This is a genomic window from Pseudidiomarina gelatinasegens, from assembly GCF_004025325.1.
In the GTDB taxonomy this organism is placed as follows: Bacteria; Pseudomonadota; Gammaproteobacteria; order Enterobacterales; family Alteromonadaceae; genus Pseudidiomarina; species Pseudidiomarina gelatinasegens.
This window is the reverse complement of sequence record NZ_RSFE01000002.1, coordinates 115344-230686: the sequence shown is the minus strand read 5'-3', so window position 1 is coordinate 230686 and position 115343 is coordinate 115344. Positions and strand designations below refer to the sequence as shown.

Below are 115343 nucleotides of genomic sequence, written 5' to 3'. Positions count from 1 at the left end.
ATCACTTCCTGGCCTTCCGAGATTACATCTTTGATGTTCGGACGCCCAGAGAATGAATAGCCGCTAGGGAAGTAAGTTTTCGCAATTTCTTTGAGAGGTAGGAAACCGTGACGCTCTGCACCATAGTCAACAAAGGCGGCTTCTAAGCTTGGTTCGATGCGGGTAATTTTACCCTTGTAAATATTCGCTTTCTTTTGTTCGTGACCTGGGCTTTCGATATCCAGATCGTAAAGACGCTGGCCATCAACCAGCGCAACGCGCAGTTCTTCTTGCTGCGTTGCATTAATTAGCATTCTTTTCATTGTATGTGACTCATTATGTCGGGCCACAACACGGTACGACAGGCTTTCGCCATCGCTATTTCGAGATTGAATTGTTTTAGGTTAGGGTTAGTCGATCAACACCTAACATCCATCTCCCGTTCAACAACTAGTTATAAACGTGAGATTGCAATTTGTTACCAAGCCGAAATGCGCTTGTAAAGGCCATACTGCGTTGCAGCACTGGTTCTTCAATTCTGGTTTGATTTAATTAAAGGCGGCGCGCTCAATCAATCTTCATCATCCAAATTCGGATGAAGATGAGCCAATGATATTCCGTGCCATCAACTTCTCGACGCCGTAGCTTTGGCTACGCACTTTCGTAAGCTGAGGTGGACGTATTGGCAGTGACGCTTTCCGCTCAAACCACGCGTTAAATTTTTACTCTTTAGCTGCATCATTGCTTTGTGCAAATGATGTACCGCTCTCTATAAATCGGTGCGGATTTTTCCGATTCATTATTATCCCACGAAAATCGTTGTAAATACAAGATGAACATTGTCAAGAGCTCATGCTAAAATCCGCCACCTATGAGCGAACAAACAAACATATCACAAGGCGTGCACTTCCAGACGGTTGAATCTGGCTACGAAGAGCAACGCATCGACAACTATTTACTTGCGCAATTAAAAGGTGTTCCCAAGTCATTGGTGTACCGAATTTTGCGTAAAGGTGAGGTGCGCGTTAATAAAAAGCGCGTTAAACCCGAATATAAACTGCAGGTTGGCGATGTAATTCGCATTCCACCAGTGCGTATTGCGGAAGCGAATCCGTTGCCGTCTGCCAAACTTGATCAAGTGCAAGCGCTGCAACACCAAATACTTTATGAAGATGAGGTATTGATGGTGATGAATAAACCAGCTGGGCTTGCCGTGCACGGTGGGTCAGGTTTGCAATTCGGGTTGATTGAGAGTTTACGATCGCTGCGCCCGGATGCAAAACAAATGGAACTGGTGCATCGGCTAGACCGCGAGACAAGTGGTTGTATTCTCATTGCTAAGCGGCGATCAGCACTGCGCAGCCTGCATGAGCAATTACGCAATAAAGCCATGGATAAGCAATATTTGGCGTTGGTGCGTGGGCACTGGCAAAAACATGTGAAATTTATTGCTGCGCCGCTGTTAAAGAACACACTGAAATCAGGTGAGCGGGTGGTACGGGTTGATGCTGCTGGAAAACCGTCAGAAACTCGTTTTCGTATTGTTGAGCAGTTTGCTCACTGTACATTGGTAGAAGCTTCTCCGATAACCGGACGTACACATCAGATTCGTGTGCATGCACTGCATGCCGGTCACCCAATAGCTTGCGACCCCAAATACGGTGACAGCGATTTTGATCAACAGATGCAGCAGGTCGGATTGAATCGACTTTTTTTACACGCGCATAAACTTACTTTTAAGCATCCGCAAACGGAAAAACAAATTACCGTTGATGCGCCGCTTGATGAAGCTTTACGACAAACATTAATTCGATTAGGCGGACGCTGTTTTATATGAAGTACCCACTGATAATTTTTGATTGGGACGGCACTTTGATGGATTCGGTAGGGCGCATCGTGTCTTCGATGCAGCGTGCCGCAGCGCTTTTGTCGCTACCAGCTCCAACGGTGGAATCGGTGCGTGAAATTATTGGTATCAGTTTAGAACCAGCGATTGAACAATTGTTTGGTCGGCTGTCGAGCGAACAGTTTGACGCGTTTATGCACGTTTACCGTCAGCAATATGTGCATGATGACATCACGCCTTCACCGTTATTCGAAGGGGCGCAAGCAATGCTTGAAGGGTTACGGGCAAAAGGGTACACCTTAGCCGTTGCTACGGGTAAAGCGCGCCACGGGTTGGAACGGGTTTGGCAAGAAGCTAATATTCATGAGTTATTCCATCTATCACGGTGCGCCGACGAAACCGCGTCTAAACCCGATCCACGCATGCTCAATGAAATTCTTGAGGAAACAGGGTTTTCGGCACATCAGGCGGTGATGGTTGGTGATTCAGTGCATGACATGCGCATGGCTGAAAATGCCGGAATAGCGCGCATTGGTGTAAGCTTTGGGGCGCATGATGCACAACGTTTGTTACAGCACCAGCCCTTAACGATTCTGGATAATTTGGCCACGTTACCAAGCTATGTGTAACGCTGAGCAGATAGTTTACTAAGTGAAGAAACCGTAGGTTAATGTCTATGAAAACGAATTTGGTGCTTGCTTCCACGTCGCCATTTCGCCGTGAGCTACTGGCTAAGGTTGTGCGTGAATTTGACGTGGCGGCGCCCGAAGTTGACGAAACGCCGCTCGTTAATGAATCGCCTTTGGCGCTGGTTGAACGCTTAGCTATAGCGAAAGCTAAAGCCCTGGCGAATAAGTTTCCGGAGCATGTATTAATCGGCTCCGATCAAGTCGCCGTCGTAGAAGGCACCATTCTGGGTAAACCTGGCACTGAAGCGAACGCGATTAAACAGTTGCAGGCCATGCGCGGCAAAACGGTGACGTTTTTAACTGGATTAGCTGTTTATGACAGCAAGCAACTGCTGCTCCAGTCATGCGTAGAGCCTTTTGAGGTGCGGTTTCGTGACCTGAGTGACGCTGAGATTGTTGCCTATGTAAAGCGGGAACAGCCGCTAAATTGTGCCGGTAGCTTTAAAAGTGAAGCCTTGGGTATCAGTCTATTTGCTGCTTTACGTGGCGACGACCCGAACACATTGGTGGGATTACCACTCATTCGGTTGCTTGCAATGTTGCGTAGTTGGGGCATTAATCCACTGTTGGACGAAAACACACCGTAAACCTTGCAAACATATGGCTTGAAACCCATGTAATTTTACGAAAAGCACTTGTGTTCACGCATCGATTCCATTAATATTCGCGCCCTATGCAGAAGGTTCGAGTACCGATTACGGTAGATCCGGTTAAAAGTGCCGGCAAGCAATTGTCTTATATCGGATTAGTTCCGGGGGAGGCGCTTGCTCGTTTGCAAGAGTTATTGGTTGAGCCATGTCCTGATGTGGATACTTCATTATTTTTTGAAGTTGACGAGCAGGGCATAAAACGTATTCGCGGTGATGCTCAGGTGACTGTGCAAGCAAGCTGCGAACGTTGCGGTGATACCATGACGGTTCCGTTACAGTGCACATTTATTTATGCGCCTGTTACGAAGCGGCAAAAGGCCACCGATATGCCAGAGGGCTACGAATCAGTTGAGCTGGATGAACTCGGTGAAGTGAATCTGCATGCGTTGGTCGAAGATGAGCTGATATTGGCGATGCCGGTTGTGGTCAAACATGACGAGCGCGAATGTCGGGTAGATAGTAACGCAATGCAGTGGGGCGATATTGAAGACTCCCCAGAAGCAAAAGGAAATCCTTTTGCTGTGTTGCAAGAATTAAAGCGCAAATAAACTTAGGAGATAGCGTAAATGGCTGTACAAAAGAATCGGAAAACTCGTTCGAAGCGCGACATGCGTCGTTCTCACGATGCACTGAGCGGCCCTACACTGTCGGTTGACTCTACCTCTGGTGAAACGCATCGTCGTCACCATGTAACAGCTGATGGTTTTTATAAAGGCCGTAAAGTAATTAACAAGTAACCAGTACAGGATAGTGAGGCTATGGCCGCACTGACACTGGCACTTGATGCAATGGGGGGCGATCATGGCCCCTCAGTTGTAATTGACGCTTTGCAACAGGCGTTAAAAACATTTCCCGACGTTCATTTTATGCTGGTTGGGGATGACTCTGAGCTAATTCCGCTACTAAAGCATGCGAAGATAGATAACCACCCTCGCGTTATCCTTAAGCACGCAAGCCAAACCGTTACCATGACCGATAAACCTGGCTATTCGCTGCGTGCGAAGCCGGACTCGTCGATGCGTATCGCGTTAGAGTTAGTGGCCTCAGAAGAGGCTGCAGCGTGTGTCAGCGCCGGAAATACCGGTGCGCTAATGACCAAAGCTTACTTTACCCTGAAAACCTTGCCGGGTGTTTTACGACCGGCATTAATGTCAGCCATACCTCAACAGCAGGGCGGTTCGGCATTCGTTCTTGATTTAGGCGCAAATCCTGTGTGTGATTCGGATACATTATTCCAATTTGGGGTGATGGGCTCAGTCGCGGCACAAGAGGTATTAGGTATTAAACAACCTCGGGTTGCATTGCTAAACATGGGCGAAGAAGAAATCAAAGGTAATGACGTGGTGAAAGCCACAGCTGCTTTGTTGCAGCAGTCGCAACACATTAATTATATTGGCTTTATTGAAGGCGATGACTTGTTTTCTGGCAAAGCCGATGTGATTGTATGCGATGGTTTTGTCGGTAATATTGCACTGAAAAGCTGCGAAGGACTGGCCGAACTTCTTCTCAATAATATCAAATCAAATATTCACGACCACTGGCTGACCCGTTGGTTTGTGAAACTCTTTTATCAGCGTTTAAAGCGTTCATGGGATTGGTTGAAGCCCGACCACTACAACGGCGCGAGTTTGATAGGATTACGGGGTGTCGTCATTAAAAGTCATGGTGATGCAAATGTACGCGCATTTTTTAGCGCCATTGAGCAAGCCGTGGAAGAGACACAACGGGATCTACCAACGCGAATTCGCGATCGGGTAGAACAAGTTCTGTTAGAACAGGAATAAATCTTATTATGCAAGCAACGATTGCGGGAACTGGCCATTACTTACCGAGCCAGCGCCTGACGAATGCCATGCTGGAGCAGCGGGTCGAAACCAGTCACGATTGGATTGTCGAACGCACTGGCATACATGAACGACGCATTGCTGAAGCTGGCGAAAGCGCTGCTACCATGGGTGTAGCCGCAGCACGTCAGGCACTATTGGCTGCAGAAGTTGCAGCCGACGATATTGATTTAATTGTGGTGGCAACCACGTCAGGAGAGCGCGCATTTCCGAGCGTTGCGTGTGAAATTCAAGCGGCGTTGACCGAGAATAATATTCCGGCTTTCGATATTGCTGCTGCATGTTCAGGATTTATCTTTGCCCTTAGCGTTGCCGACCAATATATTCGTAATGGCATGTATCAGCGGGTGCTAGTAATTGGCACAGATGTATTGTCGCGGTTATGTCATCCGGATGATCGCAATACCTTGGTGTTATTTGGTGATGGTGCTGGAGCTGCGGTACTTGAAGCATCAGACAAGCCTGGTATTTTATCAACGCATTTAAATAGCGCAGGTGAATTTGCTGATCTACTTGGTGTGAACCACATGTCGCGTACGTCACCGGAACAGTTAAGCGAAGCTTGGATGTATATGAAGGGTAATGAAGTATTTAAGGTTGCGGTAAGCAAGCTTAGCGAGCTGGTGGTGGATACTTTAGCAGCCAACCAACTGGTAGCGAGTGACTTAGATTGGTTGGTGCCACACCAAGCAAATTTACGTATCATTAAAGCGACAGCACGAAAGTTAAAAATGCCGATGGAGAGGGTGATTACCACACTTGAATATACGGGAAATACCTCTGCGGCATCGGTTCCCATTGCGTTGGATGTCGCAATTCGTGATGGCCGGATTCAACGCGGTCAAAAATTATTACTTGAAGCCTTTGGCGGTGGTTTTGCCTGGGGTTCGGCACTTGTAGAATATTAATTTATAAGGAAGTACTCATGCGAGCTTATGTTTTTCCAGGACAAGGTTCACAAGCTGTTGGTATGTTGGCGGATGTAGCCGCCGAATATCCAGTCATTGAAGCGACCTTTGCCGAAGCAAGTCATGTGCTTGGTTATGACTTATGGGCATTGGTGCAAGATGGGCCTGCAGAGCAGCTCAATGAAACGCAGCGCACTCAGCCCGCTTTATTAACTGCGAGTGTGGCGCTATACCGCGCCTTAGAACAGGCTGGTGTGCCGGCTCCTGAATGGATGGCCGGGCATAGCTTGGGCGAGTATTCTGCGCTGGTGTGTGCCGGTGCTTTAGATTTTAAAGATGCGGTAAAGCTGGTCGCTACCCGCGGCAAGTTGATGCAATCTGCGGTGCCAGCTGGTGTTGGCGCGATGGCCGCAATTATTGGCTTAGATGACGACTTGGTTAAGCAGGCTTGTGCAGAGTCAGCTGGAGAAGAAGTTGTAGCAGCGGTGAACTTTAATTCACCGGGGCAGGTTGTAATTGCAGGCCATAAAGCAGCAGTTGAGCGTGCCGGCGCGGCCTGCATTAAAGCTGGCGCGAAGCGCGCACTGCCGTTACCGGTAAGTGTGCCATCGCATTGCTCGCTCATGCAGCCTGCGGCAGACCAAATGGCGGTTGAACTCGGTAAATTGACGGTAAATACTCCGCAAGTTCCGGTCGTGAATAATGTGGATGTAGAAGCGCCACGCGAAGCTGATAAAATTCGTGACGCATTGGTTCGTCAGCTTCATTCACCAGTACGATGGACCGAAACTGTTGAATATCTGGTGCAGCAGGGTGTTACAGAAATTTTTGAAATTGGCCCAGGTAAAGTGCTTACCGGGTTAAATAAACGAATCGACAAAGCCATTCAGGGTGAAGCGGTAAATACCGCTGAGGCTCTAGCAGCAAGGAAATGATATGTCTGACTTAATGAATCTAGAAGGGCAAGTTGCCTTAGTAACCGGCGCCAGTCGTGGTATTGGTAAAGCAATTGCCGAACAATTGGTGGCACGTGGTGTCAAAGTTATTGGCACCGCGACGACTGAAAAGGGTGCTCAAGCTATTAGCGATTATTTAGGCGCAAACGGCGAAGGCCTTGCGTTGAATGTAACGGATGCAGATAGTATTGCGGCAGTATTGAAGCATATTGACAGCACCTATGGGCAGTTGGATATTCTTGTCAATAATGCCGGAATTACCCGCGATAACCTGCTGATGCGAATGAAAGACGATGAGTGGGATAGTGTCATGGACACCAACTTAAAGTCTGTTTATCGTTTAAGCAAAGGGGTTATGCGCGGTATGATGAAACGTCGGCAAGGGCGTATTATCAATATTTCATCGGTAGTTGGTACCACGGGCAACCCTGGCCAAGCAAACTATTGCGCTGCTAAAGCTGGTTTGGCTGGGTTTACCAAGGCGTTAGCGAAAGAGATAGCTGCGCGTGGTATCACGGTGAATTGCGTAGCGCCAGGTTTTATTGATACGGATATGACCAAAGCGTTGACAGATGACCAGAAACAAGCGATTTTCGCCAATATACCGGCATCGCGCTTGGGCCAACCAGAAGAAATTGCTGCAGCTGTGGTGTTTTTAGCTTCACCAGGCGCTGCATATATTACGGGCGAAACCATCCACGTAAACGGTGGCATGGCAATGGTATAAGTGATTTTTCGCGGCAAGGGGTACGACCTGTCAAGGTTAGACCAATTTTTGCTTTATTATTGTCGCGTCATTCACTACACTAAGCCCAATTTTGAACTCGTGACCTAAAATCAAGGGACATATATACAATGAGTACTATTGAAGAACGCGTAAAAAAAATCATCGTTGAACAACTAGGTGTTAAAGAAGAAGAAGTGAAATTAGAAGCTTCTTTTGAAAATGACCTTGGTGCAGACTCGCTGGACATCGTTGAATTGGTAATGGCTCTGGAAGAAGAGTTTGAGACCGAGATTCCAGACGAAGAAGCAGAGAAAATCAGAACCGTTGAAGCTGCTATCGATTACGTGAAAAATCACGCAAACGACTAAGTCATCGAATTCGGAAAGGCGGAATGAAAATTCCGCCTTTTTTGTATGTGGCTCAATGGGCAACCCCTCTCATCACAATCCCTTGACCGTGGCCTGCAATTCGGCGATGGGCACTTCACTACACTCGTTATTCGGCACCACCGTATAGAATATTGGCCGCGTCACTGGCAACGTTTATCGATCGCCTCTGAACGCTTGGCGATGGCAATACCTGAGCAAGAGCAGGTGCTGTCATTATTGGAACATATAGCTGCCGAGCATCAACACTGTGTGGTAAAACTCATTATTACCCGAGGTGTTAGCCAGCGCGGCTATGGTGTTGCAGCGAACCAACCGATTAACTGGTACGTGACAATCTCTGATTTACCGCAGTGGTCGACCCAAGGCTTAAGCGTTGCACAAGCAAAACTTCGGTTAGCCCAACAGCCGCTGCTGGCTGGCTTGAAAACGTTGAATCGCCTGGAACAAGTTCTGTTGACACAGGAGCGTGATTTGCTCGGCGTTGATGACTTATTAGTTTGTGATTCACAGCTTCACATTGTAGAGGCGATCAGCAGCAATTTATTCTGGTATGATGGCGATAACTGGCGGATTCCGCTGTTAAAAACGGCCGGCATAGCCGGTATTATGCAAGCTGAAATCTGCGCCGCCGTGTTGCTTGAAGCAATACCTACCGAAGCTACTTATGCTTCGGTTGCCTCAGCTCAGCAGGCTTTTTTGTGCAATACTGTGTTGGGTCCACGGCCTATCGCGAAGATAGACGAACGTGTGTTACCCAAGGCGCTATTACCAGAGGTTGTTCATCAGTGGTATTCAAACGTTTTATACAATTCTTAATTGCTGCGAGTGTAATCGCACTCGCTATCTGTGTTTTTCTAATTTGGTACGGGTTCAAACAATTACAGCAACCTTTAGGTATGCCTGAACCTTTACTATTCGAAGTAAAACGCGGCATGCACGCACGTACAATTATTTCCCAACTCAACAGTCAAGGTGCCCAGTTGCAGGTTACCCCCACGTATCTCGCCAGTCGGATATTGGATAAGCCTGAGCGGTTACAGGCGGGCGTGTATCAAGTAATGCCCGAAGACACAGTGAAGGGGCTTTGGCAAAAGCTGCGTAACGGCGAACAATATCAATTTCGTGTAGCACTCGTTGAGGGGCGCACGCTGCTCGAATGGTTGCAGCAACTGCAGCAAAGCGACCATTTGAAGCAAACCTTGCAAAATGTTCCGCGTAAGGAACTGAATCAACAACTCGCTTCGCACCTGAATGTGGAGATGGCGTCTTTTGAAGGCCAGTTTTTCCCTGACACGTACAACTACACCGCTGGCACCAAAGATATTGATATCCTCAAACAAGCTTTTCAGCGCATGCAGGGCGAGTTATCTACTGTGTGGGCTTCGCGTGACGCCGATTTACCCTATGAAAATGCTTTCGAGTTGCTTATTATGGCTTCAATCATTGAAAAAGAAACAGGATTAAGTGGCGAACGTAAACGGGTAAGTTCCGTGTTTATAAATCGTTTGCGGGCCGGTATGCGCTTGCAGTCTGATCCAACCACAATATATGGAATCGACGACTTTGATGGCAATTTAACGCGCGCACATTTACGCGAACAAACTGCGTACAATACCTATCGAATTAATGGGTTGCCGCCAACTCCAATTGCCATGCCAAGTCTTAGTAGCCTCGAAGCCGCGGCTCACCCTGAAACAACGGATTATTTTTATTTTGTGGCGGATGGTTCGGGTGGCCATGTTTTTTCCAAAACACTGGCGGAACACAACCGCGCGGTTAATAAATACCAAAGGAATCAAAACTAATGCCAAGCGGCAAGTTTATCGTAATTGAAGGCCTGGAAGGGGCAGGTAAGAGCTCCGCTATGGCGAGTGTTGTGAATCACCTGCATGCTAAAGGAATTGCCACACAAACGGTTCGTGAACCCGGCGGAACGAAGCTTGCTGAGGCGATTCGAGATTTAGTAAAGGGTGATTGGGAAGAAAAGCTAACGGCTGAAACGGAATTGCTGCTGATGTACGCCAGTCGTTCACAACTGGTTGAGAATGTTATCAAGCCGGCATTGGCTAAGGGTATTTGGGTTATTGCCGATCGTCATGACTTGTCTTCCAGAGCCTACCAGGGCGGCGGACGTCAACTCGGTGATGAAAAGCTAACGGCATTACGAAAACTGGTGTTAGGCGATTTTGTTCCTGATCTTACCTTACTACTCGATGTTGATCCCCAAAAAGGATTGGCCCGCGCGCGTGAGCGCGGTGAGCTTGATCGCATTGAGCAAGAAGACGTTGCATTTTTCGAACGCACTCGAAACCGGTATTTAGAGATTGCCGAGAATGATGCGAATATTTGCGTCATTAACAGCAATCAAGACATGGAGTCGGTTCATCGCGACTTACTTCATGAACTTGAACAGCATTTATTTAATTAACGCAGAGGCGACATGAGTTTACCTTGGTTGCGTGAATCGTGGCGGCAGGTTGTTTCAGATTACCAGCAACAACGCTTTGGTCATGCACATTGCATTCCAGCACGTGAAGGTTTGGGGGCTGAGGCATACACCCAAGCCTTGGCGCATTATTTGTTGTGTTTACAACCAACACAACGTGCTTGTGGGCGCTGTAAAAGCTGCTTGCTGGTTCAATCTGAAACACACCCAGACTACTACGTGCTTCGTAGCGAGGATAATCGTGCCATCGGCGTGGATAAAATTCGTGAGCTCACTCAGGCATTGCAGCAGACAGCAAGCCAGCATGGTGCAAAAGTGGCTTGGATAAAAAATGCCGAACGCATGACCACAGAAGCTGCAAACGCGCTGTTAAAAACACTCGAAGAACCTACCGCAAACACGTATATTATCTTGAGCCCTGAGCGTACCAGTGCGCTGTTGCCAACGATTCGCAGTCGCATGCGGCTGCACACATTAAATGAGCCGAGCTGGCCGGAGATTGAAGCGTGGCTGGTGCAACAATTAGGACGCAGTTTAACGCCTGAAGAGCAATTGCGTAGCCAACAGTTTTTAGGTGCACCTTTACATGCTCTTGCCGCATTAAAAGGCGAAGTTAGTGATAACATTGACTATGTTGGGCGTTTGGCTCAGGCTTGTTGCGTAGATAGCAAGTGGCCTTTGCCAACTAAGAGTGATTGGGCTGGCTGGCTCGATGCAAGCGAAGCATGGTTGCATGAGTTAATTCGGATTAAACAACGCGTTGCACAGCAGCGCTTAAGATTTCCGGGCAGCTATCAACTCGCTGTCGATTGGCTGCAAAGAGAACAGATAACCGTTGCTGAAATCAATGCTTGGCTTGCTTTATGTTACAATTTGCGCAAAACAACAAGTGAACAAGCTGGCTTAAACGTACCATTACTATTACAACAACAGTGGTTACAATGGAAACACAAACCGTAGCACAAGCAGAGGCCGCGTTACCGAAAAAACGTATCGTGTTGGGCACTGAAGCCCAGCTGCGGCGCTATTACATGCCATTTATCAAAGGTGGGGGCTTGTTTCTAACAACAGATGAACCTCTGAAAAATGGTGATGAATTTCTGTTGGAGGTACGTTTGTTTGGTGAACAAAATTCGGTTTTTGTGAAGTGCAAAGTCGTCTGGTTAGCTCCATCAAAGCCGGGGCGCCCAGAGCAACAGGGCGTTGGCGTTCAGTTTATCGATGATAAAGCGATGCTGAAAAATATGATTGAATCGAAGCTTGCTGCGATAGGTAATACGGGCACGCCAACCGCCACCATGTAAGACATCCTAGAGGAGTTGTTGTGTTTGTCGATTCCCATTGTCATCTTGACAAAATAGACCTAAAAAATTTCGATGGGCAATTTTCTAAAATTGTTCAAGCTGCGCGCGCAGCAAAAGTAGAGCACATGCTTTGTATTGGCGTGACCCTTGATGATTTTCCTGCCATGCGCAACCAAGTTGCTGATTTCCCAGATGTAAGTATTTCCTGCGGTGTGCATCCGTTGTACGTTGCTAAGCATCCGCTTGACCGCAACCAGTTACGTAAATGGGCTGCAGAGCCGGAAGTAGTTGCCATTGGCGAAACGGGTTTGGATTATTTTTACGATCCGGAGAGCCGTCCTATTCAGCAAGATAGCTTTGCGTACCATATTGAACTCGCAAATGAGCTTGATAAACCGTTGATCATTCATACTCGAGATGCGCGTGAGGACACCATTGCGATGTTACGTGAGGGACAGGCGCAGCGCTGTGGAGGCGTTTTACACTGCTTCACTGAATCACTTGAAATGGCGCAGCAGGCCATTGAACATCTTGATTTCTATATTTCGATATCGGGCATAGCATCGTTTCGTAACGCGACCGAACTGCGCGAAGTGGTGCAGGCATTACCGCTAGAGCGATTGTTAATTGAAACGGACAGCCCTTGGTTAGCACCGGTGCCGCACCGTGGCAAAGAAAATCAGCCAGCTTATGTGGTTGATGTAGCTAAATGCGTCGCGGACGTGAAAGGTTTGAGCCTCGCTGAAGTGGCAAAAGTTACGACGCAAAACTTTTATTCATTGTTTAAGCACGTGCGCAAATAATTTTTTGTACGTTTTTTACACAAAAAATTCGCATTTGGTAAATTTATGTCTACAATAAATCTTACCCTCGACATTTATCGAGTTAGCGCACGGCTCAATCCCTTGAGCCATTCCCCTGAGCTCGGGACAACTTGGATTGGTCCCGAGCCTTTTTTTATTACGAATGTCAGCTGATTTTATAGAGACTTAGCCACGCCAGATAACCAGTAAAATCAATACTGGGCATATAAACTTCACGTACCATGGCCAGATTTTCCAAAACCAACTTGATTCCATTTCTGGCGCGCCGTCTTGCAGGGCTTTCAGTAAATAGTTTTGACGCAGTACCCAAGTTAATAGCAGACCAAAGATGAGTGCGAGTAGGGGTTGCATGTATACGGTTGTAAGTGTCACTACCGCACCGAACAAGGCTGAAAAATTGTAAATGATTAACGACGAAATTAAGCCAATTGTTGCACCTACCACCCAAACCATTTGGGCACGAGACTGCCCGGTTTCTTCAACCAATGCATTAACCGGTGCTTCTAACATAGAAATGGATGAGGTGATTGCGGCAATGACCATCAACGCGAAAAACGCGAGACCCACCCATAAACCGACATAGCCCATCGATTCGAACATTGCCGGTAGTACGTTGAATACCAGCGTGTCACTGGAAAGCAGTTGACCGGCTTGATCGTAGATTTCAACGCCTAGTTCTTGTGCAGCGAACATTGCTGGTAGGATCAAGAGGCCCGCCAAAAATGCGACTGAGGTATCAAGCCCAGCAACCCAACCTGCGGTGCGCGGTAAATGCTCGTCTTTTGATAAATAAGCACCGTAGGTCATCATGCAACATACACCCAAACTGAGCGAGAAAAATGCTTGGCCCATGGCACGAATAATGAGATTGGGGTTGGTGACCTGTTCAAAGTCAGGTGTCAGGTACATCTTTAAGCCATCAATAGCGCCTGGAAGCGTAAGAATATAGAGTGCCATAGCTATTAATAAAACAAACAACAACGGCATTAAGCGGCGTGACCATCGCTCGATACCATCGGTTACGCCTGAGCGAACAACGTGCACGGTGAGTACTAGAAACAGTACCATCATGATCATGTTGCGCTGCACGCTAAAGTCGGTCAACCAAGTTGCTGCTGCAGTAAAGCCCATTAGTTCGGCTAACGGCGCGAACATAAATGCCAGAAGCCAACCTGACACAATTGCATAGAAGCTCAATATGAGCGACAAAACCACAAGGCCAACAATTCCGGTAAGCGCACCGAAATTACGCCAAAACGGTTTGTCGCTGAGTGCGCGCAGCGCCTCTACCGGGTTGCGTTGACGCATACGGCCAATGGTTAATTCAGCAACTAACATTGGATAAGCGAGTAGGGCAACCATGAGTAGATAAACCAATAAGAACGCACCACCGCCATTTTGTGCGGCTTGGGTTGGAAACCCCCATATGTTACCTACACCGACGGCAGAGCCCGCAGCAGCTAGAATAAATCCAATTCGCGATGAAAAAGCAGGAGATTTTAGGGCCATTTTTCTATTTCTTATTGTTGTTTTAATGGACGAGCAACTTAAGCGGTCAACTCACCGCGTAAGTTGGTTTCTAATAGGTTATTGATCTCTGATTGCGACAAGTCTTGAGACAACAGGTAATGAAGTTTGGTTAAAGCAGCTTCAACAGTCATGTCATGACCACTGACTACGCCCACTTGTGCCAGTGCGTTGCCCGTTGCGTAACCGCCCATGTTCACTTTACCTTTGAAGCATTGGGTGCAATTGAGCACTACCGTACCTTGTTCAATTGCACGCCGCAAGCTCGCTAAAAGCTGCGGGTCTTGTGGGGCATTACCCACACCGTAACTTTGCATGATTAGCGCTTTAACAGGCTGTTGGAGCATATTATCAAAAATAGCGGCCGAGATGCCTGGGTATAAGGTGACCACACCAATAGCCTGTGGGGTTACTGGAGTAAGACGTAATGGTTCATGACCCAACGCATTCACTTCACCAGCTTCAACGGATATTTGGATACCAGCCCGCAATAACGGTGAAAAATTTGGCGAATCAAATGCATTAAACCCATTAGCGTCAGCTTTTGTAGCACGATTGCCGCGGTACAGTATGTTGTTAAAAAACAGACCGACTTCGTGAATTGGATAATTTGCTGCAATGTACAAGGCATTGAGTAGATTCGTTTGACCATCCGAGCGTAGCGCAGCAAGTGGAATCTGAGACCCGGTAATAATTACCGGCTTGGCTAGGTTTTCGAACATAAACGACAGCGCTGAGGCTGTGTAGGCCATGGTGTCGGTTCCGTGGAGAATGACAAAACCGTCGTAGTCGCTGTAATGGCTGCGGATGTCTTCGGCAATGTGCTGCCAGTCGGCTGGCGACATGTCCGATGAATCCATTAAAGGGGTGTATTCATGAATGGTGAATTCAGGCATTTCCTCGCGATAAAACTCGGGCATACGCTGAACACATTCGGTTAAAAAACCGGGCACAGGAATGTATCCCTGTGCCGATTTTTGCATTCCTATGGTGCCGCCTGTGTAGGCGACATAAATACGTTTTTTAGTCATGAATTACCGTAGTGGACAGAGTTCGCACAGTGCATAAACACCGTTTGGATCGTTAAATTTGTCGACTAATTTAACTTCCTGCCAAACACGTTGCAATTGCATTTCAATCGGTGAGTGATTTTTCTCGACAAGTGAGCTTGGTAAAATCAAGCTGGCCTGACCAAATAAGTCACGCATGAACTGTTCGCGAACCGACAATTCAGGCTCAATAACTTGCACGTCATACTCAACAATATCTGCAAACTCGGCTGCTGCACGAATGGCATCATCAAGCTCACCAAGTTTATCAACTAAGCCGAACTTCTGCGCTTGAGCGCCAGTCCATACACGACCTTGCGCCACTTGATGCACGGCGTCGTAGGTCATATCGCGACTTTCAGCAACCATACCAACGAAATCACGATAGAATTTCTCGATGGTTAGTTGCACCATTTGTTTTGCCGCATCGTCGAGGCCGCGTGTGATGTCCAATACCGGCAGGTTAGTGGTGTGGTAACCGTCGTTGTAAACACCAATTTCAGCCAGGGAGTTTTCGATAGTAAAGAACATACCAAACACGCCAATGGAGCCGGTAATGGTTGATGGTGACGCCCAGATTTCATCGGCGCTCGCCGCAATCCAATAACCGCCAGAAGCCGCAACGCTGCTCATGGATGCGATAACTGGCTTGCCAGCTTTTTGCAGTTCAAGTAATTCCTGACGAATAACTTCAGAAGCAAAACCGCTACCGCCTGGGCTATCGATACGCAACACCACGGCTTTCACTTGATCATCAAGGCGCGCTTTGCGTAATAATTCAGCTGTGCTATCACCGCCAATTGAACCTGGTTTCTGATGGCCATCGACAATAACACCACGTGCGACCACCACAGCGATATTGGCGCGGTCAGTTTCTTCCGCTGAATAAGCTTGACCATTGAGCGACTCTAAATAATCTTCATGATCAATTTTGCGCCAGCTTTTCTCGTCTTTATCCAAGCCGGTGAGGGTAATCATTTCTTGGCGGAATTGTTCGCGCGAATACAGTGCATCAACCAAGCCAGTGGCCACTGCCATTTTGGCAAAATCGTTATCGTGCTGTTCAATAGCTGCTAAAAAGTCATTGATGTCGCCAGAGAGCATACGGGTATCAATGTCACGCAGTTCGGCTAAGTCATTAATATAGGTCTGCCAAAGTTCGTCATACAGCATCTTATTGGCTTCACGTGCTTGCTCAGACATATCATTACGCGTGTAAGGCTCTACTGCTGACTTATAGGCACCAACCTTAAATACGTGGGTGCTGATTTTTAGTTTTTCGAGCAGCTCTTGGAAATACAGGCGATATGACCCATAGCCTTCAAACATAAGCATGCCGAGCGGATTCAGATAGATTTTATCGGCATGAGCTGCGACGTAATACTGATCTTGCGAATACGCGTCGGCATAGGTCATTACCGGTTTGCCGGTTTCGCGGAACTGCGCTAACGCCTCGCCCAGTACTTGCATTTTGTTGAGACCGCCACCCGCAAAACTGCTTATATTTAGCTGGATACCGCTAATTCGATCATCGGTTGCCGCATTTTCAATTGCGCTTACCACGTCGTTCACTAAAACTTCTGCTGGGGCACCGCTGCCGCCGAGCATTTCGTCAAAAAACGCATCGACTGGATCAACCCATGTTTTTTCTTCAACTAAACGACCATTTAGTTCTAGAACCAGTACACCGTTGTCTGGCACACGAATCGGCTCTTCGTCAGCTGCAAATAAGCTGATGACAATAATAAGAACGATAAAAAACACGATATTCACAATGATTTTGCGAATCGTGTTTATCAGGCCGAAGAGTTTCTTGAATACCGAAGCAGTCCCGCTCATACGTAGGAATCCCAAATTTAATGACAGATGCCATGAAGATTACAGTAGAATTTTCTCAGAAACCAGTAAGACAATGTAACAGAGCGTGATCATTTGCTAAGCTAGCTGTTCAAACAAATCTGTCGCTTTGCTTCATTGCCTTGAGGATTTTATGCACGCTCTGGAACTGCTTACACAACGTTCATCCATGCCACGTCTTATAGAACCTGGCCCAACTTCAGAACAGTTTAACTTGATGCTAAAGGCCGCGGGCCGGGCGCCTGATCATATGGCCTTGATGCCCTATGAGTTTATTGTTTATGAAGGCAGCAACAGGCAACAGCTGGGTCAAGTGTTTCAGCGCGCGTCTGCAGAGAAAGGTTTGGCCGAAGCTCAGGTGGTGCAGGCAAGTCAACTGCCGTTACGGGCGCCCTTAGTTATTGCGGTTGCAATGAAGTATCAACCTCACGATAAAGTGCCGCGCGATGAGCAGTTAGCGAGTGCAGCTTGCACCGCATTACTTATGCAGCAAGCAGCCTTTGCGCAGGGGCTTGGCGCGATTTGGCGCACGGGCTGGTTTGCAGAAGATGAACAGGTAAAGGGCGAGCTTGGTTTGTCACCGGATGATGCCATTGTTGGTTTTCTCTACGTGGGTACGCCGGCGGTTCCTACGCCAATAAAGCCCGATAAAGATATCCAAAGCAAAGTTCGTTTTCCTGAATAAGGTAATAAAAAACCAGCCGAAGCTGGTTTTTTTATGCGTGTTGATAACTAAAATTCAGCAGACTTTGGTGCCCGCGGGAATGGAATCACATCACGGATGTTACCCATGCCGGTTACATAGGTAACCAAGCGTTCAAAACCGAGCCCAAAACCAGCATGTGGAGCGGTGCCATAGCGACGCAGGTCACGATACCAGCTGTAATCTTCAATCGGTAGGCCGAGCTCCGTCATACGAGCGTCGAGACGCTCCAGGCGCTCTTCACGTGCGCTGCCGCCGATAATTTCGCCAATACCCGGTGCCAATACGTCCATTGCTGCAACAGTTTTACCATCATCATTTTGGCGCATGTAAAACGCTTTGATGTCTTTCGGATAGTTTTTCAGCACAATAGGCGCACCGACGTGCTCTTCAGCTAAATAACGTTCGTGTTCTGACTGTAAATCAGTACCCCATTCTACGGGGTACTCAAACTTTTTACCGCAGTTCTGCAGAATCTCCACCGCGTCGGTATAATCCATATGCACAAACTTGTTGCTAACCACATGATTCAGACGATCAAGTACATTTTTATCCACGCGCTGTTGGAAAAACGCCATGTCATCCGCCCGTTCTTCAAGTACCGCATTGATACAATACTTCAGCATATCTTCAGCCAAGTAAGCGATGTCGTTTAAGTCAGCAAACGCAACTTCAGGCTCGACCATCCAGAACTCAGCCAAATGGCGGCTGGTGTTCGAGTTTTCAGCGCGAAAAGTAGGGCCAAAGGTATAAATTTTGCTTAAGGCACAAGCGTAGGTCTCACCGTTTAGCTGGCCAGAAACAGTGAGGAAGGCTTCTTTACCAAAAAAGTCTTTGCTGTAATCAATCTGACCTGCTTCCGTGCGCGGTAAGTTCATCATGTCTAACGTAGAAACACGGAACAGTTCGCCAGCACCTTCGGCATCAGATGCTGTAATAATAGGGGTTGCCACCCAGAGGTAGCCGCGTTCATGGAAGAAACGATGTAATGCTTGCGATAGGCAGTTACGAACCCGCATTACAGCACCGGTGATATTGGTGCGCGGACGTAAATGCGCAAATTCACGCAGGTATTCCATAGAGTGTGGCTTTGGTGACATCGGGTAAGTGTCAGGGTCTTCAACAAAACCGTAGACATGCAGCCCAGTCGCCTGAATTTCGAAGCTTTGACCTTTGCCAGCTGATTCTGCCACGGTGCCGGTAACGGCGACACTGCAGCCTGTCGTCAACTTAAGCACTTCGCTCTCATAATTATCGAGATTATTCGGGACAACCGCCTGAATTGGATCAAAACACGAACCATCATGCACGTTAATAAATGAAATGCCTGCTTTTGAGTCGCGACGGGTACGAACCCACCCGCGCACAGTCACTTCATCACCAACGGCAACTTTTCCCGATAAAACATCGACAATTGTAGCGAAGGACATGGGCCTACAAACTCCGTAAGTTAGGGTGTAAAGACAAAATAGGCTGATATGTTACCTTGCTTTGCGTCAGACTCAAGAGAAAATCACGCAGATGCCGCAAGCCTGCACATGGTTTGGGTTAATTGTGTCAATTGTGATGACGAAATTATGAAGGGCGGCATCACATAAATAAGCTTACCGAAGGGGCGAATCCATACCCCATTATCGACACACAGCCGCTGGGCCTTAGCAACATCAATCGGTTTATGCATTTCAATAACGCCTATCGCGCCAAAGCAACGTACGTCAGCGACCTGTGGGTAAGCTTTTGCCACTGCAAGTTCTGTACGTAACTGTGCCTCAATGGCATGAACCTGTTGCTGCCACGGGCTGTCCAATAGCAGTTTTAAGCTGGCAGTAGCGATTGCGCAAGCGAGCGGATTGCCCATAAAGGTTGGGCCATGCATGAAGGTGCCACCAGCCGGGCCTGCGCTAATGCTGTCGGCGACGGTGTTGGTACACAGTACCGCCGCTTGCGTGAGGTAGCCCCCAGTTAACGCCTTACCAATACACATAATGTCCGGCGTGATGTCTGCATGTTCACAAGCGAAGAGTTTACCCGTGCGGCCGAAACCTGTCGCTATTTCGTCCGCAATTAATAGCACTTGGTATTTATCGCAGAGTTCACGCGCACCACGTAAATATTCTGGATGATAGAAACGCATTCCTCCCGCACCCTGAACGATTGGTTCCAGAATAAGTGCTGCTAATTCGTGCTGATGGTTTTCAAGAAGCTGTTGCAGCGGCAATAACGCTTCGGGGTGCCACGTATCGTCCGGGCCAATCTCTGGCGTTGGCGCGAAGAGTTGCTCGCGCAGACTGCCTTTAAATAAGCTGTGCATGCCATTAACGGGGTCACATACCGACATCGCCGCAAAGGTGTCGCCATGATAACCGCCCCGAATGGTTGCCATGCGATTTTTATCGGGCTGGTTGCGGCTAAACCAATATTGCACCGCCATCTTTATTGCAACTTCAACGGATACCGAGCCGGAGTCAGCCAAAAATACTTTGTTGAGGCCTTTGGGGACGACATTCAACAGGCTTCTGCAAAGATCAATGGCTGGCTGATGGGTTATGCCACCGAACATGACATGACTCATGCTACTAATTTGCTTGGTGGCTGCCGCATTTAACACCGGGTGATTGTAACCATGGATTGCTGCCCACCATGAGGACATGCCATCGATCAGTCGGGTGCCGTCATCGAGAATAAGTTCACACCCGTCGGCACCAGCTATTGGATAAACAGGCAGCGGGTTGTTGAGCGATGTGTAGGGGTGCCAAATGTGATCGCGATCAAAACGAAGGTCGTCTGTTGTTAGCATTGATTGAAAAGTAGCCGTTTGTAATTAAAAGTGTGCATTTGAAGTTGACAGTCTAGGTAATCTCCGTACCCTGTGCAATATCTAATCTTCAGCAACTCGAATAAAAAAGGACATTCAACATGTCAGCAACGATTCGCCATGATTGGCAAATCCAAGAGATTGAAGCGTTATTTGCGCTGCCATTTAATGATTTATTATTCCAAGCGCAACAGGTGCATCGTGAAAACTTTGATCCGAATGCGGTTCAAGTCAGCACCTTGTTATCGATTAAAACTGGCGCATGCCCAGAGGACTGCAAATACTGCCCGCAAAGCGCACATTATCGTACAGACGTTGATAAAGAGCGCTTGATGGCGGTGGAAAAGGTTTTGGCCGAAGCCAAGTCAGCCAAAGAGCAGGGCGCAAGCCGATTTTGTATGGGCGCAGCATGGCGAAACCCGAAAGATCGTGACATGCCGTACGTAGTTGAAATGGTAAAGGGCGTTAAAGAACTTGGCTTGGAAACCTGCATGACACTGGGCATGCTAAGCCCGCAGCAAGCGCAAGTATTAAAGCAAGCTGGACTCGATTATTACAATCACAATTTGGATACCTCACCCGAGTTTTACGGCAAAATCATTACAACACGCACCTATGCTGACCGCTTATCGACCCTACAAAATGTTCGCGATGCCGGTATGAAAGTTTGTGCTGGGGGTATTGTTGGTATGGGGGAAAGTCGCCGTGATCGCGCCGGATTATTGGCACAATTGGCAAACTTACCGCAACACCCAGAAAGCGTGCCAGTGAATATGCTGGTTAAAGTTGAAGGGACCCCCTTTGCAAAGCTGGACGATATGGACCCGTTTGAATTCGTTCGCACCATTGCTATTGCGCGTATTCTGATGCCGCAGTCGTTTGTGCGCTTATCTGCCGGACGGGAATCGATGAGTGACGAACTGCAGGCCCTTTGCTTCATGGCTGGCGCTAACTCAATTTTTTATGGCGAACGGTTATTAACCACTGCCAACCCTGAAACGAATCACGACCTCGCCTTGTTCGAACGCTTGGGTTTAGAACCTATGCCTCATGGCGATTACAGCGATGAAGTGCACCAAGCTGTTATAAGCGATGCGGTTGCGGAACAGCAAGAACCGGTTCGCTATTACGAAGTTCGGTAACATCAATCATGCAAATTCAGGGCGTTTTACAACGGCAACTTGAGTTACGCCATCAGCAACGCAGACACCGCAGTCTATCGGTGCCTACCGCGGTGCACGACTTTTCTGGTAACGATTACTTAGGTTTATCGCAGCACCCGCAAGTGCGTGATGCCTTTCAACAAGGCGTACAGCAGTGGGGGACAGGTAGTGGCTCATCGCCCTTGGTAGCTGGTTACCAAACGCCACATGCCTATTTACGGCGACAACTCAGTGAATGGCTCGAACGCGATAATGTTTTACTGTTCAGTAGCGGGTTTGGCGCAAATCAATGCACCATGCGAGCCCTCGCGCCATTGTATGGCCGTGTGTTGTTAGACCGCTTAAGCCATGCATCACTATTGGATGGTGTGCGTGAGCAACGTCACTGGAAACGTTTTGCGCACAACGACGCTGTGCATGCGAAGAAGCTACTAAACCCGGATGCTACCAATTTAATTGTCACCGAAAGTTTATTTAGCATGGACGGCGATAGTGCGCCGCTGCACGAGCTGGCAGCTCTGGATGCTGATTTGTGGGTTGATGATGCTCATGGTTTAGGAATTGTCGGGGTTGACGGTCGAAGCGCAGCAAGCCAGCTTAGCCAAACACAAGGGCCATTAATTACAGCTACGTTTGGTAAGGCCTTGGGGGTGATGGGTGCGGCATTAGTGGGCACCGACAGTGTGATTGACTATTTAGTGAATTACGGGCGTGAATTTATATATTCTACGGCTTTTCCTGCTGCGCAGGCTGTGGCTGTTAGCGCTGCGATTAAGATCGTTCAGAGTGCCGAAGGCGCACGATTACGTCAGCAGCTGGATACGAATGTTGCGTTATTCAGTGAATTAACCGAACGCGTGAATATTCCGTTAGGGACAAGTCAGCACGCCATTCAAACACTGGTTGTAGGAAGTGATGCGAATGTGATGAATATAGGCGTAGCGCTAAATTCTCAAGGGTTTAAATGTGGCACGATTCGTCCACCCACGGTGCCAGAGGGCACAGCACGGCTTCGCATAACACTCACCGCTCAGCATAAAGAAGCGGACATTCGCGCTTTTGTTGCGGCATTGGCCGATTGTTATCAGCGGTTAACTGAAACAGAGGTTGTTTGAACCATGCTGGCGCACAGTAACAACGCTCATAAAAATAAAATTGCTCAACATTTCAGTAAAGCTGCCACGAGTTACTGCGATCACAACTCCTTGCAACGACAATGTGCAGAATCATTGCTGCAGATGTTACCGCAAAATACCGGTGTAACGGTGGATGCCGGTTGTGGCCCGGGGGTGAATACGCTGGCGCTGCAACAAAGTGCCAGCCACTATATTGGGTTAGATTTTGCGGCAGGTATGTTACAGCAAGCACAAACCGAGTATTCCGCCGGCTGTTGGGTACAAGCTGATATTGAAGCATTGCCGTTTGCCCCAAGCAGTATCGACACGATTTATGCCAATTTAGCGGTGCAGTGGGTGACTGATTTACCTCACACCTTGCAGCAGTTGGTTGATTGTTTAAAGCCGTCTGGGCGTGCTGTTTTGAGTACAGTCATGGATGGCTCGTTGGCGCCGTTGGGGGGCTGCTTTCAACGGGTTACCGGAAATGTACGGCATAACAAATTTATTGACACACAACAGCTCGATGCCTGCTTAAAGCGCTTGCACGGTGTAACCGTGCGTTGCACGCAACAAAGCATTGCCGTGCCATACCAGCAAGTTCGCGACATGCTACATGACTTAAAAGGTATTGGGGCTAATTATACATTGCATCAAACAAGCAGGCTTACCAAGTCACAGCTGAGTGCTGTCGAAACAGCTATGGAGGCGCACCGGAGCGGCGATGGAGTGCTGTATTTGCGCTGGGAAATCGCCTTTATTGAATTAATTAAAGGTTAATTCTAATTGTTATTTAGTTGAGTTATCAATGAAGCGAATTTTTATAACTGGTACCGATACCGATGCGGGTAAAACAACCTGTGCTACGGCGCTCATTCATGCGCTACGCAAGCATAGTCGCCAGATTGTGCCATTAAAGCCGGTAGCCGCTGGCGCTGAAACCGTTGTGGGCCAGTTACGAAATGCGGACGCGTTACAGTTAATGGAAGCCTGCGATATCGCGGTATCGATAAACTCATACGTGCGGGTTAATCCATTTTGTTTTGCGCCACCCATTGCACCGCACATTGCCGCGAATCAAGCGGGGGTAACCGTTAATTTAGCAGACTTATTGCAACATACAGACGTTGTGGCCTCATCGCATGGTGATATTTTGATTATCGAAGGCGCCGGTGGTTGGTTGGTGCCATTGAACGATACGGAGAGCTTAGCTGATTATGCACAAGAAGCCGCTGCAGAAGTTGTGTTAGTGGTTGATATGAAGCTTGGTTGCTTAAGTCATGCATTACTTACCGCAGCCGATATTGAACGGCGCGGCCTGAAGTTAGCCGGTTGGATAGCCAACCAACCACAGGGCACCGCAATGTCGGAATATAACGCCAATATAGCTACGTTGAAGCAGTTACTTCGGGCACCATGTTTAGGCGAAATTCCCTATTCGCCCAAGGCCAACGCAGGGCAATTAGCTGATTTCTTGAACGTTAATTCGATGCTTTAAGCCACTGGCTGCAGTCTTGCTGCGGTGATAGCTTGAGTTTTTGGCCGTTTAAGAATACGAATCCTGGTGTGTTGCCTTGGTAGGTCATGGTTTGCTTCGAGACTCTAAACGCTGTGCCTTCGGGGATAGCCACTACCGGCGTGGTGGGTTCAAGTACCATAAATTCAGCGAGGCGCTGATCACGCGTTTCGCCATGAAAACCAGGTGGTTGATAGTCGGTATAATGCGGGTTGAGTTGAAACGGCACCAGTTTCAGCGCCGCAAACGATGGTGGTTCAATGATTGGCATGTCATTGGTGGTACGAATGCTTAACCCGGCAATATTCGAACCTGCGCTCCAACCTATGTAAGGTGTACCGCGGCTCACCGCAGCTTGGATAGGCGCTATTAAGTTGAAATGATACAGCTGCTGAAGTAAGTGAAAAGTATTGCCGCCGCCAACCATAATGACTTCAGCTTCGGCAATTGCTCTGACCGGGTCTGCAGCGGCTTCGATACCAGCTACGTGAATGTTTCGTGGTTTTAATGCAGCTGCAACTTTTGCGGTGTAGTCTGCATACGGCATCGTTACACCCGCGTACGGAATAAAGAGAACCTTTCGTGTTTCGCAGAGGTTTGCTATGGGCTCAAGACACGGCGCTAAATAGTCACTTTCGCCGGCGCGTGAGCTACTTAAGAGTAATAATTGCGCAGAATTCATTCGATTCTCCTGATTGCAGCAATAGATCATGCATATTTCGCAGCTAGATTGGTCCATAGCTTAACAAAACACGTAATAAAAAACATAGCAAAAGCCTTGTAATTCAGGGCTAACGCCCTTATAAATCGGGGTATCCGTTGGGGTCATTACGAGGTTAATAAAAATGTTGCGGATTGGTCTTTTCTTGGCAACGAACTTAGCAATTCTATTGGTACTTGGTGTGGTGATGAATTTGGTGCTTCCAGCACTGGGTATCGAACCCTCGCAATATCAAAGTTTGTTTATATTTGCCGCTTTATTTGGCTTTGGTGGTGCGTTTATCTCGCTGGCTATGTCAAAATGGTTGGCGAAGCGCTCAGTTGGGGCGCATGTTATTACACAACCGCGTAATAGCACCGAGCAATGGCTGTTCAATACCATTGCAGGGCAAGCTCAAAGGACCGGTATTCCAATGCCTGAGGTGGCTATTTACGATTCCCCTGAACCCAACGCGTTTGCTACGGGTGCAAGCAAAAAAAGCTCGTTAGTTGCGGTAAGTACAGGGCTACTACGTTCCATGAATCAGGACGAAGTTGAAGCGGTTCTTGCACATGAAATTAGTCACATTGCCAATGGCGATATGGTGACACTGACCTTGATACAAGGCGTGGTGAACACCTTTGTAATATTTTTTGCGCGCGTGATTGCTGGGGTGATCAATAATGCGAGTCGCAGTAGCTCGCAAAGTGGTCAAGGGCTAGGCGGTTTTGCCTATTTTGGCATTGTAATGGCGCTGGAATTGGTGTTTGGTATTCTCGCAAGTGTCATTGTAATGTGGTTCTCACGTCATCGAGAGTTTCGTGCAGACGCTGGTTCTGCGGCACTGGTCGGTAAGCATAAAATGATCGCCGCATTAAAACGATTGCAAAATGGACAAGAGTCAACGCTCGACGGCTCCATGTTGGCTTTTGGCATTCAAAGTAAACGCAGCTTTAGCGAACTTTTTATGAGCCATCCACCTTTAGCAAAACGCATTCGAGCGCTCGAGCAACTTTAAATTTATAAGGATAATCATGACCAATTGGAGTGCCCGCAGCTGGAGGGATAAACCAATCCAGCAACAGCCTAATTATGCTTCGTTACCCACGTTGCAAGGTGTTGAGCAGCAACTAAAAACTTTTCCGCCATTGGTTTTTGCGGAAGAGATTCGTGCGTTGCGCACCCAATTAGGCAAAGTAAGCCAAGGTCATGGATTTTTGCTGCAAGGCGGCGATTGTGCGGAAACTTTTAGCGATTTTACTGCCCCAAAGATTCGCGACACCTTCAAAGTTATTTTGCAAATGGCTGTGGTGTTGACCTTCGCTGGTTCATGTCCGGTAACGAAGGTCGCCCGCATGGCAGGGCAATATGCCAAGCCACGCTCAAGCGATCTCGAAACCGTTGATGGCGTGTCACTTCCCAGTTATCGCGGTGATATTATCAATGCTGCAGATTTTACTTCTGCGGCCCGAGAGCCTGATCCACAACGAATGATCAATGCTTACCATCATTCGGCAGCAACGTTAAATTTATTGCGCGCGTTTGCGCAGGGCGGTTTAGCCGACTTGCACAAAGTGCACAAATGGAACATGAGCTTTGTTGAGGCTAATCCGCTTAAAGAGCAATATTTACGCGTAGCTGAACAGATTCAGTCTGCACTTAAATTTATGGAAGTATTGGGCATTAACGCGCAAAGCAACGCGACCATTCACGAAACCCAGTTATTTACGTCACACGAAGCATTGTTGTTGCCTTATGAAGAGGCGCTTACGCGCACTGATACACTTACTGGGCTCCCGTACGACTGTTCTGCGCACATGGTATGGATAGGCGAGCGTACGCGTCAACTTGACCATGCGCATGTTGAGTTTATGCGTGGTATTCATAATCCGCTGGGCGTTAAAATAGGTCCAACTACAAGCCCTGACGATGTGATTCGTTTGCTCGATGTGCTGAATCCAGATAATGAAGCAGGGCGGATGACGTTCATTAGTCGCATGGGGGCGAATACGTTGGCCGATGCGTTGCCAGCAATTGTTCGGCGCGTTAAAGCTGAAGGGCGCCACGTGGTGTGGTCCAGCGACCCAATGCATGGCAACACAGTTAAGGCTGAAAATGGTCTTAAAACGCGTAATTTTGAAGCGATACACCAGGAATTACGCCAATTTTTCGCGGTTCACCAAGCAGAAGGCACCTATCCTGGTGGCGTTCACCTTGAAATGACCGGTGAAGATGTTACCGAATGCACCGGTGGCGCCTATCAAATAAGCGAACGTGACTTAACCCAACGGTATCGCACGCAATGTGATCCTCGCTTGAACGCTGACCAAGTGTTAGAATTAGCGTTTCTTGTTGCTGATTCATTGAAAGAAGCACGCCAAGGCCGCGGTTAATTCAGACATTTTCGAGGTTATAGTAGTATATGTCACACTCTGTTGAGCAATTTTTTGATAATCTTTGGAACGATTACGTTCAGTTAACACCGTCAGCTGCGAAAGTTCATCAAGTACTTGGGCAGGGTCGGTCAATCATTAACGACCACGTTGCTTTTCGTACGTTCAACATTGCACCTGTACGCTTAGCTGCATTAGCTAAACATTTTGAAGATATGGGCTATAAAGCTTGTGGCGACTACGTGTTTGAAGCCAAGAAACTGGTGGCCAAGCATTACGAACACAGCAACCCTCGGTTACCGAAAATATTTATTTCAGAGCTGTTGGTGGAAGAGTTTTCACCAGAGTTGCAACGAATCGTGAACGCGTTGGTTGCACAAGTTGATGCGCAAAGCGTTGCAAAACCAGAGTTTTTATACTCAGGCGCGCACTGGCAAATCAGCAGTACCGATTACGAGCAATTGCTTGAAGAAAGTGAGTATGCCGCTTGGATGGCTGCCTTTGGTTTCCGAGCCAATCATTTTACTGTGAACGTGAACGAGCTGCCTGACTTTGAATCACTCGAACAAGTGAACGCAACGTTAAAAGAAGCTGGTTTTCAATTGAACACTTCAGGTGGCGAGATTAAAGGATCACGTGAAGTGTTTTTAGAGCAGTCATCAACCATGGCGGATCATACCGCAGTGCGCTTTAGTGATATGGAAAAAGTAATTCCAAGCTGTTTTTACGAATTCGCAAAGCGTTACGAGATAGCGCCTGATCAGCTCTACACTGGTTTTGTTGCCGCTTCAGCCGACAAAATTTTCGAGAGTACCAATGCTCGCACGCAAAAAGAGCAGGACGGCAACGCTTAAAAGCGATGCCGTTCAAGATTGGTTTCAGCGAGTATTTTCGCGGCAATCTCTTCCACTGAAAATCGGGTAGAGTCGAGAAAAGGTATGGCTTCACGGCGGTACATCTTCTCGACTTCCTGCAATTCATAGCGGCACTGTTGCATGGATGCATATTGACTGCCTTCGCGGCGCTTGCTGCGAATTTCGTGCAAACGCTGCGGGTCGAGCGTTAATCCATAAATCTTGTGACGATGAGGCTTAAGCACCTTAGGTAGCTGCAAGTTTTCCATATTATCGTCTTCAGTAAGCGGGTAGTTCGCAGCCTTAATGCCGTAATGCAGTGCCAAGTAGAGACTGGTAGGTGTTTTACCGGTACGTGACACGCCCAGCAAAATAATATCTGCTTCGTCGTAATTTGACACGTTACTACCATCATCGTTGGCAAGTGTGTAGTTCACTGCATCAATACGAAAATCATAATTTTCACGTTCGTCATTATTTTCTTGTATTCCATGCGTACGGTGGGTTTTAGGCTGTGCGGCCATGTCGAGTTCTTTACTTAAGGGCGCAACAAAGTAGTCCAGGAAGTCATAGCAACTGCCACGGCTTTCAGTAATAACGCGCTTTATGTCAATGCTTACAAAGGTGTGAAATATAATTGGGCGTTCACCAGATTCTTCAAATGCTTGATTTATTTTACGCGTCGCCAACTCAGCTTTTTCAATGGTATCGACAAAAGCTAAGGTTTTATGAACAACTTTTAGTGGAAACATTGAGAGCATTGCTTTGCCGAAAGCTTCGGCGGTAAGGGCCGTTCCATCGGAAATGTAAAAAATAGTGCGCATGTTGGCGATATTCCAAGCAGATAAAAGTGGATAAGATGTTAACTTGTGCAGCCCCAATGTGTAAAATACATTCCCAATCGAGCAGTCAATTATGTGACTGTGTCACGCCTAAACTCCACGAGGAACTCAACGTGCAGAATAACGTACAAGATTATGTGCTTTGGTATGATCAATTAGGGATGAATGATGTAAACCGTGTTGGCGGTAAAAATGCATCACTTGGGGAAATGATTAGTCACCTGGCTGGTGCCGGGGTTGATGTTCCCAATGGCTTTGCAACCACCGCTGAAGCATTTAATGAGTTTCTTGAGCAAAGTGGTGTTAACGAACGCATTCATGAAATTCTCGATGACCTTGATACTGACGACGTTCGCGCTTTAGCGGAAGCCGGTAAAAAGATTCGTCAATGGGTTATCGAAACGCCTTTTCAACCGGAACTTGATCAAGCAATTCGCGCGGCCTATGAACAGTTGAGCGGCGGTAATAGCGAAGTGAGCTTCGCCGTACGTAGCTCAGCGACTGCCGAAGATATGCCAGACGCATCGTTTGCTGGGCAACAAGAAACGTTTCTTAACGTTCATGGCATTGACGCCATAATGGAAGCAATTAAGCATGTGTTTGCTTCGTTGTTCAACGATCGCGCTATTTCTTACCGTGTACACCAAGGTTATGACCACCGCGGTGTAGCGCTGTCTGCGGGTATTCAGCGCATGGTACGCAGTGATATTTCTGCATCAGGCGTGATGTTCTCCATTGATACCGAATCAGGTTTCGACCAAGTTGTGTTTATAACGTCTTCTTATGGGCTTGGCGAAATGGTCGTACAAGGTGCCGTAAACCCTGATGAATTTTATGTGCACAAGCCAACGTTGAAAGCTGAACGTCCGGCCGTTTTGCGCCGTAATCTTGGCAGTAAAAAAATACAGATGATCTATTCGGATGCCACTGATCACGGCAAGCAAACGTCTATTGTTGATATTCCAGCTGAACTATCGAACAAGTTTTCAATCACCGATGCAGAAGTTGAAGCGCTAGCGCGCCAAGCTGTCATCATTGAACAGCATTATGGCCGTCCAATGGACATTGAATGGGCGAAAGATGGCGTTGATGGCAAGCTTTATATCGTGCAAGCGCGCCCAGAAACAGTGCAGTCGAATAAGAATGGACAGGCCCTTGAACGTTACGCACTGAAAGCAAAAAGTGATGTGGTGGCCGAAGGCCGCGCCATTGGGCAAAAAATTGGTGCTGGTGTAGCGCGTGTTCTAAACGACATTTCTGAAATGGATCGAGTACAACCTGGCGATGTGTTGGTAACCGACATGACCGACCCAGATTGGGAACCGATTATGAAACGGGCATCAGCGATAGTGACCAATCGCGGTGGTCGTACGTGTCACGCAGCTATCATTGCGCGTGAGCTGGGAATTCCTGCGGTTGTGGGATGTGGTGATGCCACTGACCGTATTGCAGCTGGTGCTCCGGTAACCGTTTCATGCGCCGAAGGTGACACCGGCTATATCTATTCTGGTGAACTTGAATTTGACGTCACTACGTCGGATGTGGGCGACATGCCTGCGCTACCATTAAAGATCATGATGAATGTTGGTAATCCAGATCGCGCCTTTGATTTTGCGAGTTTACCCCATGCAGGCGTTGGCCTCGCGCGGTTAGAGTTCATCATCAATCGCATGATTGGCGTACACCCGAAGGCGCTTTTAAACTTCGATCAGCAGAGCGCTGAGCTGCAGCAGCAGATTCGTGGTTACATGGCAGGCTACGACAGCCCACGTGAATACTACGTGGGTAAGCTCACGGAAGGTATTTCAACACTCGCAGCTGCTTTTTCACCAGAGCGCGTGATTGTGCGCATGTCCGATTTTAAATCGAATGAATATGCGAATCTGATTGGCGGGCGTCAGTATGAACCCCATGAAGAAAATCCGATGCTCGGCTTCCGTGGCGCAGCACGCTATATATCTGAAGATTTCCGTGATTGTTTTGCGATGGAATGCGAAGCCATTAAGCGGGTTCGCAACGATATGGGCTTAACGAATGTTGAAGTAATGATTCCTTTCGTGCGTACACTAGAAGAAGGACGTAAGGTTATCGAACTGCTGGCTGAGCAAGGCTTAGTGCAGGGTGAAAACGGTTTACGTGTCATTATGATGTGTGAATTGCCATCAAATGCTCTGTTAGCCGATCAGTTCCTGGATATTTTTGACGGCTTCTCAATTGGCTCGAATGACTTGACTCAATTAACCCTTGGTTTAGATCGTGACTCAGGCGTTATCGCACACCTGTTTGATGAGCGAAATGAAGCGGTCAAAGCCTTACTGTCAATGGCTATTCAAGCGGCTAAGAAAAAGGGCAAATATGTTGGTATCTGTGGCCAAGGCCCTTCAGATCACGCAGATTTTGCCGCATGGTTGGTTGAACAGGGTATCGATTCAGTTTCGCTTAACCCAGATACGGTTATCGAAACGTGGCTATATTTGGCGAAACATCACAGCTAAGTTGTAGGAAGGTCAGGGCGCTTTATGACGGAAACTCGATCAGTATTACCGATATTTACCGCATATGAGCGCCTTGAAGCGCGTATCGAAACGGTTTATCAAGACTATTTGCTAGCGCTTGATGCGCAAGGTTTCGATGGCGACATTGATGCGACCTATGGGGGTCGCATGGTCGCTGCAACGGATAACAGCATTTATCAACAGGCACCGCAAGCGGTACTGTACCCGCGCACCGTGGCCGCATTGCAGCAGGCGCTGCAGGTTGCCCAGCGCGATAGCTTCCGTGGAATTCAATTTGCGCCTCGTGGCGGCGGTACTGGCACCAATGGTCAATCGTTAACGGCTGGCATTGTGGTTGATCTGAGTCGTTATTTCACCGAGGTCACAGAAGTAAATAAAGCCGACCATTGGGTGCGTTGTCAAACCGGTGTGGTGAAAGATGCACTCAATGACGCAGTGCGCAGTGATGGTTTATTCTTTTCTCCCGATTTATCAACCAGCAATCGCGCGACCATAGGTGGCATGATCAATACCGATGCTTCCGGGCAGGGCTCACTGGTATACGGTAAAACGAGTGATCATGTTCTTGAGTTAACGTCGGTATTAATCAACGGCGACTGCTTGGTAACGCGGCCAATTTCTCGTGCTGAAGCTGAAGATAAAGCCAAAGGCCAAAGTTTAGAAGCCGCTATTTACCGCCAAGTACTTGCGACCTGTGTGGGACAGCGCGCTGCCATTGACGATAAATTTCCAGCCTTAAATCGGTTTTTGACTGGCTACGACTTAAAGCATTGCTACAACCCTGAGCAAGATACGATTGATTTATCGCGCTTGTTAGCGGGCTCTGAAGGCACCTTAGCTTTTGTCTGTGAGGCGCGGCTGAATTTAACCGAAATTCCAAAACACAAAGTACTGGTAAATGTTAAATACAGTGATTTTCGGGCCGCACTTCGCAATGCACCGTTTTTGGTGAAAGCGCGCGCGACGTCCGTTGAAACCATTGACAGTAATGTGCTTGATTTAGCCCGTAACGACATTATTTGGCATCAAGTGGCCGAACAACTACAAGACGTGCCGAATCAAACCATGCGCGGCATTACTATGGTGGAATTCACGGCGGTAAACCAAAGTGAAATTGATACCAAGGTACAGGATCTTTGTGGGCAACTTGATGCGTTAATCTCAGATCAGCCTGATGCGGGTGTGATTGGCTATCAAATTTGCACGGATGCCCGCAGCATTCAAACTGTATACGCCATGCGCAAAAAGGCCGTTGGCTTGCTAGGTGCCACGAAGGGCAGACGCAAACCAGTCGCTTTTGCCGAAGATACTGCGGTACCGCCTGAACACTTAGCCGACTTTATCGACGAATTTCGTCACTTGTTAGATGAATACGAACTGCATTATGGCATGTTTGGTCATGTTGATGCCGGGGTGTTGCATGTGCGTCCGGCGCTCGATATGACGAATCCGGAAGATGAAAAGTTACTGCGTGTGATCAGTGATAAGGTTGCTGCGCTTACTGCCAAATATGGTGGTTTAATGTGGGGCGAACACGGCAAGGGCTATCGTTCTGAGTACGCACCAACATTCTTTGGCGAATCGCTCTATGGCGAGCTGCAAAAGATTAAGGCTGTATTTGACCCGGATAACCGGCTCAATCCAGGGAAAATCTGTACACCTTGGGGCTCGGATGCAAGTCTGGTGTCGGTGGATGCAACCAAGCGCGGCGCTTATGATCGTCAAATACCCATTCATGTTCGCGATAGCTTTAATGATGCGATGAGCTGTAACGGCAATGGTCTGTGTTTTAATTATGACGCCGACTCGGCAATGTGCCCGTCATTCAAAGCCACCGGCGAGCGGCGTTATTCGCCCAAAGGGCGGGCTACCTTAATTCGTGAGTGGTTGCGATTAAGCAGTGCACAAGGGTTTGACCCGTCAGGATTGCCGCAGGGTAAACAAGCCAACTTGCTACAAGAACAGCCCAGTTCGGTTCCACATGATTTCAACCATGAAGTGAAATCATCAATGGATGCTTGTCTTGCCTGCAAAGCATGCGCAAGCCAATGCCCTGTGAAGGTCGATGTACCGCGGTTCCGAGCGCGATTTTTAGCTTGGTATCATCAACGCTACCGGCGGCCAATAAAAGACTATTTGGTAAAAAATGTGGAGCCTATTGCAAAAACCATGGCGAAATTGCCAAGGCTTAGCAATTTTCTCACCCATAACTTCGTTAGCCGATGGGTTACGGAGCGCGTAGTGGGGTACGTTGATGCCCCTAAACTATCTACGCCAACTGCCGCGCAACGGTGGCGTAAACTGCAATGGCCAAGCTATTCCGCTGATCAACTGGCACAATTAAGTGCAGCGGACCAAAAAGACTTGGTGGTTATGGTGCAAGATCCGTTTACAACCTTTTATGAGGCCGACTTACTCGAAGCATTCGGGACCGTTGCAGAACGTCTTGGTTTTAGGCCTGTGTTGCTGGAGTTTGTGGGCAACGGCAAGGCGCAGCATGTTAAGGGCTTTCTTGATGCCTTTACCGACACAGCAACGCGCGTGACGCAACAATTGAATACGGTTGCCGGATTAGGTTTACCATTAGTGGGACTTGATGCTTCGACCGTACTTTGTTTGCACGATGAATATCGTGAATATGTTGCCGATGAACAAAACTATCGCGTGTTACTGGCACATGAATGGTTAAGCGATGTATTGCCATCCCGCGCCGAGAGATTAAGCTTAGTCGTACCCGAGCAACCCATGCAATTGCTCAGTCATTGTACGGAACAAACCGCACTGCCTAAGGCGGCGAAGCAGTGGCAACAGATATTTGCTACTTGGCATGTGCCCGTAAACTTAGTTGCGACCGGTTGTTGCGGTATGGCTGGCACTTATGGTCATGAATTGGCACATCAGGAAACCAGCAAGAAGCTTTACGATATGAGTTGGAAAGCGAAGGTGGAGCAGGATGTCGTCACGCTTGCGACGGGCTTTTCATGCCGCTCACAAGTGCACCGTATGAGCACAAAAAAGCGGGCATTACACCCGCTTCAATGGCTTGCTAATAACTGCGCTTAACGCGCAGCTTTAGCGTTTGCAATAACTTCACGCGCCATCTGGTCAGCAATTTCGCCAGTAGGACGCTGTTCTTCAGCTGAACGAGCAAAGATTTGATCTAGGGTGTCGTAGATATCACGCACACGCTTGTCAGTTTCTGCACGGCTCATGTTCGCAGCTTCACTGCAAACGTGAATAACACCACCGGCGTTAATGACGTAGTCAGGGGCATACAATATACCCATGTCCATGACAATCTTATCGTGTGCAGGCGTTGCTAACTGGTTGTTCGCACTGCCAGCAATGATCTTGGCCTTGATAAGTTTTAAGGTGTCATCATTGACGGTCGCGCCAAGTGCACAAGGTGCATACACGTCAACGTCTAAGCCGTAGATTTCGTCCAAGCCAACAACCGTGGCATTCAATTCACTTGCTGCACGGGCACAGGCTTCTTCGTTAATGTCCGTTACGAACAATTGTGCGCCTTCTTTAGCACAGTATTCAGCAAAGTCGTAACCAACCGCACCAAGGCCTTGAACTGCGATTTTAATACCGTTCAAATCATCGCTACCAAACTTATGTTTAGCGGCAGCTTTCAGCCCTAAGTAGGTGCCTAATGCTGTGTGTGGCGATGGGTCACCGGCTTTTTCTGCTGTGCCAGCAACAAAAGCTGTTTCTTCAGCTACATAAGCAATGTCGCTGGTACGAATGTTAACGTCTTCAGCAGTGATGTAGCGACCGCTGAGCGAGTTTACAAAACGGCCATAAGCACGCATCAATTCAGGCGTTTTTATGGTTTTTGCGTCGCCGATGATAACGGCTTTGCCGCCGCCAAGAGGCAGGCCTGCCAAGGCGCTTTTATATGTCATACCGCGTGATAAGCGCAGTACGTCAGTTAATGCTTCGGCTGATGAAGGGTAGTTCCACATACGGGTGCCACCAAGCGATGGACCAAGCGTGGTGTCGTGAATAGCAATAATTGCTTTTAAACCCGTTTCTTTGTCATGACAAAACACGACTTGCTCGTGTTGGTCGAACTCTTTGTGTTCGAATAGAGACATTCTAGGTAATCCTCGTTCATCCCAAAAAATTGCGCGAACATTAGCATTTTGATCTGTATTTCGCTAGTGAATTACCGAAATAAACTGTTAACGTTTACGTAAACTGTTGCAAGCTAAGTTTACAGTCGGTAAAACCGTTGCGTTTAAGCCAAATCTCGGTAGTATAACTGAACGATTTAAGCGTATATGTTAACCATTATAAGCAGTAGGGCGAGACAAAATTATGGCAGAACAGCCGCCAAAAATGACAGAAGAACAAATTTCCGAATGGGTTCGTGCGCAATTTCAGGCCGCGAATAAATACCTTGCTGAGCAGGGCATTATTACTGACCGTATTCTCTCGAAAGACAGTCGGTATTTAGTGCCACATGTGGCGGTTTGGAAATTTACAACACAAGATAAAAAGACCTTGTGGGTAATCAATGGCGACGTGCCGACCGATATCATTGGTGACAAGGCCGCGAAAGATGCGCGTGATGCCATGCGCTATTTTGCACTGCGTTGGCAGATGCAGGCAGAAGGCGTATTGCAGCAAGCAACGAATGAGCCTGAGCAGCAAAAATACGCTCAGTATTTGATTAATCGCGCTGAAAACTTGTATCAGTTATCTGAAAGCAAAGAAATGTGGCAGCAGCAAGCCTAGTCTTGCTGCGCAATTACATCAATTACACCGTTGTTAATAAGGTCGCAGCATAAAGCTACGGCCTTTTTATTTTGTAGCACGGGTATCAAGTCGGTCAACGCAGTGTCGTCCCATAGCTCTCCGATCAACTCGGCTAGCGGCAGAACGTCATTGTTTAATGGCCACGACTCACCATTTGCGTAAAGCTGCTCAGCGTTGGGGCCGATCAATATCCGCGCTCCCGGCGTACGTGCGATATACACATCAGCGGGCTGGCTCAAAAGCTCCGCGAGCTCTTCGGCTTGAATGAAACCTTCAGGTTGGGGTAATGGTCGTTTGCTTTGCGATAACACCAACAACATGGCATGGTCGAGATCAATGCTGCTCATTGAATTCAGCAAAAACTCACGTACATGCTGCAGCTGTTCGGTTGTTACATGATGTGGCGCACCATAACTTGATGCATGTGCGTCACGGTAGCGCGGTAGCTGTACATCATTTAACTGACTTAGCATATCGGTTACCGAAGCGCCTAATTCTGCCGTATTGGGTGCACGAAAGCCCACTGAATAATTAAGACTAGGTTCTAAAGCGACGCCGTTGTGCGGGCAACCGGCAGGAATATAGAGCATATCGCCGGGCTCGAGAATGGCATCAATTATAGGTTCAAATGTATCCGCAAGCTGTTTCAAATCGGGATGTGGGCAAATTTCATTAGCGGCGCTAACGCGCGCACCAACCTGCCAATGCCGGCGACCACTTCCTTGAATAATAAATACGTCATATTGATCGAGGTGCGGGCCAACACCACCGTGTTCTGTGGCAAAACTAATCATCACATCATCAATACGCCAATCAGGCAAAAATCGAAATGGCGCGATGAGTTGCTGAACTTCCGGTACCCATTCGTTCACGGACTGAACTAAGAGTGTCCAGCCTTCTTCACCAAATCCATCATAGGATTCGAATGGGCCGTGGGTAACATTCCAAGTGCCGGCGTGATTTTCAATTACCCGAGAGTCAACACCTTCTTCAAGCGCCAGCCCAGCGAGTATTTCCGGTTCAATTAAGTCATCAAAGCTCTTAAAAGCACCGCGAATCAAGCGTGGGTGTTGCTGCCAAGTTTCGCGGAGAAAGTTGGCATGATCGATACTTAATTTCAAACTCATTCGCTCAGCTCATCAACAAAAGCAATCGCACGGCCGATGTAAGTGGCGGGTGTCAATTGCTTAAGTTCTGCTTTGGCGTCTGCTGGCATATCCAGACTGTCGATAAAATCAGCCATTGCCGCTTGGTTGATGCGTTTACCACGGGTTAATTCTTTTAGTTTTTCATACGGTTTTTCAATACCGTAGCGACGCATAACTGTTTGCACGGGTTCTGCTAATAATTCCCAGTTCTGGTCCAATTCACGCAATAGATTATCCGCATTCACTTCAAGCTTGCTAATACCTTTTAGGGTAGCTTGATAGGCGATAAGTGCGTAGGCGAAGCCAACACCCAAGTTACGCAGCACGGTAGAATCTGTTAAGTCGCGTTGCCAGCGGCTAATTGGTAGCTTTTGGGCTAAATGTGTCATCACCGCGTTCGCCAGGCCCAGGTTGCCTTCTGAGTTTTCAAAATCGATAGGGTTAACTTTATGCGGCATGGTTGATGAACCCACTTCACCAGCGATTGTGCGTTGTTTGAAGTGATTCAACGCAATGTAGCCCCAAACGTCGCGATTAAAATCAATCACAATGGTATTAAAGCGGGCTACGGCATCAAATAATTCAGCAATATAGTCGTGCGGTTCAATTTGCGTGGTGTAGGCATTCCACGTTAAGCCTAACGAGGTTACAAATTGCTCAGACACCTGGTGCCAATCAACGTCCGGATAGGCCGCGATATGGGCGTTATAGTTACCTACTGCACCGTTTAGTTTACCCAAAAACGGCACCGCAGTTATCTGGTCAAGTTGACGTTGCAAACGTATAAACACGTTCGCCATCTCTTTACCCATAGTGGTAGGTGTTGCCGGTTGCCCATGGGTGCGTGCCATCATGGCCACCGATTTGTGTTCAACGGCTAACCCACGAACTGCGCTGGTGAGCTCCTGCATGCTCGGTAACATGACCGTTTCCATTGCCGCACGTAGCATTAACGCGTGAGATAGATTGTTAATGTCTTCAGAGGTGCAGGCAAAATGAATAAATTCGCTTACAGCGTTCAATTCATCGTGTTCAGCAACTTGTTCTTTCAGAAAGTATTCAACCGCTTTCACATCGTGATTGGTGGTGCGCTCAATATCTTTTACGCGCTGTGCATCGTGCTCAGAAAAGTTATCAATGATGTTCTGCAAAAATTGGTTGGCTGAATCAGATAGCGCTGGAACTTCACTGATTTGTTCAACCGAAGCCAGTTGTTGCAACCAACGGATTTCGACAATCACGCGGTTGTGAATAAGACCAAACTCACTGAAAATAGGGCGTAAAGCCGCTGCTTTACTGCCGTAACGGCCATCAACTGGGGATAAGGCGGTGAGTGAAGATAAGTTCATCATGATAAAGGCTCCGAGTGCTCACGTAATTCGCGCAAGATTTGTTGAGCAACGCGCACCATGCGTTGCCGTGAGAAAATAAACTGACGGCGCTTGCCGTCAAGCTGACGCCACAACACCGCGTTTCGCACACCAGCTAAGAGTAGGGCGCGGATCAGGTGTTGATTACTTGGCTGATTCAAAAATTCTTGTTTGCCATTGATTTTTAAAGGTTGCCCAAGCGGTGAGATCACATCGCTATAGGTGCTTCCCATTCCCGCAAGTACGGTGTCATCAGCAAACTGAAATTCATGGCGCTGGCGATGTAACTGTTGCAGCCGTTGGCCCAACTGGTCAAGTGCCTTAGCATTGCGTTGTAAGCGCCGTTCTAAAGCCAATATGCCAACAACATAGCGCGTTACTTCAACATCTTTGTCTTTGGTTGCGCCAATTTGTTGTAATAAGCTCTCTAAACCTAAGCGCAAATGGCTAAGATCTGGATACATTTCAACCACGGTGGTGGGGTTCTGATTGAGTACGCTGTCAATTAATACACGGGTTGCCAGTGGATCGCGCACACTGCCAAACCGCGCCACTTGCTTTACGGCGGCTGCAGCTTGGGTTAATGCCGCTAACGCCACCACGCGTTCAAACCAAGGATCACGTTGCAGGCGCGCGATATCAATCACAATAGCACCTCATGACTGGCGATACGTTGTTCGATAATACCGCCACCTAGGCACACATCACCTTGATAAAACACCGCTGACTGTCCTGGTGTAACTGCCGCAACAGGCTCGTTAAATTCAACGCGTACTTTGCCGTCATCAAGTGGTGTAACGCGGCAAGGAATATCTTGTTGGCGATAACGCGTTTTAACAACACAATCAAATGCTTCATGGCGTGGTTCGCGGTCTACCCAGTCTAATTGGCCGGCAATTAAACCGGTAGAGAATAAGCGCGGATGATTTTTACCTTGTGCAACCACGAGTACATTTCGCTCCACATCTTTATCAACCACATACCAAGGTTCGTCTCCGGCATCAGCGAGGCCACCAATGTGCAGGCCTTTACGTTGACCAAGTGTGTGATACATCAACCCTTCGTGTTGCCCCAGCACTGCGCCGTCAACTGACTCGATAACGCCTGGCTGTGCGGGTAAGTACTGTTGTAAAAAGTCTTTGAACTTGCGCTCGCCAATGAAGCAAATGCCCGTGGAATCTTTTTTGTCGGCTGTAACCAAGCCTTGCTGTTCAGCAATCCGCCTTACTTCAGGCTTTTCAATATCACCAACAGGGAACAAGGTTTGCGCGACATGGGTATGCGCGAGGGTATACAGGAAATAACTCTGATCTTTATTGGTGTCGCGCCCACGAATTAATTGAAATTTTCCATTGTGTTCGCGTCTGCGTACGTAGTGCCCCGTGGCTATGTAATCGGCACCGAGCGCACCGGCGGCAAATTCAAGAAACGCTTTAAACTTAATCTCTTTGTTGCACATGATGTCTGGGTTCGGTGTGCGACCCGCACGGTACTCTTCTAAAAAGTACTCAAACACGTTGTCCCAGTATTCCGCAGCAAAGTTAACTGTATGGAGTTCGATACCCAGCTTAGCGCAGACAGCTTCTGCATCGGCGAGATCACTCGCCGCCGCGCAATATTCGTCGGTATCGTCTTCTTCCCAGTTCTTCATGAACAGGCCTTCTACCTGATAGCCCTGCTGTTGAAGCAGATACGCAGAAACCGAGGAATCAACCCCGCCTGACATACCAACGATGACTTTTTTGCTAGCGTTTTCGCTTTGATTTACTGACATTTGCCCTAACTACACTCGCGATTCTTAATGGCCGCGGATTTTACCACACAGGAGGCTCTTCGCGCCACTCGCCTGGCTGCAAAGTACGTAATAACCACGGCCCAATTCCGGCGCGAATGAGGCGCAAAGTAGGGTGCCCAATAGCAGCTGTCATTCGGCGTACCTGGCGGTTGCGACCCTCACTGATTTTAATGCAGAGCCAACAATCTGGAACCGACTTCCGTTCCCGTACTGGTGGATTGCGTGGCCATAAGTTTATGGGCTCATCCATACGGATAATTTCTGCGGGCAGGGTAATACCGTCGTTAAGTTCAACCCCATCACACAACTGCTGCAGAGAATCATCGGTTGGAATACCTTCAACTTGCACCCAGTATGTTTTGGTTAGTTTATGCTTTGGGTGACAAATTTTATGTTGTAACTCACCGTCATTCGTCAACACCAATAAACCTTCGCTATCTTTATCAAGACGGCCCGCAGGGTAAACGTCGTTATACGGAACCAAACCTTTTAGGGTTGCTTCACCGTCGTCCCCAGAAAATTGGCTGACCACACCATACGGCTTGTTTAATAAAATTAGCCGCGGATTCGCGGTGCGTGGTTTAGAAGGTGTCGCGCGACGTCGTGAAAAGCGGCGTTGGTTGGTTCCAGACTTCACTAAAACTCCTTGGCAAAAGGTGATCAATTCATATGAACTTGGTTTATTATCCCATAAGTGAGCCGTATTGCCATTGGTAACGCATTAATCGTTACCGTATAATCGCTGGCGAAAATCAACAAGGAGATTTTTCGCGTGTCTAATAATTCAAATAATACGACACCCAACTTACCAGTCGGGGACTTTGGCCAAGCTTTGCGTGGCGAGATTAAACTAACCATTGGGCAATTGCTGCAGCGCTCGTGGGATATTACGTTGCGTTCACTGCCATGGATGCTCGGTGTATTCATCGGTATTGTGGCGTTAAATATTGTGGTTTCGGATGTGCTGGCGTTGGTATTCCCGTTTGACGAGCAGGTGCTTGCTGAACAAACCGAGATTGACTGGGAACAAGTGAATGTCGGTAACTTTATCGCTGGCAGCTTGCTGCAGGAACTTATATTAGCGCCATTTGCGGCGATGCTCGTTTATATTGGCATGCTTAATGCAGCAGACCGTAAGCCGTCGCTTAGGATATTGCGCGGCGTATTAAAGTTTGCACCACAGTTGGTATTGGTGGCCTTTATTAAGCTGGTTTTGACGGCTGTTGTGGCAGGTGTTTTTGCTGCGATTGGTATGCTGTTAGGGGGTGCGATTGCTGTGGTATTGGTCATGCTGGCAGTGATTTATTTGCAGCTGGTGATGATGTTTGCCGTACCACTTATTATTGACCGTGAACTGAATGCGCCCCGCGCTTTACTGGCATCGTTCCTGGTGATCAATAAAGCTATGTTCCCCGTACTAGGATTTATGGCGTTGGTTGTAATTATTTGTGCAATCAGTGCAATCCCATTGTTTTTGGGATTAATTTTTACCCTACCGATGGCGTTTAACGCAATAGGCGTTGTTTATCATGCGCTTATCGGCTTGGCCGACACGGAAATAGTGGAGTAACTATGCGATTTTTGGGATGGAGTTTTGCGGTTTTATTGGTGGCGTTGACAATCTGGTTGCCAACCTTATTCCACGATAAAGCCGAATACTCCGAACAAGTAGTCAGTGAGGTTGTGGTTACTGTGCCAACCATAACAGAAGTGCCTAATTTTAATGACTTTGCCGACGTGCGAGATAAAAAGCAGGCCTTCTTTGGTTATTTGGCGCCTATCGTTAAAGCTGAAAATGCAAAAATTGAAGCAGAGCGAAATAGTGCGCTAGAACTTGAGAACATCACAAAAAACGGCACAAAACTGACTAAGCAACAGCGGCAGCAACTTGAAACGATTGCTTCGCGTTACAATGTTGAAGTTGATTATGATGATTTAGAAGCCACATTTGGGGTGCTGATGCGCCGTGTGGACGTGGTGCCTGAAGCTTTGGTTTTGGTGCAAGCTGCCAACGAGTCTGGGTGGGGCACGTCACGCTTCGCCTTAGACGCCCTGAACTTCTTCGGTCAGTGGTGTTTTTCTCCAGGCTGTGGATTAGTACCAGACTCGCGCGTTGATGGCATGAACCATGAAGTTCGCAAGTTCGATTCGGTCAATGCCTCAGTTCGCAGCTACTTGCGCAATATCAATACGCATCCTGCTTACTTCGACTTGCGTCGTTTGCGGGCGGAACGCCGTAGCGCGGGTGCTGACGTGAGAGCCTTAGATCTCACGCCAGGACTGTTGAGTTATTCAGAGCGCGGCGAAGACTACATTCATGAATTAAATTCCATGATACGTGTTAATCGTCCGATTATTGTTGATGTGCTTGAGCCTAACTTAAATTCAGCACCCGAATAACGCCGGACTCATCAGCAAGACTCTGGCCGTCTTCTTCATCGCGATAATTCAAAAAAGTGGTTGGCGTGCTGTGATCAAACGCAGTATCGCCATCACTATTTTCTTCTCCCGTTGCTTGAATTGATTTGAATTCAAATAACGCGGTATCCGCCAAATGCGAAGGCACAACATTCTGCAGTGCGCTTGCCATACTCTCAATACGCCCGGGATACTGACGGTCCCATTGCTTCAGTAAGTCTTTAATGACTTTACGTTGTAGGTTCTCCTGTGAACCACACAAGTTGCAAGGAATAATCGGGAAATCCATATAGTCTGAATATTTGGTAATGTCCTTTTCGCGCGCATAGGCTAACGGGCGAATGACCACATGCTTGCCGTTATCACTCACAAGTTTTGGTGGCATTGATTTAATCGTACCGCCGTAAAACATATTCAGCATAAGCGTTTCAAGCATGTCATCCCGGTGGTGGCCAAGGGCAATCTTAGTGGCTCCTAACTCGCTGGCAACACGGTATAAAATGCCGCGACGCAGGCGTGAGCAAAGCGAACAAGTCGTTTTGCCTTCCGGTATCTTTTCTTTGACGATGCTGTAGGTGTCTTCTTCAATAATACGGAAATCAACACCTTCTTTGTGCAGGTATTCGGGGAGAATATGCTCAGGGAAACCGGGCTGCTTTTGATCAAGATTCACCGCGATAATCTCAAACTTTATCGGCGCGACGCGTTGCATAAAACGTAGAATATCAAGCAGGGTGTAGCTGTCTTTGCCGCCTGATAAACACACCATGATGCGATCGCCATCTTCAATCATATTGAAGTCTTGAATGGCTTGCCCAACTGAACGGCGAAGTCGTTTTTTGAGCTTGTTAAAGCCTTGCTGATTGGCTTGTTCCGTATTATTTTCTGCGCGCATAAGCACCTTCACTGAAACCGATAAAAAAGCGGCAGCGATTATAGCTTAATTGGCGACACAAATCCTTCCGGTTTTACTGCAAGTAAATCACAGTTGATGGACTCAATAACGTGTTCAGCGGTATTGCCCAGCAATGCAGCCGAAAAGCCTGTACGCCCGATGGTTCCAAGTACAACCAGTTCAGCATCAAGTTCTTCAGCTAATTCAGGAATAACCTGTTCAGGCAAACCTTCTCTAACATGCTGATTTTGAGGTGAGATATGAAAAGGCATGGCATGTTCAGCCAAGGCTACTTTGTGGTTTTCTTGAATCGTTTCGCGGTAATTGGTGGTATCAAATTCGGGAATTTCAGCCGCGATTGTAATGGGAGCGCCCGGAAATGCATTCACCAAGTGCACGTCACTGTGCAAGCATTGTGCGAACTGTAGCGCCGCCTCGGTGACGATGCGGTTTAAGGAACGATGGTGTTCATGTTCGCCGGTGGTATGAATTGCTGCAAGTATCTTCCCGTGTTCGGGCCATTCATGCTCTTTCACCAACAACACCTTGCACGGTGCTTTGCGCAGCAAATGCCAATCAGTTGGTGTGAACAGCAGGGCAGCGAGACCTTCGTGTTCATGGGTGGCCTTAACGATAATGTCGTAGTTGCCTTGCATGGCGGTTTCGATGATGGCTTCAAATGGGCGGTTGTGCCATAAGATATTAACGTCGTAATCGATGTCACGCGTGTTGTAGTCTTCGAGAATATCTTTGACCCAAACTTTGCGATCGGTGATGAGGCTGTCACGCATACTATTGCGCTCGTCGGCCGCTAACATGGTAGTCATTTCATACGAAAAGTCATAAATAGAAAGCATAAAGGTGACATGGGCACCGCTAATACGCGCTAAATGAAGGGCCCGATTCAGTGCTTTTTGCTGCTGACGATCGCCATCTAACACAGCTAGGATTTTCTTTACGCAACTCATAGTGCACCTCTGTTATAACTGTCACTCAATGACTTGAGTCTAGCTAACAAAAGGTTAAACAGCCAAGTTAGTTTATGAGGTGTAATTGACGCAACGCAATAATCAATGTCCACAAGCCGTAAACGATCATTATTGCAGCCATTATTTGTCGAAAACCTTTGGATTTAAGAAATTGCTGTAAGGTATGACTTAACCAACCAAAAGCAAACATTGCAGGCAGCGTACCGACACCGAAAGCGGCCATGTACAGCGCGCCATTCGTGGCGGAGCCACTAACTGCGGCCCAGCTTAATGCGCTGTATACCAAGCCGCAGGGTAACCAACCCCATAGCATTCCAGCACTGAATAGCATTGGATACGAATGATTCGCACGCATGCGTGACGCAAGGGGTTGCAGCTGCCGCCAAAGAGGTTGCCCTAAGCGTTCGAGGTAACGCAAACCGAACCACCACTGTCCCAAATAGAGACCGAATAAAATAAGTATGAACGCAGCAAAAATTCGCAATCCAATTAAACCGTTCTCAGCAAACCCAGCTAGGCTGCCAACGGCGGCACCAATAAGCGCCCCTGCAATGCTATAAGACACAATGCGACCGATGTTATAGGTCAACAGTTGAAAGGTATTTACGCGGCCGGCAAAAGCCCCCGCAATGCCGCCACACATCATGATGCAATGCCCCGCGCCGGCTAGCCCCATGAGTACCGCGGCAAAGATATCAATGGTCATCTTTTTCTGCGTTCTCAGGTTTCTTTTTCTGCGGCTGGTCGTCGAGCAATATATTCATGCCTTGGCGTTCGAGATCTTCAAACTGATCACTGCGAACGGCCCAGAAGAAAACGCCCACAGCTATAAGCACGAATAGAATTGCGATGGGTATTAAAACGTAAAGACTGTCCATTAGCGATATAACCTAAGTGAATTGAGCAATACGATGAGTGAGCTCGCTGACATACCGATGGCTGCAATATAAGGTGTCACGAAACCTGCCATCGCAACAGGCAGAATACCAACATTGTATATTAAAGCCCATAGGATATTTTGTCGCAGTATTGCACGGGCTTTTTGAGTGATAGTGCGAAATTCCAGCAACGCGCTAAATTGATTTCGTAGCAGCACCACATCAGATGCGGTACGCGCTAGGTCAGCAGCATGACCGAAGGTAATTGAAACATCGGCTTGAGCGAGCACCGGACCGTCATTTAAACCATCTCCGATCATGGCCACGGGGCCGTCCTGCTGAGCTTTGGTTAAATGCGCAAGTTTATCTGCTGGCAGGCAGTCTGCAAATACGTGTTGAATACCAAGTTGCTCAGCGACTTGTGCTGCAAGGTTGGCGCGATCTCCGGTGAGCATAACGACACGAATATCAGCCTGTTGCAGTGCTTGCACTGCGGTTTTGGTGTCGTCGCGTAATTTGTCACCAACATAAAATTCAGCCAACACAGCCGTTGGCGTGGCAACAAACACTTGCGCCAAATCCAACGCTGGCGTGAAAGTAGGGTGCCAGTGCTGAATATATCTGAGACTGCCGACTCGAATTGGTGTCGTGGTGTTTGTCGCTGCCGAATGTGGATGCCAAGTAGCTTCGATACCAAGCCCTGATTCATGGTGCACAGCAGAAACTTTTGCCTGTTGATCGGTTAGTTGCTGCAGCGGTGCTGCTAGCGGATGCTCAGAGGTAAGCTCTAACGATTGAACTAAGGCTTTAATCGCTTCAGGTTGGTGCTCTGAGCTATGAAAGTGGGTGGCTTGCAGTGAAAACTCACCGGTGGTTAAGGTGCCGGTTTTATCGACAAAGATGGTTTTAACGTCAGGTAACACTTGTAACACATCTGCGTTTCGCAGCAATATTCCGGATTTATTCAACTTATGAATGGCGCCTGTTACTGCAGTAGGGGCAGCTAAAGCGAGCGCGCATGGACAGGTGGCAACAAGCACCGATAAAGTAACCCAAAACGCTTGCGCAGGGTCGATTACGGTCCAGATTAGGAAGGTTGCTGCGGCCAGCATTAATATGCGCACGACGAATTTACTGGCCATGCGCTCGGCCACACGCGCTAGTTTCGGCTTGCGTGACAAGGCTAAGTCTTGTAGCTCAATAATACTCGCCAATACCGTCTGTTGCTGGGTTGCTGTAACTTTAATGCGAATCGGCTGCGTTTTGTTAATACTTCCGGCAAGTACAGGGTCGCTTTCACGCTTCGTGATCAATCGGCTTTCGCCTGTTAACAAACTTTCATTTACGCCTGCTTGCTGTGTCAGTAGCTCGCCATCAGCTGGGATGGTGGCACCGGGAAGTACTTGAATGATGTCGCCAATTTGCAGTTGACTGACTGGCACAGAGGTTAGTCGAGCTGAGCTATCTTCGCGTTGCGCGATGGCTGGAAGCAGCTTAACCAAATTGGCTGAAGCGCTGATTGCTTTCTGGCGCGCTAACAATTCAAAGTAGCGGCCAACCAACAAAAAAAAGGTAAACATCGCCACCGATTCAAAATACACTTCACCTTCGTTTATGAAGGTTGCGTAGGCGCTTGCACCGTATGCTGACAGCAGGGCAACTGTGACCGGGACATCCATATTGGGTTGCCCGGCTTGAATGCTGCGAATAGCGCCAATATAGAAGGGTTGGGCGCTATAAAGTAATACCGGTGTTGCCATAAATAGGCTTACCCACCACATAAACTGACGCAGCTGTGGGTCAAGATCACTGACAACCCCAAAGTAGAGGCCGATTGCTAGCATCATTACTTGCATGGTGGCGATGCCAGCGACGCCGAGGCGCGTTACAAAGTAGCGCCGGCGTTTCTTGAATGCTTGCTCTTGCGTTGCTGACTGAAATGGTAAAGCGCGATAACCAAGTTCAGCAATTGCTTGCAGAATTTGGCTGAGTTGGAGCTGCTCATTGCGCCAGGCAATTTGCACACGCTCGGTGGTGGCGTTCACCTGAACGCGCTGAACACCTTTCAGGCGCTTCACGTGTTGTTCGATTAACCACGCACAGGCAGAGCAAGTCATGCCTTCAAGGGACAAGCTAATGGTCCGTATTCCGTCGGTTTCGCGTGTAAATTGCTTTTGCAATTCGTTGTCGTCGTAAGCTTTAAGCTGTTGCAACTCTTCTGGAACTAAAGGCACCTGAAGCGGGTTGCTGGTATCTCGATATTGATAAAAGTGCAGTAAATTTTGTTGCGCAATAGTTTCTGCTACAGCCTGACAGCCGTAGCAGCAAACGGAATAGTCATGATCATCAATCGTCACGCTGTAGCCACCGTCACTCGGCAGTGGCTGCAAACAATGGAAGCATTGGCCTTCTGGTGGCTGTGGTAACGATGCACTCATGCATTAAACGCCGTAGGTTAACGGTTTAATTGCAAGCTCTCGGTAGGCGGGTAAATTCACTTGCTGCGAAACACGCCAACTATTGTCGAACGGGGTAATGGTAATGGTCCATTTACCTTCTTGATTGTTGAGCATCTCACCACGGTATAGCCCCTGGCCATCTGCGGTTAAGGTTACCGAGAAATCTTTTTCGGCCAAGGTGCTGTGGTAGAAATTTACTTTCAATGCAGTCAATTGGCTGGGCGCACCGCTCGTGTATGCCAATGTGAATTGTTTATCATTTTGATTAAAGGCAAACTCAATATTGAGCGCTTGGGCTGCTTGTACTTTTTCAACTTCAATATTTATACCGCGGCCTTTTTTGTAATAGTTATCGACAACCATTGGGTTATCACCATAACTACTGGCAACAGTTAACGTGATAACCATAGCAATCACAACTGAAAACGGAATGAGCATTAGGAACCACGGCCAAAACTGCTTATACCAAGGCTTTACCATGCGACATCGACCTCAAATTAATTCTATTTAAAAGAAAAAACCCCGCAGCAGCGGGGTCTTTCGTTTAGTCCTGCGACAGCCCGTATACGTACGAACTTATAACATGGATTTTATCCTCACCGAGGATATCTTTCCAAGCTGGCATCACGCCATTTCGACCATTGCGTAAAGTCTCTTCAATCGCATCTTGCGAACCACCATATAACCAAATGTTGTCGGTTAGGTTTGGTGCGCCAAGCGCTTGATTCCCTTTAGCGTCCTGGCCATGACATGCCGCACAAACCGCAAAATTAGCCTCACCTGCTTTGGCAAGTTCAGGGTCAACTTTACGACCACTTAGACTAATAACATAGGTAGCGAGTTCGGTGATCTGTTGCTCATTGAACTGGCTCTGTGCTGGCATCATACCGTTACGACCGGCAATTAACGACTGTTTGATAGCAGCAGGGGTGCCACCGTAGAGCCAATCGTCGTCAGTCAGGTTAGGGAAGCCTTTACCGCCCATAGCATTTGAACCATGACACTGCGCACAGTTTTGGATAAACAGACGTTGACCAATTTTAACCGCTTCTGGGTCCTGCGAGAGCTCTTCAATGGAACGCTCAGAAAGAGCCGCAAAAACAGGGCCAAACTTTTCTTCGGCTTGATCGATTTGGCGGTCATACTCAACAATCAAACCAGCTTCACGCGCTGCTTCGGTTGCTTGCTTTGACTCTTCCAATGAACGCACGTCTTGGTTTGAGCTGCTCCAGCCAAGCAGACCGGCAAAGTTACCCAAGCCCGGATATAACGCCAGATAGAGAAAGCCCCACACAATGGTGATCCAGAACAATATTGTCCACCAACGTGGCATCGGGTTGTTGATTTCCACGATACCATCAAACTCGTGGTCCATTAACTCGCCTTCTTTGATACCGGTATAATTGGTCATATTCCAGCGTAGAAGCCAGATAATACCGACCAAGAAGGCCAAAGTTAGCACAATTATCCATGCACTCCAGAAGCTACTCATTATTCTTCGACTCCTGTTTAGTAGTGTCCTTGGTTACAGACGATTTTTTATCTTCGTCGAATATAGAGTTGGCCGCCTCGTCAAAACGTTTCTTTTGACCTTTACTGAACGCCCACCAAACTACACCAATGAACAATACGAAAACTAAAACGGTGTAAAAACTACGCCAAGTGATGTAATCCATCTTACTTAGCCTGCGTCAAGCCAGTTCCGAGAACTTGCAGATAAGCAATCAAGGCTTCCATTTCTGTTTTACCTTGCACTGCTGCCTTAGCACCGGCAATTTCTTCGTCGGTATAAGGCGCTCCAAATTTACGGAATACTTCAAGTTTCTTCGCTGTTAATTCGCCATCAAGCGTATTCTCAGCAAGCCATGGGAAGCCTGGCATATTCGACTCAGGAACCACATCTCGTGGATTCATCAAGTGAACGTAGTGCCATTCATCACTATAACGACCACCAACACGCGCTAGATCAGGGCCTGTCCGCTTTGAACCCCACAAATGTGGACGTTCCCAGACATGCTCACCAGCAAGTGAATAATGGCCATAACGTTCTGTTTCTGAACGGAATGGTCGAATCATTTGGCTGTGACAGTTGTTACATCCTTCACGGATATAAACGTCACGACCTTCCATTTCCAACGCAGTATAAGGCTTTAGGCCAATTACTGGTTCGTTGGTTTGCTTTTGGAATAATAGTGGCGTGATTTCGACCAAGCCGCCGATTGAAATAGCAATAGTCATTAATACTGCTAACCAACCAACGCGCTTTTCAACGAAATCGTGTTTAATGTTTTTGCTCATTGAATCGACTCCTTACGCTGATTGAGTAGCTGTTGGGGCAGGCGTATGCTCAACTGCTTCAACATGTTCAACAGTTGGCTTGCCAGCACGAACGGTGCGATACACGTTAACGGCCATCAAGATCATACCCGCTACAATAAATAGGCCACCAACAAAGCGGATGAACCAGAACGGATAGGACGCCACGACGCTTTCTACGAAACTGTAGGTAAGAGTACCGTCAGTCGCATTCACTGCACGCCACATCAGACCTTGCATTACACCTGAAATCCATAGCGCAACGATATAGAGCACCACACCAATGGTATGCAACCAGAAGTGAATGTTGATCCAACGTACGTTGTGCATTTGAGTTTGGCTCCACAAGCGTGGAATCAAATAATACAAAGAGCCGATGGTTATCATTGCAACCCAACCAAGTGCGCCTGAGTGCACGTGACCAACAGTCCAATCGGTGTAGTGCGACAGGGCATTCACCGATTTGATGGCCATCATCGGACCTTCAAAGGTCGACATGCCATAAAATGACAGTGACACGATGAGGAAGCGCAAAATCGGATCGGTTTTAAGCTTATGCCATGCGCCTGATAAGGTCATGATACCGTTGATCATGCCGCCCCATGAAGGCACGAACAATATCACCGACATAACCATACCCAGTGACTGTGCCCAGTCTGGTAGTGCCGTGTAATGCAAGTGGTGAGGACCAGCCCAGATATAGAGTGAAATTAATGCCCAGAAGTGCACAACGGACAAACGGTATGAATACACCGGACGTTCAGCTTGCTTCGGCACGAAGTAGTACATCATGCCTAAGAAGCCTGCTGTGAGCAGGAAGCCTACCGCATTGTGCCCATACCACCATTGCACCATGGCATCGACAGAACCTGCATACAAGCTGTACGACTTGGTGAACGATACCGGAACCACCATGCTATTGACGATGTGCAGTACCGCAATCGTAACAATAAAGCCACCGTAGAACCAATTGGCAACATATATATGTGAGGTGTTGCGCTTAACCAAAGTACCAAAAAATACAATGATATAGGCGACCCAAACGAGCGCGATTAAAATATCAATTGGCCATTCAAGCTCGGCATACTCTTTTGAGCTGGTCAAACCCATTGGCAAGGTAATTACTGCAAGAACGATTACCGTCTGCCAGCCCCAAAAAACGAAACTAGCCAATTTGTCTGAGAATAACGCTGTTTTACATGTCTTTTGAACAATATAAAAAGACGTTCCCATAAGTGCTGACGTACCAAATGCAAAAATTACCGCATTGGTATGCAATGGGCGTAACCTGGAGTAGGTTAGCCAAGGCGTGTCAAAGTTTAATTCCGGCCAGATCAGCTGGGCAGCAATAAATACGCCCACTGTCATGCCAATGATTCCCCAAATAACAGTCATAATGGCGAACTGCCTTACGACCTTTAGGTTATATTCAATCTGTAGTGGATTCGTTTGGCTCATTTTTGTTTTCCGCGTTGATGCTCTGAAAGTTTAGGACAGAGTAACGTGACATATAATAAGGTTGCCTGTCGGTTCCCATGTCGGTAGTTTGACAAACGCCGTTATTTTACGATTTTTACAGCAAGAAAAATAGGCTGAAAACAGGAAAAATGCCCGCTATGCGGGCGCTTGGCGAATTTTTAGACAACTATTTATTTCCTAATTTAAGGTCATTTATACCCACATGAAAACTACGGTCTTTATTTTCGTGCTTTGTAGCCTTGTTATGTTAACCAGTTGTGAACAGCAAGCGCACAAGGTTGAGGATAGTTCAAATAAAAAAATCTTCCATAAAATTGATCCTGATCAACCGCAAGTGGAGCAAGAAATACTTGTGACTTTTGAAGCACCTGAAGCGTATCAACTGCAAATGGGGCGTGTTGAAGGGGTGAATATGTATATGGGGCACATGCCAGTGTCTGTGGTGCAGGTAAGTGCAACCACATGGCAGGCAAAATTTCAGGTAGGTGCCTGTACTGAACCATCAATGCGCTGGCGGGTTAGCATTCCATGGCAGGCGGTTGATGGAAGTGAGCAGGGCGTCTATCAATTCGAGTTTAATACCGAAACTAATTGAAACAATTAATACAAGTGTAAAACTTACGCGCATGATATATTTTTTAAAATAACATTTGGCTACAAGGTGACTACATGTCTATTGCATTACTTTGGATTCTAGTGGGTGTAGTGCTGATTTTGTCCGAGCTCATGCTAACCAGTGTGGTTGCTGTGTTTTTAGGCATTGGCGCAATCGTGACAGGGCTTTTGGTACACTGGGGATTGATTGATGAAATGTCAATTCAGTTTGCGGTATTCGGAACTGTCAGCTTGGTGACATTGCTATTGGCCAGAGGGCGTATAAAGCAATGGTTTACAGGCTATACGGCCGATCATGATGAAACAAAACCCAACTTTCAACGCGACATCGGTGCACGTGTTACTGTGGTTAAAGAGTTTAAACATGGCGCAGGCCGCGTGTTGTTAAATGGGGTGCAGTGGGATGCCTTTTCGGAGGACGAATTGAATGTCGGCGACACCGCTTGGGTGATTGCTAACGAAGGAATTCAACTCACTGTGCAAAAGAAACGGATGCCCGTTCAAACGAAGGAAGGTAATTCATGAATGCTACTTTTAATGTAGAAACTGTCTTAGCACTTGGTTTCGCTATTGCAGTTATTATTATTGTTCTCAAGTCAGCGCGTATTGTTCCGCAGCGTTCTAACTATGTGATTGAGCGGCTAGGTAAATATAACCGTACGCTTGATTCTGGTTTTCACTTTTTAATTCCTTTTATCGACAAAGTTGCCTATCAACATACGTTAAAAGAAGAAGTAATAGATGTTGAACGTCAAGCCTGTGTAACGCGTGACAACATTCAAGTGGGTATCAACGGCGTGTTGTATATTCAGGTGGTTGACGCACACAAAGCCAGTTATGGCATTAATAATTATCGTTATGCAGCGTCGCAACTTGCGCAAACAACGATGCGCTCGGTGATTGGTCAGACGGACCTTGATAAAACGTTCGAGGAACGCGCAAAGATTAATGAAATCGTGGTTCAAGCTCTTGATGAGGCCGCTTCTCCTTGGGGTATCAAAGTATTACGTTACGAAATTTCTGACATTGAACTGCCGCTAAGTATTAAAGATGCGCTGGAACAGCAAATGCGTGCGGAACGTGAACGTCGGGCCGCAATTGCCAAATCTGAAGGCGAACGTCAGGCGATGATTAACGTATCTGAAGGTCAGAAGCAGGAAGTTATTAATTTGTCTGAAGCTGAAAAGCAAAAGCAAATTAATGAAGCGGAAGGCCGAGCACGTGAAATCGAATTGATTGCAGTGGCGACAGCGGAAGGGCTTGGTAAGATCGCCATAGCAATTCAGCAACCTGGTGGCCAAGATGCTGTGAGTTTACGTGTTGCTGAGCAATACGTGAAAGAGTTTGGTAATTTAGCGAAAGAAAGCACGACCCTCATTTTACCTGCACAACTTGCTGATATTGGCAGTGCGGTTGCAGGGCTCACTGAGATTATTAAGAAAAAGAATTAACGCAGTTTCCCTTTCCAGCGTACCTAGAAGGTCGTTCATCGAGGATGAGCGACCTTTTGTGATCAATTTTGCCAATATATACCTATAAAGCACAATCATTTTCATTGGGATACTAATTCATGCAGTTGTTTAATCGGTTCGTGATTATCGGAAGCTTCATTGTTATAAGCCTAGGTGCACCTTTGAGTGCATACGGCCAGCAGTGGGGTGGCGGTGATCGAGCAGCATTGGTGGTGATGCAACCGGTGGGATTTGAACGTGTGCAACGTAATGTTGAATCTGTTGGTTACGCTGAAGCGCTGCGCTCAGTAGCACTTTATCCAGCGGTGGGTGACTTGGTGTTATCGGTAAACTTCAAGCCAGGTGATCGTATTGAGGCGGGAGATGTATTGGTTCGTTTAGATGACCGCCAGCAGCAAGTTGACCTTGAGCGAGCGCGTATTCAACTTGAGGATGCTGAACGCACTGTTAAACGTTTAACAACGAGCCGCCAGCAAGGCGCAATCTCACAAAGTGAACTCGACGTGGCCGTAACTGCACGAGACCTATTGAAAGTTGCGGTACGTGAAGCTGAAGTTGCTTACGAAGATCGTCAAGTGCGCGCGCCCTTTGCCGGGGTGGTAGGTATAACCGACGTTGAAGCTGGCGATCGTATTACTGAACAAACGATGATTACAACGTTGGATCAACGTGATGAATTGTATATCGATTTTAATGCTCCGGAAGTTGCAATTGAACTGTTACAACAGGACGCAGAATTGATTGTACGCCCTTGGACGAGCCGTAACACTGATATACCTGCGGAAATCATAGACATTGACTCGCGTGTTGATGTCACCAACCGAACCATTCGCGTGCGCGCAAAAATTGATAATAGTAATGATTTGTGGCGTCCGGGCATGAGCTTTCGGGTAGCTTTGGCCTATCAAGGCGATAGCTATGCGGTTGTACCTGAAGCAGCGTTAATGTGGAGTGCCGATGGTGCCTACGTGTGGGTAGAAAAAGAAGGCAAAGCTCAGCGTGTAGAAGTAAACATCCAGCAGCGCCTTGAAGGTCGTATTTTAGTGACTGGAAATCTGCAACTGGGCGATAACCTCATCGTTGAGGGGGTACAAAGCATTCGCTCGGGGCAAGCGGTTCGTGATGTAACGGACGCGGAGTCAGAGTCATGAAATTTGCGCCTCAACTGAACGATTTACCGTCGTTGGCGATTCGCCGGCCAATCTTAATTATTGTTTTAAATTTACTGATTATCTTAGCCGGTTACGCTGCTATTAATGGCGTTGAAGTACGCGAGTTACCTGATGTTGACCGTCCTATAGTTACCGTTTCAGGAAGTTTCCCTGGGGCCGCGCCTGAAACCGTTGATACCGAAGTAACGAGTCGGCTTGAAGGTGCTGTGGCGCGCGTCAGTGGTGTCAAACAGATTCGCGCTTCAAGCGAAGAGGGTAGCTCACGCATCGTGGTTGAGTTTAGGCCCGGCATTGACCTTGATAATGCGGCCAATGAAATTCGTGAGGCAGTAAGCCAAGTACAACGGCAATTGCCAGAAGAAGTTGAAAACGTTGCAATAATTAAAGCAGACAACGATGCTCAATCGGTAGTTTCACTCGCTATCTCAAGTAAAACACTTGACTTAGAAACGCTTACAGAACGCGTTGAAACCGACCTTGCACCGAACTTTTTGAGTGTACCGGGGGTTGCCGATGTTCGTTTAAATGGCGATAGAGAGCGGGTTTTGCGGGTGGTTTTAGATCCCTTGAGGCTTGCCAGTTACGAACTTACCGTAACGGATGTGGCAAACGTGCTGCGTCAAGCACCGTTTGATGTGCCAGCAGGTAGTTTAAAGTCCACCGATCAACAATTGATCGTGCGGGCCGATGCCAGTTCCATCTCGGTAGACGATGTGGAAAATATTGTGGTGCGCGACACTACCCGCATTGGTGATGTGGCCACGGTGTTTTTTGGTCCCGCCGATGCAAACAGCATGGTTCGCCTTGATGGCAAACCAGTAATCGGCTTGGGTGTGATTCGTCAAGCGCGGTCCAACACCATTGAAATTTCAGATGAAGTGCTTGCCTTAGTTGAGAAGCTTAAGTTGCAGTATCCGGAGCTTGAAATACAAGTTACCTCGGATGATGCTAAATTTATTCGTAGCTCGGTGGAAGAAGTCTTTATTTCACTGGCTTTGACCATTGCCTTGGTGGTGGTCACGCTTTGGGTGTTTATTGGCTCTGGGCGCGCAACAATCATTCCTGCCTTGGCAATACCTGTTGCACTTATTGGTTCGATAGCCGTTATTTGGGTGCTGGGATTCTCTGTCAATATTCTGACCTTGCTGGCCCTGGTACTTGCAACGGGCCTTATCGTCGATGACGCTATTGTCGTTTCTGAAAACATTCAGCGCCGCCGTAGTTTAGGGCTTGGGGCTCGTGCCGCTGCGGTTATTGGTACTCGTGAAGTATTCTTTGCGGTCGTGGCAACAACGGCCGTGCTCGTTGCCGTTTTTGTGCCAATTGCATTTTTGCCTTCAACAGCAGGGCGACTGTTTAGAGAATTTGGCGGGGTGCTGGCTGCAGCTGTCATCATTTCATCATTCGTCGCGTTGTCTCTGGTACCGGCATTGACCGCTCGATTACCACTTAAAGCTGCGAAGGAAACAAAGCTGCAGCGCTTTGGCACAAAATTACGCGATGCGTATAGCAGAACCTTACATATCGCGCTAGATAACGCTATTTGGGTATTTTTAGCAAGCTGCATTATTGCGGCCGCTGCCGCATATTTGTACTTCCAGGTCGACAATGAATTAATGCCTGACGAAGACCGCGGTACAATTCGTATCTTCGCGCGCGGACCGGACGGTGTAGGCATCGACTTTATGGATCGTCAGGCCCAGCAAATGGAAGAGATTTTGTTGCCATACGTTAACGGCGGGGCGGTTGACAGTATCAACACCGTGGTTGGCCAATGGGATCCAAATTTGGTCTTCATTACCGTGCGCCTAACGGATTGGGAAGAACGCGACAAAAGCCAGCAGGATATTATTGATGAAATTAGTGGGCCGCTGAGCAAAATTCCAGGCGCACCAGCCCGAGCTTTTGGCTCAAACAGTCTGAATCTGCGTGGCCAAGGTGGCGGCTTAGAGTTTGCCTTAACCGGTGAAAACTATGCGGAAATATTCCGAGCAGCACAGAAATTCACCGCTCGACTGCAAGAAGAATTGCCCGAAGTGGGGTATCCACGAATTTCATATCAGCCAACGCAGCCGCAGTTGAGGGTTAATATTGATCGGAAACGTGCGGAAGAGCTGGGAGTGCCATTAAGTGATATTTCGACCACGCTGCGGGCAGCAATTAATGGATTGGATGTTACTGATCTGAATATCGGTGACCAAGCTGTGCCTATTATGTTGCAAGCACAACGCAGTTTAATTCGTGATCCAACCGATATTATGAACCTGTATGTTGGTTCCCGGGAAACCGGTCTGGTGCCGCTGTCGAGTTTAACCACCATTACCGAAGAAGGCGTTCCAGCCGAACTTGAGCGTCGTGCACAACGCCGCGCAATTGAAGTCGATATGGAACAGCCTACCTCGATTCCATTAGAAGATGTGGTTGCGCAATTACGTCAATTGGCAGCGGATGAGCTTCCCAGTGGCATTGGCTTGGTATTACTGGGTGAAGCTGAGGCCTATGAGGAAACATCTCGCGAAGTAGCACTGACGTACATACTTGCTTTTATTATTGTATTTTTGGTACTTGCTGCTCAGTTTGAAAGCGTTAATTCAGCTGTCGTGGTTATGGCAACCGTTCCATTTGGTATTGCCGCAGCGTTTTTCGCGCTATACGTGACAGGTACATCAATCAACATCTTTTCGCAAATTGGACTGGTGATGCTCATAGGTCTGATTGCGAAAAACTCAATTCTCTTGGTTGAATTTGCTGACCAATTGCGCGACCAAGGTCAACATGTGCGTGAGGCAATTGAAAATGCGGCTGAAATTCGCTTGCGTCCTATCATGATGACATTAGTATCAACGCTACTGGGTGCGCTGCCGTTAATTTTATCGATGGGCGCGGGAGCTGAATCACGCAACTCTATCGGCTGGGTAGTATTTGGTGGGTTAGCCTTTGCGGTGCTATTTACGCTATATTTAACGCCTGTAATTTATCTGGCTTTAGCACGCTTTACGAAGCCACGTGCTGATGAAACAAACCGCTTAGAAAGCGAAATGGAAAAGGCAGGTGAAATGTAATGAAAGCCTTTGCGGAGCGAGTTACCCAATAAAAACTGGCACTTACGTTTAACTCATCTAAACTTATCCCGTCTAAAAATTTGGATGGGACCACTATGTATTCACGACGCTTTCCTCGATTAGCCGCAGCCTTAACACTCTGCGGCTTATCTTCAGCGGCTTACGCACAAGAATCTCTGCCTTTATGTGAAACAACGATTAAAGAAGGCGCATTCATTTCAGAAGCGACCTTATATGAAGACGAGTATGATTACGTTTATGTGAGTATTTGGATTTCGCGTCAACTGAAAGATGGCACGACCATCGTAACAGACGATCCAGAAGCTGATTTTATCTCCCAGGTTGTTAATGCTTCAACGCTTAAGTTTAAATTCAATTACGATTCAAATGCCGATGGCGAGTGGGGGTATAGTCCACAAATGGGCCAGCTGTGGTTGCCTGGATTTTACACAACAAACGACCAAGGCGAGCGTTTAGAACATCAGGTGCAGGTACAAAGTTTTCGCGTTAAAAATACCGACTACAACGTAACAACCGATGCCGAGCATAACGGCAATTTTATGTACGATTATGAATTACCTCGTGATGCAATTACTGCAATGAACAATTTCTGGGTCATGAATGAGCCAGTGCAGGTGATTATGTCATTGTCTCCAAATTCGCCAAGTGCTTATGTTACGGTTGATGATGCCGGTTGGCTGAAATTCAGTGAGCGAATTAATTCCAGCACCAAAGGGTTAATGGACGATTACCTGGCTGAGAAATGTGACCCCGAATACGCTTGCTTTTTTACAACGGCAGCGGTTCATAACATTGGTTTAAACGATGACTGTTGGGAACTTAGCTATTTAAGAAGATTTAGAGATACTGTTTTACAACGTACCGATGCAGGCCGACGTGCTATCGAAATCTATTATCAACAAGCGCCCAAAATTGTTCGCCAAATAGAACGACGCACCGATGCGAAATTAATTTGGTTAAAAACCTACTGGTTAGGTGTATTACCAACAGCAGCTCTTGCTCAACTGGGATTAAACGGATTGGCCGTTAAATATTATGAAAGATTATTTAATACATTACAGAAATTAGCCCATTCATAAAATCGTGCGCTACGTGAAATCTATCCGAGTTTGCGTAGCGTAACCGCCAAATATTTAAAAAACAGGCTTATTTTCCATAAAAGTGTAAGTCATCACTTGTTCTAGTACTCATTCATATTAGCTCATTTAACATAATATACATTATGCGAAATTAATAATGGGTGTAAAAAAGAGGCCGCAGGCGAATTTCCCACGGCCTCTCTTTTGTTTGATTTACTGCTGTTAGCTATTACGGATTCGCTAGAAACGTCACAGCAGCGCCTATCGCCATACCGAATATTAGAATCCCAACATAAACAAGCCATTGCGTACCCAATACCGCACGTTGCAGTTGTTGATCATTTTTACGCGGTACAACAAATAATTCTTCTCGTGTAATTTCAAAAACAGCGCAAAGTGCCGATAAAGTTTCAGGAGCTGCGTTGCCGTCTTTCTCGATGCGTTGAATGGTTCTTAAACTTACACCGCATGCTTCAGCTAAGTGTTGTTGAGTCCATCCGTGCTGGCTTCTAAGTTCTCGAACCTTTCGAGCTTGAATATCCATGTCTGCCCCTACACGAAAAGTTTTACGAGGTATGCGCTCAGCGCACCAAAAACTAGGCCTGCGGCAAACATGATAAAGAAGGTTTTCCAACCTAATTTGGTGTTATTAATTGCCATAGCGTGTTCATTGGTTTCAACATGTTTGTCGTCGATATATAAATGACAGGCAATTTGTCCTTTCCATATACTGACAACGTCAAACACAACACGGTACTGGTGACCATCAAGCTGAAATTCGTGCCCGCTCTTGAAACGCCAGGAAAGCTTCGTAGAAACCTTGCTGTCATCCACGTATATCGTTTCACGGCCACTAAACCCACTGGCGTGTGCTGCTATTTCATGGTTGTTATGGGTGAAATAAAACCAAAAGCCATTACGTAGAATGTCTAACATGCCAACAGTTTGTTCGTCTTTTTTCATTTGCTTATTCCTAGGTGTCGATAACAAGTTAGATGTAAGTTACCGATAATCCTGCACAACCGTGACGACATTTAGCGGACAGTCATATAATTTGTCGCATCTGTCGTATTCGTGTCGTATTAAGTCCGTCATGGTATATTGTGCCATTCAGGCATATGATTCAACTGGGGTTATCCGGCTATGCGCTATTTATTTGTTGTTACTTTCGCACTTTACTTTGCCGTTCTGACACCGGCACAAGCGAACATATTTTTTAAGGTTTCTCATCCCGACCACCAACCTACTTCGTATCTTTTCGGTACCATGCATATGGTTTGCGGTGTTGAAATCGCAACGCCTGAGCCGGTTCTTAAAGCGTTTGAAAGTTCCCAGCAACTTGTTGTTGAAGTCAATTTAGCGGAGCCAGAGCAACAATGCGCGCTGCAACAGAATGTGTTGCAACAGCCGGCAGATTATCTAGAGCAACTATTGAATGACTCTGAGTATTTGCGATTAAAGTCGCTTGTTGAGGACGAGTTAAACCTACCGTTTCAACAGATATCTGCGCTACGGCCAGTGTTTTTAAGTGCCCTATTTCTACAAAACTATCTGGAATGTGCAACCGCGCCATTAAGGCTGGATGAATTTTTTACAATTCAGGCAAACCAAGCCCAAAAAACGATTGTTGGACTGGAGTCTGTGGCCGAGCAGATTTCACTTTTTGACACCATTCCACTCGATTTACAAGTCACCTCATTGTTTGAGTTGGCCACTGAGTCAGCCCAAAGTAAGCAATCGTTACAGCAGCTTGAGCAAGCTTATTTAACGGGTAACGGTGACGAAGTTTATCAACTTATTCAAGATCAAGATGACTTTGGTGACTATCAATATGGGCTGCTTGATCATCGAAATGAGCAATGGCTTGAGAAACTTCCGAAATTGCTGGCAACCCAATCCACTTTTATTGCAGTCGGAGCTGGTCATTTAGGCGGTTCAAACGGGCTTGTCGCGTTGTTAGAAAGCGCGGGATATACAGTTACCCCTATTCAAGTCAGTTTTGTTATTCAAGATTAAGGGAATGCGTGGCGAGCGCCACTTACAGTGGTATCATGGGCTGTAACTCAAAGGGAGACAAAGAATGCGCATTGCTGCGGAAGCACTACAACCACAAATAACCGAATGGGCCAAACAACGGCCAGCCACCTCAACGCCTAGTGCGTTAGTTGGGCAGCAACGTGCGCTGTCAGCACTGCAGCAGGCTTTAAGCATAGCCGGTCGCTATGCACATGGATTTATTGTAACGCCCGCCGGCATGCGCACGCTTGATGTACTGAACGAAGTTCAGAATGAACAACACTGGTTACATGCCAATAAATTTGACTGGGTATATGTCGCAAATCCAGAAAGCGCTTATCAACCGCTTTGCGTAAACTTGCCATGCGGAAAAGCCAACGATTTTCTCATTAAACTCTGGGAATTTTTACAGGCAGATGTTTCGGTACGCGGCCCGTTGAAAGACTTTATTCTGGAAACTTATACCAGTGAACGCGTCGCGAAGTATATTGCGTTGATTGAAGATAGAACCTTTGACGATTTGCCCGGTTCTGAACTGGCGACCGTTATTGTAACTCACGATGAACATGAGCCGTTCATGTTGTGCGATCGTGTCACTGAATCGACGCTGTTTGGTAGCATTCGGTTGCAAAGTGTTGAAGGAACTATTTCGTCCGATCTTCACCTCATTGAAGCTGGAGCGGTACTAAAAGCCAACGGTGGTGTGCTAGCCATTGATGCCGAAGAACTTTTAATACAACCGGGCTTGTGGCGTAAATTAAAATATATTCTACGCACCAGTGAATTTGATTGGGCGCAACCAGGCGACGCCAACATCGCGGCCTATTATCAGCCCGAGGCTATTCCCGTGCACATTAAAGTGCTACTGCTCGGCGAGCGAGAGATTTACGCCCAATTGCGGGAACTCGATCGTGATTTTGATAATTTGTTTCCCTATTTAGCTGACTTTTCGTCACATTACTCGCTGCAAAAAGCGCCATTGGCGCCCTACTTTGACTACTTAAGCTATGTTGTGCGCGAAGCCGCTGTGCAGCCATTAGCTGCCGATGCATATTCCGCATTATTTAAATTTGTAACGCGTATTACCGATTTTCAAACAGAGTTGTCACTCGATACCATCGCAATTATGCAGTTACTACGTGAAGCTTGTGCGCTGGCGACCAAGGCGCAGAGTGCGGAGATAACCGGTGAACATATTCGCCAAGCACTTGCACAGCGAGACCAGCGCGATGGCTACATTGCCGAGCTCAGCCGTCGCTCTATTCTTGAAGGGCAAGTTTATATTGCCACCGAAGGTGAAGTTATCGGCCAGATTAACGGCCTAACCGTTATTACTGCAGGCGGTCATGAATTTGGCGAGCCAACGCGAATAACAGCAACGGTGCATTATGGCGATGGCGATATTATCGACATTGACCGAAAGTCTGAACTGAGTGGCAGTATCCATACCAAAGGTGTAATGATTTTAAGTGCGTATATCGCCAACGTATTTGCTCGCAATGAAGCCATGGCGTTGTCAGCGACCATTGTATTTGAGCAGTCCTACCATGAAGTTGACGGCGACAGCGCGTCGCTGGCTGAACTGTGCTGCTTGCTGTCGGCTTTAGCAGAAGCCCCCATTCAACAAGGTTTGGCGATTACTGGTGCGGTTGATCAGTTCGGCCGTGTACAAGCAATTGGTGCCGTTAATGAAAAGATTGAAGGTTATTTCGAGCTTTGCCGTATCCGGGGCCTGACTGGTCACCAAGGGGTAATTATTCCTGCTGCTAACTTGAGCCAGCTCAACCTTGGTGATGACGTTATCAAAGCTGTGCAAGCCAATCAATTTCATGTGTTCGCAATAGAACACGTTGGCCAGGCCTTGGAATTACTGACACAATCTGAGCAAAAACAACTATATGCGCGCATTGAACAGCGCTTAAATGAATTGCAGCACATAGACCGCGAGCTGCCATGGTGGCGTAAATTTATTGCACGATAATACTTGTCGGACTTGTTAAGCGTACACGTGTTCGCTAATCTACGCGAGAAACCTCACAATGATTAGCGTTTCCTAATGATTGACGCAGCAAAACAAGGTACTTATGAAACAAAATAGCTTTACTCGCGAAGAGCTCTTAGCCTGCTCACGCGGCGAAATGTTTGGCCCTGGCAATAGCCAGCTCCCTGCCCCTAATATGCTCATGATGGACCGTGTCTTAGAGATTACGGAAGACGGCGGAGCATATGGTAAAGGGTATATTCATGCCGAACTGGATATAAACCCCGACTTATGGTTTTTTGACTGCCACTTTATTGGCGACCCGGTCATGCCCGGTTGTCTTGGGCTCGATGCGATGTGGCAACTAACAGGTTTCTTCTTAGCCTGTTTAGGTGGCCCTGGTCGCGGTCGCGCGCTTGGTGTTGGTGAAGTCAAATTTACTGGACAGATTCTCCCTTCCGCCAAAAAAGTAAGTTATTTCATTGATTATAAACGTGTTTTGAAGCGTTCATTATATATGGGAATAGCTGACGGGCGGGTTGAAGTCGACGGTAGAACTATCTATACCGCAAAAGACTTAAAAGTTGGTTTGTTTACTGACACATCAACTTTCTAATAAATGCAGTCTGTATAAATGTTAAAAGCCCGCTAATTTTTGGCGGGCTTTTTCATTGGTAGGATTAATTTTCCACTCAACATGTGGACGGGATTTATATCAGCGGAATAAACCGCCACCTCGCGCTTCCATGGCATCTCGCCAACCGCCTAACCACTGTGATCGTACTTCTTGGTTCTGATAAGGACATAGTTCCTTTGAACGACCAGATACTCCGGCTTTGAAACCCTGTGCGTGCGCACGTTCTAGGCGATCGCGTTTTTGTCGTTTCATAATTCACTTCCTCGTCCGATTTTACGAAATTTTAGTTGTTTTCAGAGCATCGTGGTTGCCAATTTATTGCATTGGCTGACGCTCTTAATTAATAGATAGCAATTTTGGGAGGGAGTTCAAATCAAAAAAAAGGCGTATTTTCGAATGACTCTTTAAGTCAATGAAAACACGCCGTTTATTAAAGCAAGTTTGCTTAGATTAACTTGTTTGATTAACGCATGAATTTACGACGAACTGTAATAAGACCACCAATCAGCAACATAGCAAACAGGCCGAAAGGAGACATAGCCCCACCTTGGCGTTGAACTTGGGTGCCCTCGTCTGTGCAGTTGGTGATTTCACCTGATTCAGGATTTAGAATTAAGCTCAATGACACCTGTTCAGACTGAGTTTCACCTTGGGAGTCTGTGTAATTTCTGTCAGTGGTCGCCGTCACAAGAATTTGATTTTGCTCGTTAATGCCATCCGCAGACACAATAAAGTAATCTGCGCTGCAGCCAACGGCGTCATTTAAATCAATCAAACCTTGGTCCGGATTGTTCATGTCATAAACGAAACCAACGCGACGACGGGTTGTGTTCGCAGTAGAGTCTATCTCTGCGCTTCCAACCACAAAACCTTGGTTATTGATTGCATTTGGATAGGTTGATGAGCCAGTAAAGAACGTTGGTAACACCTCAAACGCATCGCTGTTCACATCAAACTTAAACGGGTAAGCACGGCGTGTCCCTTCAAAGTTACGCAACACGAAACCCACGGCAATATCGTCATCATTTATATCTGTGGCCGTACCCCAAACATAGGTTTCATCAGTTGTTACCGGACGCGTTTCGCCATTAATAAATATGGCTGGCATTTTGATTCGTCCGCCAACTTGCGGCTCTTCACCAAAATAGGTCCAACTTTGACCTACAGCAACGTCATTGTTATTAACTGCATAGGCATACGTTGACCATTCATTTTCGTCGTCAGCCAGTTGTTCGACCAGCGGTGCATATTCGGTTTGACTGATAACTTCGCCCTGGGCATCAAGTTGCCAAAGCGTTGCATGCATATTGTAGATGGAACCATTGGTGCGAAGCTCGGTACCACGGAATGAACTTAAGTTCGTTGCGGTGCCACGTTGAAACGCATGCCAAGCACTCCAAACACACGTATAGCTGGGTATCGAAGAGCTTGGATCGGAGTCAAGTTCAAGGCATGTATCAATACGAGTTTGCGCTCGTGGTGTAATTGAAACACTACTAAACCCAACTGCAACGTTGTTTTCATTAATATCAAATAAGCCCGACTCACCGCCAAGAATGGTTTGTTCAGAGGGTTCCAATAATTTGTAGGTTGTTCCGTCATACCACATGGCACGACTAGTAAAATCGCGCTTCACATAACTTGTGGTGACCGGATCAGGCATGTCTTGCCCTTCTGCCGGTTCCGGTTGATAGGTGTACTCAAAACGCTCATACGGGGCTGAGGCGATACCAACTCGAATGTTATTCTGGTTCAAACCTAAAAACTGATGGTCGGCCGAATTTAATTGGCTCGACGCCCCATTGCCTTCGCTATTCAGGAATGCCGGTAATGCCACGGTTTGGCCGTCGTAATCGGCAGCGAAATTTACAGCGATGCGCAGCGAAGAAGGCGACTCATTAAAACGGTCTTCAAGGCGTTGCACCAACGCAACGTATTGCGCGTAACTTAGCGTATCGGTTTCCGGGTCGAAGTCAGCTGGAATTCCAAGTTCTTGCAGTAACGCCAAGCTAATGAACTCGAAATCCAATTCAGCGTTGCGGGGAATTCGTGCTTGCAGTGCCGCTATACCTTGGTCGTTCAAGGCCACACCATATACGTTTCGAACAGATTCAGGTGATTCGATAACTTGTAGCGAGTAACTTTGTGCAGCGGCACCTGTGCTAACGAGCGCGGCAACTGATGCCGCAAGCAAACGGGTCTTAAATTGTTTCATATATGACTTAACTACTCTCTTGTTGTAGATTTTCTAACTCATCCCAGCGTTCAAGGGCTGCCATAAGTTCATTTTCTAATTCACCTAAGCGTTCAAGTACCGGCGCTGTCACTGTGTGTGGCTGGTTATAAAAATCCGGTGCGCTTGATTGCTGCTCTAATTGTTGTTGTTCTTTTTCTAGCGCCGCAACTTGCTCAGGCAGCATATCTAATTCACGTTGTAATTTGTAGGATAACTTTTTCCGCGGCTCAGCAGAACCCCGTTCTTTCGGAACTGGCTTGTCTGACTGACCTGAACTTGTTTTAGTTCCCTGTTTTTCTCGCAAATAATGGTTTATTTCCGTGAAACCACCAACAATTTCGGTCACTACCCCCTGCCCCTCAAATAACAATACGCTGGTGGCAGTGTTATCAACAAATTCGCGATCGTGACTTACCAGAATAACCGTGCCTTGATACTCAGCAATAATCTGTTCAAGTAACTCAAGTGTATCGATGTCGAGGTCGTTGGTTGGTTCATCAAGTATCAAAAAGTTACTTGGCTGTAGAAATAACTTCGCCAGCAATGCCCGGTTACGTTCACCACCCGACAAAGCTTTAACTGGCGTGCGTGCTTGCTTTGGACTGAATAGAAAGTCTTGTAGGTAACTTAGAATATGCCGTGTGCGGCCATTGTAAGTAACATCTTGCTTACCATCACCGATATTTTCAGCGACCGAAAGTTCCGGGTCTAGCTGGGCACGATGCTGATCAAAATAAGCAACTTCAAGGTTAGTGCCAACCTTTACCATTCCAGCGTCAACGTTCTGTTGGCCAATTAATACGCGAATCAGTGTACTCTTGCCGCAACCATTCGGGCCAACCAGTGCTATTTTGTCGCCGCGCTGCAACGTTAAACTGAAGTCTTTCAGTATTGGCTTATCTGCGAAGCTCAATTGCAGATGTTCGCCTTCAAATACCAGTTTGCCGGAGCGATTGGCTTCTTGCACCGCAAGTTTGGCTGAGCCTTGTTGTTCGCGTCGAGCTTGACGTTCACGGCGTAATGCTTGCAATGCACGAACACGACCTTCGTTACGTGTACGTCGGGCTTTAACCCCCTGACGAATCCACGCTTCTTCTTGGGCGAGCTTCTTATCAAATTCTGCGTTTTGTGACGCTTCAATTTCAATTTGCTCTTGTTTAGCGGTTAAATATTTCTCGTAATCCCCAGGGAAACTCGTTAGTTTGCCGCGATCAAGATCAATAATACGGGTTGCCAAATTACGAATGAAAGCGCGATCGTGGCTAATAAACAACACAGCGCCGCGAAACTCTTTGACCATCGTTTCAAGCCAAGTCACCATTTCTACATCAAGGTGGTTGGTTGGCTCATCAAGTAGCAAGAGATCAGGGCTAACAACCAAGGCACGTGCCAACGCAACGCGGCGCAGCCAACCGCCGGATAATGAGTCCATCGTGGCGTCTTCAGGGAGTTCTAGCTGGGTCAATATACTTTCAATGCGTGACTGCAATTGCCAACCATCGGCGGCCTCTATCGCAGTTTGAAGACGCGCTAAGGTTTGTAACGCTTTATCGTCATCGGGGTGGTCATTCAATCGCGATACCGCACTGTGGTATTGCTGCAATACACGACCAACGTCAGCCAACCCTTCAGCAACGTAGTCATATACCGATTGCGACGAGTTCGCCGGTGGATCTTGAGGTAAACGAGCCACAACGGTATCGCCCACAACTTGAACCACACCATCATCAAGTAACACGTCGCCGGCAATAATCTTCAGTAGCGTCGATTTTCCTGCGCCATTACGGCCCACGATACAAACGCGTTCACCTGATTCAATGACCAGATCTGCATGATCCAATATAGGATCGTTACCAAACGCGAGCTGCGCTTGGTTAAGTCGCACTAAATTCATGTATTTAAAAATTCCTCAATAGGTTGGCTGAAAGGCCAACGCAATTCTGCATCGTCACGGGCCCGAACTAACACCGGAACCAACCATGCATATTCATCTTGTAGTTCAGGTTGCTCTGTAATATCAACAACATGCAACCGTATTGGGTTCTCAGGTTTAGCCTGATGCAACAACTTGAGCGCTTCATCACAGAGTGGGCACTTAGGCTTACTCAGTAAATAGAAATCAGTCACTGTGACGTACCTTAAACAGATGATGAATACCCTTATTACGGGCAAAATCTGGTGATATAGGGCGCTGGGTTAAATCTTCAGCGATCAAATACTCTCCATTTAGCCCTTCTTCATCGAGTTTAAAACGGCGTTTGTTGTTGGAAAACAGTATTACGCCGTCATCGGTTAATAACCGTGCCGCCAATTTCAGCAACATCACGTGATCACGCTGAATATCGAGCACATCATCCATACGTTTTGAATTTGAAAACGTTGGTGGGTCTAGAAAAATAACATCAAAACGCTGCTGCGGACGTTGGTCACGAAGCCATTGCAGGCAGTCTGCTTGCACAAACTCGAATTGGCGCCCATAGAGTTTATTCAAGCTGAAGTTTCGTTGTCCCCACGCAAGGTAGGTATTTGAAAGATCAACAGAAACAACCTCTTTCGCCCCACCTAAGGCGGCGTGGACAGATGCGGTACAGGTGTATGCAAATAAATTAAGAACGCTTTTACCCGCACTTAATTTGCCAAGCTCACGACGCGTCCAACGGTGGTCAAGAAATAAGCCAGTATCCAAATAATCACTTAAGTTCACTTCAAACTGCGCATCATACTCGTGCACAATGCGAACTAAACCGCGCGGTTCCTGCTTTTCATACTGTTGCTTGCCAGATTGACGCTGGCGAACTTTTAACGTCATATTTTCTGCTGCAAAAGGCAATTCTTGGGCAAGCGTATCGATTAAAAACCACAACCTGTCCTTTGCTACTGCTTCAGGAATGTCTTTCGGGGCTGCATATTCTTGTATCACAAGGCAATCGTCATATACATCAACCGCTGCGTTGTATTCTGGCAGGTCGGCGTCATACAGTCTCCACGCGCTAACCCCTTCTTTTGCCGCCCATTTTTCAAATTTTTGATAGTTCTTTTTAAACCTATTCGCTAAATCGCTAGATTGCGTTTGTGTAAACTCTGGTTGCTCAATAGTTAAATCATAAAGCGCTAAAGTAGTCTCTAAGGCACCGTTAAATAGTTTATATTTGCGCTGGCTGCGCAATTTCATACGTTTGAGTAAGGTGTCGTCACCTGCTAATACCCCAACCTGCCAACCGGTGAAATGATTGCGTAACTGCGCCCCAAATCGACGGTACATCAGCAAGGTTTCAATCTCTTCGCCTAACCGCTCACCGTAAGGCGGATTACAGATTAATAAAGGTGCTGATTGCGGCGTAAGGTTTTCGATATTCGGTGGCGTTACCTGCTCAGCATTGGCAACTTGCCATTCACAACGCTCATTTAAACCGAGCCGTATGGCATTTTGTTCAGCGATTGCAAGCATCTTGGGGTCATTATCATATCCGATAAAACGTGCTTCATGCTGCGCGCACGCCGCTTCGTATCGCTGCTGCGCTTCGCTAAGAACCTGCTGCCAAGCTGTCGCATCGTGCCCGCGCCACTGCTCAAAACCCCAGTGGCTTCGAGTTAGCCCTGGTGCACGGTCAAATCGAATCATTGCGGCTTCAAGTAACAGTGTTCCTGAGCCACAAAATGGGTCAAACACTACGTCAGTTTCAGCCGTCATACCGCTACGAATGACAACAGCCGCCGCTAAGGTTTCACGCAGCGGAGCCGCGCCTTGCTGCTGCCGGTATCCCCGCTTGTGCAGGCTTTCACCTGCTAAATCGAGATACCAAGTGAGTTTGTCTTTTTGAATGTGCGCATTAATGCGTATATCCGGTTGTTCTTTTGATACATTTGGCCGTTCAAGACCTTGCGCACGAAATCGGTCCACAATGCCGTCTTTAATCAGTTGCGCGCCGAATTGCGTGTGACGAATCTCATGGTGGCGTCCACTAAAGTCAATAAGGAACGTCTGTTCAGAACTAAAAACCTCTTCCCATGGAGTTTCGGCAACGGCTGCCGGTATGTCCTGAGCGTTTTTAAAATAAGTATCACCAAGAGTCAGCAGCACGCGGTTCGCTAAACGCGTCCACAAACAGACACGATAGGCGTTTTCAAGATTACTTTGAAACCAGCAACCTCCGGCAGTTTGCCGAACATCGCTAACACCTAACTGATGCAGCTCGTCAAATAAGAGTGGCTCAAGGCCCTTGGCGCAGGTTGCAAATAAACGCATTGAAGAAGACGGTGTGGTCATTGAATTATCAAGGTTAGTTATCATGGGGGCTATTATAGCGAAATCAGCACCGTCTGTATTGCGCGAATTGCTTGTTTATTGGGCGGTTGAACCCTAATCGACTATTAAATAGGCGAACGGTGAATTTAGCTATTGCGTTTAGGTTTGGGTATCTATAACATGCGCAGCATCGGACGCGGGGTGGAGCAGTCTGGTAGCTCGTCGGGCTCATAACCCGAAGGTCGTAGGTTCAAATCCTGCCCCCGCAACCAATTTCCAATTTACTTCGAATTCTGGGCTGTAGCCCTTCTCTCCTAAGCTTTTTAAATACTCAATCAAAATATGTTGTAGCTGATCGGGCGCGCGGTAAATAATTTGCGAGCCATCAAGATTAGCAAAATCACCGCCACCACTGGCACGATAATTATTGGTAATCACTACATAGTCTTGCTCATCGTTAATATCATCAGCTGTTGAAACCCGCTGCCCCACCTTTTGGGTTGGATCGATCTCATAATTTAACCCTTTAAACGTGTCGAATTGATAAGACGGAATCTCTTTATTTACCCAACTCCATCGATCGTTTGGCTGCCCAACTCTTAAAGCTCTAGCTGATTCTTCTAACCATTGTTTCAGCGCAGCCCCCTTTATTTTCACTACTTCAAGTGTATTGGGATAACGGTAGAGATCGCCAATGTCACCCAGTGTCACTGCGCCAGGTTCAATCAAGGTGTAACCATCGTTGGCGTCTAAGGCTGCATGAAACGGAGCTGCCGCACTTAAGCGTGGTAAGTTCTGCCAAACAGGGTTTGCTGCTTCTACATAGCGTTCGATGTACCACAATTGTGCATCATGAATTAGCTGCATGGCTAATGTAGGCTGCAAACGAGCATATTGCTGACTCAAAGCCGCCCGCGTGGTGCCGATAGATTGTTTCATAAACGCCAAGGTTGCTGTGTGCGCCGATGCTAACATCTGGTTAACTCGCGCATCGCGCGTTGCGCCGACTTGCAGTACCGTTGATTGGTGCGACTCAACATGCCATGTTTTGTGGCTTTCATCAAAGCTTAACGTGAGATCAATCACACCCAGATACTCGCCATGAACACCAGGCTGAACCGCTGGAACACCAAATATAGTGCCTTTTTGACTATCCACATTAGCAAGTTGATCATAAACCGAGGTGCCCGGGAATAATTCGTGCTGATGCCCAAAAATAATTGCGTCAACGCCCTCTATTTGCGCCAGTTCCCATACCGCTTGTTCGCTGTCGCTGGTTATGTCCGAATGTTTTGGCATTCCGGTATGGGCAACTAACACCACCAAATCGGCGCCTGCAGCGCGTGCCTGCTGAATTTCTCGTTCAGCAGCATCTCGCATCGCCTCAACCTGCACATGTTCAGCTAAATGATGGGTATCCCACTGCATGATTTGCGGTGGCAACACGCCGACCAAACCAATCTTCAGAGCTACCTTTCCGTCACCAATAGGCATATCTCTTTCAATGATGGTATAGGCGCGATGGTTTAATTGCTGCTTGGCGTAATCTGATTGTGCAATCAAGTTGGCACTGAGTACTGGTGCATCAAGCCCGTGATACGCTGCGGCTAAATACTCGAGACCGTAATTAAATTCATGGTTACCTAAATTTGCGGCGTCATAGTCGAGGTAATTTAATAGCTGTGCGAGCGGGAGTTTGGCGTGCTGTTCACTTTGCGTAACCATCCAGTCGGTAAATGGCGAGCCTTGAATAAGATCGCCATTCTCAATTAACACACTGGCATCAGCTTGTTGTCTGGCTGCCTTAATAAGTTCGGCTGTATAGGCCAGCCCTTTTGGCTCATAGCGGTCGGCAAAATAGTTGAATCCAGTAAAATGTCCATGCACGTCACTGGTCGCAAGTATGCGTAGAGTATTTGTAGGGGGTGTCGCAGCCGAGGTCATCGATGTCATACAAAATAGACCGGTCAGAGCAATGGATTTGCGCCACATGAACTAAGCTTGACGCAGGTTATCTGGCTGTTGGTGCGTATCGGCAAAGGCGGACTGTAGCCGGTTAGGCATCACTTTAATCACGTCATATTGATTTAAGGTTTTAATATCAGATAGCGGAAATTTATCAGCTAAAACCATGCACTCAACGAACTCACCGTCGGTTGTACATATCGCACACAATACGTCGGCGAGCCCTGAATTTAATCGCACCAATGTGCCTACGGTCAACGGGTAGCTTGGCGTTACGTCGGCAGTTTGAAAATACCAACTTTGCGGCATCTGCGGCCGGCCAAACTTTTGGTAAATAGTATGGTTTAACGCAGCTTCAAGTATTGTTTGCGGGCTAAGCCGATGGTGCTCATCAAGAGCGTCAAAAAAACTCTGAAAGTTTGCTGCATCTTCTGTTGAAAACGCAGCATTTAACGCATGCAACGGCACCAATCGCGAAGCCTTGTAGGGCGCTGTATGCACCAGCCCCTGCTCCAGCTCAATTTGCAATTGTTGTTGGTCTGGATCATAAACCCAGCGCCATTGTTGTGTAGCGTGCACGTTAAATCCTTTTCGAGAAACTCTGGCAATTAAAGTATCTAAATGCGTACTAATTTACAAGCTATTGACAATATCTCTCACTAATCGCGGACCGTGATAAATAAATCCGGTATAGATTTGTACTAAACTTGCACCTGCCGCTAATTTATCTTTTGCTGCCTGCGCACTATCAATACCGCCTACTGCAATGATCGGTAACTGGCCTTTACTATGTTTCGCAATAACTTTCACAACGTGGGTACTGGCCTCAAACAAGACTTTACCACTTAAGCCCCCGGCTTCATCAGCATGAGGTAAACCAGCAACAGCTTCTCGACTCAGCGTGGTGTTGGTGGCAATTACAGCATCAATATGATGTGTCATGAGCGCATCAGTGATTGCGCAAATACCTTCATCGGTTAAATCAGGCGCAATTTTGACCGCGATTGGAACGTAACGGCCATATTTACTATGAAGTTCAGCTTGCTCGGCCTTTAAAGCTGCTAATAGTGAGTCCAACGCACTACCGTGCTGAAACTCACGCAGCCCTGGGGTGTTCGGCGACGAAATATTCACTGTAATATAAGCAGCAAACTCATATACCTTGCGCATACAGTGCAGATAATCTTGTACCGCCTCAGCTTCAGGTGTGTCTTTATTCTTACCAATGTTAATCCCTAGCACACCACTGAATTTCGCTTGGCGCACCTGTTCAACAAGATGGTCAACACCTAAGTTGTTGAAGCCCATTCGGTTAATGATGGCTTCCTTTTCCGTAATGCGAAACAGACGTGGCTTTGGATTCCCCGGTTGCGGGCGCGGTGTTACGGTACCCACTTCGATAAAGCCAAATCCCATCTGCGCAAAAGCATCGATACACTCGGCGTTTTTGTCCAACCCCGCGGCTAAACCTACTGGGTTTGGAAATTCAATTCCCATCACCGCGACTGGACGATGCGCCACGCGCTGCCGCCACGCCATTGAAAACGGCGTGTGCGCGAATTTTTTGAGCAAATTTAAAGTCAGATCATGAGACTGTTCAGCATCCTTACTGAACAGCCATTTACGCATGTGTGCATACATAATTATGAATTTACCGACGTGCAGTTATGGTTTAGTAACATCAGCTCACGTAAAGCCACTGAGAATTTAGCGAACTCATGGGTTTTGGTGGTGCGGAAGTCAGACAACATCACTAACCAACGATCTACGTAAACTTTGTTGTCACTTATCCATGTATCGAGAACTGCCATGGCGTCTTGTTTGGTATCTCCTGCTTTCAACATGCTCATGGTGAGTGAACGTTGTTGCCAATCAAGCTCTTCACGGAACGCTGCGCGAGCAAGCGCCTGCCAATGGTTATCAACCGGCTGGCTATTAATTTGGTCAAGGAACCAATGCAACGAAACGCGTGAACCAAGGTTGAAGTACGCTTTCGCAACAGTACCGACTTTACGGCCTGTTTCATGTGAAATATCGGCCAAATCTAGCGCTGAGAACAAGGTAGTTAGAATCGCAATGTTATGCGCCAGTTTCGCTGGTACACCTTGCGCTTGTAACTTATCAATTTGCTTCTCAATTTGTGCGCGTTCGTCATCAACCAAGTAACTCAGTACGTTTTTGCGTAAGTCATCGAAACTCGATTTATAGAAGTCAATTTGTTCCTGAATAGTTGTCAGGTTTGGATTGCGATGACGCAAGAACCAACGGGTTGAACGACGCACAACACGGCGAATTTGGAATAACATGCCATTTTGTACATCGGCTGGAATCTTGTTATTGCACGCTTCAATTTGTTCCATTAATGCGCGTAAATCAAAGCACTCGCGTGCAACCACATACGCTGAAGCAACTTCAGCTTCGGTTGCGCCTGTAGCATCTACTTTGCGATACACGAAGTTCGGGCCCATGTCGTTGACAATGTTGTTCGCCAAACGGGTTGCGATGATTTGGCCGCGCAATGGATGGTTTTCCATTGCTTCAGCGTATTTTTCTTGCAACGGTTTCGGGAACGCATTGATCAATGACCGCGCATGGAACGGATCTGACATAATTGCATCGTCCAGCAACTGTTCTTTCAGAACCATTTTTCCATAAGCCGTAATCACCGCGAGCTCTGGGCGTGTTAGGCCTTTTCCTTGCGCCTGGCGCTCAGCAAGTTCATCGTCATCTGGCAAAAACTCTAAAGCACGGTTTAATTGCCCTTCGCGTTCTAAATGGTGAATAAAGCGCTGCAATTCTTTGATTTGGTCAGCACCACGAATCGCGGTTACTGAGATTGATTGTGACTGACGGAAACAATCTTTAATCACGATTTGTGATACTTCGTCGGTCATGTCGTATAACAGTTGATCGCGTTGTTTACGTGTTAAATCACCGCTTGCAACCAAGCCGTTTAGCAAAATCTTGATATTAACTTCGTTATCTGAGCAGTCCACACCACCAACGTTATCAATGGCATCCGTGTTTATGCGGCCGCCTGTGCGGGCATACTCAATACGACCTAGTTGGGTGAAGCCTAAATTACCGCCCTCGCCCACAATTTTCGCGCGCAAATCTTTACCATTGATGCGCAACGCATCGTTGGCGCGGTCACCCACGTCGCTGTCACTCTCTTTGGTCGATTTAACGTAAGTACCGATACCACCGTTCCAGAACAAATCAACGTTAAGCGTCAAAATGGCTTTGATCAATTCATTCGGCGTGAAGGTCTTCTTCTGCGTATTGAATAACTTCTTCATTTCAGGCGATAGTTCAATTGCTTTCGCGCTGCGCGAGAAGATACCGCCACCCTCTGAAATCAGTGATTTATCAAAATCTTCCCAAGATGAACGTGGCAGCTTGAACAGACGTTCACGCTCAGCATAGGTTTTTTCGGCACTTGGATTCGGGTCCACAAAAATGTGTAAATGGTTGAATGCGCCAACTAAACGGGTGTGTTTTGAGAGCAACATTCCGTTACCGAATACGTCACCAGCCATGTCACCCACGCCAACAGCGGTGAAATCGGTGGTTTGACAATCAATCCCCATTTCACGGAAATGACGTTTAACCGATTCCCACGCGCCGCGTGCGGTAATGCCCATTTTCTTATGGTCGTAACCAACCGAACCACCTGACGCGAACGCATCGCCCAGCCAGAAGTTATATTCGGCAGATATGCCATTGGCAATGTCTGAGAAAGTTGCTGTGCCTTTATCCGCTGCAACAACCAGGTAAGTGTCATCTTCATCGTGGCGTACAACGTCTTTCGGTGGCACCACTTCGCCACTCACAATGTTATCGGTAATATCTAACAGCGCACGAATAAAGGTGCGGTAGCAGTTTTTACCTTCTTCAAAGAACGCTTCGCGCTCTTCCGGTAAGTTTTTACAGAAAAATCCGCCTTTGGCACCAACCGGAACGATAACCGTGTTTTTAACCTGCTGCGCTTTAACCAAACCAAGCACTTCAGTGCGGAAATCTTCGCGACGGTCAGACCAACGCAAACCACCCCGGGCAACCTTGCCACCGCGCAGGTGAACACCTTCCACGCGCGGTGAATAAACAAAAATCTCATATTTCGGCAATGGCAGTGGCATTTCCGGAATCATTTCCGGCATAAACTTCACGGAGATGTATGGCTTTTCATTGCCCTGCTCGTCACTTTGGAAGAAGTTGGTGCGCAAAGCAGCCAAAATGAGCTCAACATAGCGACGAATGATGCGGTCATCATCCAAGTTCGCAACGTTTTCCAATTCTGAATTGATACGTGTTTCAAGCGCTTCAATTTTCTTGTCGCGGCTTTTTTCTTTCGGATCGAATTTAGAGTAGAACAGCTTCACAATGAGTTTAGCTATCAGCGGATATTTACTGAATGTGCTCTCAATATATGCCTGACTAAATGTGGTACCAATTTGACGCATGTATTTTGCAAACATACGTAAAATAATTACCTGCCGGCCAGTTAATCCTGCACTTAAGACTAAACGGTTGAAGCCATCGTCTTCATACAAGCCGTCCCAAACTTTGGCAAACCCGTTTTGGAATAAATCACGGCTTGCTTCAAGGTCAAGCTTGGCGTTGCTATGCAGCATTTGGAAATCAAGTATCCAGAACAAGCTGCCATCGGTTGTTTTAATCTGATATGGGCTTTCACCAATAATACGCAGGCCGAAGTTTTCCAGCATTGGCAATACGTCAGACAAGTGAATTGGCTCGTCTTTATGGAATAGTTTTAAGCGAATCTTTTTACTGGTTTCGTTTTCTTCACGTGACCGGTAAAACAGCATGCCCAGTTTGTGGTCGTCATCAAGCGCTTCAATCTGTGCAATATCGGCAATTGCTACCGACGGCAATACTTCTTCTTTGTAAGCCCGTGGAAATGCGTTGGAATAGCGCTTGTTTAACGCATTGGCTTTTGCTTCGCCAAAAGTGCTGCTTAAGATGCGCTCAAAGTTGTCTTCCCAAGTACGGGCTGCTTCAATAAGGTTTTGTTCAAGTTCTTTCACGTCAATGTCCTGTACGTGTTCGCCGAGGCGCACGGTGTAATGAGTTCGGGCAAGCGATGATTCCGAAAAGTATGTGGTGAAATCCACATCACTGGTGCCAGCTAAAGTGCGGGCGAGAATTTGCTGCGTTCTTTGCCGTAACAAGGTGTTGTAGCGCTCTTTCGGCACATACACCATGCAGGATGCGAATCGACCAAAAATATCACGGCGCACAAAAACTCGGGTCATGTCGCGCTCTTGCATTTGCAGAACACCTAAACCGACTTCCAATAAGTCATCTTCCGGTGCTTGCACGATCTCATCACGTGGATAAGTTTCTAAAATGTTCAACAGTGCTTTTGCAGCGTGTGAGTTCGGGGCAAAACCAGACTCTTCCATGACGCGTCTAATTTTATCACCGACTAACGGCACATCGCGGGCGCTATTGTTGTAAAAGCTACTTGAATACAAACCAATAAAGCGGTCTTCGCCAATCACCTTGCCGTTTTTATCGAACCGTTTAATACCAATGTAATCGCAGTATGCAGGACGGTGAACGCGCGATTTGGTATTCGTTTTAGTTAACAGCAGTAAACTGTTATCAAAGGTAAGATCGCGTGCAACTTCTGGCAACGACGACACCAACCGTTCTTTATTGTTCGCACTTTTTCGCATCAAGCCGAGACTTGATTCGGCCACTTGACGAATTACGTAGTCACCTTCTACTGGTGATAAATCGTAGCGGCGATATCCCATTAACGTGAAGTTGTCTTTCGCCAGCCAACCTAAGAAGCGCTGTGCTTCTTGTAATTGTTTCTTATCACCTGGGTAATTAATGTCACTGAGGCTTGCCGCTATTTCACTGAGGCGCTCACGCATAGGTAACCAATCCGATACGGATAAGTTAATTTCGTCCATAACTGACGCAAGCTCTTTCTTCAACGTGGTGATAGCTTCTTTACTGGTTTGACGGTCCACTTCAATCAAGAAAACCGTATCCACTTCGTTATCTTCGTTGCGGGTACCTGCTTTGAGAAGCTCAGTAATTTGATTTTTCTCGTTACGCTTATGGCTAATCGGCAGATGCAAAAGCAAGTGCGATGTTATACCTAAGCGCGACAACGCCATGCGAATCGAGTCCACCATAAACGGACTATCCGATTGAATGACTTCGATAATCGTATGGGCAGACTCCCAGCCGTGGCGTGGCACTTCTGGATTGTAAATTTTGATGAGTGCTTTTTCGCCGGGATTGTAGTCGTTAAACGTATGCCACAAGCCCATTACCGCACCATACATGTCGCTGTCATTTCGCAGCGAGAGATCATCCGGTGAGATATTGCGGAATAACCTCATCGCAAAATCTTTGATTAAATCGGCTCGGTCGGTAGCGCGTTGCTGAATCAGCTCAGCCACCTTCTGCAAAACAACGGGAATCTGGCCTTCGCCAAACGCATTCATGATGGTGTCCTTTTACGTGATAGGTATTACGAAGTTGTGATAGTTGCTATAGGTCACTATCACCCAACGAAATAATTGCCATCATTGTCGGACATTTAGGTTGGTTATTCAATGCTTATTATCACGAAAAAACCAGTGTTCAGACCACGGTTTTCGCGGTCTGAACATGATTATGAGGATGCTTTGCATGATTATTACAAAGCCGGTCAAATTCAGCCTAATCTGTTGCTAGACTTTGGCTGATTTTTTCATCTAAATCGGAGGCCAAATCTGGTAATTTATGCAAGGCTTCAAGTACCGCTTTCATCTGTTGCCGACGTTGCTCATCGTAACGGCGCCATTGGGTTAATGGTGTTACAAGCCGCGCTGCAACTTGTGGGTTCTTAGTGTTTAAATAGCTGATCATATCCGCCATTAACCGATATCCAGCACCGTCAGCGCGGTGAAATTGCACCATGTTACGCCCAAAAGTAGCATATAAAGCGTATTGACGATTTGGATTATCTGGATTGAAGCGACTGTGCTTTTTCAGTGTTGCAACGGTTTCTGCAACATTCGCATGCGGGGCCCCCGCTTGAATCGCGAACCATTTATCCAGAACTAACGGGTCATTTTGCCATTGCTGCTCAAAAGCGTCCAACAACTGTTGCTTGCAGTCTAAGTTAAGGTGCACCGCAATTTGCAGGGCACTTTGCTGTGCGGTCATGTTGTCCGCTTTTGAAAAATAACGGGCAACTTCAGCACTGAACTGCGCTGGCTTATTCAGGGCAAGATAGTAAAGCGCAGTATGCTGCAAGCTTCGATTCGCTATCGCCGAACCACTTAGCTGATATGGCTCTTGCTTGCGCTTTGCCCAAATCGCCGCAAATTCGTTATGTAAACAGTTTGCAATTTGTTGACGCAAGCTATTCACAGCATCATCAATGGCTGCCAAAGGTATATTTCGAGTAAAATATTCAGCTATTTCCTCCAACGTTGGCGGCGTTACTACCAGTGATTTTAATGCGGCGTCGAGCGGTGTGGCAGCCATATTCTGCAAAGCTTTCGCGACTGGCAGCGGAAGTTCAAGCGGGTTTTGATTGCTTACCGCATCGAGAATTAACTTGGTATAAATGTGTTGTGCAGCTTCCCAACGGGTTACATCCTGTTGCGCGTTCGCAAGCAATACAATGCTGTCGGAAAAATCTTGGTCGAATTCCAATTTTACCGGAGCGCTGAAGTTCTCAAGCAATGCCAGCACCGGAGCTTCCTCGACATTTTCAATCGTCAGCTGGTCGGCATGCTTAGTGAGTTCAAATAATAAACTACCCGACTCGTGGCGACGAAGCTGCGGATGTTGCATCGCCATCAGCTGGCCATTTGTCGTATATGCACTGAGTAAAACTGGAATATGCACCGCCGACTTTTCCGCTTGCCCGGGTGTTGGCGGTGTTTCCTGCGCAAATGCCAAGGTTAATGCTTTAGCCTTAGCATCGTAACGCTGGCTAACCTTAACTGTCGGTGTCCCAGCTTGACTGTACCATCGCTGGAAAAGCCCTAAGTCTGTATCGTTTGCGTCTGCCATTGCGGCGACAAAGTCATCACAGGTAACAGCCTGGCCATCATGACGTTGCACATAAAGTTTCATACCGGCTTGAAAGCCCTTCTCACCCAGTAAGGTGTGCAGCATACGAATAACTTCAGCACCCTTGTTATAAACCGTTACCGTATAGAAGTTATTCATTTCTATAACTTTGTCAGGACGGATCGGATGAGCCATAGGGCTGGCATCTTCATTGAACTGGTGGGTTCGAATAATACGAATTGCATCAATGCGATTAACCGCTCGCGAGCCAAGGTCTGAACTGAATTCCTGGTCACGGAATACTGTTAAGCCTTCTTTTAAACTCAGTTGAAACCAATCACGACAGGTAATTCGATTCCCCGTCCAATTATGGAAATACTCGTGCCCTATCACCGATTCTACATTTAAGAAGTCTTGGTCCGTTGCTGTTTTTGAATCGGCCAACACATAGCGCGAATTAAATACGTTTAAGCCTTTATTTTCCATTGCCCCCATGTTGAAGAAATCAACAGCAACAATCATATAGATATCTAAATCGTATTCGAGGCCAAATCGTTCTTCATCCCAACGCATCGAATTTTTTAAAGCTGCCATTGCATAGTCAGCGCGCTTTAAATTACCCTGGTCAACAAATAACTGCAATAAAACTTCGCGACCGCTTTTTGTCGTGTAATGGTCTGTTAAAACCTCAAAATTGCCAGCCACCAAAGCGAACAAATAAGCCGGTTTCGGATGCGGGTCATGCCAACGTACCCAATGCGTTCCATCGCTGTTATCACCTTGAGCAACAGCATTACCGTTACTCAATAGATAAGGATAAGTTTGTTTGTCGGCGGTAATTGTGGTGGTAAAAACCGCAAGAATATCCGGTCTATCCAGATAATAGGTAATGCGTCGGAACCCTTCAGCTTCACATTGCGTGCAGAACGCCCCACCCGACTTATAAAGTCCTTCAAGGGCGGTATTGGCAGCAGGATTAATGGTATTGACGATAGTTAACTCAAACGCTTTATTTGGCACACTGTGAAGCGTTAGTGCTTTATCGGTAATTTGATAATCCTGTTCAGTCAAACTCTGGCCATTAATTTTAACGCTTTGCAACGTCATATGCTCGCCATGCAAGCGCAACGCTGTACAAGCTGCAAGCGGCTCTATCTGCATGCGATTGGTTACATGCGTTCGGGTATCATGCAGATAAACAGTTAAATCGACCGAGGTGATACGAAACTCCGGAGCTTTATAATCGCTCCGAAGCTTTGCCAATTGTGCAGTCATAATTACCTATAAATTGTTTAATTAAGCAGTTTTCGGTACCGGCAAGCGCAGGATGCGGAAGCCTGTATAAGCATAAGCTAATGCTATCAGTGGTGTTAACCAGTTAAAGAAGGCAAATGGTGCATAAATCCATGGACTCACGCCTAGCGCTCCCATCATGAATGCACCGCACGTATTCCAAGGAATTAACGCCGACGTTAACGTTGCACTGTCTTCCAGCGTACGCGATAGCACACGCGGGTCTAATCCGCGCCGTTCGAACTCTTCACGATACATACGGCCTGGTAAAACAATAGCCATGTACTGGTCTGCAGTGAGAATATTAGCTCCGAAACAGGTGAATAATGTAGCGCCTATCAAGCTGCCTATTGATTTCACATACCCTAACAGACCCGCTATGAGACGTTGCAGTAACCCAAGTTTCTCCATGATAGCCCCGAAGGTCATGGCACTAAGAATCAACCACACCGTATTGAGCATGCTCGACATGCCGCCGCCGCTAAGCAGCTGATCGAGGTCCTCAGAGCCTGTTTCAACGGTTACCCCGTCGGAAAGTGCGCCCCAAATAACTTTGGCGGTACCCACAACCGACTCATCGCCACCAGCTATTTTAGCTACCATTTCTGGCTGGAAAATAACGGCCCATGCGCCACCAAGTAAGGCGCCAAAAAACACCGTTGGCAAGGCAGGCTTGCGCGTTGCAGCTAAGTATAGAAGCACCAACAATGGTACTAGCATTACCCAACCAATATTAAAGGTGTTACGCAGCTCCAATTGCATTTTTTCCAATTCTAAGAGACTTACCGAACTGTCAGCGTTGAAGCCTAGAATCAAGAATATAATCAAAGTGATGATAAATGCGGGCCCGGCCGTGTAGGCCATGTAACGAATGTGTGAGAATAATTCTGAACCTGCTACAGCGGGTGCAAGATTGGTGGTATCACTTAAAGGCGACATCTTATCGCCAAAATATGCACCTGAAACCACTGCGCCGGCGGTAATTGCTGGTGATAAATCCATTCCTGCAGCAACACCCATTAGCGCCACACCGATGGTTGCAGCTGTAGTCCACGAGCTGCCGATAGCCAGTGAAATGATGGCACATATAAGCGCTGATGCAGCGTAGAACCAACTCGGGTTCAATAATTCAAGGCCGAAATAAATCATGCTTGGTACGGTACCTGCAAGCAACCAGGTTCCGATAAGAGAACCCACCGCAAGAATGATCAATAACGCGCCAAGGGCAACCGAAATCCCCTCTTTAATGCCGTCTTCGATATCCGCCCATGAAAATTTATTATAAAACCCAATCGCTATGGCAACACCCGCTGCTATCCATAAGGCAATTTGATTGGGCCCGTAAGATGAATCTTCGCCAAACAAAAAAACTGACAAACCAAGCATAACGATAAGCGCGATTAGCGGCAGTGATGCTTGCAGGATTGTTGGAGTACGTTGCTCCAACGTTGTATTGTTTTGCATAATTATTCTCTAATTCAAAAAATTAAAACTGAATAATACCGATCAGTTGTAGGAAAATCAGAACAATTGCTATCGGTGCCAACCAACGCACGATAAATTGCCATAGTCGGAAAACTTTCGGGCTGGTATTCAGCTCATCGCTACTATACGCCGATTTCATAACCCAGCCTGCAAAAACAGCAAGCAACAGCCCACCAAGTGGCAGTAACACGTTAGATGTGGCGTAATCAATCACATCAAACAATGACGTAAGCTGCTTGCCAGGAACCTGCCAATCAATCTGCGTCCAACTGGCACCGCTGAAGCTGTAGATGGTAACTTGACCCAACAGCCAGAGCGTGAAGCCTGCCGCCATAGTGGCTGGCCAACGATTCAGCTTAAACCGTTCTTCCATGAAGGCCACCGCTGATTCAATCATGGCGATTGCTGAGGTGAAAGCTGCAATTACGAGCATAATGAAGAAAATGGTACCTAGTGCATTACCCGCTGGCATTTGGCTAAAGGCGACGGGTAAGGTCTGGAATATCAAGCCGGGACCTGCTTCAGGGGTAAGCTGACTACCAAAAACAATCGGGAAAATAGCTAAACCCGCCAGCAATGCCACCAACGTATCCGCAAGTGCCACCCACAACGAAGTTTGGACAACTGAGGTCGACTTTGATAAATAGGCACCATACATAATCACCACACCCGACGCGAGCCCGAGTGAAAAGAATGCGTGCCCAAGTGCCAACATTACCCCGTTAATGGTTAATTCGGAAAAGTCCGGCGCAAACATGAAGTCTACAGCTGCTGCGAAATCACCAATATATGCAGCATAGCCAGCTAAGCCAATGAGTAAAATAACCATGGCGGGAAGCAACCAGGATACGGCGCGCTCTAAGCCATCTTTAATACCATTGCCAACAACCAATACCACACCCGCGATAATCAGGCCGTGCCATAAGGTCAGGCGTGCTGATGAGCTAACGAGATCGCCGAATACCTGATCGATTTCAGCAACGCTAGCTCCGGCAAAAGTTCCACTTGCAGCTTCGTACACATAGGCCAGTGCCCAACCGGCAATAACCGCATAAAAGCTCAGCACTAAGAAGCCTGTCGCCATGCCAACCCAACCGGTTATCTGCCAAGCTTTACTGCGCCCTGACTCTCGTGCTACTTGGCGTGCGGCATAGCCTGGGCTGTGACGGCCTCGGCGACCAATAATAATTTCAGCGATCATGATTGGAATGCCGATGCCTGCAATACATAGCAGGTAAACCAGCACAAAGGCTCCACCACCGTTTTCACCAGTAATATAGGGAAACTTCCAGATATTCCCTAACCCCACAGCAGCGGCAGTTGAAGCTAATATAAACAGTAAGCGACTCGACCAGCGACTCGCGATAGAGGGTGACTCATGCATGAATGTTGTTGTTCCGTGTTTTTTGTAATTATTATTTTGCTATGAAAAAGCCGCATAATGCGGCTTTTTTAGCTACTTCGTAGATAAGTTTAATTCATCGCAAGCTTATGTGCATCAATCAATGCGAGGCTCAAGGCTACCGTTTCTTGTAAGTATGGGTCATCCAACTCAATATCTGTTGGAATATCATCAACTTTTTCAACAGGCTCCATTCCTAGCCGATTCAGACGAGCGTTTGCACGGTCGAGTTTTTCCTGTTCCTCGCGAGCTTGCTCTGCTTTGCGTTCATCAAGAACTAAACTAACCCACTTACGATCCTTGTCACGCTCATAGGCTTCAATATCTTCAAATACAAACTTAAACTCTGGGTTTTCTTTCACCCGCGCGTCCAGTTTTTCCTGCCATTTTTTAAACTGGGCTGATGGAATCAAATCGAGCGGCTCGTATGAAGCTGCCGGCAATTTGTCCCAAGGCAACGCATTCTCTTGGCTGCTTTCACCAAACTCTTCTGCGTCGATCATTGATGGTAAATGAAGATCTGGTGTTACACCACGCATCTGCGTGCTACCGCCATTAATGCGGTAAAATTTAGCAATAGTGAACTGCACACTGCCGAGCGGGTTTTCGTAATTATCAAATGGGTACATTTGTAACGCGCGGTGGTGCTGCACAGTGCCTTTACCGTAGGTGTTCTCCCCAACGATAACCGCGCGTTGATAATCCTGCATGGCCGCCGCAAAAATTTCTGACGCCGACGCACTATACCGATCAACCATCACCACCAGTGGCCCTTCGTAAAATATTTTTCCGTCACGATCGCCATTAATATCGCGACGTTTGCGGCCATCAAGTATCTGAACAACAGGCCCCTTATCAATGAACAAACCTGACAAAGAAATCGACTCAGACAACGAACCGCCGCCGTTGCCACGTAAATCAATAACGAGTGCTTCAGCTTTTTGTTCTTGGGCTTCGCTAATTAGGGTTTCGACATCACCGGTCAGCCCATTGTAAAAGCCAGGAATCTCGATAACGCCAACTTTACGACCGGCGTATTGCCCTTCATCTGGCGACTCAATTTCTAATTTAGCTGCACGGTCTTCCAATTTAACTTTATCGCGAACAATAGCAATTTCTTTCGGCTGTGCTCCGGCACTTTGGTTCGCTTTCAATACCTGCAGACGAACTGTCGAGCCTTTCGGGCCTTTGATGAGTTCGACGACTTCATCAAGTCGCCAACCAATCACATCAACAAAATTTTCATCATCACCTTGTGCAACACCAACAATTTTGTCATCAACCGCCAACTCACCACCGTTGTCGGCCGGGCCACCAGGGACCAGGCTGCGAATGACGGTGTAGTCATATTCAGCTTGTAAAACTGCGCCAATACCTTCGAGCGATAAATTCATGTTTTGCTCAAATCGTTCGGCATTACTCGGTGATAAATAGCTTGTATGCGCTTCAACGCTGCGCGCAAAAGCATTCATTATGGTTTGAAAAACATCTTCACTGTTGGTTTGCGTTAACCGCTTCAGTGCGTTGTTATAACGCTTACCCAAGGTTTCTACAACCTCAGGCCATTCTTTACCCGTTAAGGTTAAATTTAGCGCGTCATATTTAACGCGTTGACGCCATAATTCGTCCAATTCGGACTCTGTTTTGGCCCAGGTTGCTTCTTCGCGATCGAAGTGATACTTGTCGCCAGCCACTGTAAAGTCAAATGGTTGCTCTTCGTCAAGTAACGAAAGTGCGTAACTATAGCGCTCAAAACGACGATTCAACGACTTTTCATACAGCGAATAAGCAGCATTAAGCTTGCCCGTCAGAATCATGTCATCAAATAGCTGTTTATATTCTTGAGCTTGATCGACATCGTCCTGCAGCAAAAACATTTTGCTGTAGTCCAACATGTCAATATAACGGGATAGAATTTGCGATGACAGCTCATTATCGAGCTCCATTTGCTTGAAATGGTCGCGCGTGAAAAACCGAGCAACGCGGTGGCTTGCAACACCATGTTGTTCTTGTGGTTTAAGTTGCGGCAATTCATCCGGCGAGTGGGCCGGTGGAATGGCTAATGCTGCGGCCGACAGGCCAGCGCTAAGCGAAACCGCAAGTGCAAATTTAGAAATCACGCGCTTGGTCATACTTCACTACTCCTATTTCGTGACAAATACGGCGTTTACATTCACTTTGACCGTCAAGCCGTTTTGAAGTTGCACATAAATGTCATCGCGATCAATTTCAGTCACTTGGCCAGCAATTGGAGACAGGCCCGCTTTAACCTGAACTTGTTGCCCTACCCGCAACTGATCACCTTTAACTGCCTGTAAATCGAGTTTTGGGGCTGGTGCAGGCTTCGCCGCTGCTGGCTTTTTGGTAGGCCGTTTAGCCCGCGCCTTTCGCGCTTCTTGGTTGGCTGGTTTTGCAGCCTTAGCTTGCGCAGCTTGTTCTTTGCGTTTTGCCGCTGCACGTTCAGCTGCAACCGCCTTAGACTCCGCTAATGTTTGTTCAGCGTGTTGTTGGTGTTCTTCTTCTATAATACCTGCGTCAGCACCATCGAGATCAACGCGTTGCGTACCAACTTTCACGCTGCGTAGATACCGCCAGCTATTGGTATAGTGTCGCAAGGCTGTTCTTAGCCGTGTTTTACTTACCGTTTCATCGTCAGCTAAACGCGCAGCAAGATCTTCAAAAATACCAATTTTTAAGGGCTTAGCGTCACCTTCAACCGTAAAGCATTGAGGAAATTTTTCAGCTAAATAGGTAATTACTTCTTTCGTATTCGTTAACTTTTTAACGTCAGTCGTCATCGTCATTAAATTCCTGCTGACGTACGTCAGCTAGTTGCTCCATGATATACGCTTGCATTTCTTCACTATCGAGTTCAAGAAGCTCGGGATTTTCTATCCAATCAAATAGTGTGCGGCGTACAACTTCTTCTAATTGCTCTATGGTATCTTCGGCATCGCTAAACTCGGCAATGTAATGCAACATCTCATTCATTTGATCTGTCGCAGCTTCTTCTTCACCTTCGAAGAAACGCATGTCGAGATGACTTACTAGGTACGCATAAATATCAAATTCACTATACATAAAATCGCTTCTGCCTGCCCTACTGCGCCCAATTAAGTTGTTCTATAAACCGCCCAATGCGCGTTAAGCCTTCAGCATCAGCTTCAGAAAACCGAGCGATGCTTGGGCTATCAAGGTCAAATACGCCAACAACCTCGTTATTAACAATTAATGGCACGACAACTTCAGAGTTAGAAGCTGCGTCGCATGCAATGTGGTCAGCAAAAGCGTGCACATCTTCAATCCGTTGGGTTTCGCGTGTTGCAGCTGCCGCGCCGCAAACACCGCGACCAAAGGCAATGCGTAAGCATGCCACTTTACCCTGAAATGGGCCTAACACCAAGGTTTCCGGTTCGCGGGTCAGGTAAAAGCCGACCCAATTAACATCGTCTAAGGCGTCATACACGAGTGCGGAAATGTTGCTTAAGTTTGCAATTAAGTCAGGTTCACCGGCGGTAATTGCACGGGCTTGTTCAAGTAATAGGTCATAATTTGTGGTTTGCATGGGCGTGACTAGGATGCCTCATTTGAAGAATTCAGCGGGAAACTTGCGATAGTATCTGCTGGCTTAATTTCAGCTTTCATGTCGCGCTTGCTGCGCGTGACTAATTGGCCGTCAGCGCCAATCCGAAACGCTTCCTCAGAGGGGGTGTAACGAGCCTGATAGGCCATCACCAGCTGAATGGAATGTTCACGTTGTTGTTCAGTAAGCTTAACGCCGTCCTGCCATTTACCTAGCTCTACCGCTTGAACCAAGCGCTCAAAAGTTTCAGGTGTTATCGATGAAAGCAAATCATCAAACTGCATTAACTACGTTTCCTTTTGATAAAAACCAATCGTACACGGTTTATGACAAACCATATTAAACCAACAATCATTAAGCCATAAGAAACTTTGGCTGGCCAGGTTTCTGGTAACGGCTGTTGAATGAAGTAGTACGTAAATGCTGCAATTGCAATTAATAACGCAAGCATTGACTGACCAACAAGGCGTTCACGCTTGCTTGCCATAACGCGGTGCCATTCACGTTCGAGTTCATCCCCCGATAAACCAGTCAGCTTAAAATCACAATGCGGGCAGTTTGTAGCTTTGTCAGACACCCGCTTACTGCATGAGGGGCATTCAATAAGCGCCATGTAAACCTCGTTTACGTTTCTGTTAAATAGGCAATATAAGGGATTTGGCTCTAAATTCAAGCGGCCGCAACCCTATAAGTTACAGAAAGACCCGCCGCAGCGGGTCTCTCTAAGTATTAACTACGCTTATTTTTCAGCATCTTTTTTGCTTTTTTCAGCATCAAAGTCTTGCCAATAAGCTTTTACGGTATCTTTCATTTCTCGCCGTAACAAGAAGATACCGAATAGGTTTGGCAGAGTCATTAATACTATGGCCACGTATGACATGGTCCACACCAGCGTCGTATCAGCGAATGAGGCAACGAAGAACCCTGCCACATAGATAATACGGTAAGGCATAACGCCGCGTTGACCAAAGAGATAAACCACTGCGCGATCACCGTAGTACGACCATGCTATTGCCGTTGAAAAAGCAAACAGCATCAAGCTAATCGGTACAATGTACTCACCAGCTGGACCTAAAAAGCCCATACTGAATGCTTTGGACGTTAGCGCCGCGGAGTGAATCAATGAATCACCGATAATGACAATATCTTCTTTGCGCAACTGCCCATTTTCAATACGTAACGTACCTGTGTATGGGTCTTCGCCAGCAACAATGAAGCGCACATTTTCTGCAACAGAACGCGCATGCAGCATGGTGTAACCATTGCTAACTGCTTCACCATCACGCACTTGGATGGCACCAGTAAACTTCTCAATGGTGTTCTCGTCAGTGTCATTTAAATAATGATACAGCGCTTCACGGTCGGTTTCTGTAGCGTCAGAATAATTACCCGCAACAATCTCCAGATCGGTGCGTGAGAAGGTATTCTCATGCTTTTGCGACCACACGCCAGACGATAGGATAACCAAGCCAGTCAACGTGCAGATGATGATGGTATCGATAAACGGTTCGAGAATTGACACCATGCCTTCAGAAACTGGCTCATCAGCGCGCGCAGCAGCGTGAGCTATAGGCGCTGAACCTTGCCCTGCTTCATTTGAGAACAAGCCACGGTTGACACCACGGTTGAACGCATAAGCAAAGGTTGCACCCAAGAAGCCACCGGTTGCTGCAGAGCCGGTAAAGGCATTCGTAAATATTGATGCAAACGAAGGACCAATCTGATCAAGGTTAAAAAAGATGACACTTAATGAACCGAGTATGTAAAGCACACCCATGATTGGCACAATCTTTGACGTTACTGCAGCAATTCGCGAGATGCCGCCAATAATTACGAGCGCTAACAATATCGAAAGCACACCACCAACAATCATTGGCTCAAACCCAAAGCTCATTTCCATACTTTGAGCTATGTTGTTGATTTGGGGCATGTTGCCAGTACCAAATGAGCTGATGATGGTTGCGATGGCAAAAATTACCGCTAACCATTTCATATTCAAGCGGCGGTCCATGTAATACATAGGGCCGCCGGCCATGGTACCGTCTTCGGTTTGTACACGGTATTTGTGTGACAACGTCACTTCCACAAATTTGGTGGTCATACCTAAAAACGCGGTAATCCACATCCAAAATATTGCTGCTGGGCCACCTAAAAATATGGCTAACGCAACACCACCAATATTACCAGTACCTACTGTACCCGATAGTGCTGTTGACAATGCTTGGAAGTGACTGGTGTCACCTTGTGCACCTTTTTTATCGAACTTCCCAGTTACAACTTTCCAGGCATGGCCAAAAAATCGAATCTGTGGAAAGCCAAGGTACAAGGTAAAGAAGATACCAACACCAAGTAAAATATATGGGAAGTATGCTGCAGACCCTAAATAGCTATCGAGTAGCAGTAAAAAGTTATTTATCGCTTCCAAGGTGTCCCCCTTGTCGAGTTATTATTGTTGTTGTTCACGTTCAAGCTAGCTTGCGCGACTTAGTCGCGCAAGTTATTTCCGATAGCGTAGATAGCACTGACCACATCAGCACCGAATTGCTGGCTACGATTCGCTGACCAACCGAAGTCGGCATCCGGCAAGTTTGCATTATCTTTAAACGGCATCTCTAAAGTAAATGCTAAACAGTTGAAACGCTCGCTAACTGCGTTACTTGCAACCGTCAGGTTGGCTTCACCTGGTTTATCAACGTCGTAACCGTATTCAACCTGAAACTCTGGCGTGATAGACAGTAATACCTGCTTAAATTTTTCACCGAGTGCATGCGTGCGATCGTTGTAGCTTGGTACGCCTTCGCAGCCGGCTACAAAATTATATGGCAGCGCTTCATCGCCATGCACATCAAGGTAGAAGTCAACGCCAGTTTCTTGCATTGCATTCAGTACGTAGAATACTTCCGGGCTTTTCTCCAGTGACGGTTCGGCCCATTCACGGTTTAAGTTCACGCCAACGGCGTTGGTACGCAAATGCCCGCGCACGCTGCCATCAGGGTTCATGTTCGGTACCACATAGAACACGTTATTCTCTAATAACTTACGTGCCGCTGCATCTTCATCATCCAACAACCGGCTCAGAAAGCCTTCCATAAACCACTCTGCCATGGTTTCGCCCGGATGTTGCCGCGCGGTAACCCAAATTTTGGCTTTGTGATCTGCAGGCTCACCAATTACTAGCAAGTTCATGTCACGGCCGTCTAAGGTTGGGCCGAGCAACACATGTTGGCATTCGATCGATTGCTGTGCCCACTGAATCAGGTCTTGATGCCGCTCGTATGAATACGGCGTGAAGTAAGCGTAATAAACACTTTCTTGGTCGGGCGTATGACGAATCACTAGCTCTTTACCGTTATATTCGGTCGGCACGCGGAACCAGTTTTCGCGATCATACGACGCTAATGCTGAATAGTCTTTCCACCCGTCAGGATACGCAGACTGACCAGCATTAGTGATATGCATAACGTGTTCAACGCCCGGTTCACCGTACAGTTTAAAATGAAACCACTGATAAAAATCAGACTGGTTGTCTTGGCGAATGGCTAATTGGATTGAACTGGCCTCATTGGCCTCGATAACTTCAATATTGCCGCTATCAAATTGCGCAGTTATAAACATGAATTCCCCTATTCCTGAAAAAACAAAAGCGCCCCTAAAAGGCGCTTTTGATAACACTATTTTATTTTGGTAAGTTCAGCAACTGCTGCCCTGCCATCTGTTCAGCGACACGTACCACCTGACAGCTATAGCCAAATTCGTTGTCATACCAAACGTATAGAACCGCACGATCTTCGTCAACGATAGTTGCTTGTGAGTCAACCACACCCGCATAACGCGAACCAACGAGGTCGGTAGAGACAATTTCGGTTGATGCCGTGTAATCAATTTGCGCTTGTAATTCCGAATGCAGCGCCTGATCACGTAAAAAAGCATTGAGCTCTTCTTTATTGGTTTGCTTATTGAGGTTTAGATTCATAATCGCCATAGACACGTTCGGCGTTGGTACACGAATGGCATTGCCAGTTAGTTTACCCGCAAGCTCAGGCAACGCCTTAGCAACCGCTTTCGCTGCACCGGTCGAGGTTAACACCATATTCAACGGAGCTGAGCGACCGCGACGGTCAGCTTTATGGTAATTATCAATTAAGTTTTGGTCATTGGTGTAGGAATGCACCGTTTCAACGTGACCATTACGGATACCATATTGGTCATTGATGATTTTCAATACCGGGGTAATCGCGTTGGTGGTGCAGCTTGCCGCACTGATAATTAAATCTTCAGCCTTGATGTCTGCCTGATTCACACCAAACACCACGTTTTTAATGTCGCCCTTGGCTGGAGCAGTAAGAAGAACTTTCTTCACACCTTTTGATTTTAGGTGCAAGCTAAGCCCTGCTTCATCGCTCCAAATACCCGTGTTATCAATGATAATCGCGTCATTAATACCGTACTGCGTGTAATCGACCTGGTCTGGCCCATCAGAGTAAATCACTTTGATACTGGTGCCATTGGCTTTAATTGCGCTGTTTTCGTGGTCAACCGTAATTGAACCATTGAATGGACCATGAATTGAATCACGACGCAACAAGCTGGCACGTTTTTCAAGGTCGCCATTACGCCCGCCGCGCACCACAATGGCACGTAAACGCATTTTGTTGTTGCTGCCGTTACGCTCAATTAACAATCGCGCTAACAAGCGGCCAATACGCCCGAAGCCATAGAGAACCACGTCTTGAGCTGCAATTTCATCTGCTTTATCAACAATGTCGATCAGCTCGCGCTTCAAATACGTTTCAATGCTGTCGCCCTTGCCCGCATCTTTGTGCAAGTAGTTAAACGCAAGTTTACCTAAGTCAACACGCGCAGGCGCAAGCTTCATTTTGCTTAAGGCTTCAATAAACGGAAAGCTTTCACGTAAGCGCAACTTCACACCTTCATGACGACGAATCAAACGATGCGCCTTGATGATGTTAATTGTATCGACATTAAGTAGTGAACGACCATACACCAAAATTTCAACACCGTAGTTACGGTACAGACGGCCAATAATTGGCTGCATCATTTCGGCATATTCTTGGCGCTCCTGCCAACTAGCTAAGGTCAGATCCTGTTGCTGATCACTCATGTGGTTACCTTTATGTTACGTGAATTTGACGGTTGCATTAAATCAGGCGGGTATTGTACTGAAATACTCCCACGAGCGCCAGAATCTATGTAACTCCTGTTCAGGCATGGTATAATTTTGGACAAAACAACAGGAGTATAAATATGTTACGGCGCACCAAAATCGTTACCACACTCGGCCCTGCAACTGATGACCCACAAGTACTTGAGGCACTCATTAAAGCAGGCGCAAATGTTGTTCGACTTAATTTTTCGCATGGCGTTGCAGCCGATCATGAACGCCGGGCGCGTGAAGTTCGCGAAATAGCGCAGCGACTGGGCATTCATGTTGCCGTGCTCGGTGATCTACAGGGGCCAAAAATTCGAGTCGCAAAATTTGAAAGTGGCGCCGTAACCCTTGATGTTGGTGATGTGTTTGTGCTTGATGCAGAACTTGAAACCAATGCAGGCAATCAACAACGTGTCGGCATTGACTACAAAGAGTTACCCCAAGACGTCAACGAAGGCGATATCCTGTTACTTGATGATGGTCGCGTGCGGTTGCAAGTTGAAGATGTGAGCGGTGCACAAATCACAACAACCGTAACAGTTGGCGGTAAATTATCGAATAATAAAGGTATCAATCGGCTCGGTGGTGGCCTTTCTGCGGCGGCTTTAACTGAAAAAGATTATCAAGACATTGTTACTGCGGCTGAAATTGGCGTTGATTACCTGGCCGTGAGTTTTCCTCGCAGCAGTGCTGACATTCATGAGGCGCGCCGGCTACTTCGAGCTGCCAACGGGCGTGGCTTGATTTGTGCCAAAATTGAACGTGCAGAAGCTGTTGCCACCGACGCTGCATTGGACGACATCATTCGTGCATCCGATGCGGTTATGGTTGCGCGTGGCGATTTAGGTGTGGAAATTGGTGATGCCCAGTTGGTCGGTAAGCAAAAACGAATCATCGAACGCGCGCGCCAATGCAACAAAGTTGTGATTACCGCCACACAAATGATGGAGTCGATGATTGAGAGCCCGATGCCAACACGTGCAGAAGTCATGGATGTTGCCAATGCGGTGCTTGACGGTACAGATGCAGTGATGCTCTCAGCAGAAACTGCCGCCGGTAAATACCCTGTTGCCACGGTTAAAGCGATGGCCGAAATCTGTTTGGGTGCTGAAACTCATCCAAGCGTGACGATTGATAAACATGATTTAGATGAAACCTTTACTTCAATCCAGGAAGCAACCGCTATTTCAGCAATGTACGCAGCAACCCACTTGGCTGGCGTGAAGGCTATCATTGCGTTAACTGAGTCAGGCTCTACGGCCAAACTTATGTCGCGTATCAATACCAATCTGCCAATATTTTCGTTATCGCGACATGATGAAAGCCGCGCTCGCTGCGCGTTGTATCGTGGTGTCTACCCTATCGCTTTTGATTCAACTAAAAGTGAGCCGCAGCAACTTGTGCATGATGCGGTGAATGAAATTAAATTACGCGGTCATGTAGTGCCGGGCGATTTGGTTATTCTTACCCACGGTGACGTGATGGAAACCGTCGGTTCTACCAATACCTGTAAAATTATTGAAGTAAAATAAAAAAGTTAATTCGCCGGCCCTTGCTGGCGAAAATGTTCAGCGAGTTCCCGCATATCTTCAATATATCCGTCCAGCTTCGCCAATACCCGGCGACGCTGGCGGTCAGTTAACGACTGTTCAAGCTTTAATATAAGCGAAAGCGTCGCATCTTGATTGGTTTGTATGCTTTCGCTCAGTTGTTCTGAACGTAACTGTTGCGGTTCAAACATGAGCATATCGAGTTGGGAAGTAAATCGCTCTGTATCGTGACGAATCATCAATGTTTCCTGAAACGTCGACTGCCACTTTTCGTTATAATCCAACCATAACGCTCTGGTTGGTATGCGTTCTGTAACCCAACTACGAATCAGCCTTTCTTGCAACGGGGTAAGCTGGCCTAACCAACTCCGTGCATTCTTCTCTGCCCGCTTCCGAGTCCGCTGAACAAGCGCTGAGTCATCGTACTCAGCAAGCTCGTCACGTTCTTCTTGCTGGCGTTCGTTTAACTTTTGCATTAACTGCTTTACTTGTGCATCAGTAAGATCAGGTAACAATTCTAATGCGTAAGGTCGCAAACCGTTAAGCATACGTTGCCAAGCCACAAACACCTGCTCATAAACAGCAATTAAGTTGGCCTCATCAAGCTGTTTATTGGCCACTTGATCACGCAACTGTTGCAGCTGTTCGGCGTAAAAAGGTAATTCAGAAGTCGCATGCCAATAATGAAGGGATGTTATCGCGGTATCAACGCGCTGTTCTTGTTGTTCGTTGAGCTCAACGTAGTCATCGAGTTTCCACTCAACCAAGGTATCGGCAAAGCGATAACCGAGCTGGCTTGAGCAGGCACTCAACAACAAGACTAAAGTTACAGCGACTAGCATAACTGCGTAGCGCATAAGTTCGCTCCGTTAAGAGTTTAGAATTAACTTCTTGATGCGATCTTTGTAACTGCGGCTAACTTTTAACTCTTTACCATTGCGTAAGATAATGTGGTATTCGCCGTTTTGGCGACTACAAAGCTTTTCAACATGCTCCATATTAACAATTGCCGAGCGATGAATACGTTGAAAACGCTGAGGGTTTAACTCTTCTTCAAGCTCTTTCATGGTACGCCGCAAAATATGCGTTTCATTACTTGCATGAATACACATGTAATCGCCAGCCGCATCAACCCACTCTATCGAATTTATCGCTACGCGGGTTATTTCACCACTTTCTTTAATCGCGATATGTTCAGGATAACGTGCCACCCCAACATCTTCGCCACTGGCTAAGCGTTTTAAGATATCTTCGCAGTCTTCACCGGTCGCATCGGCGAGTAAGTTTAAAATACGGTCTTGCTGAACTTTTTGTTCACGGGCCGCTAAACTTTTTTCAATACGCTGAATGCTTTGCGCCAAACGCTCGTTGTCTACGGGTTTTAGTAGGTAGTCAATGGCACGTACTTCAAACGCCTTAATAGCATATTGATCGTACGCCGTCACAAACACGATAAGCGGCATTTTATAGCCATGGGCTTGTACTTCGCGAAGTAGCTCGAAGCCGTTCATGCCTGGCATCTGAATATCAAGGAAGACTAAATCCGGTTGCTCTTTACCTATTATCGCCAAAGCTTCACGAGCACTTGGGCACTCTTGCAATAATTCAATATTTTCAAATTCTTGCAGTCGCACCACCAACCCCCGACGGGCTAATGATTCATCATCAACAACAAGAGTACGAATTTTATGCGTCATGCCTGCTCTACCTGCTCTAACGGAATGCGAATTTCAATACGAAAACCACGTGGCTTGTTAGCTGTTAATGTAAATGAGTAGTTCTTTCCATACAAGGCCTGTAATCGTTCTCGTGTATTAGCAAGCCCCACTCCACCAGCTTTAGTCAAGGTTTCGAGCGGCTTGGTGCAGCCTGGGCCGTTGTCTGCCACGGTAATTAACAAGTCTTCGCTGAAGCGCTGTGCGCGAATGGTAATTTCACCGCCCTCTTCTAATTTTGCAATGGCGTACTTGATTGAGTTTTCAATTAAGGGTTGCAGAAATAAGCTGGGAACCAGTGCTTTTTGAACATCCTCATCAATCTCAAAATTCACCTGCAGGCGTTCATCAAACCTCACTTTCTCAATATCTAAGTAAAGTCGCAGCGCATCCAGTTCGCGTTCTAAGGGGATTTTTTTAATCGGTTCATTATCAAGGCTAAAGCGTAAAAACAAGCTCAACTTGGACATCATCCGGTTAGCAAGCTCATTTTCTTTCACCAAGATAAGCGTTGAAATTGCATTTAAAGTATTGAATAAGAAATGCGGGTTGAGTTGGTAACGCAACATTTTTAATTGAGCTTGATGGGCCATCGACGTTGCCATCAAGGCTTTCTCTTTTTCGTCTTGCAGCATTTGGTAATATTTAATTCCAAAATAAAGCCCGCTCCAACTCAGCATGATGTAGAACTTGGCAATGGTATTTTTAAAATAAAACCAATTACTGTCCGGACTAAATCCAAACTTATAAATTTCCCAATAGGTTGCGTTATCAACTACAGCCCATAGCGCCGCCGACACATAACTTGCGGCCAACACCACAATAATCAACAACCACGGGCTTGCGTCCCAGATGCGGCGGTACAAATAACGCAACGGAACAGTTAATAGAAAGCCCGCATACGCGCCGAGTAACAGAATTAACGCGTAAATATCACGCATTTCGTGCATCAACGAGCCGATATAATGCACTAATGCATAACCACTCCAACCAGCTGCCTGTAGCACCCAGAAGAAACGATTGCGATCATCAAGAAGTGTTTTCCAATTGTTCAACATAAAGCCTCAATTGAGGTTAAATCATTGCTGTTAGTATACCGCGTTAACGGCTGCAAATATCGCTCTTCATCGCAATTGAATAGCTATATAGCGCGACCAACGCATGCTAAGATATTTAACAAACGCTAATACTAGGGCGAATAATCCCCCGCATCGTCGCTGCACGAGGAACCTTATGCTTCACTACCGAATTCGCGTCAAAAATGCTAATGCTCACATCTTTGCTGTCGCCATTGAGATTCCAATTACAAAACCGCAAGACTTCGTTAAGTTGAGTTTGCCTGCTTGGATTCCCGGTAGTTATATGATTCGTGACTTTGCTAAAAACATCAGCGATCTTCGCGCTGAGCAGCAAGGTACTGCATTAAAGGTGAACCATTGCGACAAGCAAACCTGGCAAATTGACGCACCTGAAGTTGGCATGTTGCTTATTAGCTACGAAGTTTATGCCTTTGATTTGAGTGTGCGCAGCGCCTACCTCGACCAGTTTTGGGGATTTTTCAACCATTCAAGTTTATGTATGGCCGTGGCTGAGCGAACTCACGAAGCCTGTCGCGTAACCGTCGAAGCACACGAAGGTTGGCACGTAGCGACAGGCATGCAACGCGACCAGGGCCATCGATTCGGTCCAGGCGAATTTCGTGTGGATAGTTATGAGTCACTCATTGATTACCCGGTGTTGATGGGGCCACTGGACATCCATGAGTTTATCGCAGGCGGCGTCAAGCATGCGTTGGTATTCGCTGGCCGCCATTACGGCGATGTCGATCGTATCTGTCGCGACCTTGCCGCTATCTGCGAATACCAAATCGAATTATTTGGCCACGAACCGCCATTTAAAGACTATCTATTTTTAACCATGGTTGTCGGTAAAGGGTTTGGTGGGCTTGAGCATCGCAACTCAACAGCGCTCGTTTGCAGCCGCAAAGATTTAGTCTTACCGGGAAAACAAGGTAACGACAATGACTACCGTACCTTTCTTAGCCTATGCAGCCATGAATACTTCCACAGCTGGAATATCAAAACGCTGAAACCAAAAACCTTTATCCCTTATCAATTGGATCAAGAGCATTACACCGAGCAGCTGTGGTTCTATGAGGGCGTTACCTCTTATTATGACGACTATGTGTTGCATCAATCCGGGTTAATCGATTCAGGTGCTTATTTAACGCTGATTGGTGAAACTATGGCCCGTGTGCAGCGAGGTGCTGGTATTGACCGGCAAACGGTTACAGAATCAAGTTTTCATGCCTGGACAAAGTTTTATAAACAAGATGAAAACTCACCGAACAGCATTGTCAGCTACTATGCTAAAGGCGCGCTTATTGCGTTATGTTTGGATTTAACCTTGCGCTTAGAGTCAGATCATAGGGTTACCCTTGCGCAAGTCATGCATGACTTGTGGCACCGCTACGGTAAAACCTTAGAAGGTACTGACGACGACACGGTACAAACATTCATTCAAGCAACCTATGGTATTGATGTTTCAGGCTTTTTGCAGCAGGCACTGTATACCACACAGCCACTCCCCACCATTGAGTTACTCGCTAAGTTTGGTGTTACGGTGAAAAAAGACCAAAGTGCGGATGACAACAGTTTTGGCGGTAAACCCGCCACAGCACGATTGCCTGTCGCTTTAGGTGCCAAATATAAGGCATCCAACAACGGACTGGAATTATTAGTTGTATTCGCTGGTGAAGCGGCACAAGAGTGTGGGCTAAGTGCTACAGATCGGATTATTGCTATCGACAACTTACAGATAACGGATAGCAATATTAAAGAAATTTTCGAGCGCTATCGGCCCGGTGATGAAGTCACCGTGCACGCCTTTCGACGCGATGAGCTGATAACGCTACAACTTACCTGGCACGCCCCGAAACCTACTAGCTATCTGCTAAGCGTTAGCGATCCGCAGCAGGTACAGGGCTGGTTGCGGTTGCAGAAAAATGTTCGATAACCAAGGCTGGGTCTAACCGCTCATGGCGCCAGTTAATGCGCCAGTCAAGGTGAGGCCCTGTTACACGACCGGTGGCACCAATTTCGGCAATTTTTTGACCTTGCGCGACTTCATCACCAACGGCTGCATGCAATTTGTGTAGATGGATATAAGTGCTGGTAACACCATACCCATGATCGATAATCAAGGTGCCACCGGAATAAAACAAATCATTCTCGGCTAGAATCACCTTACCTGACCAGGGAGCTAACACTGGGCTACCTGTCGGCGCGGCAATATCGAGGCCAAAATGTGGGTTACGCGGTGTGCCATTAAAAATACGTTGGCTACCATACACCCCACTAATTCGGCCTTGTGCGGGCATTTTCACCTGCGCTAAAAAGTCGGTGCGATCACTTAGCGCGTTATTACGAGCAGTCCACACCTGTGCAGCTTCGCGTTTAGCGCGTTGTTGCTGTTCAGGATCAGGGGTAACTGTTTGTTGCGGCACACCATCAACACGATCAATCTTGTACTGGCGCGGTTTTATCTGAAGCGTTTTCTTGAATTTGCGCCCATGATGGTCAAATAGGGTTAGCTCTTGCGCACCATGCTGATCGCGACCAAAGCCAAACACCACCTGCCCCTCAGGAGTCATGCGCAGCGGTTCGCCGTTGAGTTCAACCCGTTCTGCAGAATGCACATCACCAATTAGCAGAGTGCCCGAGGTTAATGCCCCTCGGATATCAATGTCAGGTGTAACAGGTTGCTCATGAGCCTGAGCGGTTGCTGCAATAGCTAGAATTGCCACCAGTATTTTACGCATAACCAATAGCTCCCTTGCCGACGCCTTCAAAACCGGTGACTTTCACCGAAGCATCAGGCTGCTCATGTTTAATCTTCTGTGCCAAATAGGTCGCAATGCACTCGACCGTCGAGTCTGTTGGAATGGTATAGTTTTCCGCCGTAGGAACCAGCAACTCGAACAGACCTTGATCCGCCGTATAACTGTACGCCACGTGTGTCGAAGGACTGAGCTGTTGGCTATGTTCGGATAGTTGTAACACATCGAACGCTACGATATCTTCTTCTGATCCCAAGTAAATATCCTGCCAAGTCGTCGCCCAAAATTGTTCCAGCGTGGTGTCACGCTGATCATTGAGGGCAATATAAATACGTGAACGATGGCCGTGCGCAATGCGTTGGCAATTACCATCATGCTTTTTCAGGCCATGGGTATAGTGATAAAACGCACCGGGAATTTCCTCAGCGCGCAGCTGTAATTCCAACCCTTGCACATTATCTGGCAGCTCACGTTTTATCACCGCTCTTAAATAGTCGGTGATACTTGCCATGGTAACCTGCTGCGCATCGATAAATGCGAATGCATCGGCGGGACAAAATAGGTGAATTGAGCGATTGTTAGGCCGCATGAAGTCCACCCAGTAGCTATTGCCATCTTCATGATGGCTCACTTGAGTGTATTCATGCTCTGCAGGAACCGCTAATTTATGGTCAACCGCGCTATCAATGATGCGCTTGATTTGCTTCTTAACGCGGCCAAAATCAAGCACCATAGACTGCTCGTTCAGTGAGCCATCTAAAATAATATCAACAATCCAACTTTCACCAACCATTCCGCGCTCTGGGCACAGGTATGAGAAGTCGATGACGGTCAAATCGTTTACAAATAACTGCATAGTTCTCTCGATTAAATGATTCTCATAGCAACATTAGGCGAAAGTATACCACTACCTATCACTGGGCGATAACTTTGATAAGCACCAGCCAGTCGTAAATTAGCTTCGCGCTCAATAGCAGCAAAGCCAGCCCCATCGCACGATCTATCCAATGACTAGCGGCCCACATGCGACGATAAAACGGTGGCCAGGTGATTAGTGTGGCTAAAAACGAGAACCACAGCCCCGTTGCAATGGCCATGTAAATGCCATACCCAACTTTTACCGACGTTGGCGTAGCAGGCGCAATCACCGTGCTGAAGAGGGCTAAGAAAAAAAGCGTGGCTTTGACGTTTAAACCATTCGTTAGAAATCCAATCCGGAACGCTTTAAGTGCCGTTATGCCGTGCGTTGGTACATTTGAATTGTTTGGCAACGGGCCGCGCGGTTGGGCGCGAACTGCTTGCCAACCCAACCACCCCAAATAGCCGGCACCAACCAAAAGAAGCAGTCCATAAACCCAGGTATAACGGTGAATAATTAACGCCACTCCCAGCACGGAATAGGCAACGTGCAACAGTATTCCGGTACCAATTCCTAGTGCAACCCAACGCCCAATCCTCCCGCCATAACTGATACTGTAACGTGTGGTTACCGTGAAATCGGGCCCGGGGCTTGCTACAGCAAGAAGGTGCAAGGTGGCGATAGTTAAAAATTCTGCCCAATAGATTGCTAAATGTTCCATTGTGATTTACTTTTAGTTAATTAAACTTGCACCAAGGTTATTCAGATGGCTAGCGAAAAATCACCTTCACTCAATGCATTACGGGTATTCGCCTTTGCGGCCCATGCCGACTCATTTAAACAAGCTGCACAACAGCTTGGCGTATCACAATCGAATATTACGCGACAAATCCAAGCGTTAGAAGAGCAATTAGGTACACGGCTATTTCAACGCGACAATCGTGTTCATGCTTTAACCCCAGCAGGTGAAGCATTAGCACCTGATTTATTGCGCTTGTTTAAGGAGCTTGATCGCACCGTTGAACGCACGCGCCATATTGGCGACAGTGAATTAACAACATTGCGGATTGCGCTTCCAGAGAGTTTATTGCGTTGGTGGTTATCAAGCCGACTGGCGGAATTTTATGCACTGTATCCGCATATTCAAGTCCAGTTTAACACGGTGCCGCTCTTTCCTGACGCCAATGAGCGAGCAAACATCTGCGCGCAACTTCAGCACGAACAACTCGATATGGCAATTCATTATGGCCATTTACGTGACAAGGCTCTGAAACAAGTCGCCCTCTATACGCCGACGTATGTTCCGGTTGCGCCTACTCAAAGTGACAAAGCTTTAGCATCGCGACCTTGGTTAATTGACGTGAATGCCCCCTACTGGCGTCATTTTAAAAAAGCACAGGCGCATTTGGCGAAGCAATTGAAAACCCGTCCGGTCGGAAATAGCAATATTGCGGTGGACTTAATTCAGGGTACTGACCAAATTACGCTTATTGATCAACTATTTCTTGCTCACCCGCAACTGCGTGACTATGTCAAACATACCGAATACCAAGTAACCCTGCCTGAGCCAGTTGCCTTAACACTTAAACAGCGGCAACGGCAGCCTGTTGCGCTTGTTGCGTTTGTTAAATGGCTTGAAGCACGTTTAGCTAGTTCATTGGCGGGTAATGTTCGGCCAAGCTAACACTGTCACCTGTATGCGTAACCACCCGCGCATGACGGCGGTTTAATTTGCGCGGATCAGAGACACCGCATGAATGGGCGATAATATTCACACCATATTCCAAAAATTTATGGTAATTGGCAACCCGAACGCTCTTGTCGGCAGGGTCTAAGCCCTGTTGCAGACGTTTGTCATGCGTTGTTACACCTGTTGGGCAGGTGTTTTTATTACATTGCATCGCTTGAATGCAGCCAAGCGAGAACATAAAGCCGCGCGCTGAAACCACGAAGTCAGCACCAATAGCCAATGCCCAAGCTACGTCAGCCGGGGTTATCATTTTTCCTGAGGCGATAACCCGAATACGATCTTTGATACCACCGGCGGCAAGCTTATCAATCAGTATGGGTAAGCTTTCAGACAGCTTTAATCCAACGTAGTCCATGAGCGGTTGCGGCGATGCACCAGTACCACCATCCGCACTATCAAGCGTAATAAAGTCAGGTGCACTGCTTGGACCGCGTGCGTTAATGGCGGCAACGAGCTCGTCAATCCAGTTGGGTTCACCCATCACAAATTTAATGCCCGTTGGCTTCCCAGTGATTGTGCGTACACGCTCAATGAAATCGAGAAGTTCTTCGTTATTTTTAATCTCCGGATGCCGGTTGGGTGATATCGAGTCTTTGCCTACGGGTATACCGCGAATTTCCGCGATTTCTTGATTTACTTTAATGGCGGGCAGAATACCGCCTTTACCTGGCTTAGCACCCTGACTTAATTTAATTTCGAACATTTTTATCCGATCATCACTCGCCAGTTGCCTAAGCTTACCTTCGTGCAATGCACCGGAGCCAGTTCGTACGCCATACTTGGCGGTACCTATCTGAAACACGATGTCGCAATCACCAGCTAAATGGTACGGACTCAATCCACCTTCCCCGGTGTTTAACCAACACCCCGCTAATTTTGCACCTTTCGATAACGCGGTAACAGCGACGGGTGATAATGCGCCATAACTCATGCCTGAAATATGAAAATAACTGGTCGGTGAATAAGGTTGCTCACAATCAGCGCCGATAGTGACCGGTTCCGGATGCGTTTTCTCTTCTTCTTGATGTGGGTAAGCGCTGTTAGCAAAGATTATCGTACCGTTTTTGGTTAAATCGCGGGTGGAACCAAATGCAATAGTTCGGTCTGCGTTTTTTGCAGCACGATACACCCAACTGCGTTGCGAACGATTAAACGGCATTTCTTCGCGGTCCATAGCGTAGAAATACTGTCTGAAAAACTCACCAAGATGCTCAAACATATACCGAAAACGCCCAATAACTGGGAAATTTCGACGTATGGTGTGGCGTGTTTGGCGTTTATCAACCACATACATAGCGATAACAGCGCCTAGCCCAACAATTAGCAGCAATACAAAAAGCGCAACCAGCCATTGCGCCAGTATTAATAATGTTCCCATCCACCCTGCTGCTTCCATAGTCGCTGCCTTGTTTGTTTGCGTTTATCGTTCAAGCTTATAATACAACATATAAAAAGCCCTCGGATTTAGCGAGGGCTTTAGTAAAAAAAAAGCTTTAATTTCCGACACTATCGGGATGTTTGATCGCGTTAAAAACCTCAGCGAAAGTTGTTGCTCGCGGATATAAACGAATGGACTCACCCGTTACCGCCATAATTTTAAGAGAAACCACGATACCGCTAATACGGCTATCGGTTGTAATCACAATAAAATCAGAACCTGCTGCCTGCATGGTTGCAGCAATATCGCCAATTTTTGCAGCCCTGATTTGTTGAGAGTTTAACACCGGAATTTGACCTATCGGCCGCATTAAGTACCCTACAGTTAGCTCATGCCATGGCAATTGCAGTAAATTGGCAATTACACCACTATGGCGACCATGCAGCTCGCGGGCCATGAGCACACCAATAACCTGTCTCTTTTCGTCTATAACAACACCATAACGCTGTTCAGAGGCATTAAATATCGATTCAGCTTCCAGTACAGGCATCTGTGGTGTTAACAGTACCAATGCGTTGTCATGCAGTTCATCAACGATATGGTGTGCACTTTGATGCCAATCTAAACGCTTTTGACTCAATTGCTCTTTGGGTAACGGCAAAAAGTGCGTGTGTGGGGATGATTCCCAATGTAATGCGTGGAATTCGGACATAACTCACCTCAATATACTGATTGATTAATTTTTTATTTAAAATAATTAAATCAATCCAGAACTGGTGGAGCTCTAGCCGGGTTAGACGAAACAATATAACTGAAGGCTGCAACCGCAGTACCAATTTCAGGTTGGTATGAATAAGTACTTTGGAGCGGGTTCGTGTGTGTTAATAACGCATAATCAGGCTCATCCAGCAGATTTCGCTCGGATGATACATTCAACTCAACGGCGGTTTGTTCCAGATGGTAACCGTCAACAGCATTAATCTCTGCCCGTGGCGCCAACCACAGCAAGGAAAATATGACTGTAACAATCCCAAAACGTAACAAAGCCACGGCTAAACCGAATCTGTTTGCATGATGTAGTAAAGATATGGGTGGTTTAGATGTTTGACAAGCGTCAATAAAAAATAAATTGCAGAGGAAGTGGTGCCCGGGGCCGGACTTGAACCGGCACGCTGTTACCAGCGAGGGATTTTAAATCCCTTGTGTCTACCAATTTCACCACCCGGGCACATACTGTATTACCTGAGGTCTCTCAATGGAGGCGGGTCCCGGAGTCGAACCGAGATCCACGGATTTGCAATCCGCTGCATAGCCATTCTGCCAACCCGCCATTGAGTTTGGAGCGGGAAACGAGATTCGAACTCGCGACCCCAACCTTGGCAAGGTTGTGCTCTACCACTGAGCTATTCCCGCATCCAGTGCTGACGCATTCTACTGTCTATTTCGGCAAGGTCAACGACTTTTTCGCCTGAACACGTCTGTTTGCCTATTTTTAATCCACTTGGCTTAAATCTGACCATGCAGCGCGCAAATATTCACCCATTGACCACAGTGTTAGAACAAAAGCGGCATAGAGCAATACTGTTGCCGTTACGATAACAAAAGTGTTGGCTTCCCAAATCAAGCCACCAATGGCGACCATTTGTGCAATCGTTTTGTATTTACCTAAATTTGATACTTTAACCTGGTCGTGTCGGCCAATCTGCGCCATCCATTCACGCAATGCTGAAATAACCAGTTCACGACTGATAATTGTTAGTGCAGGTATACTTATCCACCAAGTTGCATAGTGCTCAACAACAACTACCAGTGAGGCTGCAACCATTACTTTATCGGCAACTGGGTCTAAAAATGCACCGAACTTGGTGAATTGATTAAACTTCCGAGCTACCCAACCATCAAGTGCATCCGTAAATCCAGCCACGGCAAACACAAAAGCAGCCCAAAAATGGGCATCTTGGCCTGGTAAATAATAGATAATCAGAAACACCGGAATCAATAAAATCCGGAAGCTGGTCAAGATGTTAGGAATATTCCACATCAGCGCTATTGTCCTCTATTCATCACGAAATGCATGGTAGATAATTTCTGCTAGTTCGCGACTAATTCCTGGTACTGCAGTAAGTTGCTCAATACTAGCCTGTTTTACTTCCTGTAATCCACCTAGATTTTGCAATATTTTTTGTCGTCGCTTAGCACCAATTCCCGGAATATCTTCGAGTTTTGATGATCGGCGAACTTTTGCCCGACGTTGGCGGTGGCCGGTAATAGCGAAACGATGCGATTCGTCGCGAATATGCTGAACTAAGTGCAATGCAGGCGCATCGCCCGCTAATGGAACTGTTGCGTGACTGCCCGCCAAAATCAGTGTTTCTAGCCCAGGTTTGCGTGACTCGCCTTTAGCAACACCAATAAGTAATGGTGGCCGCACACCTTGCTCATCGCCCCAATCATTAAAATAAGCTTCTGCTTGCGCCAGCTGACCTTTGCCGCCATCAATAAATAAAATATCGGGTATCGCGGCCTTCCCTTCTTCACTTAAGAGTGCAGCGTCGAACCGTCGCTGTAAAGCCTGAGCCATGGCTGCGTAGTCATCGCCCGGTGTAATACCCTTGATATTAAAACGGCGGTAATCTGCTTTTTTCGGCCCCTGCCGGTCGAATACCACACACGAAGCAACAGTCTCTTGACCCATGGTGTGGCTAATATCGAAACACTCCATGCGTTGCACGGGCTGCTCAAGATCCAATACCTGCTCCAGCTGTTGTAGTCGCAGAACCATCGTGTTTTCTTGATTTAATTTGCTTTCTATCGCATTGAGCGCGTTCTTTTGTGCCAGCACTTGATATTGCTTTCGCTCACCGCGCACGCTATGGGTCATGCGAACATTCTGTGCGAGCGCTTGCTCAAGAATCTGTAAATCGTGTTCAGGATCGAGCACCTGCGCCGCATTAGCTTCCGGTAGAATAATTTCACGCGGTAACCGCCGGCCAACTTGGTCATTCAAGTAAAATTGCAGCATGAACGCGAGCAAAATTTCAGAATCTTCGGTATTCGGCGGCACTTTTGGGAAGTAGCTACGGCTACCTTGCACCGCACCTTCGCGAATAAACAATAAATGCACTGCGGCAATTCCACCACGACGTACAAACCCGATAACATCAAGCTCTTGTTGATTACCGGTAACAGCATTGCGTTCTTGCACTTTGCGCATCGCCGCTATCTGATCGCGAAACCTTGCGGCGCGCTCGAAATCCAGCACGGTGCTAGCCTGCTCCATGCGCGCAACCAACTGATCAATAACTTGTTGATTCTTGCCTTGCAAAAATGCCTTGGCTAAATCTACTTGCTCTTGGTATTCCCCGTCTGTGCAGTAGCCTTCCACGCAAGGGGCTAAACAGCGCTTTAATTGATATTGCAAACACGGGCGGCTGCGGGCTCGGTAGTACGAATCTTCGCATTGGCGCACGGGAAACAACTTTTGCATGAGCCGCAGACTCTCTCGTACCGCCACGCCACTTGGGAACGGCCCAAAATAATCACCTTTCTCGCGGCGCGTACCGCGGTGAAATGCTAAACGCGGGTGTGAATGATGGCTCACAAAAATATAAGGGTATGACTTATCGTCGCGCAGCAGAACGTTATAGCGTGGCCGATATTTTTTAATAAAATTGTTTTCTAGAATAAGTGCTTCAGCTTCGGTATTGGTTACCGTGACATCCATAGAGGCAATTTGCTTAACCAGCGTTTGGGTTTTGGGGCTGTCGACATTTTTACGAAAGTAGCTGCTAACGCGCTTTTTTAAGTCTTTGGCCTTACCCACATAAATAACAACACCCTCACCATCGTACATGCGATACACGCCAGATTGATGGGTCAGGTGCTGGATAAATGCTTTAACATTGAATACGGAGTCAGTCATACCTTTGCGATTGGTCGATTTCAACAAGCCCTGATTGTATCGCAAGATGAGTCAATTCAACATCACCCGCTACACCAAGCTTCTGAAATATTCGATATCGAAAGGTATTTACTGTTTTACTGCTGATATTTAGATGCTTCGCAATATCAACCACGCGAATTCCGCGGCCTAACATTTGCGTGACTTGCAGCTCTCGGTCACTCAGAGACTTCATTAAACGCCTGAAGTTTTGCGACCGTGGGTTTTTAGCCAAATATTCAGCCACAGCACTGGCCACGTACATTTGGCCTCGGCTTGTATTCGCGCAAGCGCGTTCAAATTCCTCATAACTCGCATTCGCTAACAAAAACGCATCCACTGTGTGCGTATTGCATTGAAAATCGAGTACGTCCTGGAAGTTTTCCGCCCATAATATAAGTTGCAAGTCATTGTACCTTCGGTGCAGTCTTCGCCAACTTTCAATTGTCCCATCACCTGCGAGTCGACTGGATAAAATAACAGCTGCAAACGGATGATTTTTCACTTCATCTCGTAATTCATTTATGGTCGAAACACTCGCTACTACGCGGTATTTTTTATTGCCCGAACTTAATGTTGTGTACATCCCAGATCGCAACAAATCGCTCGGTATTGCAATGATAAAGTCGGTCATGACGACACATTCCTTGTGAGGTATTTCCTAGCGAGGAATTCACTAGGTGAGTTCAGGTATGACCTATTTGTGAGCTAAAATCAATAACAAATTCATCGAATTACAGTATGATCATTAAATTTCTTACAAAGTGATCAATGATTAACCAAACACCGTCACGGTTTGTCGGCTTATGGCGACTAACTTGCCTTCATCATCCCAAATATGCGCATGCGTATGGCCATATCCGTGTGCGGCATAATCTATATACGCAACATACTGCCACCAGTCGTGCGTACTCTTTTGATTATCCAGAGGTTCTGGGAACTCAATTGTCCACGTTAATGAACTCGCCGGTGCTGGTTGCTGCAAATGTGGTAATACGGCCGGTGGCCACGCATCAACTAAACCTAACAATAACCCGATAGTAATCGGCTGCTGTTCTTTGCGATAGCGCATCCAACCGCCGAATTCACGTGACGTATTACCTGAAAAAGGTAAGCCACCAACTGAAACGGCGTAATCATAGTGTTCAGTAAACTCGGGTAGAATGCTGACCTTAGGAAATTCAGCGCCAAGTTCACGGCTTGGTACATTTGCCTGAAGTGTGTCGGTCACCTGCACTGCGGAAGGGCGTGAGCGCCCATAGCTCGCCAACGCAGATAGCACGACGGCGTTATCCTGAAGAATTTCAACCGCTATCTGAGTTACGTTTTTGCCTTCACGAAGAATACGCCGAGCCAACGTCGCTTCACCGGGTTGCACAGGAGCAACAAAGGAAACCGTAAATGCGCGAAGGTCTTGCTCAGCACTGGCACCATAGTGCGCATGTTGCCAAGCAATGGCTGCAGTAATACCGCCGAATAATGCGCGGCCCTGCCCCCATCCTTCAGGCAGTTGAATTAACTGCTCCGCGGCTGGCGTAATCTGGCTAAGTATCTCTGAAAACTGCATGTAACCTCCTTGACTGCATGATTCGGTATTCTAGCAGACGCAAAACGAAAAAAGCCCGCTCAAAAGAGCGGGCTTTTCGAATGTGGCGGAGAGAGAGGGATTCGAACCCCCGGTGGGCGCGAACCCACGCCTGATTTCAAGTCAGGTGCATTAAACCGAACTCTGCCATCTCTCCGCGGTCTGTAAGGTGTGTGCCTCAAGACGAAGCGAATGATAAAGAGCTGAAACACGCTTGTAAAGGAAAAATTTAAACCAAATGGTTCGTTTGCTGTCATTTTATACAATCAGGTATGAATTTCGCTTGAAAACATTGTCTTTGGTACCCATTTATACGGTACACTCTAGGTGATTAACTTGTTCGTAGAATAAGCCATTGAGAACAACACGGAGATTTACATGAGTAACCAAGCTCACATTTCTACCGCACAGCGCGGTGAAACAGTTTTACAAACTAACAAAGTTCTGCGTAACACCTACATGTTACTCGGTTTAACACTAGCCTTTAGCGCCTTTACCGCGTTTATTGCTGCGAGCATGGGGTTACCTCACCCAGGCTTCATCATTACGCTGGTCGGTTTCTATGGCTTATTGTTCCTCGTGCATAAAACCGCCAACAGTGCCGCAGGCTTGGTCTCCGTGTTTGCCTTAACCGGATTCATGGGATACACCTTAGGCCCAATTCTTGGTTCAATCAGTGCCATTGGTCCGGCCGGTGATCAAATCATTATGACCGCACTTGGTGGCACCGCATTAACCTTTTTTGCCTTGTCGGCCTATGTGTTAACAACCAAAAAAGACATGTCATTTCTGGGCGGCATGATGACCGCGTTGTTCGTTGTGGTGTTGGTTGCCTTCGTTGCGAATATCTTTATGAACGTGCCGGCATTGAGCTTAACCTTATCAGCCCTGTTTATTTTGTTTTCAGCAGGCGCCATTCTGATGCAAACCAGCGCCATCATTCATGGTGGTGAGCGCAACTACGTGTTGGCGACAGTAACCCTGTACGTTTCGATTTATAATATTTTCGTGAGCCTTCTGCATATTTTAACTGCGTTCGGCGGCGACGAGTAAAGGTAAAGCTGTGGCACGGATAGTTATTGCGTTACATGCCGCACCTGCGGCAAGCGTTCCGGCCCAAAGTCGCAGCCTGTTAGCGTATCACTACGCGCAGGCTGCGCTTGTTTCCGGCCATCACATTGATATGGTGTTTTTTTATAGCGCCGCTGTTATGCATGCACAGCAACCCGCCGAAACCGAAACCGTAGCGCTTTGGCAGGCATTAGCACACGAGCACAACATCCCTCTCGTTATTTGCAATACCGTTGCAGAAACAACGTATAACATGAATGTCGATGAACTTGTGGCACCCTTTCAAAACGGCGGCCTCAGTGAGTTTTCGATGGCTGCAGCTGCAACTGACCATGTGATTCAGTTTTAACCTCGCGGACCCTAACCATCATGACACTCGCTGTAATTCAAACCCAAGCAAGTGATAGCCAAACAGCCTGGCAGGGGCAGGATATGCTTTTGGCGCTTGCCAGCATGGATTTAAACCCGCAACTCATACTTACCGGTCATGGCATTGATTTATGGCTGCATGACGGTGATAGCCAGCAAAATAATCGTTCATTACACAAGCGCTATGCCATGTTGGAGCTATTCGAGTGCCCTGCACCTTGGGTTCATGAAGATGAATTGGCAGCGCGCGGCTTGTCAGAAGATGATTTTATTGGTGCCATCAAGGTACTGGACACAGATGAATGGCACGTTGCACTCGCTAAACTAACCAAAGTACTTACCTACTAAGCGGCTAATATGATTGATTTCACTGCACCAGATACCCAAGCAGCCCCCGTTATACTCGTTCGAACATGGCCGAACCAAGATTGGTTGCAACGGTGGCTAGTGCCAAACACGACATTAATCTTAAGCGAGCAGGCATTGTTGGATGTTGTTGCTAAGCCAGAGCTGGTTGAACAACTGCCAGTTACCCCTTATGCCCTGCATGCAGAACTCAAATTACTCGATATCGAAGAATTACCTGCTACGATCATTCAACTCGGCACTGCGCGCTGGGTTGAAATGACGCTTGAGGCCAGTAGTTACATCGTTTGGGATGAAACCAGCGATGTTTAAGTTTAATGGGCGGGAATATGAAACCGACAAGCACGAATATCTGGCTAATTTCGATGAGTGGTCACCGGAGCTTGCGGAGTATATCGCGAGCTTGGAAAACATTGAGCTGACAGCTGCGCATTGGGAAGTGGTTAATTTTGTCCGCGAGTTCTATCAAACTTACGATACCAGCCCAGCCATGCGGGTATTAGTAAAAGCCATTGGTAAAAGCTTAGGGCCGGATAAAGCCAACAGCATTTACTTGTACAAATTGTTCCCTAAAGGCCCAGCCAAGCAAGCGACACGTATAGCGGGCCTGCCTAAGCCCGCCAAATGCATTTAGGCAGCCCCGAAAGCTCGCAGCGACGTTATTCCGCTGCGATTCGAGTAACCCCACCCATATATGGCTGCAAAGCCACAGGCACGGTCACAGAGCCATCTTCTTGTTGATTATTTTCTAATAACGCAACCAAGGTACGCCCCACTGCTAAACCGGAACCGTTCAACGTATGCATAAGTTCTGGCTTGTTCGCACCTTTACGACGGAAACGTGCCTGCATGCGACGTGCCTGGAAATCCAGCATATTTGAGCAAGAGCTGATTTCACGATATTTTTCTTGGGTTGGCAACCACACTTCCAAATCATAGGTTCTCGCAGCACCAAAGCCCATATCACCAGTACATAACAGCACTTTTCGGTAAGGTAGCTCCAATAACTGCAGTACTTTTTCAGCATGCCCTGTCAGCTTTTCCAACGCATCCATAGAGTCTTCCGGCTTCACCAACCACACCAGTTCCACTTTATCGAACTGATGCTGACGAATTAAACCGCGGGTATCACGACCGTGCGAGCCCGCTTCACTGCGAAAACATGGGGTGTGCGCCGCATATTGCAGGGGCAGCTGGTCTTCGTCAGCAATTTCGTCGCGCCAGAGGTTGGTTAATGGCACTTCTGCTGTTGGAATTAACGACAGCGCCACCTGATTTTCAGTTGCGCCCTGCACGTGAAACAAGTCCTCACCGAACTTAGGTAACTGCCCTGTTCCGAATAAGGTGTCGTGATTCACCAAATAAGGTACATAAGTTTCTTGATACCCGTGCTCCGTGGTATGTAAATCAAGCATAAACTGGGTTAACGCACGGTGTAGCCGCGCTATTTGACCTTGTAAAACAACAAAGCGCGCCCCCGCCAATTTCGAACCCAGCTCGAAGTTCATACCGTCATTGATGGCACTTGCCACATCAACATGGTCGCTCGGCGCAAAATCAAAACGCCGTGGCTCGCCCCAGCGGCTAACTTCTTGATTATGGTCTTCATTTGGGCCCAAAGGCACTGAAGCATCAGGAAGGTTAGGCACACCGGCGATGATCTGTTGCAGCGCATCCTGCACCGTCGCCAACTCTGCTTTGGCTGAGTCGAGCTGGGCGCCTAAATCATCAACGGCAGCCAACAATGGTGCGATATCTTCGCCTTTTGCTTTCGCTTGACCAATTGATTTCGAACGGGAATTGCGTTCAGCCTGCAAGGTTTCAGTATGAACTTGCAAATCTTTACGCTGCTGCTCTAAGGTTTCTAAGCGTGATACATCCAATTCAAAACCACGTGTGGTTTTGAGGCGCTCTGCCGTTTCAGCGAGTTCACTACGAAATAACTTAGCGTCTAACATGAGTTTCCCAATCGATTAAATTTATGACTTCAGCCACAGCGCCAACAGCACCGCAGCAATACATCCGAAAGCGTTTAAGCACGCATAGAGCAGTGCTTTTATATAATCCCCTTGCTGTGCGAGCAATACCACGTCCAGCGAAAAGGTTGAAAAGGTTGTAAAAGCCCCCAAAACACCAACACCTAAAAAGAGCCAAAGTTGTTGGTTTGGCTCTGCTTGTTGGTATTGGGTAGCAAATAACAAAGCCAACAAAAATGAGCCCGTTATGTTAACGATTAGCGTCGCGAAAGGAAATATTTTGCTGAGATTAATTAACCACATTCCCATGCCGTAACGTGCCATGGCGCCAATGGCTCCACCTGTAGCCACCCAGAATAAGTTAGTCATCCTCGCCTCGCTGCCAATCGCTGTTTTGATGCTGTTGCTGCATCCACTTTAATTTCTCGTGCAGTTGTTTTTCTAACCCGCGCTCAGTTGGAACATAGAGCTGCGTATCTGCAATCGCACTTGGTAAATAGCGCTCGCCCGCCACAAAAGCGCCTGGGTAATCGTGGGCATAGCGATAGTCCTTACCATAGCCGTCCGCTTTATGTAGCGCGGTTGGGGCATTGGTTAAGTGTTTCGGTACTGGTAAATCTGGATAATCTTCTGCGAGGCGCTTCGCTTGATTAAACGCTTGATAAACCGCGTTGCTTTTCGGCGCCATTGCACAAAATATAATGGCCTGCGCAATCGCCCGCTCGCCTTCGGCTGGCCCTACCCGCGTAAAGGTGTCCCATGCATTGAGCGCTAATTGCATCGCTCTAGGATCCGCATTGCCGATGTCTTCCGAAGCAATAGCAAGTACGCGACGCGCCACAATCAACGGGTCACCACCGCCATGCAGAATGCGCGCATACCAATATAGTGCTCCATCGGGAGACGACCCTCGCACCGACTTATGCAACGCCGACAGCAGTTCGTAATAGGCATCGCCCTGCTTATCAAACAGCGCCTGCCTTGAACCAACGGCTGCTTGTGCCAGTTCTAATGAAATCACGTTATCTGTGGCGGCATCCGCGCAAATTTCTAAAAAGTTCAGAACACGCCTCGCATCACCTGCTGCCGCATGAATCAGAAAATTGCGGGCGTTTTCACTGAGCTGCAATGGGCGCTTGCCCAACCCACGTTCCTGATCAGTTAACGCTTGCGATAAAACTTGTTCAATTTCGGTATCGGCAAGCAACTGCAAACGATAAACGCGGGTACGAGACAGCAAAGCGTTATTTAGCTCAAACGCTGGATTTTCCGTGGTTGCGCCAACAAAAATGATGGTGCCGTTTTCAATATGCGGAAGAAACGCATCTTGTTG

Annotated in this window: 109 protein-coding genes and 5 tRNA genes (2 of these 114 cut by a window edge); 47 read left to right on the top strand and 67 right to left on the bottom strand. The window is 47.2% G+C overall.

The window, feature by feature from the left end; translation table 11 throughout:
• On the bottom strand, window positions 1–302 hold the start of the coding sequence (gene rne, locus EGC76_RS03330; RefSeq protein ID WP_128351599.1) for a ribonuclease E. Its footprint begins 2641 nt before the window's first position; 302 of the gene's 2943 nt are visible here — the first part of the coding sequence; the start codon lies at window positions 300–302; its stop codon lies off the left edge, out of view.
• Window positions 303–850: 548 nt separating this feature from the next.
• Here rne and rluC point away from each other — a divergent pair.
• The 16 genes from rluC (at window position 851) to EGC76_RS03250 (ending at window position 12541) form a co-directional block, all read left to right on the top strand.
• A complete protein-coding gene (gene rluC, locus EGC76_RS03325) occupies window positions 851–1816 on the top strand; it encodes a 23S rRNA pseudouridine(955/2504/2580) synthase RluC (RefSeq protein WP_128351598.1) in 966 nt (321 codons plus the stop codon).
• Entirely contained in the window at window positions 1813–2454 is a 642-nt protein-coding gene (locus EGC76_RS03320; protein WP_128351597.1) for an HAD family hydrolase, read from the top strand. Before rluC ends, EGC76_RS03320 begins: the two co-directional genes overlap by 4 nt.
• Before the next feature lie 47 nt (window positions 2455–2501).
• Window positions 2502–3101: a Maf family protein gene (locus EGC76_RS03315; protein WP_128351596.1), complete on the top strand. Its 600-nt coding sequence runs from the start codon at window positions 2502–2504 to the stop codon at window positions 3099–3101.
• Window positions 3102–3187: 86 nt separating this feature from the next.
• Window positions 3188–3712 carry a 23S rRNA accumulation protein YceD gene (gene yceD / locus EGC76_RS03310; protein WP_128351595.1) on the top strand — a complete coding sequence of 175 codons (525 nt, stop codon included), beginning with the start codon at window positions 3188–3190 and terminating at the stop codon, window positions 3710–3712.
• Between the two features lie 18 nt (window positions 3713–3730).
• The gene (gene rpmF / locus EGC76_RS03305) at window positions 3731–3901 is read left to right on the top strand and encodes a 50S ribosomal protein L32 (protein WP_128351594.1); all 171 of its coding nucleotides are present in this window, start codon (window positions 3731–3733) and stop codon (window positions 3899–3901) included.
• Between the two features lie 21 nt (window positions 3902–3922).
• A complete protein-coding gene (plsX, locus tag EGC76_RS03300) occupies window positions 3923–4948 on the top strand; it encodes a phosphate acyltransferase PlsX (RefSeq protein WP_128351593.1) in 1026 nt (341 codons plus the stop codon).
• A gap of 8 nt (window positions 4949–4956) precedes the next feature.
• Window positions 4957–5916, top strand: a complete 960-nt coding sequence (locus tag EGC76_RS03295) for a beta-ketoacyl-ACP synthase III (protein ID WP_128351592.1) — start codon at window positions 4957–4959, stop codon at window positions 5914–5916.
• Window positions 5917–5933: 17 nt separating this feature from the next.
• Window positions 5934–6851, top strand: coding sequence for an ACP S-malonyltransferase (gene fabD / locus EGC76_RS03290; protein WP_128351591.1), 918 nt, complete (start codon window positions 5934–5936; stop codon window positions 6849–6851).
• A gap of 1 nt (window position 6852) precedes the next feature.
• The gene (fabG, locus tag EGC76_RS03285) at window positions 6853–7599 is read left to right on the top strand and encodes a 3-oxoacyl-ACP reductase FabG (RefSeq protein WP_128351590.1); all 747 of its coding nucleotides are present in this window, start codon (window positions 6853–6855) and stop codon (window positions 7597–7599) included.
• A gap of 128 nt (window positions 7600–7727) precedes the next feature.
• The gene (gene acpP, locus EGC76_RS03280) at window positions 7728–7967 is read left to right on the top strand and encodes an acyl carrier protein (protein WP_128351589.1); all 240 of its coding nucleotides are present in this window, start codon (window positions 7728–7730) and stop codon (window positions 7965–7967) included.
• A 45-nt stretch (window positions 7968–8012) separates the two neighbouring features.
• The gene (gene pabC, locus EGC76_RS03275; protein ID WP_128351588.1) at window positions 8013–8804 is read left to right on the top strand and encodes an aminodeoxychorismate lyase; all 792 of its coding nucleotides are present in this window, start codon (window positions 8013–8015) and stop codon (window positions 8802–8804) included.
• Window positions 8774–9793: an endolytic transglycosylase MltG gene (gene mltG / locus EGC76_RS03270; RefSeq protein WP_128351587.1), complete on the top strand. Its 1020-nt coding sequence runs from the start codon at window positions 8774–8776 to the stop codon at window positions 9791–9793. Before pabC ends, mltG begins: the two co-directional genes overlap by 31 nt.
• The gene (gene tmk, locus EGC76_RS03265; RefSeq protein ID WP_128351586.1) at window positions 9793–10416 is read left to right on the top strand and encodes a dTMP kinase; all 624 of its coding nucleotides are present in this window, start codon (window positions 9793–9795) and stop codon (window positions 10414–10416) included. The genes mltG and tmk overlap by 1 nt, the downstream gene beginning before the upstream one ends.
• A 12-nt stretch (window positions 10417–10428) precedes the next feature.
• Window positions 10429–11394 carry a hypothetical protein gene (locus EGC76_RS03260; RefSeq protein WP_128351585.1) on the top strand — a complete coding sequence of 322 codons (966 nt, stop codon included), beginning with the start codon at window positions 10429–10431 and terminating at the stop codon, window positions 11392–11394.
• On the top strand, window positions 11376–11738 hold the full coding sequence (locus EGC76_RS03255) for a PilZ domain-containing protein (protein ID WP_128351584.1): 363 nt from the start codon (window positions 11376–11378) through the stop codon (window positions 11736–11738). The genes EGC76_RS03260 and EGC76_RS03255 overlap by 19 nt, the downstream gene beginning before the upstream one ends.
• A 20-nt stretch (window positions 11739–11758) precedes the next feature.
• Complete coding sequence (locus EGC76_RS03250) at window positions 11759–12541, top strand: TatD family hydrolase (RefSeq protein WP_128351583.1); 783 nt, start codon at window positions 11759–11761, stop codon at window positions 12539–12541.
• 186 nt (window positions 12542–12727) lie between these two features.
• On the opposite strand, the gene EGC76_RS03245 is transcribed toward EGC76_RS03250, so the two are convergent.
• Genes EGC76_RS03245 through sppA form a run of 3 tightly spaced genes read right to left on the bottom strand, consistent with a single transcriptional unit; the run spans window position 12728 to window position 16977 of the window.
• Window positions 12728–14071, bottom strand: coding sequence for a sodium-dependent transporter (locus tag EGC76_RS03245; protein WP_128351582.1), 1344 nt, complete (start codon window positions 14069–14071; stop codon window positions 12728–12730).
• Between the two features lie 38 nt (window positions 14072–14109).
• A complete protein-coding gene (gene ansA, locus EGC76_RS03240) occupies window positions 14110–15120 on the bottom strand; it encodes an asparaginase (protein ID WP_128351581.1) in 1011 nt (336 codons plus the stop codon).
• A 3-nt stretch (window positions 15121–15123) separates the two neighbouring features.
• Complete coding sequence (gene sppA, locus EGC76_RS03235) at window positions 15124–16977, bottom strand: signal peptide peptidase SppA (protein ID WP_128351580.1); 1854 nt, start codon at window positions 16975–16977, stop codon at window positions 15124–15126.
• A gap of 151 nt (window positions 16978–17128) precedes the next feature.
• Between sppA and EGC76_RS03230 the strand changes: the two genes are divergently transcribed.
• Window positions 17129–17680: a nitroreductase family protein gene (locus EGC76_RS03230; RefSeq protein ID WP_128351579.1), complete on the top strand. Its 552-nt coding sequence runs from the start codon at window positions 17129–17131 to the stop codon at window positions 17678–17680.
• 47 nt (window positions 17681–17727) lie between these two features.
• Here EGC76_RS03230 and asnS read toward each other — a convergent pair whose 3' ends face one another.
• Together asnS and bioA are read right to left on the bottom strand one after the other, a co-directional pair.
• On the bottom strand, window positions 17728–19128 hold the full coding sequence (asnS, locus tag EGC76_RS03225) for an asparagine--tRNA ligase (protein WP_128351578.1): 1401 nt from the start codon (window positions 19126–19128) through the stop codon (window positions 17728–17730).
• An 83-nt stretch (window positions 19129–19211) separates the two neighbouring features.
• The gene (gene bioA / locus EGC76_RS03220; RefSeq protein ID WP_128351577.1) at window positions 19212–20495 is read right to left on the bottom strand and encodes an adenosylmethionine--8-amino-7-oxononanoate transaminase; all 1284 of its coding nucleotides are present in this window, start codon (window positions 20493–20495) and stop codon (window positions 19212–19214) included.
• Between the two features lie 119 nt (window positions 20496–20614).
• On the opposite strand from bioA, the gene bioB reads away from it, so the two are divergent.
• The 4 genes from bioB to bioD are packed head-to-tail and all read left to right on the top strand — an operon-like array spanning window position 20615 to window position 24289.
• The gene (gene bioB, locus EGC76_RS03215) at window positions 20615–21655 is read left to right on the top strand and encodes a biotin synthase BioB (RefSeq protein WP_128351576.1); all 1041 of its coding nucleotides are present in this window, start codon (window positions 20615–20617) and stop codon (window positions 21653–21655) included.
• An 8-nt stretch (window positions 21656–21663) separates the two neighbouring features.
• The gene (locus EGC76_RS03210; protein WP_128351575.1) at window positions 21664–22791 is read left to right on the top strand and encodes an 8-amino-7-oxononanoate synthase; all 1128 of its coding nucleotides are present in this window, start codon (window positions 21664–21666) and stop codon (window positions 22789–22791) included.
• A gap of 3 nt (window positions 22792–22794) precedes the next feature.
• On the top strand, window positions 22795–23571 hold the full coding sequence (gene bioC / locus EGC76_RS03205) for a malonyl-ACP O-methyltransferase BioC (protein ID WP_128351574.1): 777 nt from the start codon (window positions 22795–22797) through the stop codon (window positions 23569–23571).
• A gap of 28 nt (window positions 23572–23599) precedes the next feature.
• Window positions 23600–24289: a dethiobiotin synthase gene (bioD, locus tag EGC76_RS03200; protein ID WP_128351573.1), complete on the top strand. Its 690-nt coding sequence runs from the start codon at window positions 23600–23602 to the stop codon at window positions 24287–24289.
• Here bioD and pepE read toward each other — a convergent pair.
• Window positions 24273–24989 (bottom strand): dipeptidase PepE, encoded by a 717-nt coding sequence (gene pepE, locus EGC76_RS03195; protein WP_128351572.1) that lies wholly within the window; start codon window positions 24987–24989, stop codon window positions 24273–24275. The two genes, bioD and pepE, sit on opposite strands and share 17 nt — an antisense overlap.
• Window positions 24990–25152: 163 nt before the next feature.
• Here pepE and htpX point away from each other — a divergent pair, with 163 nt between their 5' ends.
• The 3 genes from htpX to EGC76_RS03180 are packed head-to-tail and all read left to right on the top strand — an operon-like array spanning window position 25153 to window position 28254.
• Complete coding sequence (gene htpX, locus EGC76_RS03190; RefSeq protein WP_128351571.1) at window positions 25153–26025, top strand: protease HtpX; 873 nt, start codon at window positions 25153–25155, stop codon at window positions 26023–26025.
• Between the two features lie 16 nt (window positions 26026–26041).
• Window positions 26042–27400 (top strand): class II 3-deoxy-7-phosphoheptulonate synthase, encoded by a 1359-nt coding sequence (locus tag EGC76_RS03185; protein ID WP_128351570.1) that lies wholly within the window; start codon window positions 26042–26044, stop codon window positions 27398–27400.
• 29 nt (window positions 27401–27429) lie between these two features.
• Window positions 27430–28254, top strand: coding sequence for a DUF1338 domain-containing protein (locus tag EGC76_RS03180; protein WP_128351569.1), 825 nt, complete (start codon window positions 27430–27432; stop codon window positions 28252–28254).
• On the opposite strand, the gene ppsR is transcribed toward EGC76_RS03180, so the two are convergent.
• Complete coding sequence (ppsR, locus tag EGC76_RS03175; protein WP_128351568.1) at window positions 28251–29078, bottom strand: posphoenolpyruvate synthetase regulatory kinase/phosphorylase PpsR; 828 nt, start codon at window positions 29076–29078, stop codon at window positions 28251–28253. The genes EGC76_RS03180 and ppsR overlap by 4 nt on opposite strands.
• A gap of 131 nt (window positions 29079–29209) precedes the next feature.
• Here ppsR and ppsA point away from each other — a divergent pair, with 131 nt between their 5' ends.
• Window positions 29210–31591 carry a phosphoenolpyruvate synthase gene (gene ppsA / locus EGC76_RS03170; protein WP_281277715.1) on the top strand — a complete coding sequence of 794 codons (2382 nt, stop codon included), beginning with the start codon at window positions 29210–29212 and terminating at the stop codon, window positions 31589–31591.
• A 24-nt stretch (window positions 31592–31615) separates the two neighbouring features.
• On the top strand, window positions 31616–34675 hold the full coding sequence (gene ydiJ, locus EGC76_RS03165; protein WP_128351566.1) for a D-2-hydroxyglutarate dehydrogenase YdiJ: 3060 nt from the start codon (window positions 31616–31618) through the stop codon (window positions 34673–34675).
• Here the strand turns inward: ydiJ and EGC76_RS03160 are convergent.
• Complete coding sequence (locus EGC76_RS03160; protein WP_128351565.1) at window positions 34672–35715, bottom strand: Glu/Leu/Phe/Val dehydrogenase dimerization domain-containing protein; 1044 nt, start codon at window positions 35713–35715, stop codon at window positions 34672–34674. The two genes, ydiJ and EGC76_RS03160, sit on opposite strands and share 4 nt — an antisense overlap.
• Window positions 35716–35938: 223 nt before the next feature.
• Here EGC76_RS03160 and EGC76_RS03155 point away from each other — a divergent pair, with 223 nt between their 5' ends.
• Window positions 35939–36358 (top strand): DUF4826 family protein, encoded by a 420-nt coding sequence (locus EGC76_RS03155; RefSeq protein WP_128351564.1) that lies wholly within the window; start codon window positions 35939–35941, stop codon window positions 36356–36358.
• Here EGC76_RS03155 and EGC76_RS03150 read toward each other — a convergent pair.
• Genes EGC76_RS03150 through EGC76_RS03130 form a run of 5 tightly spaced genes read right to left on the bottom strand, consistent with a single transcriptional unit; the run spans window position 36355 to window position 41329 of the window.
• A complete protein-coding gene (locus tag EGC76_RS03150) occupies window positions 36355–37506 on the bottom strand; it encodes a cupin domain-containing protein (protein WP_128351563.1) in 1152 nt (383 codons plus the stop codon). The genes EGC76_RS03155 and EGC76_RS03150 overlap by 4 nt on opposite strands.
• Window positions 37503–38876 carry an adenylosuccinate lyase gene (purB, locus tag EGC76_RS03145; RefSeq protein WP_128351773.1) on the bottom strand — a complete coding sequence of 458 codons (1374 nt, stop codon included), beginning with the start codon at window positions 38874–38876 and terminating at the stop codon, window positions 37503–37505. The genes EGC76_RS03150 and purB overlap by 4 nt, the downstream gene beginning before the upstream one ends.
• Window positions 38876–39544: a high frequency lysogenization protein HflD gene (hflD, locus tag EGC76_RS03140; protein WP_164876784.1), complete on the bottom strand. Its 669-nt coding sequence runs from the start codon at window positions 39542–39544 to the stop codon at window positions 38876–38878. The genes purB and hflD overlap by 1 nt, the downstream gene beginning before the upstream one ends.
• Window positions 39541–40671, bottom strand: coding sequence for a tRNA 2-thiouridine(34) synthase MnmA (mnmA, locus tag EGC76_RS03135; RefSeq protein WP_128351561.1), 1131 nt, complete (start codon window positions 40669–40671; stop codon window positions 39541–39543). The genes hflD and mnmA overlap by 4 nt, the downstream gene beginning before the upstream one ends.
• A gap of 40 nt (window positions 40672–40711) precedes the next feature.
• Window positions 40712–41329, bottom strand: coding sequence for a pseudouridine synthase (locus EGC76_RS03130; RefSeq protein ID WP_128351560.1), 618 nt, complete (start codon window positions 41327–41329; stop codon window positions 40712–40714).
• 135 nt (window positions 41330–41464) lie between these two features.
• Here EGC76_RS03130 and EGC76_RS03125 point away from each other — a divergent pair, with 135 nt between their 5' ends.
• Window positions 41465–42262 carry a DUF2189 domain-containing protein gene (locus EGC76_RS03125; RefSeq protein WP_128351559.1) on the top strand — a complete coding sequence of 266 codons (798 nt, stop codon included), beginning with the start codon at window positions 41465–41467 and terminating at the stop codon, window positions 42260–42262.
• A gap of 2 nt (window positions 42263–42264) precedes the next feature.
• The gene (locus EGC76_RS03120; protein ID WP_128351558.1) at window positions 42265–43092 is read left to right on the top strand and encodes a glucosaminidase domain-containing protein; all 828 of its coding nucleotides are present in this window, start codon (window positions 42265–42267) and stop codon (window positions 43090–43092) included.
• On the opposite strand, the gene ttcA is transcribed toward EGC76_RS03120, so the two are convergent.
• The 10 genes from ttcA to ccoN all read right to left on the bottom strand — a co-directional run bounded on the left by ttcA (window position 43067) and on the right by ccoN (window position 52105).
• Window positions 43067–44005: a tRNA 2-thiocytidine(32) synthetase TtcA gene (ttcA, locus tag EGC76_RS03115; protein WP_128351557.1), complete on the bottom strand. Its 939-nt coding sequence runs from the start codon at window positions 44003–44005 to the stop codon at window positions 43067–43069. The genes EGC76_RS03120 and ttcA overlap by 26 nt on opposite strands.
• Before the next feature lie 38 nt (window positions 44006–44043).
• The gene (uspE, locus tag EGC76_RS03110; protein WP_128351556.1) at window positions 44044–44973 is read right to left on the bottom strand and encodes a universal stress protein UspE; all 930 of its coding nucleotides are present in this window, start codon (window positions 44971–44973) and stop codon (window positions 44044–44046) included.
• Between the two features lie 67 nt (window positions 44974–45040).
• Window positions 45041–45700, bottom strand: a complete 660-nt coding sequence (locus EGC76_RS03105) for a sulfite exporter TauE/SafE family protein (protein WP_128351555.1) — start codon at window positions 45698–45700, stop codon at window positions 45041–45043.
• Entirely contained in the window at window positions 45690–45872 is a 183-nt protein-coding gene (ccoS, locus tag EGC76_RS03100) for a cbb3-type cytochrome oxidase assembly protein CcoS (RefSeq protein ID WP_128351554.1), read from the bottom strand. The genes EGC76_RS03105 and ccoS overlap by 11 nt, the downstream gene beginning before the upstream one ends.
• Window positions 45872–48310: a heavy metal translocating P-type ATPase gene (locus EGC76_RS03095; protein ID WP_128351553.1), complete on the bottom strand. Its 2439-nt coding sequence runs from the start codon at window positions 48308–48310 to the stop codon at window positions 45872–45874. Before EGC76_RS03095 ends, ccoS begins: the two co-directional genes overlap by 1 nt.
• A gap of 3 nt (window positions 48311–48313) precedes the next feature.
• Window positions 48314–48811, bottom strand: coding sequence for a FixH family protein (locus EGC76_RS03090; RefSeq protein WP_128351552.1), 498 nt, complete (start codon window positions 48809–48811; stop codon window positions 48314–48316).
• Between the two features lie 64 nt (window positions 48812–48875).
• Window positions 48876–49823 carry a cytochrome-c oxidase, cbb3-type subunit III gene (ccoP, locus tag EGC76_RS03085; protein ID WP_128351551.1) on the bottom strand — a complete coding sequence of 316 codons (948 nt, stop codon included), beginning with the start codon at window positions 49821–49823 and terminating at the stop codon, window positions 48876–48878.
• The gene (locus tag EGC76_RS03080; RefSeq protein ID WP_128351550.1) at window positions 49816–50007 is read right to left on the bottom strand and encodes a cbb3-type cytochrome oxidase subunit 3; all 192 of its coding nucleotides are present in this window, start codon (window positions 50005–50007) and stop codon (window positions 49816–49818) included. The genes ccoP and EGC76_RS03080 overlap by 8 nt, the downstream gene beginning before the upstream one ends.
• 1 nt (window position 50008) lies before the next feature.
• Window positions 50009–50629: a cytochrome-c oxidase, cbb3-type subunit II gene (gene ccoO / locus EGC76_RS03075; protein WP_128351549.1), complete on the bottom strand. Its 621-nt coding sequence runs from the start codon at window positions 50627–50629 to the stop codon at window positions 50009–50011.
• A gap of 12 nt (window positions 50630–50641) precedes the next feature.
• Complete coding sequence (gene ccoN / locus EGC76_RS03070; RefSeq protein ID WP_128351548.1) at window positions 50642–52105, bottom strand: cytochrome-c oxidase, cbb3-type subunit I; 1464 nt, start codon at window positions 52103–52105, stop codon at window positions 50642–50644.
• 223 nt (window positions 52106–52328) lie between these two features.
• On the opposite strand from ccoN, the gene EGC76_RS03065 reads away from it, so the two are divergent.
• The 6 genes from EGC76_RS03065 (at window position 52329) to EGC76_RS03040 (ending at window position 59547) form a co-directional block, all read left to right on the top strand.
• Window positions 52329–52721, top strand: a complete 393-nt coding sequence (locus EGC76_RS03065; protein WP_128351547.1) for a hypothetical protein — start codon at window positions 52329–52331, stop codon at window positions 52719–52721.
• A 74-nt stretch (window positions 52722–52795) separates the two neighbouring features.
• Window positions 52796–53266, top strand: a complete 471-nt coding sequence (locus EGC76_RS03060) for an NfeD family protein (RefSeq protein ID WP_128351546.1) — start codon at window positions 52796–52798, stop codon at window positions 53264–53266.
• Complete coding sequence (locus tag EGC76_RS03055) at window positions 53263–54192, top strand: SPFH domain-containing protein (protein WP_128351545.1); 930 nt, start codon at window positions 53263–53265, stop codon at window positions 54190–54192. The genes EGC76_RS03060 and EGC76_RS03055 overlap by 4 nt, the downstream gene beginning before the upstream one ends.
• A 119-nt stretch (window positions 54193–54311) precedes the next feature.
• Window positions 54312–55364, top strand: a complete 1053-nt coding sequence (locus EGC76_RS03050) for an efflux RND transporter periplasmic adaptor subunit (protein ID WP_128351544.1) — start codon at window positions 54312–54314, stop codon at window positions 55362–55364.
• On the top strand, window positions 55361–58447 hold the full coding sequence (locus EGC76_RS03045) for an efflux RND transporter permease subunit (RefSeq protein ID WP_128351543.1): 3087 nt from the start codon (window positions 55361–55363) through the stop codon (window positions 58445–58447). The genes EGC76_RS03050 and EGC76_RS03045 overlap by 4 nt, the downstream gene beginning before the upstream one ends.
• Window positions 58448–58542: 95 nt before the next feature.
• Window positions 58543–59547: a CFI-box-CTERM domain-containing protein gene (locus tag EGC76_RS03040; protein WP_128351542.1), complete on the top strand. Its 1005-nt coding sequence runs from the start codon at window positions 58543–58545 to the stop codon at window positions 59545–59547.
• Between the two features lie 229 nt (window positions 59548–59776).
• Here the strand turns inward: EGC76_RS03040 and EGC76_RS03035 are convergent, their stop codons facing one another.
• On the bottom strand, window positions 59777–60091 hold the full coding sequence (locus EGC76_RS03035; RefSeq protein ID WP_128351541.1) for a helix-turn-helix transcriptional regulator: 315 nt from the start codon (window positions 60089–60091) through the stop codon (window positions 59777–59779).
• 8 nt (window positions 60092–60099) lie between these two features.
• A complete protein-coding gene (locus tag EGC76_RS03030; RefSeq protein ID WP_128351540.1) occupies window positions 60100–60510 on the bottom strand; it encodes a hypothetical protein in 411 nt (136 codons plus the stop codon).
• A gap of 180 nt (window positions 60511–60690) precedes the next feature.
• Between EGC76_RS03030 and EGC76_RS03025 the strand changes: the two genes are divergently transcribed.
• From EGC76_RS03025 to fabA, 3 genes are all read left to right on the top strand, one after another.
• Entirely contained in the window at window positions 60691–61563 is an 873-nt protein-coding gene (locus EGC76_RS03025; RefSeq protein ID WP_128351539.1) for a TraB/GumN family protein, read from the top strand.
• 64 nt (window positions 61564–61627) lie between these two features.
• Window positions 61628–63544 carry an AAA family ATPase gene (locus EGC76_RS03020; RefSeq protein WP_128351538.1) on the top strand — a complete coding sequence of 639 codons (1917 nt, stop codon included), beginning with the start codon at window positions 61628–61630 and terminating at the stop codon, window positions 63542–63544.
• A gap of 103 nt (window positions 63545–63647) precedes the next feature.
• Complete coding sequence (gene fabA / locus EGC76_RS03015) at window positions 63648–64160, top strand: 3-hydroxyacyl-[acyl-carrier-protein] dehydratase FabA (protein WP_128351537.1); 513 nt, start codon at window positions 63648–63650, stop codon at window positions 64158–64160.
• Window positions 64161–64259: 99 nt separating this feature from the next.
• On the opposite strand, the gene rmf is transcribed toward fabA, so the two are convergent.
• The 5 genes from rmf to rlmKL all read right to left on the bottom strand — a co-directional run bounded on the left by rmf (window position 64260) and on the right by rlmKL (window position 70684).
• Window positions 64260–64433, bottom strand: a complete 174-nt coding sequence (gene rmf / locus EGC76_RS03010; RefSeq protein ID WP_128351536.1) for a ribosome modulation factor — start codon at window positions 64431–64433, stop codon at window positions 64260–64262.
• 211 nt (window positions 64434–64644) lie between these two features.
• The gene (locus EGC76_RS03005) at window positions 64645–66396 is read right to left on the bottom strand and encodes a DUF3466 family protein (protein ID WP_128351535.1); all 1752 of its coding nucleotides are present in this window, start codon (window positions 66394–66396) and stop codon (window positions 64645–64647) included.
• Between the two features lie 7 nt (window positions 66397–66403).
• A complete protein-coding gene (gene uup, locus EGC76_RS03000) occupies window positions 66404–68311 on the bottom strand; it encodes an ATP-binding cassette ATPase Uup (RefSeq protein ID WP_128351534.1) in 1908 nt (635 codons plus the stop codon).
• The gene (locus tag EGC76_RS02995; RefSeq protein WP_128351533.1) at window positions 68308–68544 is read right to left on the bottom strand and encodes a glutaredoxin family protein; all 237 of its coding nucleotides are present in this window, start codon (window positions 68542–68544) and stop codon (window positions 68308–68310) included. The genes uup and EGC76_RS02995 overlap by 4 nt, the downstream gene beginning before the upstream one ends.
• Window positions 68537–70684 (bottom strand): bifunctional 23S rRNA (guanine(2069)-N(7))-methyltransferase RlmK/23S rRNA (guanine(2445)-N(2))-methyltransferase RlmL, encoded by a 2148-nt coding sequence (rlmKL, locus tag EGC76_RS02990; protein WP_246013883.1) that lies wholly within the window; start codon window positions 70682–70684, stop codon window positions 68537–68539. The genes EGC76_RS02995 and rlmKL overlap by 8 nt, the downstream gene beginning before the upstream one ends.
• 174 nt (window positions 70685–70858) lie before the next feature.
• Between rlmKL and EGC76_RS02985 the strand changes: the two genes are divergently transcribed.
• Window positions 70859–70935, top strand: a tRNA-Met gene (locus EGC76_RS02985).
• On the opposite strand, the gene EGC76_RS12060 is transcribed toward EGC76_RS02985, so the two are convergent.
• The 16 genes from EGC76_RS12060 to EGC76_RS02905 all read right to left on the bottom strand — a co-directional run bounded on the left by EGC76_RS12060 (window position 70892) and on the right by EGC76_RS02905 (window position 93565).
• A complete protein-coding gene (locus EGC76_RS12060; protein ID WP_425466320.1) occupies window positions 70892–72607 on the bottom strand; it encodes a 5'-nucleotidase C-terminal domain-containing protein in 1716 nt (571 codons plus the stop codon). The genes EGC76_RS02985 and EGC76_RS12060 overlap by 44 nt on opposite strands.
• A gap of 51 nt (window positions 72608–72658) precedes the next feature.
• Window positions 72659–73207 carry a cell division protein ZapC domain-containing protein gene (locus EGC76_RS02975; protein WP_164876783.1) on the bottom strand — a complete coding sequence of 183 codons (549 nt, stop codon included), beginning with the start codon at window positions 73205–73207 and terminating at the stop codon, window positions 72659–72661.
• A gap of 54 nt (window positions 73208–73261) precedes the next feature.
• Window positions 73262–74272, bottom strand: coding sequence for a quinone-dependent dihydroorotate dehydrogenase (pyrD, locus tag EGC76_RS02970; protein WP_425466319.1), 1011 nt, complete (start codon window positions 74270–74272; stop codon window positions 73262–73264).
• The gene (locus EGC76_RS02965) at window positions 74272–79116 is read right to left on the bottom strand and encodes an NAD-glutamate dehydrogenase (RefSeq protein ID WP_128351530.1); all 4845 of its coding nucleotides are present in this window, start codon (window positions 79114–79116) and stop codon (window positions 74272–74274) included. The genes pyrD and EGC76_RS02965 overlap by 1 nt, the downstream gene beginning before the upstream one ends.
• Window positions 79117–79333: 217 nt before the next feature.
• The gene (gene pepN, locus EGC76_RS02960; protein ID WP_128351529.1) at window positions 79334–81955 is read right to left on the bottom strand and encodes an aminopeptidase N; all 2622 of its coding nucleotides are present in this window, start codon (window positions 81953–81955) and stop codon (window positions 79334–79336) included.
• 21 nt (window positions 81956–81976) lie between these two features.
• Window positions 81977–83437, bottom strand: a complete 1461-nt coding sequence (gene nhaC, locus EGC76_RS02955; protein ID WP_128351528.1) for a Na+/H+ antiporter NhaC — start codon at window positions 83435–83437, stop codon at window positions 81977–81979.
• A 22-nt stretch (window positions 83438–83459) separates the two neighbouring features.
• The gene (locus EGC76_RS02950) at window positions 83460–84842 is read right to left on the bottom strand and encodes a sodium-dependent transporter (protein ID WP_128351527.1); all 1383 of its coding nucleotides are present in this window, start codon (window positions 84840–84842) and stop codon (window positions 83460–83462) included.
• 89 nt (window positions 84843–84931) lie between these two features.
• A complete protein-coding gene (gene prc / locus EGC76_RS02945; RefSeq protein ID WP_128351526.1) occupies window positions 84932–86992 on the bottom strand; it encodes a carboxy terminal-processing peptidase in 2061 nt (686 codons plus the stop codon).
• Window positions 86993–87004: 12 nt separating this feature from the next.
• Window positions 87005–87658, bottom strand: a complete 654-nt coding sequence (gene proQ / locus EGC76_RS02940) for an RNA chaperone ProQ (protein WP_128351770.1) — start codon at window positions 87656–87658, stop codon at window positions 87005–87007.
• Window positions 87648–87941, bottom strand: coding sequence for a hypothetical protein (locus EGC76_RS02935; RefSeq protein WP_128351525.1), 294 nt, complete (start codon window positions 87939–87941; stop codon window positions 87648–87650). The genes proQ and EGC76_RS02935 overlap by 11 nt, the downstream gene beginning before the upstream one ends.
• Before the next feature lie 19 nt (window positions 87942–87960).
• Window positions 87961–88425: a GAF domain-containing protein gene (locus EGC76_RS02930; protein WP_128351524.1), complete on the bottom strand. Its 465-nt coding sequence runs from the start codon at window positions 88423–88425 to the stop codon at window positions 87961–87963.
• Window positions 88426–88433: 8 nt separating this feature from the next.
• A complete protein-coding gene (locus EGC76_RS02925) occupies window positions 88434–88727 on the bottom strand; it encodes a YeaC family protein (protein WP_128351523.1) in 294 nt (97 codons plus the stop codon).
• On the bottom strand, window positions 88727–89056 hold the full coding sequence (locus EGC76_RS02920; RefSeq protein WP_128351522.1) for a hypothetical protein: 330 nt from the start codon (window positions 89054–89056) through the stop codon (window positions 88727–88729). The genes EGC76_RS02925 and EGC76_RS02920 overlap by 1 nt, the downstream gene beginning before the upstream one ends.
• Window positions 89057–89182: 126 nt before the next feature.
• Window positions 89183–90868 (bottom strand): alanine/glycine:cation symporter family protein, encoded by a 1686-nt coding sequence (locus EGC76_RS02915; protein ID WP_128351521.1) that lies wholly within the window; start codon window positions 90866–90868, stop codon window positions 89183–89185.
• A 59-nt stretch (window positions 90869–90927) separates the two neighbouring features.
• Entirely contained in the window at window positions 90928–92058 is a 1131-nt protein-coding gene (locus EGC76_RS02910; protein ID WP_128351520.1) for a M14 family metallopeptidase, read from the bottom strand.
• Between the two features lie 61 nt (window positions 92059–92119).
• Window positions 92120–93565 carry a glyceraldehyde-3-phosphate dehydrogenase gene (locus EGC76_RS02905; protein ID WP_128351519.1) on the bottom strand — a complete coding sequence of 482 codons (1446 nt, stop codon included), beginning with the start codon at window positions 93563–93565 and terminating at the stop codon, window positions 92120–92122.
• Window positions 93566–93708: 143 nt separating this feature from the next.
• Here EGC76_RS02905 and pyk point away from each other — a divergent pair, with 143 nt between their 5' ends.
• Complete coding sequence (gene pyk, locus EGC76_RS02900; RefSeq protein WP_128351518.1) at window positions 93709–95145, top strand: pyruvate kinase; 1437 nt, start codon at window positions 93709–93711, stop codon at window positions 95143–95145.
• 5 nt (window positions 95146–95150) lie between these two features.
• Here pyk and EGC76_RS02895 read toward each other — a convergent pair whose 3' ends face one another.
• Genes EGC76_RS02895 through EGC76_RS02885 form a run of 3 tightly spaced genes read right to left on the bottom strand, consistent with a single transcriptional unit; the run spans window position 95151 to window position 97936 of the window.
• Window positions 95151–96020 (bottom strand): DUF6279 family lipoprotein, encoded by an 870-nt coding sequence (locus tag EGC76_RS02895; RefSeq protein ID WP_128351517.1) that lies wholly within the window; start codon window positions 96018–96020, stop codon window positions 95151–95153.
• A gap of 12 nt (window positions 96021–96032) precedes the next feature.
• Window positions 96033–96860 carry a LytR/AlgR family response regulator transcription factor gene (locus tag EGC76_RS02890; RefSeq protein ID WP_128351516.1) on the bottom strand — a complete coding sequence of 276 codons (828 nt, stop codon included), beginning with the start codon at window positions 96858–96860 and terminating at the stop codon, window positions 96033–96035.
• The gene (locus EGC76_RS02885) at window positions 96857–97936 is read right to left on the bottom strand and encodes a sensor histidine kinase (protein WP_128351515.1); all 1080 of its coding nucleotides are present in this window, start codon (window positions 97934–97936) and stop codon (window positions 96857–96859) included. The genes EGC76_RS02890 and EGC76_RS02885 overlap by 4 nt, the downstream gene beginning before the upstream one ends.
• Window positions 97937–98111: 175 nt before the next feature.
• Here EGC76_RS02885 and EGC76_RS02880 point away from each other — a divergent pair, with 175 nt between their 5' ends.
• On the top strand, window positions 98112–99893 hold the full coding sequence (locus EGC76_RS02880; RefSeq protein ID WP_128351514.1) for a M61 family metallopeptidase: 1782 nt from the start codon (window positions 98112–98114) through the stop codon (window positions 99891–99893).
• Here EGC76_RS02880 and EGC76_RS02875 read toward each other — a convergent pair.
• From EGC76_RS02875 to EGC76_RS02865, 3 genes are read right to left on the bottom strand one after another with little or no spacing between them, the layout of a single operon-like run.
• Entirely contained in the window at window positions 99838–100698 is an 861-nt protein-coding gene (locus EGC76_RS02875; protein WP_128351513.1) for a M23 family metallopeptidase, read from the bottom strand. The two genes, EGC76_RS02880 and EGC76_RS02875, sit on opposite strands and share 56 nt — an antisense overlap.
• Window positions 100691–101572, bottom strand: a complete 882-nt coding sequence (locus EGC76_RS02870; RefSeq protein ID WP_128351512.1) for a 6-carboxytetrahydropterin synthase — start codon at window positions 101570–101572, stop codon at window positions 100691–100693. The genes EGC76_RS02875 and EGC76_RS02870 overlap by 8 nt, the downstream gene beginning before the upstream one ends.
• 58 nt (window positions 101573–101630) lie before the next feature.
• Entirely contained in the window at window positions 101631–102296 is a 666-nt protein-coding gene (locus EGC76_RS02865) for a LysE family translocator (RefSeq protein WP_128351511.1), read from the bottom strand.
• Between the two features lie 45 nt (window positions 102297–102341).
• Here EGC76_RS02865 and EGC76_RS02860 point away from each other — a divergent pair, with 45 nt between their 5' ends.
• Window positions 102342–103259 carry a LysR family transcriptional regulator gene (locus tag EGC76_RS02860; RefSeq protein ID WP_128351510.1) on the top strand — a complete coding sequence of 306 codons (918 nt, stop codon included), beginning with the start codon at window positions 102342–102344 and terminating at the stop codon, window positions 103257–103259.
• On the opposite strand, the gene EGC76_RS02855 is transcribed toward EGC76_RS02860, so the two are convergent.
• From EGC76_RS02855 to EGC76_RS02805, 11 genes are all read right to left on the bottom strand, one after another.
• Entirely contained in the window at window positions 103225–104721 is a 1497-nt protein-coding gene (locus EGC76_RS02855) for an FMN-binding glutamate synthase family protein (protein WP_246013881.1), read from the bottom strand. The two genes, EGC76_RS02860 and EGC76_RS02855, sit on opposite strands and share 35 nt — an antisense overlap.
• A gap of 97 nt (window positions 104722–104818) precedes the next feature.
• Window positions 104819–105415 carry a CBS domain-containing protein gene (locus EGC76_RS02850; RefSeq protein WP_128351509.1) on the bottom strand — a complete coding sequence of 199 codons (597 nt, stop codon included), beginning with the start codon at window positions 105413–105415 and terminating at the stop codon, window positions 104819–104821.
• Window positions 105416–105465: 50 nt separating this feature from the next.
• Entirely contained in the window at window positions 105466–105753 is a 288-nt protein-coding gene (locus EGC76_RS02845) for a hypothetical protein (protein ID WP_128351508.1), read from the bottom strand.
• Between the two features lie 91 nt (window positions 105754–105844).
• Window positions 105845–105931 (bottom strand) — tRNA-Leu (locus EGC76_RS02840).
• Between the two features lie 28 nt (window positions 105932–105959).
• Window positions 105960–106033, bottom strand: a tRNA-Cys gene (locus tag EGC76_RS02835).
• A gap of 8 nt (window positions 106034–106041) precedes the next feature.
• Window positions 106042–106116 (bottom strand) — tRNA-Gly (locus tag EGC76_RS02830).
• 79 nt (window positions 106117–106195) lie between these two features.
• Window positions 106196–106744 (bottom strand): CDP-diacylglycerol--glycerol-3-phosphate 3-phosphatidyltransferase, encoded by a 549-nt coding sequence (gene pgsA, locus EGC76_RS02825; protein ID WP_128351507.1) that lies wholly within the window; start codon window positions 106742–106744, stop codon window positions 106196–106198.
• Window positions 106745–106759: 15 nt separating this feature from the next.
• Entirely contained in the window at window positions 106760–108625 is a 1866-nt protein-coding gene (gene uvrC, locus EGC76_RS02820) for an excinuclease ABC subunit UvrC (protein WP_128351506.1), read from the bottom strand.
• Window positions 108618–109277, bottom strand: a complete 660-nt coding sequence (locus EGC76_RS02815; protein ID WP_128351505.1) for a LuxR C-terminal-related transcriptional regulator — start codon at window positions 109275–109277, stop codon at window positions 108618–108620. Before EGC76_RS02815 ends, uvrC begins: the two co-directional genes overlap by 8 nt.
• 141 nt (window positions 109278–109418) lie before the next feature.
• Window positions 109419–110210: a thioesterase family protein gene (locus EGC76_RS02810; RefSeq protein WP_128351504.1), complete on the bottom strand. Its 792-nt coding sequence runs from the start codon at window positions 110208–110210 to the stop codon at window positions 109419–109421.
• A gap of 83 nt (window positions 110211–110293) precedes the next feature.
• Window positions 110294–110385: transfer RNA gene (locus tag EGC76_RS02805), tRNA-Ser, on the bottom strand.
• Window positions 110386–110606: 221 nt separating this feature from the next.
• On the opposite strand from EGC76_RS02805, the gene EGC76_RS02800 reads away from it, so the two are divergent.
• Genes EGC76_RS02800 through EGC76_RS02780 form a run of 5 tightly spaced genes read left to right on the top strand, consistent with a single transcriptional unit; the run spans window position 110607 to window position 112668 of the window.
• Window positions 110607–111281 (top strand): Bax inhibitor-1/YccA family protein, encoded by a 675-nt coding sequence (locus EGC76_RS02800; protein ID WP_128351503.1) that lies wholly within the window; start codon window positions 110607–110609, stop codon window positions 111279–111281.
• A 10-nt stretch (window positions 111282–111291) separates the two neighbouring features.
• Complete coding sequence (locus tag EGC76_RS02795) at window positions 111292–111648, top strand: DsrE family protein (protein WP_164876782.1); 357 nt, start codon at window positions 111292–111294, stop codon at window positions 111646–111648.
• Window positions 111649–111668: 20 nt separating this feature from the next.
• The gene (locus EGC76_RS02790; RefSeq protein WP_128351501.1) at window positions 111669–112016 is read left to right on the top strand and encodes a DsrE family protein; all 348 of its coding nucleotides are present in this window, start codon (window positions 111669–111671) and stop codon (window positions 112014–112016) included.
• A gap of 9 nt (window positions 112017–112025) precedes the next feature.
• On the top strand, window positions 112026–112346 hold the full coding sequence (locus tag EGC76_RS02785) for a hypothetical protein (protein ID WP_128351500.1): 321 nt from the start codon (window positions 112026–112028) through the stop codon (window positions 112344–112346).
• Complete coding sequence (locus tag EGC76_RS02780; protein WP_128351499.1) at window positions 112339–112668, top strand: TusE/DsrC/DsvC family sulfur relay protein; 330 nt, start codon at window positions 112339–112341, stop codon at window positions 112666–112668. The genes EGC76_RS02785 and EGC76_RS02780 overlap by 8 nt, the downstream gene beginning before the upstream one ends.
• A 25-nt stretch (window positions 112669–112693) precedes the next feature.
• Here EGC76_RS02780 and serS read toward each other — a convergent pair whose 3' ends face one another.
• The 3 genes in view from serS to EGC76_RS02765 are tightly spaced (at most 21 nt apart) and all read right to left on the bottom strand, a layout consistent with a single transcriptional unit that may run on beyond the window.
• The gene (gene serS / locus EGC76_RS02775) at window positions 112694–113992 is read right to left on the bottom strand and encodes a serine--tRNA ligase (RefSeq protein WP_128351498.1); all 1299 of its coding nucleotides are present in this window, start codon (window positions 113990–113992) and stop codon (window positions 112694–112696) included.
• Window positions 113993–114013: 21 nt separating this feature from the next.
• On the bottom strand, window positions 114014–114379 hold the full coding sequence (crcB, locus tag EGC76_RS02770) for a fluoride efflux transporter CrcB (protein WP_128351497.1): 366 nt from the start codon (window positions 114377–114379) through the stop codon (window positions 114014–114016).
• Window positions 114372–115343, bottom strand: the 3' portion of a protein-coding gene (locus EGC76_RS02765; protein ID WP_128351496.1) for a replication-associated recombination protein A. It continues 369 nt past the right edge of the window; only the last 972 of its 1341 coding nucleotides appear in the window; its start codon lies off the right edge, out of view; the stop codon is at window positions 114372–114374. The genes crcB and EGC76_RS02765 overlap by 8 nt, the downstream gene beginning before the upstream one ends.

Excerpts from the sequence above, each read along its gene's own strand:
- prc (WP_128351526.1), bottom strand. The coding sequence starts at position 86,992 with ATGACCAAGCGCGTGATTTCTAAATTTGCACTTGCGGTTTCGCTTAGC.
- ansA (WP_128351581.1), bottom strand. The coding sequence starts at position 15,120 with ATGACTAAAAAACGTATTTATGTCGCCTACACAGGCGGCACCATAGGA.
- EGC76_RS03315 (WP_128351596.1), top strand. The coding sequence starts at position 2,502 with ATGAAAACGAATTTGGTGCTTGCTTCCACGTCGCCATTTCGCCGTGAG.
- EGC76_RS03180 (WP_128351569.1), top strand. The coding sequence starts at position 27,430 with ATGTCACACTCTGTTGAGCAATTTTTTGATAATCTTTGGAACGATTAC.
- EGC76_RS02935 (WP_128351525.1), bottom strand. The coding sequence starts at position 87,941 with ATGTATAGTGAATTTGATATTTATGCGTACCTAGTAAGTCATCTCGAC.
- rluC (WP_128351598.1), top strand. The coding sequence starts at position 851 with ATGAGCGAACAAACAAACATATCACAAGGCGTGCACTTCCAGACGGTT.
- EGC76_RS02890 (WP_128351516.1), bottom strand. The coding sequence starts at position 96,860 with ATGACGCATAAAATTCGTACTCTTGTTGTTGATGATGAATCATTAGCC.
- EGC76_RS03045 (WP_128351543.1), top strand. The coding sequence starts at position 55,361 with ATGAAATTTGCGCCTCAACTGAACGATTTACCGTCGTTGGCGATTCGC.
- EGC76_RS02950 (WP_128351527.1), bottom strand. The coding sequence starts at position 84,842 with ATGCATGAGTCACCCTCTATCGCGAGTCGCTGGTCGAGTCGCTTACTG.
- tmk (WP_128351586.1), top strand. The coding sequence starts at position 9,793 with ATGCCAAGCGGCAAGTTTATCGTAATTGAAGGCCTGGAAGGGGCAGGT.
- EGC76_RS02865 (WP_128351511.1), bottom strand. The coding sequence starts at position 102,296 with ATGGAACATTTAGCAATCTATTGGGCAGAATTTTTAACTATCGCCACC.
- EGC76_RS02790 (WP_128351501.1), top strand. The coding sequence starts at position 111,669 with ATGACACTCGCTGTAATTCAAACCCAAGCAAGTGATAGCCAAACAGCC.
- EGC76_RS03030 (WP_128351540.1), bottom strand. The coding sequence starts at position 60,510 with ATGAAAAAAGACGAACAAACTGTTGGCATGTTAGACATTCTACGTAAT.
- EGC76_RS03025 (WP_128351539.1), top strand. The coding sequence starts at position 60,691 with ATGCGCTATTTATTTGTTGTTACTTTCGCACTTTACTTTGCCGTTCTG.
- plsX (WP_128351593.1), top strand. The coding sequence starts at position 3,923 with ATGGCCGCACTGACACTGGCACTTGATGCAATGGGGGGCGATCATGGC.
- EGC76_RS02965 (WP_128351530.1), bottom strand. The coding sequence starts at position 79,116 with ATGAATGCGTTTGGCGAAGGCCAGATTCCCGTTGTTTTGCAGAAGGTG.
- EGC76_RS03210 (WP_128351575.1), top strand. The coding sequence starts at position 21,664 with ATGCAAATTCAGGGCGTTTTACAACGGCAACTTGAGTTACGCCATCAG.
- fabG (WP_128351590.1), top strand. The coding sequence starts at position 6,853 with ATGTCTGACTTAATGAATCTAGAAGGGCAAGTTGCCTTAGTAACCGGC.
- pepE (WP_128351572.1), bottom strand. The coding sequence starts at position 24,989 with ATGAATTCTGCGCAATTATTACTCTTAAGTAGCTCACGCGCCGGCGAA.
- EGC76_RS12060 (WP_425466320.1), bottom strand. The coding sequence starts at position 72,607 with ATGACCTCGGCTGCGACACCCCCTACAAATACTCTACGCATACTTGCG.
- rpmF (WP_128351594.1), top strand. The coding sequence starts at position 3,731 with ATGGCTGTACAAAAGAATCGGAAAACTCGTTCGAAGCGCGACATGCGT.
- EGC76_RS03035 (WP_128351541.1), bottom strand. The coding sequence starts at position 60,091 with ATGGATATTCAAGCTCGAAAGGTTCGAGAACTTAGAAGCCAGCACGGA.
- EGC76_RS03105 (WP_128351555.1), bottom strand. The coding sequence starts at position 45,700 with ATGACCATTGATATCTTTGCCGCGGTACTCATGGGGCTAGCCGGCGCG.
- sppA (WP_128351580.1), bottom strand. The coding sequence starts at position 16,977 with ATGAGCGGGACTGCTTCGGTATTCAAGAAACTCTTCGGCCTGATAAAC.
- EGC76_RS02885 (WP_128351515.1), bottom strand. The coding sequence starts at position 97,936 with ATGTTGAACAATTGGAAAACACTTCTTGATGATCGCAATCGTTTCTTC.
- EGC76_RS02870 (WP_128351512.1), bottom strand. The coding sequence starts at position 101,572 with ATGCAGTTATTTGTAAACGATTTGACCGTCATCGACTTCTCATACCTG.
- EGC76_RS03020 (WP_128351538.1), top strand. The coding sequence starts at position 61,628 with ATGCGCATTGCTGCGGAAGCACTACAACCACAAATAACCGAATGGGCC.
- EGC76_RS02850 (WP_128351509.1), bottom strand. The coding sequence starts at position 105,415 with ATGTCCGAATTCCACGCATTACATTGGGAATCATCCCCACACACGCAC.
- pepN (WP_128351529.1), bottom strand. The coding sequence starts at position 81,955 with ATGACTGCACAATTGGCAAAGCTTCGGAGCGATTATAAAGCTCCGGAG.
- ppsR (WP_128351568.1), bottom strand. The coding sequence starts at position 29,078 with ATGCGCACTATTTTTTACATTTCCGATGGAACGGCCCTTACCGCCGAA.
- bioA (WP_128351577.1), bottom strand. The coding sequence starts at position 20,495 with ATGCTAACAACAGACGACCTTCGTTTTGATCGCGATCACATTTGGCAC.
- ttcA (WP_128351557.1), bottom strand. The coding sequence starts at position 44,005 with ATGCGCGCAGAAAATAATACGGAACAAGCCAATCAGCAAGGCTTTAAC.
- uspE (WP_128351556.1), bottom strand. The coding sequence starts at position 44,973 with ATGAGTTGCGTAAAGAAAATCCTAGCTGTGTTAGATGGCGATCGTCAG.
- ccoP (WP_128351551.1), bottom strand. The coding sequence starts at position 49,823 with ATGAGTAGCTTCTGGAGTGCATGGATAATTGTGCTAACTTTGGCCTTC.
- bioC (WP_128351574.1), top strand. The coding sequence starts at position 22,795 with ATGCTGGCGCACAGTAACAACGCTCATAAAAATAAAATTGCTCAACAT.
- rlmKL (WP_246013883.1), bottom strand. The coding sequence starts at position 70,684 with ATGACCACACCGTCTTCTTCAATGCGTTTATTTGCAACCTGCGCCAAG.
- EGC76_RS02875 (WP_128351513.1), bottom strand. The coding sequence starts at position 100,698 with ATGCGTAAAATACTGGTGGCAATTCTAGCTATTGCAGCAACCGCTCAG.
- pgsA (WP_128351507.1), bottom strand. The coding sequence starts at position 106,744 with ATGTGGAATATTCCTAACATCTTGACCAGCTTCCGGATTTTATTGATT.
- rmf (WP_128351536.1), bottom strand. The coding sequence starts at position 64,433 with ATGAAACGACAAAAACGCGATCGCCTAGAACGTGCGCACGCACAGGGT.
- EGC76_RS03080 (WP_128351550.1), bottom strand. The coding sequence starts at position 50,007 with ATGGATTACATCACTTGGCGTAGTTTTTACACCGTTTTAGTTTTCGTA.
- yceD (WP_128351595.1), top strand. The coding sequence starts at position 3,188 with ATGCAGAAGGTTCGAGTACCGATTACGGTAGATCCGGTTAAAAGTGCC.
- ccoN (WP_128351548.1), bottom strand. The coding sequence starts at position 52,105 with ATGAGCCAAACGAATCCACTACAGATTGAATATAACCTAAAGGTCGTA.
- mnmA (WP_128351561.1), bottom strand. The coding sequence starts at position 40,671 with ATGTCAGTAAATCAAAGCGAAAACGCTAGCAAAAAAGTCATCGTTGGT.
- serS (WP_128351498.1), bottom strand. The coding sequence starts at position 113,992 with ATGTTAGACGCTAAGTTATTTCGTAGTGAACTCGCTGAAACGGCAGAG.
- EGC76_RS03050 (WP_128351544.1), top strand. The coding sequence starts at position 54,312 with ATGCAGTTGTTTAATCGGTTCGTGATTATCGGAAGCTTCATTGTTATA.
- ccoO (WP_128351549.1), bottom strand. The coding sequence starts at position 50,629 with ATGAGCAAAAACATTAAACACGATTTCGTTGAAAAGCGCGTTGGTTGG.
- proQ (WP_128351770.1), bottom strand. The coding sequence starts at position 87,658 with ATGACGACTGACGTTAAAAAGTTAACGAATACGAAAGAAGTAATTACC.
- EGC76_RS02910 (WP_128351520.1), bottom strand. The coding sequence starts at position 92,058 with ATGTTTATAACTGCGCAATTTGATAGCGGCAATATTGAAGTTATCGAG.
- EGC76_RS03160 (WP_128351565.1), bottom strand. The coding sequence starts at position 35,715 with ATGTCTCTATTCGAACACAAAGAGTTCGACCAACACGAGCAAGTCGTG.
- EGC76_RS03005 (WP_128351535.1), bottom strand. The coding sequence starts at position 66,396 with ATGAAACAATTTAAGACCCGTTTGCTTGCGGCATCAGTTGCCGCGCTC.
- EGC76_RS03320 (WP_128351597.1), top strand. The coding sequence starts at position 1,813 with ATGAAGTACCCACTGATAATTTTTGATTGGGACGGCACTTTGATGGAT.
- EGC76_RS02920 (WP_128351522.1), bottom strand. The coding sequence starts at position 89,056 with ATGGCGCTTATTGAATGCCCCTCATGCAGTAAGCGGGTGTCTGACAAA.
- EGC76_RS03295 (WP_128351592.1), top strand. The coding sequence starts at position 4,957 with ATGCAAGCAACGATTGCGGGAACTGGCCATTACTTACCGAGCCAGCGC.
- EGC76_RS03040 (WP_128351542.1), top strand. The coding sequence starts at position 58,543 with ATGTATTCACGACGCTTTCCTCGATTAGCCGCAGCCTTAACACTCTGC.
- EGC76_RS02925 (WP_128351523.1), bottom strand. The coding sequence starts at position 88,727 with ATGCAGTTTGATGATTTGCTTTCATCGATAACACCTGAAACTTTTGAG.
- asnS (WP_128351578.1), bottom strand. The coding sequence starts at position 19,128 with ATGTCCTTCGCTACAATTGTCGATGTTTTATCGGGAAAAGTTGCCGTT.
- htpX (WP_128351571.1), top strand. The coding sequence starts at position 25,153 with ATGTTGCGGATTGGTCTTTTCTTGGCAACGAACTTAGCAATTCTATTG.
- ccoS (WP_128351554.1), bottom strand. The coding sequence starts at position 45,872 with ATGGACAGTCTTTACGTTTTAATACCCATCGCAATTCTATTCGTGCTT.
- EGC76_RS03245 (WP_128351582.1), bottom strand. The coding sequence starts at position 14,071 with ATGGCCCTAAAATCTCCTGCTTTTTCATCGCGAATTGGATTTATTCTA.
- EGC76_RS02855 (WP_246013881.1), bottom strand. The coding sequence starts at position 104,721 with ATGGAAGCAGCAGGGTGGATGGGAACATTATTAATACTGGCGCAATGG.
- EGC76_RS03185 (WP_128351570.1), top strand. The coding sequence starts at position 26,042 with ATGACCAATTGGAGTGCCCGCAGCTGGAGGGATAAACCAATCCAGCAA.
- EGC76_RS02780 (WP_128351499.1), top strand. The coding sequence starts at position 112,339 with ATGTTTAAGTTTAATGGGCGGGAATATGAAACCGACAAGCACGAATAT.
- EGC76_RS03255 (WP_128351584.1), top strand. The coding sequence starts at position 11,376 with ATGGAAACACAAACCGTAGCACAAGCAGAGGCCGCGTTACCGAAAAAA.
- bioB (WP_128351576.1), top strand. The coding sequence starts at position 20,615 with ATGTCAGCAACGATTCGCCATGATTGGCAAATCCAAGAGATTGAAGCG.
- uup (WP_128351534.1), bottom strand. The coding sequence starts at position 68,311 with ATGAATTTAGTGCGACTTAACCAAGCGCAGCTCGCGTTTGGTAACGAT.
- uvrC (WP_128351506.1), bottom strand. The coding sequence starts at position 108,625 with ATGACTGACTCCGTATTCAATGTTAAAGCATTTATCCAGCACCTGACC.
- EGC76_RS02800 (WP_128351503.1), top strand. The coding sequence starts at position 110,607 with ATGAGTAACCAAGCTCACATTTCTACCGCACAGCGCGGTGAAACAGTT.
- EGC76_RS03155 (WP_128351564.1), top strand. The coding sequence starts at position 35,939 with ATGGCAGAACAGCCGCCAAAAATGACAGAAGAACAAATTTCCGAATGG.
- fabD (WP_128351591.1), top strand. The coding sequence starts at position 5,934 with ATGCGAGCTTATGTTTTTCCAGGACAAGGTTCACAAGCTGTTGGTATG.
- EGC76_RS03055 (WP_128351545.1), top strand. The coding sequence starts at position 53,263 with ATGAATGCTACTTTTAATGTAGAAACTGTCTTAGCACTTGGTTTCGCT.
- EGC76_RS03090 (WP_128351552.1), bottom strand. The coding sequence starts at position 48,811 with ATGGTAAAGCCTTGGTATAAGCAGTTTTGGCCGTGGTTCCTAATGCTC.
- EGC76_RS03150 (WP_128351563.1), bottom strand. The coding sequence starts at position 37,506 with ATGAGTTTGAAATTAAGTATCGATCATGCCAACTTTCTCCGCGAAACT.
- EGC76_RS02815 (WP_128351505.1), bottom strand. The coding sequence starts at position 109,277 with ATGACCGACTTTATCATTGCAATACCGAGCGATTTGTTGCGATCTGGG.
- fabA (WP_128351537.1), top strand. The coding sequence starts at position 63,648 with ATGAAACAAAATAGCTTTACTCGCGAAGAGCTCTTAGCCTGCTCACGC.
- EGC76_RS02785 (WP_128351500.1), top strand. The coding sequence starts at position 112,026 with ATGATTGATTTCACTGCACCAGATACCCAAGCAGCCCCCGTTATACTC.
- EGC76_RS03230 (WP_128351579.1), top strand. The coding sequence starts at position 17,129 with ATGCACGCTCTGGAACTGCTTACACAACGTTCATCCATGCCACGTCTT.
- EGC76_RS02880 (WP_128351514.1), top strand. The coding sequence starts at position 98,112 with ATGCTTCACTACCGAATTCGCGTCAAAAATGCTAATGCTCACATCTTT.
- pyk (WP_128351518.1), top strand. The coding sequence starts at position 93,709 with ATGTTACGGCGCACCAAAATCGTTACCACACTCGGCCCTGCAACTGAT.
- ydiJ (WP_128351566.1), top strand. The coding sequence starts at position 31,616 with ATGACGGAAACTCGATCAGTATTACCGATATTTACCGCATATGAGCGC.
- pabC (WP_128351588.1), top strand. The coding sequence starts at position 8,013 with ATGTGGCTCAATGGGCAACCCCTCTCATCACAATCCCTTGACCGTGGC.
- EGC76_RS03065 (WP_128351547.1), top strand. The coding sequence starts at position 52,329 with ATGAAAACTACGGTCTTTATTTTCGTGCTTTGTAGCCTTGTTATGTTA.
- EGC76_RS02905 (WP_128351519.1), bottom strand. The coding sequence starts at position 93,565 with ATGAGTGATCAGCAACAGGATCTGACCTTAGCTAGTTGGCAGGAGCGC.
- crcB (WP_128351497.1), bottom strand. The coding sequence starts at position 114,379 with ATGACTAACTTATTCTGGGTGGCTACAGGTGGAGCCATTGGCGCCATG.
- EGC76_RS02930 (WP_128351524.1), bottom strand. The coding sequence starts at position 88,425 with ATGCAAACCACAAATTATGACCTATTACTTGAACAAGCCCGTGCAATT.
- EGC76_RS02860 (WP_128351510.1), top strand. The coding sequence starts at position 102,342 with ATGGCTAGCGAAAAATCACCTTCACTCAATGCATTACGGGTATTCGCC.
- purB (WP_128351773.1), bottom strand. The coding sequence starts at position 38,876 with ATGAACTTATCTTCACTCACCGCCTTATCCCCAGTTGATGGCCGTTAC.
- EGC76_RS03260 (WP_128351585.1), top strand. The coding sequence starts at position 10,429 with ATGAGTTTACCTTGGTTGCGTGAATCGTGGCGGCAGGTTGTTTCAGAT.
- nhaC (WP_128351528.1), bottom strand. The coding sequence starts at position 83,437 with ATGCAAAACAATACAACGTTGGAGCAACGTACTCCAACAATCCTGCAA.
- EGC76_RS03095 (WP_128351553.1), bottom strand. The coding sequence starts at position 48,310 with ATGAGTGCATCGTTACCACAGCCACCAGAAGGCCAATGCTTCCATTGT.
- EGC76_RS02895 (WP_128351517.1), bottom strand. The coding sequence starts at position 96,020 with ATGCGCTACGCAGTTATGCTAGTCGCTGTAACTTTAGTCTTGTTGTTG.
- acpP (WP_128351589.1), top strand. The coding sequence starts at position 7,728 with ATGAGTACTATTGAAGAACGCGTAAAAAAAATCATCGTTGAACAACTA.
- bioD (WP_128351573.1), top strand. The coding sequence starts at position 23,600 with ATGAAGCGAATTTTTATAACTGGTACCGATACCGATGCGGGTAAAACA.
- EGC76_RS03060 (WP_128351546.1), top strand. The coding sequence starts at position 52,796 with ATGTCTATTGCATTACTTTGGATTCTAGTGGGTGTAGTGCTGATTTTG.
- EGC76_RS03120 (WP_128351558.1), top strand. The coding sequence starts at position 42,265 with ATGCGATTTTTGGGATGGAGTTTTGCGGTTTTATTGGTGGCGTTGACA.
- EGC76_RS02810 (WP_128351504.1), bottom strand. The coding sequence starts at position 110,210 with ATGCAGTTTTCAGAGATACTTAGCCAGATTACGCCAGCCGCGGAGCAG.